The 113,754-nt window shown below is 70.8% G+C and carries 107 protein-coding genes and 1 pseudogene; 58 read left to right on the top strand and 50 right to left on the bottom strand.

What is annotated here, in order from left to right; genetic code table 11:
- Positions 1-450 precede the first annotated feature (450 nt).
- Positions 451-1,806: a flavin monoamine oxidase family protein gene (locus ACFV1J_RS12040; RefSeq protein ID WP_385857205.1), complete on the bottom strand. Its 1,356-nt coding sequence runs from the start codon at positions 1,804-1,806 to the stop codon at positions 451-453.
- 61 nt (positions 1,807-1,867) lie between these two features.
- On the opposite strand from ACFV1J_RS12040, the gene ACFV1J_RS12035 reads away from it, so the two are divergent.
- The gene (locus ACFV1J_RS12035; protein ID WP_385857204.1) at positions 1,868-2,476 is read left to right on the top strand and encodes a TetR/AcrR family transcriptional regulator; all 609 of its coding nucleotides are present in this window, start codon (positions 1,868-1,870) and stop codon (positions 2,474-2,476) included.
- A 30-nt stretch (positions 2,477-2,506) separates the two neighbouring features.
- Here ACFV1J_RS12035 and ACFV1J_RS12030 read toward each other — a convergent pair whose 3' ends face one another.
- The 3 genes from ACFV1J_RS12030 to ACFV1J_RS12020 form a co-directional block, all read right to left on the bottom strand.
- Positions 2,507-2,974 (bottom strand): hypothetical protein, encoded by a 468-nt coding sequence (locus ACFV1J_RS12030; protein WP_385857203.1) that lies wholly within the window; start codon positions 2,972-2,974, stop codon positions 2,507-2,509.
- 366 nt (positions 2,975-3,340) lie between these two features.
- Positions 3,341-4,012 (bottom strand): response regulator transcription factor, encoded by a 672-nt coding sequence (locus ACFV1J_RS12025; protein WP_385857202.1) that lies wholly within the window; start codon positions 4,010-4,012, stop codon positions 3,341-3,343.
- Between the two features lie 4 nt (positions 4,013-4,016).
- On the bottom strand, positions 4,017-5,171 hold the full coding sequence (locus tag ACFV1J_RS12020) for a sensor histidine kinase (RefSeq protein WP_385857201.1): 1,155 nt from the start codon (positions 5,169-5,171) through the stop codon (positions 4,017-4,019).
- A 117-nt stretch (positions 5,172-5,288) separates the two neighbouring features.
- On the opposite strand from ACFV1J_RS12020, the gene ACFV1J_RS12015 reads away from it, so the two are divergent.
- The 8 genes from ACFV1J_RS12015 to ACFV1J_RS11980 all read left to right on the top strand — a co-directional run bounded on the left by ACFV1J_RS12015 (position 5,289) and on the right by ACFV1J_RS11980 (position 13,925).
- Positions 5,289-6,824 (top strand): hypothetical protein, encoded by a 1,536-nt coding sequence (locus tag ACFV1J_RS12015; protein ID WP_385857200.1) that lies wholly within the window; start codon positions 5,289-5,291, stop codon positions 6,822-6,824.
- A gap of 272 nt (positions 6,825-7,096) precedes the next feature.
- Positions 7,097-7,684: a hypothetical protein gene (locus ACFV1J_RS12010; protein ID WP_385857199.1), complete on the top strand. Its 588-nt coding sequence runs from the start codon at positions 7,097-7,099 to the stop codon at positions 7,682-7,684.
- 236 nt (positions 7,685-7,920) lie between these two features.
- Entirely contained in the window at positions 7,921-9,363 is a 1,443-nt protein-coding gene (locus ACFV1J_RS12005) for a family 2B encapsulin nanocompartment shell protein (protein WP_385857198.1), read from the top strand.
- A gap of 18 nt (positions 9,364-9,381) precedes the next feature.
- Entirely contained in the window at positions 9,382-10,440 is a 1,059-nt protein-coding gene (locus ACFV1J_RS12000; protein WP_385857197.1) for a family 2 encapsulin nanocompartment cargo protein terpene cyclase, read from the top strand.
- A 31-nt stretch (positions 10,441-10,471) separates the two neighbouring features.
- Positions 10,472-11,347, top strand: a complete 876-nt coding sequence (locus tag ACFV1J_RS11995) for a geranyl diphosphate 2-C-methyltransferase (RefSeq protein ID WP_385857196.1) — start codon at positions 10,472-10,474, stop codon at positions 11,345-11,347.
- A 278-nt stretch (positions 11,348-11,625) separates the two neighbouring features.
- Positions 11,626-11,955, top strand: coding sequence for a PadR family transcriptional regulator (locus ACFV1J_RS11990; RefSeq protein WP_385857195.1), 330 nt, complete (start codon positions 11,626-11,628; stop codon positions 11,953-11,955).
- Positions 11,956-11,957: 2 nt separating this feature from the next.
- Positions 11,958-12,347, top strand: coding sequence for a DUF1048 domain-containing protein (locus ACFV1J_RS11985; RefSeq protein WP_385857194.1), 390 nt, complete (start codon positions 11,958-11,960; stop codon positions 12,345-12,347).
- A 336-nt stretch (positions 12,348-12,683) separates the two neighbouring features.
- Complete coding sequence (locus ACFV1J_RS11980; protein WP_385857276.1) at positions 12,684-13,925, top strand: serine hydrolase domain-containing protein; 1,242 nt, start codon at positions 12,684-12,686, stop codon at positions 13,923-13,925.
- Between the two features lie 55 nt (positions 13,926-13,980).
- On the opposite strand, the gene ACFV1J_RS11975 is transcribed toward ACFV1J_RS11980, so the two are convergent.
- The 5 genes from ACFV1J_RS11975 to ACFV1J_RS11955 are packed head-to-tail and all read right to left on the bottom strand — an operon-like array spanning position 13,981 to position 18,602.
- A complete protein-coding gene (locus ACFV1J_RS11975) occupies positions 13,981-15,351 on the bottom strand; it encodes a Ni/Fe hydrogenase subunit alpha (RefSeq protein ID WP_385857193.1) in 1,371 nt (456 codons plus the stop codon).
- On the bottom strand, positions 15,348-16,136 hold the full coding sequence (locus ACFV1J_RS11970; RefSeq protein ID WP_385857192.1) for an oxidoreductase: 789 nt from the start codon (positions 16,134-16,136) through the stop codon (positions 15,348-15,350). Before ACFV1J_RS11970 ends, ACFV1J_RS11975 begins: the two co-directional genes overlap by 4 nt.
- A 1-nt stretch (position 16,137) precedes the next feature.
- Positions 16,138-16,962, bottom strand: coding sequence for an FAD/NAD(P)-binding protein (locus ACFV1J_RS11965; RefSeq protein WP_385857191.1), 825 nt, complete (start codon positions 16,960-16,962; stop codon positions 16,138-16,140).
- Between the two features lie 12 nt (positions 16,963-16,974).
- A complete protein-coding gene (locus ACFV1J_RS11960) occupies positions 16,975-17,451 on the bottom strand; it encodes a cyclic nucleotide-binding domain-containing protein (protein ID WP_385857189.1) in 477 nt (158 codons plus the stop codon).
- Positions 17,448-18,602, bottom strand: a complete 1,155-nt coding sequence (locus tag ACFV1J_RS11955; RefSeq protein WP_385857188.1) for a 4Fe-4S dicluster domain-containing protein — start codon at positions 18,600-18,602, stop codon at positions 17,448-17,450. Before ACFV1J_RS11955 ends, ACFV1J_RS11960 begins: the two co-directional genes overlap by 4 nt.
- A 165-nt stretch (positions 18,603-18,767) precedes the next feature.
- Here ACFV1J_RS11955 and ACFV1J_RS11950 point away from each other — a divergent pair, with 165 nt between their 5' ends.
- Both ACFV1J_RS11950 and ACFV1J_RS11945 read left to right on the top strand, forming a co-directional pair.
- On the top strand, positions 18,768-19,271 hold the full coding sequence (locus ACFV1J_RS11950) for a hydrogenase maturation protease (protein WP_385857186.1): 504 nt from the start codon (positions 18,768-18,770) through the stop codon (positions 19,269-19,271).
- A gap of 131 nt (positions 19,272-19,402) precedes the next feature.
- Positions 19,403-19,978: a hypothetical protein gene (locus tag ACFV1J_RS11945; protein WP_385857185.1), complete on the top strand. Its 576-nt coding sequence runs from the start codon at positions 19,403-19,405 to the stop codon at positions 19,976-19,978.
- Between the two features lie 65 nt (positions 19,979-20,043).
- On the opposite strand, the gene ACFV1J_RS11940 is transcribed toward ACFV1J_RS11945, so the two are convergent.
- The 7 genes from ACFV1J_RS11940 to ACFV1J_RS11910 form a co-directional block, all read right to left on the bottom strand.
- Positions 20,044-20,256 (bottom strand): BON domain-containing protein, encoded by a 213-nt coding sequence (locus ACFV1J_RS11940; protein ID WP_385857184.1) that lies wholly within the window; start codon positions 20,254-20,256, stop codon positions 20,044-20,046.
- Between the two features lie 159 nt (positions 20,257-20,415).
- Entirely contained in the window at positions 20,416-20,529 is a 114-nt protein-coding gene (locus ACFV1J_RS11935) for a CBS domain-containing protein (RefSeq protein WP_385857183.1), read from the bottom strand.
- A 59-nt stretch (positions 20,530-20,588) separates the two neighbouring features.
- On the bottom strand, positions 20,589-23,288 hold the full coding sequence (locus ACFV1J_RS11930; RefSeq protein WP_385857182.1) for a GNAT family N-acetyltransferase: 2,700 nt from the start codon (positions 23,286-23,288) through the stop codon (positions 20,589-20,591).
- A gap of 42 nt (positions 23,289-23,330) precedes the next feature.
- Positions 23,331-24,017: a CBS domain-containing protein gene (locus tag ACFV1J_RS11925; RefSeq protein WP_385857181.1), complete on the bottom strand. Its 687-nt coding sequence runs from the start codon at positions 24,015-24,017 to the stop codon at positions 23,331-23,333.
- A gap of 102 nt (positions 24,018-24,119) precedes the next feature.
- Positions 24,120-24,800, bottom strand: a complete 681-nt coding sequence (locus tag ACFV1J_RS11920) for a CBS domain-containing protein (RefSeq protein ID WP_385857180.1) — start codon at positions 24,798-24,800, stop codon at positions 24,120-24,122.
- A 115-nt stretch (positions 24,801-24,915) separates the two neighbouring features.
- A complete protein-coding gene (locus tag ACFV1J_RS11915) occupies positions 24,916-26,367 on the bottom strand; it encodes an ATP-binding protein (protein WP_385857179.1) in 1,452 nt (483 codons plus the stop codon).
- Positions 26,364-27,095, bottom strand: a complete 732-nt coding sequence (locus tag ACFV1J_RS11910; RefSeq protein WP_385857178.1) for a response regulator transcription factor — start codon at positions 27,093-27,095, stop codon at positions 26,364-26,366. The genes ACFV1J_RS11915 and ACFV1J_RS11910 overlap by 4 nt, the downstream gene beginning before the upstream one ends.
- A gap of 145 nt (positions 27,096-27,240) precedes the next feature.
- On the opposite strand from ACFV1J_RS11910, the gene ACFV1J_RS11905 reads away from it, so the two are divergent.
- From ACFV1J_RS11905 to ACFV1J_RS11875, 7 genes are all read left to right on the top strand, one after another.
- Complete coding sequence (locus ACFV1J_RS11905; protein WP_385857177.1) at positions 27,241-28,602, top strand: ferric reductase-like transmembrane domain-containing protein; 1,362 nt, start codon at positions 27,241-27,243, stop codon at positions 28,600-28,602.
- 9 nt (positions 28,603-28,611) lie between these two features.
- Entirely contained in the window at positions 28,612-29,052 is a 441-nt protein-coding gene (locus ACFV1J_RS11900) for an FMN-binding protein (RefSeq protein WP_385857176.1), read from the top strand.
- On the top strand, positions 29,045-29,881 hold the full coding sequence (locus ACFV1J_RS11895) for an FAD:protein FMN transferase (RefSeq protein WP_385857175.1): 837 nt from the start codon (positions 29,045-29,047) through the stop codon (positions 29,879-29,881). The genes ACFV1J_RS11900 and ACFV1J_RS11895 overlap by 8 nt, the downstream gene beginning before the upstream one ends.
- Before the next feature lie 164 nt (positions 29,882-30,045).
- Entirely contained in the window at positions 30,046-30,471 is a 426-nt protein-coding gene (locus ACFV1J_RS11890; protein WP_385857174.1) for an Hsp20/alpha crystallin family protein, read from the top strand.
- An 89-nt stretch (positions 30,472-30,560) separates the two neighbouring features.
- Positions 30,561-31,328, top strand: coding sequence for an STAS/SEC14 domain-containing protein (locus tag ACFV1J_RS11885; protein WP_385857173.1), 768 nt, complete (start codon positions 30,561-30,563; stop codon positions 31,326-31,328).
- A 243-nt stretch (positions 31,329-31,571) separates the two neighbouring features.
- Positions 31,572-33,104: an MFS transporter gene (locus tag ACFV1J_RS11880; protein WP_385857172.1), complete on the top strand. Its 1,533-nt coding sequence runs from the start codon at positions 31,572-31,574 to the stop codon at positions 33,102-33,104.
- Between the two features lie 127 nt (positions 33,105-33,231).
- Positions 33,232-34,104 carry a universal stress protein gene (locus ACFV1J_RS11875; protein WP_385857171.1) on the top strand — a complete coding sequence of 291 codons (873 nt, stop codon included), beginning with the start codon at positions 33,232-33,234 and terminating at the stop codon, positions 34,102-34,104.
- Between the two features lie 80 nt (positions 34,105-34,184).
- Here ACFV1J_RS11875 and ACFV1J_RS11870 read toward each other — a convergent pair whose 3' ends face one another.
- From ACFV1J_RS11870 to ACFV1J_RS11855, 4 genes are all read right to left on the bottom strand, one after another.
- A complete protein-coding gene (locus ACFV1J_RS11870) occupies positions 34,185-35,060 on the bottom strand; it encodes a universal stress protein (protein ID WP_385857170.1) in 876 nt (291 codons plus the stop codon).
- A gap of 81 nt (positions 35,061-35,141) precedes the next feature.
- Positions 35,142-35,654 carry a universal stress protein gene (locus ACFV1J_RS11865; RefSeq protein WP_385857169.1) on the bottom strand — a complete coding sequence of 171 codons (513 nt, stop codon included), beginning with the start codon at positions 35,652-35,654 and terminating at the stop codon, positions 35,142-35,144.
- Between the two features lie 29 nt (positions 35,655-35,683).
- A complete protein-coding gene (locus ACFV1J_RS11860; protein WP_385857168.1) occupies positions 35,684-36,559 on the bottom strand; it encodes a universal stress protein in 876 nt (291 codons plus the stop codon).
- A complete protein-coding gene (locus ACFV1J_RS11855; protein WP_385857167.1) occupies positions 36,556-37,221 on the bottom strand; it encodes a CBS domain-containing protein in 666 nt (221 codons plus the stop codon). The genes ACFV1J_RS11860 and ACFV1J_RS11855 overlap by 4 nt, the downstream gene beginning before the upstream one ends.
- 263 nt (positions 37,222-37,484) lie before the next feature.
- Between ACFV1J_RS11855 and ACFV1J_RS11850 the strand changes: the two genes are divergently transcribed.
- The 12 genes from ACFV1J_RS11850 (at position 37,485) to ACFV1J_RS11795 (ending at position 49,145) form a co-directional block, all read left to right on the top strand.
- On the top strand, positions 37,485-37,763 hold the full coding sequence (locus tag ACFV1J_RS11850) for a DUF1876 domain-containing protein (RefSeq protein ID WP_385857166.1): 279 nt from the start codon (positions 37,485-37,487) through the stop codon (positions 37,761-37,763).
- Positions 37,764-37,874: 111 nt separating this feature from the next.
- Positions 37,875-40,499, top strand: coding sequence for a cation-translocating P-type ATPase (locus ACFV1J_RS11845; RefSeq protein WP_385857165.1), 2,625 nt, complete (start codon positions 37,875-37,877; stop codon positions 40,497-40,499).
- A 123-nt stretch (positions 40,500-40,622) separates the two neighbouring features.
- Positions 40,623-41,111, top strand: coding sequence for a hypothetical protein (locus ACFV1J_RS11840; protein ID WP_385857164.1), 489 nt, complete (start codon positions 40,623-40,625; stop codon positions 41,109-41,111).
- A complete protein-coding gene (locus tag ACFV1J_RS11835) occupies positions 41,111-42,043 on the top strand; it encodes a V-type ATPase subunit (protein ID WP_385857163.1) in 933 nt (310 codons plus the stop codon). The genes ACFV1J_RS11840 and ACFV1J_RS11835 overlap by 1 nt, the downstream gene beginning before the upstream one ends.
- Positions 42,030-43,433 carry a V-type ATPase 116kDa subunit family protein gene (locus tag ACFV1J_RS11830; RefSeq protein WP_385857162.1) on the top strand — a complete coding sequence of 468 codons (1,404 nt, stop codon included), beginning with the start codon at positions 42,030-42,032 and terminating at the stop codon, positions 43,431-43,433. Before ACFV1J_RS11835 ends, ACFV1J_RS11830 begins: the two co-directional genes overlap by 14 nt.
- The gene (locus ACFV1J_RS11825; RefSeq protein WP_385857161.1) at positions 43,430-43,852 is read left to right on the top strand and encodes an ATP synthase subunit C; all 423 of its coding nucleotides are present in this window, start codon (positions 43,430-43,432) and stop codon (positions 43,850-43,852) included. The genes ACFV1J_RS11830 and ACFV1J_RS11825 overlap by 4 nt, the downstream gene beginning before the upstream one ends.
- A gap of 11 nt (positions 43,853-43,863) precedes the next feature.
- The gene (locus tag ACFV1J_RS11820; protein ID WP_385857160.1) at positions 43,864-44,076 is read left to right on the top strand and encodes a hypothetical protein; all 213 of its coding nucleotides are present in this window, start codon (positions 43,864-43,866) and stop codon (positions 44,074-44,076) included.
- Entirely contained in the window at positions 44,073-44,600 is a 528-nt protein-coding gene (locus ACFV1J_RS11815; RefSeq protein WP_385857159.1) for a hypothetical protein, read from the top strand. Before ACFV1J_RS11820 ends, ACFV1J_RS11815 begins: the two co-directional genes overlap by 4 nt.
- A complete protein-coding gene (locus tag ACFV1J_RS11810) occupies positions 44,588-46,366 on the top strand; it encodes a V-type ATP synthase subunit A (RefSeq protein ID WP_385857158.1) in 1,779 nt (592 codons plus the stop codon). The genes ACFV1J_RS11815 and ACFV1J_RS11810 overlap by 13 nt, the downstream gene beginning before the upstream one ends.
- A complete protein-coding gene (locus ACFV1J_RS11805) occupies positions 46,363-47,787 on the top strand; it encodes a V-type ATP synthase subunit B (RefSeq protein ID WP_385857157.1) in 1,425 nt (474 codons plus the stop codon). The genes ACFV1J_RS11810 and ACFV1J_RS11805 overlap by 4 nt, the downstream gene beginning before the upstream one ends.
- Positions 47,784-48,410, top strand: a complete 627-nt coding sequence (locus ACFV1J_RS11800) for a V-type ATP synthase subunit D (RefSeq protein ID WP_385857156.1) — start codon at positions 47,784-47,786, stop codon at positions 48,408-48,410. The genes ACFV1J_RS11805 and ACFV1J_RS11800 overlap by 4 nt, the downstream gene beginning before the upstream one ends.
- A 318-nt stretch (positions 48,411-48,728) precedes the next feature.
- Positions 48,729-49,145, top strand: a complete 417-nt coding sequence (locus tag ACFV1J_RS11795; RefSeq protein ID WP_385857155.1) for a CBS domain-containing protein — start codon at positions 48,729-48,731, stop codon at positions 49,143-49,145.
- Between the two features lie 88 nt (positions 49,146-49,233).
- Here the strand turns inward: ACFV1J_RS11795 and ACFV1J_RS11790 are convergent, their stop codons facing one another.
- The 11 genes from ACFV1J_RS11790 to ACFV1J_RS11740 form a co-directional block, all read right to left on the bottom strand.
- Positions 49,234-49,890 (bottom strand): potassium channel family protein, encoded by a 657-nt coding sequence (locus ACFV1J_RS11790; protein ID WP_385857154.1) that lies wholly within the window; start codon positions 49,888-49,890, stop codon positions 49,234-49,236.
- On the bottom strand, positions 49,887-50,546 hold the full coding sequence (locus ACFV1J_RS11785) for a potassium channel family protein (RefSeq protein WP_385857153.1): 660 nt from the start codon (positions 50,544-50,546) through the stop codon (positions 49,887-49,889). Before ACFV1J_RS11785 ends, ACFV1J_RS11790 begins: the two co-directional genes overlap by 4 nt.
- Positions 50,543-53,380, bottom strand: a complete 2,838-nt coding sequence (locus tag ACFV1J_RS11780; protein ID WP_385857152.1) for a cation-translocating P-type ATPase — start codon at positions 53,378-53,380, stop codon at positions 50,543-50,545. The genes ACFV1J_RS11785 and ACFV1J_RS11780 overlap by 4 nt, the downstream gene beginning before the upstream one ends.
- A 58-nt stretch (positions 53,381-53,438) precedes the next feature.
- A complete protein-coding gene (locus ACFV1J_RS11775) occupies positions 53,439-53,684 on the bottom strand; it encodes an acyl carrier protein (RefSeq protein WP_385857151.1) in 246 nt (81 codons plus the stop codon).
- The gene (locus ACFV1J_RS11770; protein ID WP_385857150.1) at positions 53,681-55,114 is read right to left on the bottom strand and encodes a dihydrolipoamide acetyltransferase family protein; all 1,434 of its coding nucleotides are present in this window, start codon (positions 55,112-55,114) and stop codon (positions 53,681-53,683) included. The genes ACFV1J_RS11775 and ACFV1J_RS11770 overlap by 4 nt, the downstream gene beginning before the upstream one ends.
- Before the next feature lie 2 nt (positions 55,115-55,116).
- A complete protein-coding gene (locus ACFV1J_RS11765) occupies positions 55,117-56,064 on the bottom strand; it encodes an alpha-ketoacid dehydrogenase subunit beta (RefSeq protein ID WP_385857275.1) in 948 nt (315 codons plus the stop codon).
- A 50-nt stretch (positions 56,065-56,114) separates the two neighbouring features.
- Positions 56,115-57,050 carry a pyruvate dehydrogenase (acetyl-transferring) E1 component subunit alpha gene (gene pdhA / locus ACFV1J_RS11760; RefSeq protein WP_385857274.1) on the bottom strand — a complete coding sequence of 312 codons (936 nt, stop codon included), beginning with the start codon at positions 57,048-57,050 and terminating at the stop codon, positions 56,115-56,117.
- Positions 57,051-57,214: 164 nt separating this feature from the next.
- Positions 57,215-59,008: an acetate--CoA ligase gene (acsA, locus tag ACFV1J_RS11755; RefSeq protein ID WP_385857149.1), complete on the bottom strand. Its 1,794-nt coding sequence runs from the start codon at positions 59,006-59,008 to the stop codon at positions 57,215-57,217.
- 107 nt (positions 59,009-59,115) lie between these two features.
- A complete protein-coding gene (locus tag ACFV1J_RS11750) occupies positions 59,116-61,515 on the bottom strand; it encodes a glycoside hydrolase family 65 protein (protein ID WP_385857148.1) in 2,400 nt (799 codons plus the stop codon).
- Between the two features lie 62 nt (positions 61,516-61,577).
- Positions 61,578-62,453, bottom strand: coding sequence for a universal stress protein (locus tag ACFV1J_RS11745; protein WP_385857147.1), 876 nt, complete (start codon positions 62,451-62,453; stop codon positions 61,578-61,580).
- Positions 62,454-62,702: 249 nt separating this feature from the next.
- Positions 62,703-63,593 carry a pyridoxamine 5'-phosphate oxidase family protein gene (locus ACFV1J_RS11740; protein ID WP_385857146.1) on the bottom strand — a complete coding sequence of 297 codons (891 nt, stop codon included), beginning with the start codon at positions 63,591-63,593 and terminating at the stop codon, positions 62,703-62,705.
- Between the two features lie 227 nt (positions 63,594-63,820).
- Here ACFV1J_RS11740 and ACFV1J_RS11735 point away from each other — a divergent pair, with 227 nt between their 5' ends.
- Positions 63,821-64,495, top strand: a complete 675-nt coding sequence (locus ACFV1J_RS11735; RefSeq protein ID WP_385857145.1) for a CBS domain-containing protein — start codon at positions 63,821-63,823, stop codon at positions 64,493-64,495.
- Positions 64,496-64,526: 31 nt separating this feature from the next.
- Here the strand turns inward: ACFV1J_RS11735 and ACFV1J_RS11730 are convergent, their stop codons facing one another.
- Positions 64,527-65,402 (bottom strand): universal stress protein, encoded by an 876-nt coding sequence (locus ACFV1J_RS11730; protein WP_385857144.1) that lies wholly within the window; start codon positions 65,400-65,402, stop codon positions 64,527-64,529.
- A gap of 158 nt (positions 65,403-65,560) precedes the next feature.
- Here ACFV1J_RS11730 and ACFV1J_RS11725 point away from each other — a divergent pair, with 158 nt between their 5' ends.
- From ACFV1J_RS11725 to ACFV1J_RS11700, 6 genes are all read left to right on the top strand, one after another.
- A complete protein-coding gene (locus ACFV1J_RS11725) occupies positions 65,561-66,430 on the top strand; it encodes a universal stress protein (RefSeq protein WP_385857143.1) in 870 nt (289 codons plus the stop codon).
- A gap of 102 nt (positions 66,431-66,532) precedes the next feature.
- The gene (locus ACFV1J_RS11720) at positions 66,533-67,561 is read left to right on the top strand and encodes an alcohol dehydrogenase catalytic domain-containing protein (protein WP_385857142.1); all 1,029 of its coding nucleotides are present in this window, start codon (positions 66,533-66,535) and stop codon (positions 67,559-67,561) included.
- A 42-nt stretch (positions 67,562-67,603) separates the two neighbouring features.
- A complete protein-coding gene (locus ACFV1J_RS11715; RefSeq protein WP_385857141.1) occupies positions 67,604-68,482 on the top strand; it encodes a universal stress protein in 879 nt (292 codons plus the stop codon).
- An 82-nt stretch (positions 68,483-68,564) separates the two neighbouring features.
- Positions 68,565-69,461: a universal stress protein gene (locus ACFV1J_RS11710; RefSeq protein WP_385857140.1), complete on the top strand. Its 897-nt coding sequence runs from the start codon at positions 68,565-68,567 to the stop codon at positions 69,459-69,461.
- Between the two features lie 254 nt (positions 69,462-69,715).
- Positions 69,716-69,991: an SHOCT domain-containing protein gene (locus ACFV1J_RS11705; RefSeq protein ID WP_385857138.1), complete on the top strand. Its 276-nt coding sequence runs from the start codon at positions 69,716-69,718 to the stop codon at positions 69,989-69,991.
- Entirely contained in the window at positions 69,988-70,596 is a 609-nt protein-coding gene (locus ACFV1J_RS11700) for a sulfocyanin-like copper-binding protein (RefSeq protein ID WP_385857137.1), read from the top strand. The genes ACFV1J_RS11705 and ACFV1J_RS11700 overlap by 4 nt, the downstream gene beginning before the upstream one ends.
- A 55-nt stretch (positions 70,597-70,651) precedes the next feature.
- On the opposite strand, the gene ACFV1J_RS11695 is transcribed toward ACFV1J_RS11700, so the two are convergent.
- Positions 70,652-70,960, bottom strand: a complete 309-nt coding sequence (locus tag ACFV1J_RS11695) for a hypothetical protein (protein WP_385857136.1) — start codon at positions 70,958-70,960, stop codon at positions 70,652-70,654.
- Between the two features lie 331 nt (positions 70,961-71,291).
- Between ACFV1J_RS11695 and ACFV1J_RS11690 the strand changes: the two genes are divergently transcribed.
- Entirely contained in the window at positions 71,292-73,841 is a 2,550-nt protein-coding gene (locus ACFV1J_RS11690) for a heavy metal translocating P-type ATPase (protein WP_385857135.1), read from the top strand.
- Here ACFV1J_RS11690 and ACFV1J_RS11685 read toward each other — a convergent pair.
- Complete coding sequence (locus ACFV1J_RS11685) at positions 73,813-74,487, bottom strand: class I SAM-dependent methyltransferase (protein WP_385857134.1); 675 nt, start codon at positions 74,485-74,487, stop codon at positions 73,813-73,815. The genes ACFV1J_RS11690 and ACFV1J_RS11685 overlap by 29 nt on opposite strands.
- Before the next feature lie 603 nt (positions 74,488-75,090).
- Between ACFV1J_RS11685 and ACFV1J_RS11680 the strand changes: the two genes are divergently transcribed.
- Positions 75,091-75,657: a DUF2231 domain-containing protein gene (locus ACFV1J_RS11680; RefSeq protein WP_385857133.1), complete on the top strand. Its 567-nt coding sequence runs from the start codon at positions 75,091-75,093 to the stop codon at positions 75,655-75,657.
- 281 nt (positions 75,658-75,938) lie between these two features.
- On the opposite strand, the gene ACFV1J_RS11675 is transcribed toward ACFV1J_RS11680, so the two are convergent.
- Positions 75,939-76,757: a phosphotransferase family protein gene (locus tag ACFV1J_RS11675; protein ID WP_385857132.1), complete on the bottom strand. Its 819-nt coding sequence runs from the start codon at positions 76,755-76,757 to the stop codon at positions 75,939-75,941.
- A gap of 61 nt (positions 76,758-76,818) precedes the next feature.
- Positions 76,819-77,301 (bottom strand): MarR family winged helix-turn-helix transcriptional regulator, encoded by a 483-nt coding sequence (locus ACFV1J_RS11670; protein ID WP_385857131.1) that lies wholly within the window; start codon positions 77,299-77,301, stop codon positions 76,819-76,821.
- 106 nt (positions 77,302-77,407) lie between these two features.
- On the opposite strand from ACFV1J_RS11670, the gene ACFV1J_RS11665 reads away from it, so the two are divergent.
- On the top strand, positions 77,408-78,154 hold the full coding sequence (locus ACFV1J_RS11665) for a dienelactone hydrolase family protein (RefSeq protein WP_385857130.1): 747 nt from the start codon (positions 77,408-77,410) through the stop codon (positions 78,152-78,154).
- A 190-nt stretch (positions 78,155-78,344) separates the two neighbouring features.
- Here the strand turns inward: ACFV1J_RS11665 and ACFV1J_RS11660 are convergent, their stop codons facing one another.
- Complete coding sequence (locus ACFV1J_RS11660) at positions 78,345-78,725, bottom strand: VOC family protein (protein ID WP_385857129.1); 381 nt, start codon at positions 78,723-78,725, stop codon at positions 78,345-78,347.
- Between the two features lie 682 nt (positions 78,726-79,407).
- Between ACFV1J_RS11660 and ACFV1J_RS11655 the strand changes: the two genes are divergently transcribed.
- The 10 genes from ACFV1J_RS11655 (at position 79,408) to ACFV1J_RS11610 (ending at position 88,946) form a co-directional block, all read left to right on the top strand.
- On the top strand, positions 79,408-80,025 hold the full coding sequence (locus ACFV1J_RS11655; RefSeq protein WP_385857128.1) for a VC0807 family protein: 618 nt from the start codon (positions 79,408-79,410) through the stop codon (positions 80,023-80,025).
- A gap of 95 nt (positions 80,026-80,120) precedes the next feature.
- Positions 80,121-80,795 (top strand): HAD family hydrolase, encoded by a 675-nt coding sequence (locus tag ACFV1J_RS11650; protein ID WP_385857127.1) that lies wholly within the window; start codon positions 80,121-80,123, stop codon positions 80,793-80,795.
- A gap of 480 nt (positions 80,796-81,275) precedes the next feature.
- Entirely contained in the window at positions 81,276-81,833 is a 558-nt protein-coding gene (locus ACFV1J_RS11645) for a hypothetical protein (protein WP_385857126.1), read from the top strand.
- Positions 81,834-81,950: 117 nt separating this feature from the next.
- On the top strand, positions 81,951-83,006 hold the full coding sequence (locus tag ACFV1J_RS11640) for a hypothetical protein (RefSeq protein WP_385857125.1): 1,056 nt from the start codon (positions 81,951-81,953) through the stop codon (positions 83,004-83,006).
- Between the two features lie 182 nt (positions 83,007-83,188).
- The gene (locus tag ACFV1J_RS11635) at positions 83,189-84,055 is read left to right on the top strand and encodes an LLM class flavin-dependent oxidoreductase (protein ID WP_385857124.1); all 867 of its coding nucleotides are present in this window, start codon (positions 83,189-83,191) and stop codon (positions 84,053-84,055) included.
- Between the two features lie 153 nt (positions 84,056-84,208).
- Entirely contained in the window at positions 84,209-84,805 is a 597-nt protein-coding gene (locus tag ACFV1J_RS11630; RefSeq protein WP_385857123.1) for a TetR/AcrR family transcriptional regulator, read from the top strand.
- Between the two features lie 75 nt (positions 84,806-84,880).
- The gene (locus tag ACFV1J_RS11625; protein WP_385857122.1) at positions 84,881-85,444 is read left to right on the top strand and encodes an SRPBCC family protein; all 564 of its coding nucleotides are present in this window, start codon (positions 84,881-84,883) and stop codon (positions 85,442-85,444) included.
- Between the two features lie 73 nt (positions 85,445-85,517).
- Positions 85,518-86,024, top strand: coding sequence for a glycine-rich domain-containing protein (locus ACFV1J_RS11620; RefSeq protein ID WP_385857121.1), 507 nt, complete (start codon positions 85,518-85,520; stop codon positions 86,022-86,024).
- A 281-nt stretch (positions 86,025-86,305) separates the two neighbouring features.
- On the top strand, positions 86,306-86,620 hold the full coding sequence (locus tag ACFV1J_RS11615; protein ID WP_385857120.1) for a hypothetical protein: 315 nt from the start codon (positions 86,306-86,308) through the stop codon (positions 86,618-86,620).
- 367 nt (positions 86,621-86,987) lie between these two features.
- Positions 86,988-88,946 carry a hypothetical protein gene (locus ACFV1J_RS11610; protein WP_385857119.1) on the top strand — a complete coding sequence of 653 codons (1,959 nt, stop codon included), beginning with the start codon at positions 86,988-86,990 and terminating at the stop codon, positions 88,944-88,946.
- Positions 88,947-89,055: 109 nt separating this feature from the next.
- Here ACFV1J_RS11610 and ACFV1J_RS11605 read toward each other — a convergent pair whose 3' ends face one another.
- The 7 genes from ACFV1J_RS11605 to fae all read right to left on the bottom strand — a co-directional run bounded on the left by ACFV1J_RS11605 (position 89,056) and on the right by fae (position 95,933).
- Positions 89,056-89,604 (bottom strand): YciI family protein, encoded by a 549-nt coding sequence (locus ACFV1J_RS11605; protein ID WP_385857118.1) that lies wholly within the window; start codon positions 89,602-89,604, stop codon positions 89,056-89,058.
- Between the two features lie 141 nt (positions 89,605-89,745).
- Complete coding sequence (locus tag ACFV1J_RS11600) at positions 89,746-90,234, bottom strand: carboxymuconolactone decarboxylase family protein (RefSeq protein WP_385857117.1); 489 nt, start codon at positions 90,232-90,234, stop codon at positions 89,746-89,748.
- A 169-nt stretch (positions 90,235-90,403) separates the two neighbouring features.
- Positions 90,404-91,609 (bottom strand): iron-containing alcohol dehydrogenase family protein, encoded by a 1,206-nt coding sequence (locus ACFV1J_RS11595; protein WP_385857116.1) that lies wholly within the window; start codon positions 91,607-91,609, stop codon positions 90,404-90,406.
- Between the two features lie 88 nt (positions 91,610-91,697).
- Positions 91,698-92,633, bottom strand: a complete 936-nt coding sequence (locus ACFV1J_RS11590; protein WP_385857115.1) for an NAD(P)-dependent oxidoreductase — start codon at positions 92,631-92,633, stop codon at positions 91,698-91,700.
- Positions 92,634-92,737: 104 nt separating this feature from the next.
- The gene (locus ACFV1J_RS11585; protein ID WP_385857114.1) at positions 92,738-94,264 is read right to left on the bottom strand and encodes an aldehyde dehydrogenase; all 1,527 of its coding nucleotides are present in this window, start codon (positions 94,262-94,264) and stop codon (positions 92,738-92,740) included.
- A complete protein-coding gene (locus ACFV1J_RS11580; RefSeq protein ID WP_385857113.1) occupies positions 94,261-95,373 on the bottom strand; it encodes a mandelate racemase/muconate lactonizing enzyme family protein in 1,113 nt (370 codons plus the stop codon). Before ACFV1J_RS11580 ends, ACFV1J_RS11585 begins: the two co-directional genes overlap by 4 nt.
- On the bottom strand, positions 95,370-95,933 hold the full coding sequence (gene fae, locus ACFV1J_RS11575; protein WP_385857112.1) for a formaldehyde-activating enzyme: 564 nt from the start codon (positions 95,931-95,933) through the stop codon (positions 95,370-95,372). Before fae ends, ACFV1J_RS11580 begins: the two co-directional genes overlap by 4 nt.
- 190 nt (positions 95,934-96,123) lie before the next feature.
- Between fae and ACFV1J_RS11570 the strand changes: the two genes are divergently transcribed.
- The 3 genes from ACFV1J_RS11570 (at position 96,124) to ACFV1J_RS11560 (ending at position 100,142) form a co-directional block, all read left to right on the top strand.
- Positions 96,124-96,969, top strand: a complete 846-nt coding sequence (locus tag ACFV1J_RS11570; RefSeq protein WP_385857111.1) for an IclR family transcriptional regulator — start codon at positions 96,124-96,126, stop codon at positions 96,967-96,969.
- A 193-nt stretch (positions 96,970-97,162) separates the two neighbouring features.
- Positions 97,163-98,632 carry an NAD-dependent succinate-semialdehyde dehydrogenase gene (locus ACFV1J_RS11565; protein ID WP_385857110.1) on the top strand — a complete coding sequence of 490 codons (1,470 nt, stop codon included), beginning with the start codon at positions 97,163-97,165 and terminating at the stop codon, positions 98,630-98,632.
- A 169-nt stretch (positions 98,633-98,801) separates the two neighbouring features.
- The gene (locus tag ACFV1J_RS11560) at positions 98,802-100,142 is read left to right on the top strand and encodes an MFS transporter (RefSeq protein WP_385857109.1); all 1,341 of its coding nucleotides are present in this window, start codon (positions 98,802-98,804) and stop codon (positions 100,140-100,142) included.
- Positions 100,143-100,272: 130 nt separating this feature from the next.
- Here ACFV1J_RS11560 and ACFV1J_RS11555 read toward each other — a convergent pair whose 3' ends face one another.
- Positions 100,273-100,734: a hypothetical protein gene (locus ACFV1J_RS11555; protein WP_385857273.1), complete on the bottom strand. Its 462-nt coding sequence runs from the start codon at positions 100,732-100,734 to the stop codon at positions 100,273-100,275.
- A 201-nt stretch (positions 100,735-100,935) separates the two neighbouring features.
- Entirely contained in the window at positions 100,936-102,402 is a 1,467-nt protein-coding gene (locus ACFV1J_RS11550; protein WP_385857108.1) for a Dyp-type peroxidase, read from the bottom strand.
- A 640-nt stretch (positions 102,403-103,042) separates the two neighbouring features.
- On the opposite strand from ACFV1J_RS11550, the gene ACFV1J_RS11545 reads away from it, so the two are divergent.
- Positions 103,043-103,825 carry an MHYT domain-containing protein gene (locus tag ACFV1J_RS11545; protein ID WP_385857107.1) on the top strand — a complete coding sequence of 261 codons (783 nt, stop codon included), beginning with the start codon at positions 103,043-103,045 and terminating at the stop codon, positions 103,823-103,825.
- Between the two features lie 162 nt (positions 103,826-103,987).
- Here ACFV1J_RS11545 and ACFV1J_RS11540 read toward each other — a convergent pair whose 3' ends face one another.
- Positions 103,988-104,212, bottom strand: coding sequence for a hypothetical protein (locus ACFV1J_RS11540; RefSeq protein ID WP_385857279.1), 225 nt, complete (start codon positions 104,210-104,212; stop codon positions 103,988-103,990).
- Here ACFV1J_RS11540 and ACFV1J_RS11535 point away from each other — a divergent pair.
- Both ACFV1J_RS11535 and ACFV1J_RS11530 read left to right on the top strand, forming a co-directional pair.
- Positions 104,163-104,354 (top strand): annotated as a pseudogene (locus ACFV1J_RS11535) (nitrate- and nitrite sensing domain-containing protein); the annotation flags it as partial. The gene ACFV1J_RS11540 and the pseudogene ACFV1J_RS11535 overlap by 50 nt on opposite strands.
- A gap of 110 nt (positions 104,355-104,464) precedes the next feature.
- Complete coding sequence (locus tag ACFV1J_RS11530) at positions 104,465-105,238, top strand: nitrate- and nitrite sensing domain-containing protein (protein ID WP_385857272.1); 774 nt, start codon at positions 104,465-104,467, stop codon at positions 105,236-105,238.
- 308 nt (positions 105,239-105,546) lie between these two features.
- Here the strand turns inward: ACFV1J_RS11530 and ACFV1J_RS11525 are convergent, their stop codons facing one another.
- The 3 genes from ACFV1J_RS11525 to ACFV1J_RS11515 form a co-directional block, all read right to left on the bottom strand.
- Positions 105,547-106,551 carry a WD40 repeat domain-containing protein gene (locus ACFV1J_RS11525; protein WP_385857106.1) on the bottom strand — a complete coding sequence of 335 codons (1,005 nt, stop codon included), beginning with the start codon at positions 106,549-106,551 and terminating at the stop codon, positions 105,547-105,549.
- A gap of 99 nt (positions 106,552-106,650) precedes the next feature.
- The gene (locus ACFV1J_RS11520; RefSeq protein WP_385857105.1) at positions 106,651-107,562 is read right to left on the bottom strand and encodes an NAD(P)H-binding protein; all 912 of its coding nucleotides are present in this window, start codon (positions 107,560-107,562) and stop codon (positions 106,651-106,653) included.
- On the bottom strand, positions 107,559-108,047 hold the full coding sequence (locus tag ACFV1J_RS11515; RefSeq protein WP_385857271.1) for a nuclear transport factor 2 family protein: 489 nt from the start codon (positions 108,045-108,047) through the stop codon (positions 107,559-107,561). Before ACFV1J_RS11515 ends, ACFV1J_RS11520 begins: the two co-directional genes overlap by 4 nt.
- Before the next feature lie 103 nt (positions 108,048-108,150).
- On the opposite strand from ACFV1J_RS11515, the gene ACFV1J_RS11510 reads away from it, so the two are divergent.
- Together ACFV1J_RS11510 and ACFV1J_RS11505 are read left to right on the top strand one after the other, a co-directional pair.
- Positions 108,151-108,753, top strand: a complete 603-nt coding sequence (locus ACFV1J_RS11510; protein ID WP_385857104.1) for a TetR/AcrR family transcriptional regulator — start codon at positions 108,151-108,153, stop codon at positions 108,751-108,753.
- Positions 108,754-109,367: 614 nt separating this feature from the next.
- Positions 109,368-113,754: beta strand repeat-containing protein (locus ACFV1J_RS11505; protein ID WP_385857103.1), on the top strand; the 4,387-nt coding region annotated here is incomplete at its 3' end.

Here is a 113,754-nt window from a genome sequence, read left to right as displayed (position 1 = left end):
CAGCGGCGGGCGGCGGGGCGCGCCCACAGCCACATCCCCTGTGCTCCCTCCAACGTGTGCCAACCCGCGGCGAGCCGTCGGGCCGCCCGATAGACCCGCGGCAGGTCGGTGATGCGGTCGAGACGGAAGTCGGTGACGCTGACGAGCGCGGGGCCGCACCGCCCGTGGTCCGGTCCCGGAGTCCAGGACGCTCTAAGGATATGCATGCGCTTACGATCTACGTGAGCGTACGATTGTGTCAATGGGCATCAATGGGCATCCAGGGTGTGTCGAACTGGGCGTGCGCGCCCGGCAATTGCTGCGGCAGGGTGACCGGCAGATCGCCGCGCCGGAGTTGTGCTCAGCCGCGCAGCACCGAGCGCGGTGCGGGCCGGAAGGGGCAGGTGAGGACGGCACGTTCGGTGTTGGGGCTTCACGATCGGGCCCTCACTGACGAGTCCGGAAGGGGTGTCAGGAGAGCTCGGGGAGGATCTCGCCCGCGACGCGGTGGCCGGATTCAGCGGCTCCGTCGATGTAGCCCGCCCACTTCGTGGCGGTCTCGGTACCCGCCCAGTGCAGCGGGCCGACCGGCTTGCGCAGGGCCGGACCGAACCGGGTGAGGGTGCCGGGCACGGCGAACGCGCCGTAGCATCCGCGGCTGTACTCCTCTTCCGCCCAGTCCCGTTCGATGTAGGCGAGGGGATTGCGGGCCCGGGGGCCGAAGTAGCCGACCAGGTCGTTGATCACCTGGATGCGCCGCTCGTCGTGGTCCATGCGCGAGCCGGTATCGGCGTGCCGGCCTTCGAGGAAGCCGACGAGTACGCCGGGAGAGCCGTCGAACGGCGTGTTGTCGAAGACGGTGCCCAGGGGACGGTCGGTGCTGTTGGCCTGGCCGCTCCGGCCCGCGTGGCGCCAGAACGGTTCGTCGTAGGCGACGTTGACCTTGATGACCCTGCCCATGGGCATCCGCTGGACGAGCTGGTCACGGTCGCCCGGAAGGCCCGGGGCGAAGCGGATGCGCGCGGCGAGCGGGGGCGGCACCGCGACAACGGCCCGGCGGGCGCGCACGGTTGGGCCGCCGCGTGTGACGACGCGGACCCCGGAGGGCTGCCAGTCGATGTCGGTCACCGGTGCGTCGAGGACGACCCGGTCACCGAGTTCCTCCGCCAGTCCCAGCGCGATGCGCTGCGTGCCGCCGACCACCCGGTCCTGCTGCGCCCCGCCGGCGGTGTTGATCAGCGCGTCGAGGCCGCCGGCACTGCCGACGTAGAAGGCGGCCCATAGGGCGGACATGTCCTCGGGCTCGGCGGAGAACACGGACTCGGTGACCAGCCGGAAGAAGGCGCGGCCGCCCGCGGTGTGCGCGGTTCGACGGAGCCAGGTGTCGAAGGTCTGGGTGTCCAGTTCCTCGGCGCGGGGTGCCCGCCAGGGGTCGGTCGCCGCGATCTGGCGCGCGAGCCGGTTCAGGCGGTGCTGCGCCTGTCCGATGTCGGCCAGCAGCAGCGGGTTCAGCCGGGGGATCCGGCCCGTGTACTGGTAGCGGGAGGAGCCCATCTCGGCGATGTGCTCGCCGTCGACGTAGGTGGGGTAGGTGCGCAGGCCCAGTTCCTTGATCAGGGCCCACACCTGGTCCTGCCCCGGGCCGACCCACTGCCCGCCGACCTCGATGGGGGCGCCGCCGGGCAATTCCTCGTTCAGAACCCGGCCACCGACCCGGTCGCGGGCCTCCAGAACCAGCGCGTCCGCCCCACCCTGAACCAGGTCGCGGGCGGCCACCAGGCCCGCGACTCCGCCCCCGACGACCACGACATCCGCCGACCTCTCCATCAGGACCACCTCTCATACAGAGTGCATCCGACATACGCACTGTATGTGATATCCATGCCGTATGGAATCGCTGCGAGAGAAGTACGCGGAGAACACCCGCCGGACCCTGCTCGGAACCGGCCGGCAGCTCTTCGCCGAACGCGAGTACACGGGCGTGTCGGCGGAGGAGCTGGTGCGCACCGCCGGTCTGACCCGCGGCGCGCTCTACCACCACTTCGACGGCAAGCTGGGACTCTTCGAGGCCGTCTTCGAAGACCTGGAGCGGCAGGCCACGCAGCGCATCACGGCGGCCATCACCCCGGTCTCGGACCCGCGCGAGCGAGCCGACCGCGCCGTCGACGCGTTCCTCGACGTCTGCCTGGACCACGCCTACCGCCACATCGTGCTCCAGCAAGGCCCCATCGCCCTGGGCTGGCAGCGATGGCGCGAACTGGACCAGCGCCATCTGGGCGGCCTGGTCCTCGACATCGTGCACACCGCGCTCGAAGCCGGCCGCATCCGCCCCCACCCGGCCGAACTGATCGCCAGAGCGTTCTACGGCGCCCTCACCGAACTGTCCCTCGCGATCGCCGAGACCGACGATCCCGACCGGGCCCGAGCCCAGGCAGCAAGCCTCGTACACGACCTCGTGGACGGCCTGGCGATCGACGCGGACTCACCGTCGGCCTGACCGCCCACGGCGCGCCGGTTCCTTCGTCGCTCACCGCCTGGATTGGTCGTACGCGTCCCAGGCCTGCTTTTGCCAAAACAGCACGAGGAAGAGCGCGAGGAGGAGGTCGTCGGACAGCGACTCGCCCTCGCCGTAGAGCCGCACGCGAATGGGACGGCTCCCGCCTCGGTCGTAGAAGATCTCAAGCGGGCCGACGGCACAGACACGGCTCCCCAGTCGGTCGTACCTCAGGTCATAAGGACCGATCCGCAGCAGGCGGCCCAACCTGCTGTGTTCACAGTGCCACTGACCGACGGTGAGCGGCATGCTGGACCACCGGCGGTAGGTGATCTCGACGCCGCCCACGGCGCGCAGCATGGAGCTGAACCGCTGGTATTCGAGCGGCCATGGCCCCAGGGCTCGGGGTGTCGTGTCCAGCCACTCCCGCCGCCCATAGGTGATCTCCACACCGTCAATTCCGCGCCAGAGCCCTTTGCCGTACGTCAGGTCGATGTCCATGCCTCGACTCACCTCCCCGGGACGGTGCCGCGATGACTGGGCCCGTCGGCTCGGCAGAAGCCCCGCGGAGGGCACCCGGGCCGCCGGTCTACGCTCCGGAACCCTCAGCGCGCATGTCGACGGCGGCGAGGATCTGCGCGATCAATGAAGTCCCGCAGCTCGTCCGTGCAAGCCAATTTCAGCTTCACACGTGAGAGGGACTCCCGCAGCACGAGGAAGTGGGGCCTCGCAGGTCGGCCCGCTTACGGACCTTGTGCTCGGCATCGCCTCCCGACCATCCGCCGCACCACGTCCCGCCGGCTGACGCCCGTAGCCACCGGCTATGGGCAGGCGCTCGTCACACTGCGCGCGAACCGCTGGGCCCTGTCAGCGGGTTGGCGCCTCGGCGATGCGGTAACCCACCCCGGGCGTCGTCGTGATGACCGGTGGGCTGCCCAGCTTGCGGCGCAACCGGCCGACGGTGACGGTCACGGTGTTGGTGAACGGGTCGGCGTTCTCGTCCCAGACCTGTTCAAGGAGGTCCTCAGCGCTCAGGAATCCGGGACTGGCGCGCAGCAGCGCCTCCAGGACGGCGAACTCCTTGACCGACAGCTCCAGCGGACGGCCGTCGCGGAGGGTGGTCCGGCGTACCGGGTCGAGTTCGAGGCCGCCGGCCCGCAGCGTACGGGCGCGGGCCACGGGCCTGCGACGGGCCAGGGAACGAATGCGCAGGACCAACTCCGGGAAGTGGAAAGGCTTGGCGAGATAGTCGTCGGCGCCGAGGATGAGGCCGCTGACCCGGTCGCCGGGCGATCCGGCCGCCGTCAGCATCAGCACCATCGCGCGATCGTCGCCCTCTGTGATCATCTGGCAGAGCGCGTCGCCGTGGATGCCCGGCAGGTCGCGGTCGAGGACCACCACGTCGTACGCATTCAGGTCGAGCTTGGCGGCGGCGGCCAGACCGTCGTGCGCGACGTCGACAGCCATCCCCTGATCCCGCAGGCCCTCGGCGACGACCTCAGCGAGCGACCGCGCGTCCTCCACCACCAGAACCCGCACGGTGTCAGCCTTCCGAACCGGTCGCCGAGGGCAGCACCGCCGCAACCCACAGGCCGCCCTCCGGCCGGGCCCGGAGGTCGAGGCGGCCGCCGTGCGCGGCGACGATCGCGGCGACGATCGACAACCCCAGGCCGGAGCCCTCCTCCGACCCGGTCCGGTCGGCGCCGAGCCGCTCGAACGGCTGGGTCAGCCGGTCTACTTGGTCCTGGTCGAGGACGCGCCCGCCGGTCTCGACGACGAGCCGCGCCGCGGTGTCGTAGTGATCGGTGGAGATCCGGATCCAGCCGCCTTCCCGGTTGTGCACGATCGCGTTGTCGATGACGTTCCTCACCATTCGGGACAACAGCACCGGACTGCCCCGCGTCCAGGCATCCGGCCGCACCTCGTCGTCGACGGTCAGGGCCTTTGCGGCGATGTCGGCGGCCCGGGCGGTCAGCGCCTCCCCCGCCAGCTCGCCGAGCGACAAGGGGACCCGGTCGACGAGGGCGCCGTGCTGCGCCCGGGCAAGGACGAGGAAGCCGTCCAACAGGTGGTCCACCCGGTCGAGTTCGGTCCGCAATCGGTCGGCGAGCGCGAGGGTCTGCGCCGCGGGCTCCGGTTTGGCGACGGCTACGTCCAGCGACGCCCGCATCGTCGCCAACGGCGTGCGCAGCTCGTGCGAGGCGTTGGCGACGAACCTGCGCTGCGCGGCGAATGAGCTCTCAAGACGTTCCAGGAGGCCGTCGACCGTATCGGCGAGCTCCTTGACCTCATCGGTGGGTCCGGCCACGGCAAGCCGTTGATGCAGGTTCTCCACGGAGATCCGCCTGGTTGCCGCGGTGATCAGCCGCAGCGGGCGCAGGACGCGGCCAGCGAGGGCCCGGCCGAGCAGGAGCGAGACCAGCGCCATCACCACCAGCGCGATCAGCGAGCCGACCAGCAGCTGGCGGGACTGCTGCACATGCACGTCCGAGAGCTGCCTCTGCAGATCGTGGATGTGCTGCTCGGCGACCGCAAGGCTGGACCGGTCGGGCGGGTTCTGTCCGGGACCGATGCTGGTCACCTTGTCACCGGACAGCAGGAAGGTCAGGGCGAGCAGCCCGATTCCGGACACGAGGAACACCGCGGCATACAAGAGCGTGAACCGCAGTCCGACGGTCCCTCTCCGCAGCCTGCCCATCTCGCCTCCCCCTGCACAGCTCTGGCCAGTTGGACTCCAGGATGCGCCTTCGCGCCTAACAACGACATGACAGCAGGAGTTCGGACCACGTCAGGGTCGAATCCGTAGAACCGGATCATGCTCACCACCAACGAACTGCTCCGGCAGGAATGGACCAGGTTCCGGCGACCGGGGCAGCTGATCGCGATGGCGGTCGCGGCCCTGGTCGTCCTCGCCCTCGGCCTGCTCTACGCGTCCGGCAGCCAGGCGTCCTGCGACGGCCCGTGCCCGACAGACCCGAGCGGACCCGACGGCTCCCTCGTCAGCGACCAGTTCTTCTTCCTGCACCGGAATCTGGGCGAGAACGGCAGCATCACCGTGCGGCTGACGTCGATGAGCGGCACCCTCACCTACCCGCCGCCGAACCATGATCAGATCGTCCCGGGCCTGGTGCCGTGGGCGAAGGCCGGGATCATCATCAAGGACGGGGTCCGCCAGGGGTCCTCCTACGCGGCGCTGATGCTGACTGGCAGCCACGGCGTGCGGATGCAGTACGACTACCGCCATGACATCGCCGGCAGCGCGAGCAGTGCCGGCAAGGTCTCGGCGCGGGCGCCGCGTTGGCTGCGGCTGACGCGGTCGGGCGAGACCATCACCGGCCACGAGTCCGCCGACGGCAAGCAGTGGGCGACGGTCGGCACGGCGAAGTTGTCCGGGCTGCCCAAGACCGTCCAGATCGGCCTCTTCGCCACTTCCCCCGGCGACCTGACACTGCGGTCCGTCGGCCTCGGCGGCGCCACGGAGGAGACCCGCTTCACGCAGGCCGGCGGTGCCTTCGACCACGTCAGTCTGAAGGGCGCGGCGTCAGCCGGGGGCTGGAGCAGCGAGGCCGTCGGCGAGATGAACCACACCGACTGGGAGAAGTACCACAAGGCGTCCGGGGCGGTGATCGAGGCGAACGGCACGATCACGGTCACCGGCACCGGCGACATCGGGCCGGTAGGGACGGAGGGCGGCCGCCCCATGGAGCGCATCCTCGTAGGCATGCCGCTTGGATTGCTCGTGGTCCTCGTGGTCGCGGTGCGGTTCGTCACTTCCCAGTACCGCCGCGAAGCCGCCGGCGGCGCGTTGGTCACCCGGGGGGTGCTCGCGGCGAAGGCCGTCGTCGTCGGAGCCGCCGCCTTCGTGACCGGTGTCCTCGCCGTGGGCACCGTAGTTCCGGTCGGCCTGGCGATCCTGAAGGCGAACGGGATCCCCGTCATCGGGGTTTCCGCGCTCACCGCAGTGCGGGTCGTCGTCGGCAGTGCCACCGCGCTCGCCCTCGCGGCCGTGCTCGCTCTCACGCTCGGCGCCATGATTCGGCGCGGCCGGCTCGCGAGCCTCGTCGCCCTCTCGGCGATCGCGGTCCCGTACGCCGTGACCGCCTTCCCGCTGCTGGCCGACGGCCTGTCACAGTGGCTGCTGCGGGTCACCCCGGCCGCCGGCTTCGCCGTCCAGCAGACACTCATCGAATATCCGCAGGTCGTCTCCCACTACGCGCCCTCCGCCGGCTACTTCCCGCTTCCGTGGTGGGCCGGGCTCGCTGTGCTGTGTGCGTACACGGTGATGGCTCTGGGCCTTGCTCTGAGCCGCCTGCCGCGGAGCGACGAGCGGGCCGAGCAGCCCGTGGACTGAGGGTTCCGCATCCCGTGACAGCCCCGGGCACACCGGGCGCGTACGCCGCAGTGCTCGGCCGCCGCCGCCCCGTTCCCCTTCCCATACCCCGGCTTCGGCTTCGGCTTCGGCTTCGGCTTCGGCGCCCGACCCCGGCAATCACCCTTCGGTCGTACCCCAGCATCACCCCTGCGGCGGAGCCGAGTTCGCCCGCAGAGCGATTCACCAGGCGCCGCTGCCCGGAATCCTCGTCACCGAGCGGTCAGCACCAGCCCACCAGGTCGAGGACACCCATGCAGCAGCTCCACCACACCGAAGAACCCACTGCCATCCGCCCCGGTCGATACCGACGACTCCGCGCCGCGTGGCAGGCCGCACACCTACCCGTCGCCGGAGTATCCCGCCGGATACAACTGGCCGCCTACACCATGCCGTACACCGTGCTGCCCGCCGGCATCTGGCGGCTGCTGGCCGCCTTCGATCGTGGGATCCCACTCGGCGAGCGGGCTTATATCGTCTTCCTGTCGGTCCTGTCCGAGACCCTCGCGTTCACCGGGATCGGTCTGATCGCCCGCTGGGGCGAGGTGTTCCCCCGCTGGATCCCGGTCCTGCGCGGCCGCCGGATCCCGCCGATGGCAGTGGTCGTGCCGGCCGCCCTCGGGGCCACGATCCTCACGCTCGTCTTCACCCTCCTGTTCCCCGTCTCCGAAATCCGGGGCACCACCCTCCAGGGCAACGCGCTGTCCGCCGACTCCCCGAGCCTGGCCACCGGCTGGGAAGCCGCCTGGTACTACGTCTGCTATGCACCGCTGAGCCTGTGGGGCCCGTTGCTGACCGTGCTGACCGTCGCGTACTGGCGGCGCCGTCGCGCCCGCCGGTAACGCGAGCAACGGTCCCGGCATCGGTATTCCTGAAGCATGCGGCGGTCACAGGGCGTGCGGAGGTGCGAACGGGATCTGATTGCCTCGATTTAGGGTTTGTGCCTCGTGAATACAGTGATGCACCCTTTTGCGCCGTATCGACGCCTCCTCCCGCCTGTTTGGCTTGTTCCTGCGCACGGCCACCCCGTTCACCACCGGCCGTTCTGCTCACTTCTGTTCACGTCCCGGGAGGGAAAGTGTCCGTACCGGACAACGTCACCGGCCCCGCCACCGAAGAGCCCGATCTCGAAGCACCCGCAGACAGTGCGCTCACCAGCCTCGGCACCAAGGCCGCCCGCCAACTGGCGACCACCACCAAGTCCGTGCCACAGATGCAGGCCATCACCTCGCGGTGGCTGCTGAAGACGCTGCCGTGGGTGGACGTCAAGGGCGGCACCTACCGGGTCAACCGGCGCCTCCAACTCCGTGTCGGCCGGGGCCGCGTCCAGTTCGACCAGAACGGCGCGGACGACATCAAGGTGATCCCCCAAACCCTCACCGAGTTGCCCGTCCTGCGCGGTTACGCCGATATCGACGTCCTCAAGGAGATCGCCGGCCGCTTCCGCGTCCGGGAGGTCCGGGCCGGCCAGATCCTCTTCGAGGCAGGACAGCCCGCCACCGAGGCGTACCTCGTCGTCCACGGCCGGTTCACCCGGTACACGGCCGGCAAGTACGGCGAGGAGGAAGTCATCGGCGTCATCACGGACGGCGACCAGATGGGGGACGAGGCGATCGGCCGGTCCGACCCGCAGTGGCAGAGCTCGGTGCGGGCCGAGACGGCAGGCGTGCTGATGGTGCTGCCCTGGAACGTGATCCGGGAGTTCACCGACCGGGCTCCGTCCCTCGCCGCACACCTGGCGGCGTACGCCGAGCGGCAGCAGCGGCCCACGAACCGCAAGGGAGAGGCCGATGTGCCGGTACAGGCGGGGCACGTCGGCGAGCCGACGCTGTCCGGCGGCTTCGTCGACTACGACCTCGCCCCGCGCGAGTACGAACTCTCCCTGACCCAGACCGTGCTCCGGGTGCACAGCCGGGTCGCCGATCTCTACAACGACCCGATGGACCAGGCCCAGCAACAGATCCGGCTCACCGTGGAGGAGATTCGCGAACGCCAGGAGTGGGAGCTGGTCAACAACCGGGAGTTCGGACTGCTGCACAACACCGACTACGGCCAGCGCATCAGTACCTACACCGGCCCGCCGACCCCCGACGACATGGACGAGCTGTTGTCCATGCGCCGCAAGACCCGGCTGTTCCTGGCCCACCCGAAGGCGATCGCCGCCTTCTTCCGGCAGTGCAACAAACGCGGCCTGGTGCCGGGTACCGCGCATGTCGACGGGCACGAGGTCCCCGCCTGGCGCGGCGTCCCGATCTTCCCGTGCGGCAAGATCCCGATCAGCGAAACGAACACCAGCAGCATCATCGCGTTGCGCACCGGCGAGGCGGACCAGGGAGTCGTCGGCCTGTACCAGACCGGCATCCCCGAGGAGTTCCAACCGGGCCTGAACGTCCGCTTCATGGGAATCGACCAGTCCGCGGTCATCCGCTACCTCATCACCGCCTACTACTCGGTGGCCATCCTCGTGCCCGACGCGGCCGGCGTCCTGGAGAACGTCCAGATCGGCCGGAGCAGCGACTGACCAGGTGGAGTACCAACCATGAGCACGCCCTCGCACACCGCCACCGGGTTCTCCTTGCCCGGTCCGCCGAGCCTCGCCCGCTCCTCGCGGGCCCGACGCGGCGGAGCCGTACCCGGGCTGACCTACCGGCCCGCCGCCCCCGCCGATCCGGAGAAGGTCAAGGAGATCGACCGCAGGCTGGAGGCCTGGGCCCGCCGACTGGATCTCTTCCCCGCGCAGTGGACGGGGGATTTCGCGCAGTTCCAGTTCGGCCGGGCCGTGGTCCTGCAGCATCCCGGTGCTGCCGATCTCGAACGGCTCACCGCCGCGGGCGAGTTGCTGCTGGCCGAGAACCTCGTCGACAGTTGCTACTGCGAGGAGGACGAGGGCCGGGGCGGCGCACGGCGCGGACTGGCCGGCCGGCTGATCATGGCCCAGTCGGCCCTCGACCCGTTCCACGGCACCGCCGAAACGGAAGCGGAGTGGCGCCACGGCGTGCAGGCCGACGGCCCCTTGCGCTCCTACCACTGGGCCCTCAAGGACTACGCGGCCCTCGCCACTCCCAGCCAGACCGACCGGTTCGTCCATGACATGGCCCGGTTGCACCTCGGCTATCTGGCCGAGGCCTCCTGGGCCGAGACGCGGCACGTACCGCAGGTCTGGGAGTACCTGGTCATGCGGCAGTTCAACAACTTCCGCCCCTGCCTGTCCATCGTCGACGCCGTGGACGGCTATGAGCTGCCCGAAGCCCTCTACGCGCGCCCCGAGGTCCAACGGGTCACCGCCCTGGCCTGCAACGCCACCACCATCGTCAACGACCTGTACTCCTTCACCAAGGAACTGGCCAGTGACCCGACCCACCTGAATCTGCCGCAGGTGGTCGCCGCCAACGACCAACGCGGGCTGAAGGCCGCCTACCTCAAGAGCGTCGAGATCCACAACCAGATCATGGAGGCGTTCGAGACGGAGTCAGCGCCGTTGTCCGCCGCCTCGCCCCTCCTGGAGAGGTATTGCCGGAGCCTGGCCGACTGGCTCGCCGGCAACCACGAGTGGCACGCCACGAACACCGACCGTTACCACCTGCCGAACTACTGGTAGCCCCAGACACGCACCACCGCAAGGAGTCACGTTGACCATCGCTCACGCCGACACCGCCCGCACACCGGTGCCGACCCAGTCCACGTACCAGTCCCGTGTCGCGGACTACTGGAACGCCGAGGAAAACCCGGTGAATCTCGAACTCGGAAAGCTCGACGACCTGTACCACCACCACTACGGCATCGGGGACGCCGACTGGTCGGTACTGGAGGAAACCGACCCGGAGCGCCGCCGCGAGCGGATCGTCGCCGAACTGCACCGGCTGGAGCACGCCCAGGCCGAGCTGCTCGCTTCTCACCTCGGGGACCTCTCCCCCACCGACCGCGTCTTCGACGCCGGCTGCGGTCGCGGCGGCGGCAGCGTGGTCGCGCACCTGCGGCACGGCTGCCACGCCGACGGCGCCACCATCTCCGCCAAACAGGCCGACTTCGCCAACGAACAGGCCCGCAAGCGCGGCATCGACGCCAAGGTGCGCTACCACCACCGCAACATGCTCGACACCGGCTTCGCCACCGGCGCCTACGCGGCGTCCTGGAACAACGAGTCGACCATGTACGTCGAGCTGGACCTGCTGTTCGCCGAGCACGCACGGCTGCTGCGGCGCGGTGGCCGCTACGTGGTGATCACCGGCTGCTACAACGACGCCTACGGGCGCGCCTCCCGCGAGGTGTCCCTCATCAACGCCCACTACATCTGCGACATCCATCCCCGCTCGGCGTACTTCCGTGCCATGGCCCGCAACCGGCTCGTCCCCGTGCACGTCCAGGACCTGACAGAGGCCGCACTCCCGTACTGGGAGCTGCGCCGACAGGCCGACCACCTGGTCACCGGCATCGAGGACACCTTCCTGAACGCCTACCGCAACGGCAGCTTCCAGTACTTGCTGATCGCCGCCGACCGAGTGTGAGTCGTCCGGGGCTGCGCCGTGCACGGCGCAGCCCCCCCTGTGGTGTCTTGCTGCGCGTCTCAGGCCGTTTCCGTGCGCATGCCGTGGTCCCGGGCCGGCGGGGCGAGTGCGGCGGCCGGCGCTCGCTGCTGCGGGTCCCGTCGGTGCTGCCGAACTGAGCGCTTCCGGTGTCGACTTGCACCTCCGCCCCACTATTCCGTCTTGCTAAGTACCGGTAGTCAGCGATACGGTGTACCGGTACCCAGTAACACTGAATAGCTCAGGGAGGAGGTGTTTCCATGACCAAGCTGATGACGGAGATGCTCAAGGGCACTCTGGAGGGCATCATCCTCGCCTCCCTGTCCGGCCGGCCCGCCTACGGCTACGAGATCACGGCACGGCTGCGGGAGCAGGGTTTCTCCGACATCGCCGAAGGGACCGTCTACGCGCTGCTCGTCAGGCTCGAGAAGCGCGGCCTCGTCGACGTGGAGAAGGTCCCCTCCGAGAAGGGGCCGCCGCGCAAGGTGCACTCCCTCAACGCTCAGGGCCGGGAGTACCTCGAAGAGTTCTGGAGGACGTGGAGCTTCCTCACGGAACGACTGGAACAGCTCCGCGAAGGGGGCAAGTAACCATGTCCGATGTCGAAAAGAGCGGCTTCATCTCGAAGATGATCGGGCCCAAGAAGCGCTGGAGGGCGTACAAGGCGCGCTCGCGCCGGCTTCCCGAGGACTACCGCACGACGGTCGAAGCGATCGAGCGGTACCTGATGCACTTCGTGCCGATCGACGACGACAGCAACGCGTCGATGTTCGATGACCTCGCCGATCTCTTTGAACAGGCCGCAGCGAACGGAACGCCGATCCGCGAGATCGTCGGGGAGGACCCCGTGGAGTTCGTCGAGGCGTTCGTCCAGAACTACTCGGAGGGTGGCTACGTCCCCACCCGTGAGCGGAAGCGGCTGACCGACGCCATCGAGCGCGCCGCCAGCGGCAACAACGGAAGAGAAGACAAGGCAGTCTGACAACGCCACCGCACAGCCTGCTCGGGACCCGAGCAGCACTTTCGTCGACCGGCTGCACCACGCGGCCACGGGGTCATGCCCGGCCGTGGCTTCGTACATGGCAAGCAGCGGCGTTTCGACGGGACTTCGGGCAGCACCACGGCCGGATCGGCACTGCGTCCGATCGCGCCGTCGCGGACTCCCCGCCGCCGGCCGGCTTCTCGCCGCGTGTCAGCGGCCGCGTCAAGACGGCAACAGCCGGCATCAGAGCGCCTGGTGGATGCCATGAGCGGCACGCCGGAACGGGTCTCGCAAGAGAGCACACCGTTCCTATCGAGCACTATTCCAAGGAGATTCATGAGGGGAAAAGGCAACAGCGGCTTCTCCGAAACAGGGCTGCGCAGACTGCGCCAGGTACTGGCGCGGCATGTCGAGAGCGGGAGGATACCCGGGCTCGTCGCCCTGGTCAGCCGGGGTGAGGAGACCCACGTCGAAGCGCTCGGGACGATGCGCCATGACGGTGGCGCGCCGATGCGCCGGGACACCATCTTCCGCATGGCCTCCACGACCAAGCCGGTCGCGGTGGCGCCGGTGATGGTTCTGCTCGATGAGTGCCGGGTGCGGTTGGAAGATCCGGTCGATGAGTGGCTGCCGGAACTGGCCGACCGGCAGGTGCTGAAGCGGGCCGACGGCCCGCTTGACGACACCGTCCCGGCGCGGCGACCGATCACCGTCCGGGACCTGTTGACCTCCACCTTCGGGCTCGGCATAGATATGACGTCGCCTGGCTCCCCCATCATGCAAGCGCTCTTCGAGCAGGGGGTCTACGGCCAAGAGGATGGATGGCTGTTGCCGGAAGCGGGGCCGGATGAGTGGATGCGCCGCCTGGGCGAGTTACCGCTGGTGTACCAGCCGGGAGAACGCTGGCAGTACAACGTCAGTAACGACGTGCTCGGCGTGCTCGTCGCCAGGGTCACCGGCCAGCCGTTCGAGACGTTCCTGCGCGAACGCATCCTCGACCCACTGGGCATGAAGGACACCGGTTTCCATGTGCCCGCCGACAAGATCGCACGGCTGCCGCCCCTGTACGCCCCCGACATGCAGACCGGAGAGTTCCTCGTGGAGGACGAGGCCGAAGGGGGACATCACAGCCTGCCTCCGGCGTTCCCGTCAGGCGGCGGAGGACTGGACTCCACCGTCGACGACTATCACGCCTACTTCCGGATGCTGCTCAACGGCGGGATGCACGGCCATCAACGGATCCTGTCCCGGCCCTCCGTTGAGCTGATGACCACCAACCGCCTCCTGCCCGAGCAACTGGCCGCCCGAGAGGCCTGGGGCCGCAACGCCGTCCACTTGGCGTACGGCCTGGGGCAGCACGGCGGCTGGGGCTTCGGGATGGCGGTGCGCACCCACCGTGGTGACTTCGCGCCCGTCGGCCAGTTCGGCTGGGACGGCGGAGCCGGCACCACCACCTACGCCGACCCGCACAACCGGCTCGTCGGCATCCTGCTCACCCAGACCGGGATGTCCACCCCGGATTCGGCACGGGCCATCCACGACTTCTGGACCACCCTCTACCAGGCAATCGACGACTGACCTGCCTGCCTGACCTGCCTGCCTGCCTGCCTGCCTGGTCAGTCCGGGGCACCGCTCAGTCGCGCGTCACGGTCAGATCGAGGAAGTGGGTGGCGCAGGAGATGCACGGATCGTGGTTGCGGATCGTCCGTTCGCACAAGGCGGTCAACTCGGCGTCGGTGGCAGCCGGCCTCGCGTCGAGGCGTTCCTGCACCGCGCGGCGCAGGTCCTGTTCGATGGCGGCCTGGTTCTGGGCGGTCGGCGGGACGAGGGCGGCCTCGGAGACGGTGCCTTCCGTGTCCAGGGTGTAGCGGTGGTAGAGGAGGCCGCGGGGGGCCTCCGTCGCGCCGTGGCCGGTGCCCGCCCGCGCGGGCACGTCGACGTACGGGCGCGGTGGGGGCTCGTAGGCGTCGATGAGGCGCAGTGCCTCGCCGACCGCGTAGCGGACCTCGATGGCGCGCACGATGATGCTGCGGAAGGGGTTGCGGCACACCGCGCCCTCGCGCGGGTCACCGAGTCCGGCTTCCTGGGCAGCCTGCAGTACCTCAACGGGCAGCCAGCGGCCGCTGATCGCGTAGCGGGCGAGCGTCCCGGTGAGATGGCGGTTCCCGTCGAGCCGGGAGTGCAGGCCGGTGGAGTGCGGCACCTGGGTTTCCACGACGTGGTCGGGGAACTCGTGCAGCGGGAAGGTGCGGGTGGGCAGTGCGCGGTCGCTGTCCGCGGGCAGACCGGCGGTGCCGGGAGCCGCCATCGCGGTGGGGACGCCGGAGTGGATGGCATAGGTGCCGGGCTCGGCGAGGGCGAACAGTTCGTTGTCGAGCCCGACGTCCGGGAAGTCGAAGCCGGCCACCCAGCGCACGGTCGCCTCGGCGTCCTCCCGGGCCCGCTTGAGCCGCTCCGCCAAGGGCCGCAGCTCCGCTTTGGTCGGCACGCTGTGGAATCCGCCGAGGCGAACGTTGATGGGGTGGATGGCGCGGCCGCCGAGCAGTTCCATGAGGGCGTTGCCGGTCCGCTTGAGCGCGAGCCCCCGCTCGACATGGGCGCGGTGGGTGCGGGCGAGGTCGATGACGCTGTCGGCGCCGAGGAAGTCGGGGGCGTGCAGCAGGTAGATGTGCAGGGTCTGGCTCTCGATCCATTCGCCGCAGTAGAGCAGTCGGCGCAGGGCGGCCAACTGCCCGTCCACCGCGATGCCGCAGGCGTCCTCGATCGCGCGGCAGGCGCTCATCTGGTAGGCGACCGGGCAGATGCCGCACACCCGGGAGGTGATGTCCGGGGGCTCTGTATAGGAGCGCCCGCGCAGGAATGCCTCGAAGAAGCGCGGAGGTTCGTAGATCTTCAGCCGCGCCTCGGTCACCTCGCCGTCCTGGAGACGCAGATGCAGCGCGCCCTGGCCCTCGACCCGGGCCAGGGACTCCACCCGCAGCACCTTCGATTCCTGGTGGCTCACTCGGTGAGCTCCTTCCGTGCGGCCGCCTCGAACTGCGGCGCTGCGGTGTTGAAGGTGCTCAGCACCCGCACCACGTCGAGGGTGTCCATTCCGTCGCGCCGCAACAGCGGGATGAACGAGGGGAAGTTGGTGGAGTTCGAGGGGCCGAAGCAGCCATAGCAGCCCCGGCCGTACGCGGGGCACAGCGCGCCGCAGCCGGCATGGGTGACGGGGCCCAGGCAGGGCGTGCCGTGCGCGACGGTCACGCAGACGGTGCCGCGCCGCTTGCATTCGAAGCACACGCTGTGCTTCGGCACATCGGGCGTCCGGCCGGCGAGGTAGGCCGTGATGACCTCGACGAGCTGGCCACGGTCGATGGGACAGCCCTGAAGTTCGAGGTCCACGGGGACATGGGCGCTGATGGGGGTGGAGGTGGCGAGCGTGTCGATGTAGTCCGGGCGCGCGTAGACCGCGGCCTGGAACTCGGCGACGTCGGCGTAGTTGCGGAGCGCCTGGACGCCGCCCGCGGTGGCGCAGGCGCCAATGGTGACCAGACGACGGGAGGCGGCGCGGATCTGCTGGATCCGTCGGGCGTCCGCTGCGGTGGTGACCGAGCCCTCGACCAACGACAGGTCGTACGGTCCCGGGCCGGGTGCACTGGACGCCTCCAGGAAATGGGTGATCTCCACCCGCCCGGCGATGCCGAGGAGTTCGTCCTCGCAGTCGAGCAGGGTGAGCTGACAGCCGTCGCAGGAAGCGAACTTCCACACGCCGAGCCGCGGACGCCGGTCGGACGTGGGCGTCATGTCACAACTCCCTTACGGAGAGCAGGGTTTCGGCCTGGTCCCAGGTGACGACCGGCCCGTCCCGGCACAGCAGCAGCGGTCCGAGCTGGCAGTGACCGCAGTGACCGGTGCCGCAGTGCATGGTGCGTTCCAGGGACACCCGGATCCGCTCCGGCGCGAGTCCTCGGTGGGCGAGGTCGCGGGCAGTGGCCCGCATCATCACCTCAGGGCCGCAGAGGAAGGCCATCGCCTGGGTGACGTCGAACTCGGCCCGGTCGAGGAGGGTGGTCACCACACCCACGTCGCCCTGCCAGGTGTCGTCGGGACGGTCGACCGTGACCTGGACCCGGGCGCCGACCGCCCGCCAGCCGTCGATGTCCCGTGCGCACACGAGGTCGGCAGGGGTGCGGGCGCCGATGAGGACGTTCAGCCGGCCGTATCCCTGCGGCCGGGCAAGCGCGGCCCGGACCAACGGTCGCAGCGGTGCCAGGCCGAGACCGCCGGCCACGACCACGAGGTCGCGCCCGGCGGCGGTGGGCAGGTCCCAGCCGGTGCCGAGCGGTCCGCGCACGCCGACCGTCTCGCCGGGCCGCAGGCGGTGCAGGGCGCCGGATACCGCTCCGACCGCGCGGACGGTGTGGGTGAGCCGGCTCCCTCCGATGTCGCTCAGCGACAGCGGGATGTCACCGACCCCGAAGGCGTACACCATCGCGAACTGGCCGGCGTGGAACGGCGGCAGCGCGGTTGCCACGGGTTCCAGGACGATCTCGGCGGTGTCGGAGGTCTCCTCCGTACGTCCGACCACCCGGTAGGGAAAAGGAGTCAGGGTAGGGCGGACGGATGTCATGAGGGCTTCCCTTCAAGCCGTGGGAGCCTTACGGCCGGGCGGGCCGTAGAGGTCCAGAAGGCGGGTACGCGCGGCTCTCAGGCGCCGGCCGATCGCGACCGCGGCGACGCACCGGGTGACCGCCAGACCGAAGGCCGGATCCGCGTCGATCGCGGCCCGGACCTGGAGTGCGTCGAACTCGTACGCCTGCACCTCGGTCCGTGTCTGCGCGCCCAGGTGCCACCGGTAGGGCTCGAACAGCCAGGACCAGCCCAGCAGTTCGCCCTCGCCGAGGGTTTCGACCACCGTCGGTCCGCGGCCCGGCTCGTACACGTCGAGGGCCACCAGACCGGCTCGGATGATCCAGAAACGGTCGGCGGTACCGCCCTCGTCGAAGATCCGGTCCCCCGGCGGGAAGAAGACGTCACGGGCGAAGCCGAGCAGCCGGTCGCGGTGTTCGGGTGGCAGGGCGCCGAGGATGCCGTGCGTGCCGTGCCCTTCCGCCGTCATGAGGGCACCTCGTCCGGTCCCGCGCCCGCCGCGCGCTCCGCGTGGAGGGCGTGCGCCTCTTCGGTGATGTCGATGCCGACCGGGCACCAGACGATGCACCGGCCGCAGCCGACACAGCCCGAGCTGCCGAACTGGTCGTACCAGGTGCCGAGTTTGTGGGTGGCCCACTGCCGGTAGCGGCTGCGGCCGGACTCCCGCACGGGCCCGCCGGGCAGGTGGGAGAACTCCAGGTCGAAGCAGGACTCCCAGCGTCGCCACCGCTCGGCGTGATCCCCCGTCAGGTCAGTGACGTCCTCGGCAGTGGTGCAGAAGCAGGTCGGACAGGCCATCGTGCAGTTGCCGCAGGTCAGGCAGCGCGAGGCGACGTCGTTCCAGCGGTCCGCGTGCAAGGTCTCGCGCATCAGCAGCTGCAGGTCCACGGGCGGCATGGTGCGGCCCATACGGTCCGCCGCCGCTGCCACACTCTGCCGGGCCGTCGACCCGGTCTTCTCGTCCGCAGGCCGGCGCGGCAGCTCAGCCAGCACCGCTGCCCCGTCGTCGGTGCCGGCACGCACCCAGAACCGGTGGTCGCCGTCCTCCGCCACCTCGGTCAGGGCCAGGTCGTATCCACCGTCCGCGGCCGGCCCCGTCCCCATGGACGTGCAGAAGCAGGTGGCTCCCGGTTCGGTGCATTCCGCGGCCACCAGGAACGCCCGTTCCCGTCGCGCGCGGTAGCGGCTGTCGACGTGCGGGCCACCGGCCAGCACACGGTCCTGCACGCCGATGGCCCGCAGGTCACAGGGCCGTACCCCGAGGAAGGCGTACGACGGGGGTGTCGGATCGTCCTCGGTGACGACCAGCGCCCCGTCGGCCTGCCGGTCCGCGGTCCACTGCCGCTCCCGCTGCGGATGCAGAAACGTCTTCCAGGACTGCGGCCCCGCACTGTGTGCGAACACCGCCCCGTCCTCACGCGGGCGCAGCCGGTAGTGCCCGGCCTCCAGCTCTACGCCCCACCCGTACGGCAGGTCGTCGCCGCCGGCAATTTCGGCCAGCACGATCGCCCCGTCGCGCACGGTCGGTCCGATGACCGTCCGGCCCCGGGCGGCGAGGACGCGGATCAGCGCGTCCAGACCGTCCGTGCCGATCACCGCGGTGGTTCCGTCGCCCGTCATCGTCCGCCTTCCGGCACTGGATCATCCCCGCGAGGCCATTGTGTGCGGCGCTCCGCACGAAACCCGGGCCGACGGTCCCGCCCTGCCCCCATACGGCCCTCTCGGTCGCCCGGACGGGTCTGGGCCGGGCCACGGAGAGGGCCCTGGCCGGGAGAGCATCACGTCATGGATGCTTCTGCCGCCGTCCTACGGACCGCCGTCATCGGGGTCGGCAACGAGTACCGGCGCGACGACGGCGTCGGCTGGGCGGTCGTGGACTGCCTCGCGCAACGAGGGCAGCCGCGGCCGCTCACCGGCGTCAGGCTCGCCCGTACCGACGGCGACCCGGCGCGTCTGATCAGCGCGTGGGAGGACGTCCAGCTGGCCATCCTCGTGGACGCCGCTCACGCCCGCCCTGCCCGGCCGGGGCACGTACACCGCCTCCGGTTCGCCGGTGAACTACCGTCCGCGCCCCATGGTGGAGCCGGCTCGCACGGCTTCCCGCTGGGCGACACCCTCCGCCTCGCCCGCGCACTGGACCGGCTTCCGGGAGAGCTGCTCGTCTACGCCGTCGAGGCTGCCGACACCGGTCTCGGCACCCTGATGTCACCGAAGGTCGCGGCTGCCGTGGAGCCGCTCGCCCGGCGCATCGAGGAGGATCTTCTGCGGCACTCCCGGGCCGGTCGGTGACGCCCGATGCCGTGCACAGGGCCGGGCGTCCTCCGCCGGTCGCCGACCGGGCTCCCGGTGGGGGGCCGTTCGGCCCTCACCTGAGCTCCTCGCGCGTGCCACGGTCGAGGTACAGGCGAAAGGGGTGCGTCATGCCCCTGCAGACGATCCGCCGGTTGTGGCTGCGCAGCCCGCTCAAGCGCGGCACCGACGTGGCCGAGGCGTGGATGCTCCTGGTCACCTCGGTGCTGCTGGCCGTTGTGCCGCCGACCGCCGGCATCACATGTGCCGGTGCGGTGAATGCTGCGATACAGCCCGAGAGCCACGGCTGGAAGCGGGTGTCCGCCACGCTCACGGCGGATCCCCCCGCTCGTATCGGTCTGAACTCCGCGGACAACCCGGGCGGCCGCGTCCTCGCCACCGTGCGGTGGACGACCACGGACGGCACGGTACGAACGGGTGAGACGGCCGTGGCACAAGGTCTGCGGGCGGGCGATCGGGCCACCGCCTGGCTCGACCGGCACGGAGCGCTCGTGCGCACCCCTGTCACGTCCGGAGACGCCGTCGTCCAGAGCATCGCGGTCGGTGTCGTCACCGCTTCCGGCACCGCTCTGCTCATCCTCGGCGCGAACAAGGCCGGGAATGTCCTGCTGAACCGTCGCCGATACGCCCAGTGGGAGAAGGACTGGGCGGACGCGGACTCCGCCTGGCGGCCCCGGCGGCCCTGAACGCGGCACATGTGCCGTGAGCCGGACGAGCCGTGGAGGCCCTGGATCCCTGCGGCGGCCGCGGACTACGCCGGATTTCGGTGCGGAGCCTCTTCCCGGTACGTGAGGCGGTCGACCACCGCGGTGACACCGTCGACCTGCCGTGCCGTCCGTACCGCGATGGCTGTCGTACCGCTGTGCTCCAGGTGTCCGCTGAGTATCACCAGACCGTCATGAACCGCGACCTCCACGCTCTGCGGGCTCAGACACAAGGCGCGTACCACGATCTCTTCGACCACTTCGTTGCGCCTCGCTCATGAGGCGGGCCGCCCGGACGACGGAGTCGTCGGCACGGACCGTACGCGCCGGAACGGACATCACCGCACCGGCGGTGAGCACGCCGTCCGCGGATGTCGTCCGCCGGTCGCCCTCCACGTCGGTGGCCGAAACGACGCCGATCACCCGTCGTCGGCGTCCACCACGGGCAGGCCGTCGATACCGTGTTCCGCCAGCCACCGTGCCACGTCCTCGACGGGTCTCCCGCTCCGGGCGCTGACGACCTCGTCGGTCATGATGCTTCCGCCCCGTCGGCGCTTCATCTCGCCCTGCTCTCATGTCAGTTGTCCGGGCCTCATGGCAGCCGGCGCAGATAAGGGTCACGGGCGTGGCGCGGCAGCAGACGGACCCGGGCGTCCACCACGGTGATGCCGTCCGGCCTGGCGATGACGGGATTGCACTCCGCCTCGGCGAGCTCGGGCAGGTCGTCGGCCATCCGGGAGAGGCGTGCCAGCAGGTCCTCCAGGCCACCGACATCGGCCGGCGGGCCGCCCCGGTAGCCGAACAGCAGAGGTGCGCAGCGCGGGGCGACGAGCAGTTCGCGGATGTCGGTGTCGGTGAGCGGGGCGAGCCGCGCGGCATGGTCGGCGAGCAGTTCGCTGGTGGTACCGCCGAGCCCGAAGACGACCAGGGCGCCGAAGACTTCGTCCTGGACGACGCCGGCCAGCAGCTCCGTGCCGCGGGCGGCCATCGGCTGGACGAGGACTCCGGTCAGGCCGGGGCCAAGACGCGCGGTCAAGTCCTGGTAGGCGGAGCGAACTTGCTGCTCACCGCGCAGATCGAGAACGACGGCACGCCGGTCGCTCTTGTGCAGGAGGTCGGGCCCCTGAGCCTTCACCACCACGCCCCCGTCGGGGGCCGCCAGCCTCGCGGCGGCATCCACCGTTTCCTGTTCGGTGCGGGCGGACACCTGCGGCAGACAGGGCATGGCGTAGCAGGCGAAGAGCTGTTCGGTCTCCCGCGCGTCCAGCCATCCGCCGGCCGGGGCCCGCCCGAGGATCGCTTCCACAAGGGCGCGGGCCCGCGGGGAGTCGACGCCGGCCGGCTCCGGGACACTGCCCGCCGGCCTGGCCAGCCAGCGGGCGCGGTCGACGGCGTGGCTGAGCGCCCGGGCCGCGGATTGCGGTTCGCCGTAGGAGGGCACGGTCCGTCCGTCGTCCGTACGGAGAAGCCGGATGCGTTCCCTCTGGTCGAGCCGCACCGCCACGACGGGCGGGTACGCCGGTCCCTCCGGCGCCTGGCACGTCAGAGCGGTGACGAGGTCGGCGCCCACCGCCGAGGCCAGTGCGGTCGGTACCAGGGCGACCAGGACCGCATCCACCGCCGCGGACCGCGCGATCCGGTCCAGGCACCCGCGCAGGGTCTGTACGCTCACCGCCGGTGTGAGATCGACGGGGTTGGCTGCTCCCGCACCGCCGGGAAGCATCGCGAGCAGTTCGCCCATCAGGTCCGGTGGCAGTTCGGGGACGGTCAGCCCCGCGTCCGCACACGCGTCCGCGGCGAGCACTCCCGCGCCGCCGGCGTTGGAGACCACGGCGACCCGTCCCCCCGCGGGCAGCGGCTGGGAGTGCAGCAGCGCCGCGGCGTCCAGCAGCTCGCCGAGGGTGCGGGTGGCGGTGATGCCGGCCTGGGCGAACAGGGCCCGGCGGGTCATGGTCGGCGTCGCCGCGGCCGCGGTGTGCGAGCCAGCGGCCCGACGCCCGGCCTCCGAGCGCCCGGCGTCGACCGTCAGCAACGGCATACGACGTGCGACGCGCCGGGCCGTACGGGAGAAGGCGCGGGGGTTGCCGAACGACTCCAGGTGCAGGAGCCCCAGATCGGTCCGGCCGTCGCACTCCCACCACTGCAGCATGTCGTTGCTGCTCACGTCGCGTTTGTCGCCGAGCGAGACGAAGCTGGAGATGCCGATGCCCAGGTGCGCGAGGCCGTCCAGGAGCGCGATACCGACCCCGCCGGACTGCACGGCGACCCCCGCGGTGCCCGGCACCGGCGCGGTGACCGCGAAGGTCGCATTCATACGGACCGGCTCTTCGGTATTGGCGATCCCCAGACAGTTGGGGCCCACCAGCCGCATCCCCCAGTGGCGGCAGACGGCCGTCAGTTCCGCCGCCTGACCCGCGTCGAGACCGGAGGTCACCACCACCAGTGCTCCGACGCCCGCTCTGCCGCACTGGTCCGCGGCCTCGGGAACGGCGGCAGCGGGGATGGCGAGGACGGCGAGGTCGGGCGGCTGCGGAAGCTCCGCGACGGACGCGTACGCCGGGATCCGCAATACGGCGTGCGCATGCGGGTTGACCGCGTGGAGGCGCCCGGCGAAGTGTGCCTCCCGCAGATTGTGGAGTATCGCCCGTCCGACCGACCCCGGCCTCGTGCCGGCTCCGATGACGGCGATCGACCGGGGGCGCAGCAGCGGCCGCAAGCTCGCGGTGTCGGCGGTACGGCCGCGGACGTCCAGCGCCGAGAGGTAACGCTCATCCGGCGCGAGCCGGATGACGCCGCGCACGGTGGTGCCGTCGTACTGCCGGGTGACACGTAGGCCGAGGTCGGCGAAGACTTTGTGGATGAGGTGGTTGTCGGCGAGTACGTCGGCGGTGAAGGCCTCGATCCCGTTCTCGCGTGCCACGTCGACGAGGTGTTCCAGCATCAGGGTGCCCACGCCACGGTGGTGGAAGTCGTCGGCGACCGCCAGGGCGATTTCGGCTGCTGCGGGATCGTCGACGGTCTCGTACTCGGCGACGCCGACCAGGCGGTCTCCGTGAAAGGCGAGCAGCGTGCGGTGCCCGGGGCGAGCGGGTGCGCAGAGCCGGTCGGCGGCCTGTTCGCCGGCGCGGCGGCTCACCGCGAAGAACCTGCTGCGCAGGTTGTCGGTGGACATCTCGTCGTAGAGCCGGAGTACCCGTCCGCGGTCCTCCGGGCACGCCGGGCGCAGCCGTATCGTGCTGCCATCGGTGAGCAGTGCGCAGACCTCGCGGGTAGGCGGTGCGGTGTGTGCCATGGCAATGGCCTCCGGGAGGTGCCTGCGTCGGACGGCTGCGGCTCAGGAACGGGATCGCGTCGGCTCGGGCCACGTCCGCACCCGGCCCGGTCCGGTGAGCTCGAACGTCACGTCCACGACGCCCTCGACCGCCCGCACCAGGCGGGCCGCCACGGCCATCAGCGCCCGGTCACCGATCGGGCCGCTGAGGGTGACCACCCCGTCGGTGACGTGGACCGCCACCTCGTCCGGCGTTCGGGGGAAGAGCCGGCCGACGATCTCCGTGCGCACTTCCGCCGCCAGGTCCTCGTCGGAGCGCAGGAACACCTTCAGCAGGTCGGAGCGGCTGACGATGCCCTGCAGCATCCCCGTGCCGTCGACCACGGGCAGTCGCTTGACGGACTTGCGGGCCATCGTCCGCGCGGCCTGGGCGACGGTGTCGCCCGCATGCACGGTCAGGGCGGGCGCACTCATCAACTCCCCCGCCGTCCGGGCTCCGGCCTTGCGCACATCGTCCGAGCGCCGCAGCTGCTCGGCACGGTCCGGGGCGTTCTCCCGGAACTCCTCCTTGGGCAGAAGGTCGGCCTCGGAGACCACCCCGACCACCCGGCCTTCCCCGGCAAGCACGGGCAGCGCGCTGACCTTCCACTGCTCCATGGTCTCGACGATCTCCTTGAAGCGTGCTTCCTGCCCGATCGCCACCACGGTCTGGGTCATCACATCGCTGACGGTGTAGGGCGTGTGCTCCATGACGCCTCCTTGGCAGGTCGGCCCGCCGTCGCACGGCCGTGGCCACACCTCCAGCCTGCCGTCCCCCGACCGCCCGGGGCAGGGGCCGTCCGGCCCTGAGGTTCAGCGGCCCGCCACCGGCGGCTCGGGCCGTGCGGACGGCGGGGCGGTCACGTCGAACGTCACGTCCACGACGCCCTCGACCGCCCGCACCAGGCGGGCGAGCACGGGGATGAGGGAGGTGTCCCGGAGCCGGCCGCTGAGCGTGACGACGCCCTCGGTGACGGTGACCTGCACATCCTTGGCCGGTGCCGTGAACAGCGCGCCGATGACGTCCCGGCGGATCTCCTCCGCGAGGTCATCGTCCGTGCGCAGAAAGACCTTCAGCAGATCGGCGCGGCTGACAATGCCACGCAGCACCCCCTGTCCGTCCACCACCGGCAACCGTTTGACGGACTCGCGCGCCATGATCCGTGCGGCTTGGGAGAGCGTGGCATCGGCGCGCACGGTGTGGGCCGGGCTGGTCATCAGCTCCCCGGCCGTGACCGCCTCGGCCCGCCGGACGTCGTCGACCCGTCGCAGTTGTTCCAGACGCTCCGGATCCGACTCCCGGAACTCCTCCTTCGGCAGCAGATCGGCCTCGGAGACCACCCCGACCACCCGGCCCCACCCCGCCAGGACGGGCAGGGCGCTGACCTTCCAGCGCTCCATGGTCTCGACGATCTCCTTGAACCGCGCCTCCCGGTCGACCGCGGCCACGGTCCTGGTCATCACGTCCCTGACGATGTGCGGGGTGTTCGGCATGGTGCCTCCTCAGTTCCCGCGTCGGTCGTGACACCTCCAGAGTGGGACGCAGGACGGGGGCCGGGCATGGGCCGCCCGGCCCCCATCCGCGGCTTCTCCGGGAGCGGAGAGCACGTCATCGGGGCGGCTCGGGACCGGAAGGCGCCGGGGGGAAGGTCACGGTGAACTCCGTGTGCCCGGGGCGGCTCGTCAGGGCGACCCGGCCGTGGTGGGCGGTGACGACGGCCTCCACGATGGCGAGCCCCAGGCCGGTGCCGCCGGCCGTGCGGGAGCGGCTGTGGTCGACGCGGACGAACCGCCCGAAGACCTCCGGCTGGATCTCCCGGGGCACGCCGGGGCCGTCGTCCAGGATCACCAGCCGGACGCCGCGGTCGTCGGTGGCGAGCCGCACCGTCACGGCGGTCCCCGGCGGGGTGTGCGTCCGGGCGTTGGCGAGCAGATTGCCGACGACCTGTTGCAGGCGGTGTTCGTCGCCCGTCATGTGCACGGCCGTCTCGGGGAGATCCAGCCGCCACCGGTGACGCGGGCCGACCGCCCGCGCGTCCTCGACCGCATCGAGCACCAGCCGGGTCAGATCCACCGGCTTGCGTTCCAGCGCACGGCCGGCGTCGAGGCGGGCGAGCAGCAACAGGTCGTCCACCAGCCGGCTCATGCGCTCCGACTCGGCCTGGATCCGTTCCAAAGAGCGCCGGATCTCGCCGGGTACCGGCCCGTTGTGCCGGAGGGCGAGTTCCGCGTGCCCTCGCACATTCGCCACCGGGGTCCGCAGCTCGTGACTGGCATCGGCGGCGAAGTGACGCAGCCGGTTCTCACTGGCGTGGCGGCGTTCCAGTGCGTTGCCGACGTGGCCGAGCATCCGGTTGAGGGCGGTGCCGACCTGTCCCACCTCGGTACGCGGGTCGGCCACCGGCACCGGCTCCGGCATCGCCACCTCTCCGCTGGCCAGCGGCAGCTCGGCGACCCGTGCGGCCGTGGTGGTGACGCGTCGCAGGGGCCGCAGCGAAAGCCGTACCCACAGCGCGCCCAGGACGCCGGTGACCACCAGCGCCCCGCCGAACACCGCGGCCTCCACGGCCTCCAGCCGGTGCACCGTTTCCTCGACCGGGTGCAGTGGCAGACCCGTGACCAGGACGTCACGGTCGTCGCCCGGTACCGCGTTGACGCGGTACCGGCCCAGAGTTGCCAGTCGGATGCTGTGGCCGGAACCGTCGAGGGGCAGGGACGCCAATGCGCGGCGGTCCTCGGTGGACAGCGGCACCCTGGCATCCGTCTGGTCCCGTACGACGGCCGCCTGGGTCGGTGTGCCGTGCAGCAACCGGGCGCCGAAGGTGCCGTCGGCCTGGCCGCGGGTGTCCGGCCGGTTGTCGGAGTCCGGCCGGGCCTCATGCTCCAGGCTCACCGCGAACCGCCCGGCGGAAGCGGAGAGTTGCTGGTCCAGGCGGCGCACCAGGAACCCTTCGAGCGCGACGACCGTGGTGATGCCGACCGCCAGGCAGGCCAGCGCCAGGAGCGTGACCAGACCGGCGGTCAGCTGGCTGCGCAGGGTACGCGGGACGAGCCGTCTCATGAGGGGTCCGGTTTGAGGACGTATCCGACACCGCGGACGGTGTGGATCATCGGGGTCCGGCCGGTGTCGATCTTCTTGCGCAGATAGCTGATGTAGAGCTCGACGACGTGTGACCGGCCGCCGAAGTCGTAGGACCAGACACGGTCGAGGATCTGTGCCTTGGACAGCACCCGCCGGGGATTGCGCATCAGGAAGCGGAGCAGCTCGAACTCGGTGCGGGACAGCTCGACGAGCTCACCGCCACGGAGGACCTCCCGCGCCTCCTCGTCCATCACGAGGTCGCCGACGACGAGCCGGTCGCCGTCCGGCTCGCGGGCCATACCGGCCCGCCGCAGCAGACCGCGCAGCCGCGCCAGCACCTCTTCCAGGCTGAACGGCTTGGTCACGTAGTCGTCGCCGCCCGCGGTGATCCCGGCGATCCGGTCCTCGACGGCGTCACGCGCGGTGAGGAAGAGGACGCAGACCGTCTGCAGTTCCTCCCGCAGCAGGCGCAGCACCTGGAGGCCGTCCAGGTCGGGCAGCATCCAGTCCAGGACGACGGCGTGCGGGCGAAAGGTCCGGGCGACGGCGAGCGCGGAGCCCCCGTCGGCGGCGCTGCGGACCTCCCAGCCCTCGCTGGCCAGGGCACCGGAGAGCACCTCGGTGAGGTCCGGCTCGTCGTCGACCACGAGGACGCGCACGGGCGAACCGTCGGCGGGCAGCGGGGCGGGGGTGCGGTGAGTGTGCATGGTGACTCCAGCATCCCTCGCCGGGTGGCGGGCGAAGGTATGAGCCGGCTCTGAGTTTCCTGTGAATCGTCCGGGGGTGACGTCGCTCAGAGGGTCCTCAGAGGTTGCGCTGCGACGCTGGCGCCGACCACGGAAGGAAAGCCTCATGAGCACCGTCTCCGCCACCCACCGGACCACCACCGGCCGCACCCCGCCGCGGTGGCCGCCGTCTCTCGCACCCCTGCTCGCGCACTTCGTGATCTGGACGGGGGCGGCCGGCGTGCTGGCACTGTGGTGGACCGGTACGGCGTCGGTGGTGGGTCCGGCGGGGTGGCTGACCGGTGCCGGCCGGATCACCGGTCTGCTGGCCGGCTACGCCTGCGCGGTGCTGGTCGCGCTGATGGCCCGCGTTCCGCTGCTCGACCACACCCTGGGCACCGACCGCCTGGCGCGCTGGCACGCCGCGGGCGGCCGCTACACCGTCTCGCTGGTGCTCGCGCACGTCCTGCTGATCGTCTGGGGCTACACCCTCACCTCAGGCAGCGGTGTCCTGCACGAGACGACCACGCTCGTCCTCGACTACCCGGACATGCTCAAGGCCACCGCGGGCTTCCTGCTGCTGGTGGGGACCGGTGCCGTCTCCGCGCGGTTCGCGCGCCGCCGGATGAGCTACGAGACCTGGCACTACCTCCATTTCGCCACCTACCTGGCGGTCTTCCTCGTCTTCGGTCATCAACTCTCCAACGGCGCCGACTTCGTGGGGCGACGGCCCGCCCAGCTCGGCTGGTACGCCCTGTACGCGGCGGTGGCCGCACTGATCGTCTGGTACCGCTTCGCCGTCCCGGTACGGCGTGCCCTGCGCCACCGCCTGCGGGTCACCGAGGTCCGCCCGGAGGCGCCGGGCGTGGTCTCCGTACACCTCACGGGCCGTCGGCTGACGGAACTCGGCGCCCGGCCGGGCCAGTTCTTCCGCTGGCGCTTCCTGGCGCCGGGCCTGCGGTGGACCGCCAACCCCTACTCCCTCTCCGCGCCGCCGCTCCCCCACCACCTGCGCATCACGGTGAAGGAGGCCGGCGGCCACAGCGCGGCCCTGGCCCGGTTGCGGCCCGGCACCCGGGTGTGGGCCGAGGGCCCGTACGGTGCCTTCACCGAGGCACGGCGGCGGCGCTCCAAAGTGCTGCTGCTCGCGGGCGGCGTCGGCATCACCCCGCTGCGCGCGCTCTTCGAAACCCTCCCCGGCGAGGTCACGCTCGTCTACCGGGCGCGGCGCCCCGAGGACCTCGCGCTGCGCACCGAGCTCGATGCGATCGCCGCGGCCCGCGGTGCGGCCGTCCACTACTTCGTCGACGAACCCGCCGCGTACTCCGCGCCGTTGACGGCACGCGCGCTCGGTCGCCTGGTACCGGACCTGGCCGCGCACGAGGTGTACCTGTGCGGCCCACCCGGCATGACCACCGCGGCCCGCCGTGCGCTGCGCGGTGCCGGCATACCCCGACGCCACATCCACCACGAGTCGTTCGAGTTCTGAGGAGCCCCTGTGCGCCGAGCCGTTCTGACCGCAGCGTCGACCAGCGCACTGGTCGTCCTCCTGCTCTCCCTCAAACCGCACCAGCCCGCCGCACTGACCGGCGACCCGGCCCAGGCGGGTGCCGCGCCGGCCCCGACGCCCTCCGGACATCCGTCCCAGGGCAGCCATCCGGCCGACGGCACCTACACCGGTGCCCCGATCAGCACCCGCTACGGCACCGTGCAGGTCGCCGCCACCGTCTCGCGCGGCCGGCTGACCGCCGTCAAGGTGCTGCACGCCCCGTCCGGGAACGGTCGTGACCGCGAGATCGCCGCCTTCGCGCTGCCGCGTCTGACGCAGGAGGCGCTGAGCGTACACAGCGCCCATATCGACGCCGTGTCCGGCGCCAGCTACACCAGTGCGGGATACATCCGGTCCCTGCAGAGCGCACTGGACCGGGCCGGTGTCTGAGGCCCGGCGCGGCCTGCGCCACGTCGAGCGGGTGATGGGCACGGTGTTCTCGTTCGACATCCGCGACGCCCGCACCGCCGCCGTCGAAGCCGCGGTGCGCGACGCCGTCGCCTGGCTCCACCACGTCGACGCGGTCTTCTCGACCTACCGTTCCGACAGCGCCGTCAGCCGGCTCGCCCGCGGCGAGATCGGACTCGACGACTGCCCCGCGGAGGTACGCGAGGTCCTCGACCTGTGCGCGCAGGTGGGACGCGCCACCCGTGGTTGGTTCAGCGCCGCCCCGGGCGGCACTCTCGACCCGACCGGGCTGGTGAAGGGCTGGGCGGTCGAACGCGCCGGACGGCTCCTGCGGGCGGCCGGTGCCCGCCACACGTGCGTGAACGGCGGCGGAGACCTCCAGCTCAGCGGGGAGGCCGCGCCCGGGCTCCCCTGGCGCGTCGGGATCGCCCATCCGCTGCGTCCGGGGGAGCTGTGCGCCGTCGTCACCGGCCGCGACCTGGCCGTCGCCACCTCCGGCAGCGCCGAGCGCGGCCCCCACATCCTGGACCCCCGCACCGGCGCCCCCGCGGCCGGCCCCGCTTCCGTCACCGTCGTCGGCCCCGATCTGACCACGACCGACGCCTATGCCACGGCGGCGTTCGCCATGGGCGAGGCGGCGCAGGACTGGCTGGAGAGGCTCGACGGTTACGAGGGCCTCGCGGTATCAGGTGACGGCGGAATCTGGTGCACGCCGGGCTTCCCAGGTATCTCGTGCGCGGGCGCCGACCGGGAGACGGAGGCGCGGCCGGCTTCGAGGACTCGGTCCGGGCGCGCACCGGCGACGAGCTGATGCGCGGGCTGTCTGCGGCCCCGGGCGGCGCCGAGTAGCCGGGCGAGGACCGGGCGCGCAGCATGAAGACACGACTCACACCACTCGCACACCCGGAGGTGAGCACGGTGAGCATGCCGTCCCGATATGGCCCCGGAAGCATGCTGGAGCGAACCTTCCCAGCCATGAACTGGGGGACCACGATCTCCTCGGAGTTCGACGACCTCTACAACCGCATGGGGCAGCTGCTGGAAACCGCCGGCACTCTGCCCGCCTCGGGCACCGAAGGGAACTGGGCGCCGCTGGCCGACATCCACGAAACCGACAACGCGTACATCGTCGAGGCCGAACTGCCCGGCGTGAAGCGCGAGGACATCGACGTGGAACTCGGCAACCGCGACCTGTCGATCACCGGAGAGTACCGGAAGTGCGAGCGTGAGGGCGTTCTGCGCCGCACCACCCGGCGGGCCGGCCGGTTCGCGTTCCGGACACTGCTGCCGGCCGACATCAAGACCGACGAGGTCACGGCGAGCCTGACCGACGGCGTGCTGACCGTCACCGTTCCCAAGGTGCGGGCCGCCAAGCCACAGCACATCGAGATCACCACCTGAGCCCGTCGGCCTCGGGCGCGGAGGCGGCCACCGCTGCGGGTGCCCGCCGTTCGACCGGGAGGCCGCAGCTGTGCAGGGAGAGGAACGACATGCTGGAGAGAGCCGAGGACGCACCCGCCGGCGTCGACGCGGTGAAGGCGATCGGAACCGTGTCGAAGAACGACTACGTGACCGTGATCGAACCGCTCATCGACAACGCACGCAGGGAAGGCCGCCGGATCCGACTGCTCTTCGAGATCGGACCCGAGTTCAAGTCGTTCACCCCCGCGGCCGGCTGGAAGGATCTCAAGGTCGGCCTGGGTGCCATGCGGCTGTTCGAGGGGTGCGCGCTCGTCACCGATACCCGCTGGATGCGCGAGTCCACCCGCATGACCAGCTTCCTGATGCCCTGCCCGGTGCGCGTTTTCGGCACCCAGGATCGTGCCGAGGCCCTGCACTGGCTGGCGTCGCTGCCCGAAGGACCCGGTATTTCCCATCGACTCCTGACCGAGTCCCAAGTGCTCGTGGTCGAAGTGGAGAGCCCGCTGCGGACAGCGGACTTCGACGCCCTGGCCCTGACCGCGGACGACTGGCTGAACACCCACGACGAGTTGGCCGGCGTGGTGTTCCATGCGCGCGAGTTCCCCGGCTGGGAGAACATCGGCAGCATGATCCGTCACGTGCGGTTCGTCCGCGACCACCACCGCAAGGTCAGGAAGATCGCGCTGGCGGCCGACAGCAAGGTCGCCTCCCTGGTACCCCAGCTCGCGAAGCACTTCGTCCAGGCCGACATCCGACGGTTCGGATACGACGAACTCGACGCCGCCCTCGCATGGGCCGCCGCCCCTCCGGAGCCGCAGGCATCCGGGGCGGGCTGACCCACCGGGCCGGCTGGATACAGCGTGCAGGATCGGCGGTCGGCCGGGCCGCGTACGCCTGGCCGGCGACGCACCCGCACGATGCTCTCCCCCATCGTCCGAGCGGGCGTGTCCCATTCGGCCGGACGGACCTGACCGGAGGCGCAGGTCAGGTCCGTTGGCCGGGTCACGCGGGCGCGAGCCGGTGGCCGGGTTACCGTCGGTCGGCGAGCGGTCGTCAAGGCGCGGCAGGTGGGAGGTGCTGTGGCGGTTCAGTCGCGGTCCCCTTCGACGGTTCTCCCCGTCGTTCTGGGGCTGGCCCTGGCGTTCACCATCACGGTCGTCGACCCGCTCGTGCTCAGCCTGAACCTGCCGCAGGTCAGCCGTGCCCTCCAGGTGCCGCCCCAGGTCGTCGGGGTCCTGGGAGGGGCGGCGACGCTGGTGGTGGCCGCCGCCGTCCTGGCCGTGGGCAGCCTCGGGGACGCCTTCGGCCTCAAGCGGCTGCTGATGCTGGGACTCGCCGGCGACATCGTGGTCAACCTGCTCGCCGCGCTCTCCCCCAACTACGGATTCCTGCTGGCCATGCGCCTGCTCGCCGGTCTGGTCCTGGCGGCGCTGGTGGGGGTGTCGCTGGCCCTGCTGAAGGTCTCGGTGCCGCCGGACAGGCGGCCGCAGGCCATCGGCATCTTCATGGCCACCGAGATGCTCCTGTGCGGGGTGATGCCCGCAGTCGGCGGGTGGGTGGCGGGGGCCGTCGGCTGGCGGTGGCTGTTCCTCGTCGCCCCGCTGATGTCGCTGGTCGCGCTCGGTCTGACGGTCCGGTACGTCCGCGAGCCCGACGCGGAGCAGCGTCGCAGACTCGACCTCTCCGGCGTCTGTCTGGTCGGCGTCGCACTGCTGGCTCTGGTCCACGGCATGGCGGAGGTGCAGAACGGCCTTTCCCGGCCCCAGGCCTGGGTGCCGTTGGTGATCAGCGCGGCCGCCCTCGTGCTGTTCGTGCTTCATGAGCGCCGGACGGCGCAGCCGGCCCTGAACCTGACGCTGTTCCGCAGCGCCCCGTTCACCGTGGCCGTGCTGGCGAACCTGACGATGAACTTCCTGGCCGCCGGGTTCAGTTTCTCCCTGGGGCAATTCGGCAGCGTGATCCTGGCGCTGCCACCGCGCACGATCGGCCTGCTGTTTCTGCCCGGGACGTTGGTGATTGCGGGCGCCGTCATCCTCACCGGGCACCTGGTCGGGAAGTACACCCCCCGGCCCGCCCTCATCACGGGCCTCATGGTGCTGGCGGCGAGCACGCTCCTGATGGCGGCCACCGCCAGTCCCTCGATGGCGCTGTGGGTGCTCGTGCTGGCCACCTGGCTCTGCAACCTCGGAGCGGTGGTCACCGCCACCGCGGTGTCCGAAACCGTCCTGTCGCACGCCCCGCCCGGGGAAACCGGTGCGGTGGCCTCCGTCCAGCAGGCGTTCGGAATGACCGGCTACGCGCTCGGCCCCACCATCTACCTGCTGCTCTTCAACGTCTTCTTCCAGCGGCGGTGGATCGCCGATGCCACGGCACGCAGCATTTCGCTGACCCGGGCCGAAGAAGCCGTGGACGCGACGCGCAGCGCTGTGGCGCACAGTCCGGGCGCCACGGGATACGACCCCAACCTGCTCCGGCAGGCGTCCGGACTGGAACTCGGACTGGACATCACCGACGGCCTCCGCCTCACCATGCTGACCGCGAGCCTCCTGCCGCTCGCCCTGGCGCTGGCGGCCTTCCTCCTCAAGCCACGGCGGCACCGGACCGCGCCGTAGGTGTCACGGCCCTGGAAACCGGGAGACCCTGCCCCACCGACGACCGTGACCTGGCGGCCCCCGGCGGCAGGAGGGAGGCTGGAAGGACGGTGCATGCACGGCGCAACGGAGATCCTTCGGAGGAACCATGGCTCGTGCGGGCGGGCGTCGGCCGATCGTGGTGGGCGTCGACCCCGATGCTTCGAAGCGGCTGGCGCTCGCCTGGGCCGCCGACGAAGCGGACCGACGTGACCTGCCGCTCCGGCTCGTCCACGCCCACGGCGCACCGACCGGCGGATACCGGTCGGGCGAGGTACGGCCGTCCTGGGAGGAGTGGAACCAGGCGCTGCACCGTGTCGCTGACCAGGTGCTCAAGGAGGCGGTGGGGTTCGTGGAGTCCCGCCGGCCCACGGTGGAGGTGTCGACGCTGCTCGCGGAAGGAGAGCCGGCATGGGTACTGCGCGAGGAGGCGCAGAACGCTTCCATGGTCGTCGTGGGCTCCTGGCATCTGAGTGCACGGCGCCAGTTGTTCACCTCCGCCTCCGTGGCGCTCCCGCTCACCGCCCACTCCCCCTGCCCGGTTGCGGTCGTACCGGAACCGGAGCACACCACCCAGCAGCCTGCGTACTTCGTGGTCGGCGTCGACGGCAGTCCGCATGCGGCGGCCGCGGTGGACCTGGCGTTCGAGGAGGCGGCCCTGCGCCGGGCGCTCCTGCGGGCCCTGTACGTGTGGCATCCGGCGCTCCCCGGAGTCCTGGACGAGGACGCCGCGGTGCGGGAGTGCCGCCGCGTGCTGTCCGAAACGGTCGCGGGCCGCACCGCGGCGCACCCGGAGGTGGAGCTGCGCCACGAAGTGGTCCTCGGCCACCCGGTGCAGGTCCTGACGGAAGCGGCGGAGCACGCCCTGGGCCTGATCGTGGGAACCCGGGGGCACGGCGGGTTCCCCGGCATGCTGCTGGGCTCGGTGAGCCAAGGTGTGCTGCATCACGCCCGATGTCCCGTCATCGCGGTCCCCACATGAGCCGACGGCCGGATCGGCCGTGGCGTGCCGCTACGGGCCCGCTGGTACGGGCCGGGAAGGGCCGAGGCGGTCGGTGGCACTCACCCGGGCTGGGGTACGACTGCTACCGGGCACTCCGCATGGTGCAGGGCGGTGTGTGCCACCCGCCCCAGTTGGAAGCCCACCGGGCTCTGCCGAGCCTGCGCTCCGATCACCAGCAGGTCCGCGGCCGCGGAGCGGCGGGTCAGCACCTTGTGGGCCGCTCCCTCGACCGTGAAGCGTCGTACCCGCACCGCCGGATGCTGACGGGTCTCCTCCGCAATCCCCTCGTCCAGCAGGGCCGATGCCCGGTCCTCGTGGTAGCGCTCGGGCGATCCCGCGAGCAGCGGATGGTCGGCGGTTTCGTGCGCGGGGCAGCGCCAGGTACGGATGGCGTCGAGAGTGCCGCCCCGGGCCTGTGCCTCCCGGAAGGCGAACCGGACTGCTTCCGATCCTTTGGGCGCATCGCCGATGCCGAGAAGGACGTGGCCATGGCTCCCTTCCCGGCCCGCTCTGTCTCCCCGCACGACGATGACCGGAGACCGGGCCCGGCCTGCCACCGCCAGCCCCACCGATCCGAGCAACAGGCCGGTGAAGGCGCCGCGCCCACGCGAGCCCACGACCACCGCGAACGCGTCCTGGCTCTCCCGCAGCAACACGGTCTCCGGATCGTCGCCCAGCACCTGGGTGGAGATGCTGAGGTCCGCGTGCCGCAGGCCGGCGCGTTCGGCTGCGGCGCCGACGATGTTGTCGGCGAGTACCTCCTCGGCGGGGCGGGCGAGGCTCAGCGCGAGCGCCGTACCCTCGTAGCGCTCCCACCGCGAGGCGTACACCAGCCGCAGCGGCACTTCATGGAGCGCCGCCTCGTCCGCCGCCCAGTCGAGCGCACGGAAACCGGCGTCCGATCCGTCCACACCGACGACCAGAGAAGCCGTCATCGTCACCACCGCCCCTCTCACCTCAGCGGGGAGATCACCTCAACGGTCGGCGCGCATCAGCGCGGCAACGGCCGCCCGGCCTCAGTGGTCCACGCCCCGTACGACGACGACCGGGCAGGGCGCGTGCTGGGAACAGTGCTGGCTGACCGATCCCAGGAGTGCTCCGCCGAAGCCACCGTGTCCGTGGCTGCCCACGACCAGCAGGGAGGCATGCCGAGCCGCCTCCAGCAGCACTGCCGCGGGCGTTCCGTACGCCACCGTTGCCTTGACCCGCGAGGTGTCGCTCGCTTTGACGACCTCTCGGATGGCTCCGTCGAGTGCCTGGTCCGCCCACATCTTCATGTTCCCCGCGAGTTCCTGCGGCGCGTCGAGCCAACCGATCGAACCGTAAAGCGGCGGATACTCCCAGGCGATCACCGCGTTGACGCCGCAATCGGTCAGCTCTGCCTGACGTACCGCCCACCGCAGCGCCTCTTTGGAGCACTCCGATCCGTCGACCCCGACGACGATGGGCAGGGTTCCCTGGGTTCCCTTTTTTTGCTGGGTCTGCTCGGTTGGCTTGGTTTCCTCGGGCCTCTTCGGTTCGCCGTTCATGGTTACCTCCGCAATGCCACGTTCCGCCGTCAGCCGGCCGCGCGCGGGACGACCACGAGCGGGCCGGGTGCCAGGTGTGACAGCGTGCGGCTGGTCGAGCCGAGCACCATCCCCCGGAATCCGCCCAGTCCGCGTGACCCCACCACCAGGCAGCGGGCGTCCACGGCCGCCTCGGCCAGCTGCACGGCAGCGCTGCCCATCACCACCTCCTGGTGCACCGTGACCTGCGGATACTTCTCCTGCCAGCCGGCGAGCGCCTCCGAGATGTCGGCATACGACTCCTGCAGGTCCGCCGGCCAATCGCCGTGACGGGGGCGCCGTACCTGCACCGCCCGTAGGTCCGCGCCCCAGACAGCGGCCTCCTCGAAGGCGAAGGCGACCGCCGGGACCGACGCCGCGGAACCATCCACTCCCACCACGACCGGCCCGGACCCGGCCCCTTGGTGTTTCGGTTCCAGCGCGAGCACGACCGGGCACGGAGGATGCCCGACAAGGGACGGCCCGACCCCGCCGAAGGTGACCGCCTCTCCCGGCCCGTGCACCCGATGAGCACCGACCACCAGCAGGGAAGCCTCCTCGGCGACCTCACGCAGCACGGACGCCGGGCGGCCGTCGAGCAGTCGGGTGGTGACCTCCAGCCCGGGCAGCCGCTGCATCATGGACTCCCGGAAGTCGTCCAGCAGTGACTGGCCGGTGGCGCGGAAATGTGAGGCCCACGCCTGGTCGGGCGAGTCGCGCCGTTCTTTGGGAGCGGCACCGGCGGGCCACTCCTGGGTGTGTACCAAGCACAGCGACCTGCCCCGTCGTGCCGCGGCATCCGCCGCCCATTCCACCGCTCTTCGTCCCGCCGACGACCGGGAAACCCCCACCACCACCGGGTTGTGCACGTCGTAGCTGCTGCTCATGCTCCCTCTCCTTCCGGAGCGCGGTACGGGGCACGTCGGGCCGGCTCCGGCAGGTGCCGCTGCGTGGCGGTGTCATCGTGTACGGCGGTGAGGTGGTCGACCACCTCGACCACACCGTCGACGCTTTCGCACATCCGCACCGCGATCGGAACGAGGCTCTTGCGGTCCAAGGCGCCGCTGAGCGTCACCGTGCCGTCGGCCACATCGACCGTGACGGCGGACGGCGGGACACCCATCGTGCAGGTGAGCACTTCCTCCAGGATCTCCTCCTGGATGGCACGGTCGCGCCGCAGGAAGAGCTGCACCAGGTCGCTGCGACTGATCACGCCGATGAGCCGGCCGGACTCGTCAACCACGGGCAGTCGCTTGACCTTCTTCTTCTCCATAGTCCTGGCCGCCCGGACGGCGGACCACTCGGGGCGGGCCACCACCGCAGGGCTCGTCATGAGGGCTTCGGCCGTATTCGGGCCCAGTTTCGTGGCCCGCCTGCGCAACAGGTCCGCCTCGGAGACCACCCCCATGGGCCGCTCGTCCTCATCGACGACGGGCACAGCCGTGATGTCGTACTCATCGAGCAGGCGCGCGATCTCCCTGAACGGGGTGCCGGGCCGGACGACGACGGCGTTGGGCGTCATCAGGTCGGCAACACTGCGATGCCTCATCTCTGGCCGGTCCCTTCGGAATGCATCGTGCGGGGTGGCGCCGGGGTTCGCCCGCCAGGGCGCCCGTACACACGAGCCTGCCGCGCCCTGATGCTCCTCAGGTAGGGCCGGGTGGCACCGAGCGGGGCCGGGTGGGCCCCTCCCCACCACCGGTGGCGACGCGCCACAGTGGCCGCACACGCGGGACAACGGCGCTCCCCTGGCTACGGCGTCATCAGGGAGGCGGCGGGATCCGTGGGCCTCACCGGCACAGGAGGCAGATCATGGCCAGGACCGGAGAATGGGGCGTCCGGCTCTACCTCTTCGAGGAAGACGGGACGACGAAGGCACGCATGGTGCTCGATACCGGCACCACCTCGCTGACCGGGCACGGCACGGCCCGGTGCGGCCCGGAGGACCCCGACGTCCCGGAGATCGGCGACGAGCTGGCGGCGAGCCGGGCGATGAGCGATCTGGCCGCACAGCTGAAGAGGATCGCGTACGGCGACCTGGAGGGGGTGCGGGCGCCGACAGCACCACAACGGACCGAGCCGGCCGACTGAGCGGTTGTCAGCGGAGCGGCGCGCATCGTCATCTGCCCGGCAGCACCTCCACGCGTAGCGTCGAAGAAGGAGGGGCGAACCACCGAAGCGGCCAGCCAGAGGGAGGCCGACGTGGGCGTGGACGAGTCCAGGAGCACCGCTGCCGTCTCGGGCGGCCTGTCGGAGGACGAGGCCGCTCGGCGGCTGCTGGACGTGGGTCCCAACGCCCTGCCGGCTGAGCCGCGCACTCCGGTATGGCGGCGCGTGCTGCAGCAGGTGCGGGACCCGCTGATCGTGGTTCTCCTGGTTGCCGCCGCTCTGACGATCGCGACCGGGGACTTCCACGATGCGGCCGTCATCCTGTTCGTGATCACCGTGAACACGGTGGTCGGTGTCGTCCAGGAGGTACGTGCCGAGCACGCGGTGGCCGCGTTGTCGGCGATGAGCGCGCCCGCCGCCCGGGTGGTGCGGGACGGAACGGAGCGGTCCGTGGCAGCGGCCGACGTGGTGCCGGGGGATCTGGTCCTGCTGGCCGAGGGCGACATCGTGCCGGCGGACGGCGACGTACGGGACGCCACCTTGCTGCTGCTGGACGAGTCGTCACTGACCGGCGAGTCCGTCCCGGTGGAGAAGGCTCCGGGCGGGGAGGTCTCCCGTGGCACGGTCTCCGCGGGCACCGTTGTCGTCCGTGGCCACGGCCGCGAGGTGGTCACCGCGACCGGTGCCCGGAGCGCGCTCGGCCGTATCGCGTCGCTCATGGGGACCGCGCCCGGTCTCACGCCCCTGCAGCGCCGGCTGGTGGGGTTCGGTCGGGTGCTGGCCGCCGTCACCGTCGCGTTGTGCGCCGTGGTTCTCGCCCTCGGGCTGGTGCGTGGTCAGCCGGTGGAGCTGATGATCGTGGCGGCGATCAGCCTCGCCGTTGCGGCCGTACCGGAGTCGCTGCCCGCTGTCGTCACCCTCGCCCTCGCCCTCGGGGCACGGCGGATGGCGGAGCGGCATGCCATCGTCCGTCGGCTGCCCGCCGTGGAGACCCTGGGGTCCATCACCGTGCTCGCCACCGACAAGACCGGCACTCTGACGGAGGGGCGGATGGCCGCCGGGGAGTTGTGGACACCGCGGGGCGGAGCCTCGGTCACGGGCAAGGGGTATGCACCGGACGGTCGCGTCATCCGCGCCGGTCAGGCGGTCACCTCGCGCGGCGCACCCGATCTCGCCGCACTGCTGAGTGCCGCGATGCTCTGCAACGACGCTGCGCTGGAGCCCCCTTCGGACGGCAGCACCGAGTGGCGGGCACTGGGTGATCCCACAGAGGCCGCCCTGATCGCCGCGGGTGCCCGGCTCGGGCTCGACCGGGCGGCTCTGGACCGCGAGCTGCCGCGGGTGGACGAGGTCCCCTTCGAGACGCGCCGTAAGCGCATGACGACGGTGCACCACCGGCGGGACGGTGGACTGCGCATCGTCTGCAAAGGAGCGCCCGAGTCCGTGCTCCGGCCGGATGTACTTGCCGACGGACCGGATCTGACGGGGCGGGCGGCCGCACGGGCAGAGGAGCTGGCACAAGGGGGCCACCGGGTCCTCGCCCTCGCCACGCGCGATCTCGAAGCGTGCTCAGCACGTCCGGTGAGCTGGGAGGCGGGGCTTTCGCTGCTCGGGCTGGTCGGCATCCTGGACCCGCCCCGGGCCGCCTCGGCCGACACCGTCGCCGCCTGCACACGGGCCGGGATCGCCCCCGTACTCATCACCGGCGACCATCCGCTCACCGCCCGTGCCCTGGCCGAGCGCCTCGGTATCGCTTCGGGAGGTGCCGCAGTCACCACAGGAGAGCAGCTACGGCACGGGACGGCGGGCGAGTTGACGAGCGTGCGGGTCTTCGCCCGGACCACGCCCGAGCAGAAACTCGACATCGTCCAGGCGTGGCGCGGGGCCGGGCACGTGGTGGCGATGACCGGAGACGGGGTCAACGACGGACCGGCCCTGAAGAGAGCGGACATCGGCGTGGCCATGGGGCAGCGTGGCACCGAAGTGGCACGTCAGGCGGCCGATCTCGTGCTCGCCGACGACAATCTCGCCACGGTCGTCGCCGCGGTGGAGGAGGGGCGCCGTGTCTACGCCAATGTGCGCCGGTTCCTGCTCTATGCCCTTGCCGGAGGCACCGCGGAGATCCTCGTCATGCTCCTCGGCCCCTTCCTGGGGATGCCGCTTCCCCTGCTGCCCGCCCAGATCCTCTGGATCAACCTGCTCACCCACGGCCTGCCCGGTGTGGCCCTCGGCGCGGAGCCCGTCGATCCGGACGTGATGCGCCATCCGCCGCGACCGCCCGCCGAAAGCGTGCTGGGCGCCGGCCTGTGGCCGCGGATCCTGGCCATGGGAATGTTCGTCGCCACCGTCACCCTGGTGACCGGGCTCTGGGCGAGGGAAACCGGGCGTCCGTGGCAGTCCATGGTCTTTCTGGTGCTCGGCGCGACCCAGCTGGGAGTGGCCCTCGGCTCCCGTGCCCGCCCGGGCAGCCTGGCCAATCCCTTCCTGCTCGTGGCCGTGGCCACCGCCCTCTGCCTGCAGGTGGCGGGCGTCTGGCTGCCGCCCCTGCAAGCCTTGCTGGGCACGGAGCCACTGACCCTCGGTGACCTCGCGATCGCCGCTGGGCTCTCCGGCCTCGGCCATGTCGTCATGCGCCTGCAGCGGTGGCTGTGGCCGGAACAACCACCGCGCGCGCCACTGGGCGACCAAGGTGACGCCGCCCCGTTGCGGGGCCCGTGACGTCGCGGAACAGGTCCACCACCGGGCAGCCCAGCACCCTGCTCCGGAGGCGGTCCGACCCAGCGCGACACCACCGTGCCCAGCGTGGAGACTCGAATCAGGGGCTGACCTTGAGGAGAGCTCATGGCCGGATTCCGGGATTTCCTGCTGCGGTTCCGGCCGGTCGGCCCGCCCGGCCGGGCGGCGCCCGGAGGCGTGCCCGCGGACCGCTCCGCCGAGCTTTCGGCCGAACTGGAGCCGCCGCTGACGTTGCTGGAGCGGGCCGAAGCGGAGGCACGGACCGTACGGGAGGAGGCCGCGCGCACCGCTGACGAGACCCGGCGCGCAGCCGAGCGGCAGGCCGAGGAGATCGTGGCCCGCGCCCGCGCCCGCGCGCACGACGTACGGGCGGGGAGCGCCGACCGGGTGCGCCGAGCCGCCGAGTCGGAGGCCGCGGAGTTGCTCGCCTCGTCGGAGCGCACGACGGCGATCCTGCGCCGGCGGGCCGATGCGCGCCTCCCCGAGCTGCTCGACCGCGTGGCGGCACTGGTGGCCGAGGATCTCGGTGACCCGGGGGCGGCCGCCCTGCTAACGCGCGAAGGGCACGGGGCGGCGGGAGAGGGAGGAGCGTGATGGGCGCCGGGTGGGTGGCCGGCGTCACCCGGGCCAGGGCCATGGTGTCCCGACGTCTCGGCGCCCAAGGTGTCCGGCGGCTGGCCACGGGCCGCACACTCGACGATGCCGTGCGCTATCTGGGGGCCACCTCCTACCGGCACGACCTCGGTGCCGACATGTCACTGGCCGATACGCAACGGGCGGTCGGCGCGGCCCTGCTGTGGCACCTACGGGTGCTGGCGGGTTGGCAGCCCCGGAGCGGTGCCGACGCCGTCCGCCTGCTCGCCGCCGGATTCGAGATCGCCAACGCCGAGGAACACCTCCGTACGGTGCGGGGAACCGGACTCCCCCACCCCGCACGTCCCTACCGGCTCGGCACGCTGGCGACCGCCTGGCCACGGCTCGCCCGCACAGCCTCACCGGCGGAGTTGCGGGCCGTGCTCACGGCTTCCGTATGGGGAGACCCGGGAGGCGAGTCACCGGCGGCGGTGGCCACCGGAATGCGGGCCTCCGCTGCGGTGCGGACGGCCGCCGCCCTGCCCGAAGCCGCGCGCTGGGCAGCGGGCCGACTGGCCCTGCTGGTCGGCCGCGAGGTGTTCGTCGTCGGCCGCCGTCTGGCGGAACCGATTGCCGGACGCGCCGGCCGGCTGCTCGGCCCCGTGGCCGTAAGGGCCACGTCGTTCGACGACTTCCGGCACCACCTGCCGGCCACGGCACGCTGGGCGCTGGACGGGGTCGACGAGGCGACGGACCTGTGGCGGGCGGAAGCCCGGTGGTGGGACCGGCTGGAACGGGACGGGCACCAGCTGCTCCGCGGGTCCCGTTGGGGCTCCGGGCCGGTGATCGGTGCCGTGGCACTGCTGTCCGCGGATGCCTGGCGGGTGCGAGGTGCACTGGAACTGGCCGCACGGGGCGGCGGGCCGACGGAGGTGCTCGATGCTCCGGGTTGAGTCCGTGGTACCCGTCCGCATGCAGCGGGTGGCGATCGTGGCCCCGCGCGAGGTCCTGCGGGACACCCTCGTCAGAATCGCCGAGGCGGGCTGTGTCGAGATCGACCGCATCGACGACGGGTCGGGGCCGCCGGGCTCGGCCACCCGCCGACTGCAACGCGCCCGTTCCGGGGCGGTCGGCGCGGTCCTCAGCTCCCGCCCGCCCGACCTCGATGCCCTGGAACGCGAGGGCCGTACGGATCTGCTGGCGGGCGAGGCACAACTGGAGGAGCGCCTGGCCGGCACGGTCCGGCGCGGGGCCGTCGCAGCCGTCGCCGGATGGTGCCCCAGCACCCGAGTCCCCACGACCGCCGCGTGGATCGCCGGTGCCGGCGGCGCCCTGGTGCCACTGCGGGCACCGCGCGGGATCGACCCGCCGACCATGCTGCGCAGCACGGGTGCCGTGCACCGTTCCTTCACGCCGTTGGTCCGGGCGTACGGAACCGTTCCCTATGCCGACCTCGACCCCACCCTGCCCGCCGGCCTGGTCTACGTGGTGATGTTCGGCGTGATGTTCGGCGACGCCGGGCACGGCGCACTGCTGTTGCTCGCCGCGCTGCTGCTGCGGCTCGGCCGCCCCCGCCGGCTGGCACCGCTCCACGCCCTGTGGCCGTTCGTGGCCGGAGCCGGTCTGGCCGGCACGCTGGCGGGGGTCGCCTACGGCGAATTCTTCGGCCCGACCGGGGTGTTGCCCGCGCTGTGGCGCAACCCCCTGGACGCGCCGGTCCAGCTGCTCACCGCCGCGGTCGGGCTCGGTGCCGTGCTGCTCGCGCTGGCCTACGGGGCCGGAACCGTCAACCGCTGGCGCGAGAACGGCGCGGCGGGTGCCCTGTACGCGGCGAACGGCCTCGCGGGGGCGGCGCTCTTCGTCGGACTCGCCGTGCTCGCCGGCGCGGTGTACCTGAGCCGCGGCGACCTCGCGCTCACCGGCGCGGCGCTCGCGCTCGCGGGCCTCTTCCTGGCCGGGTACGGCCTGTACGCCGCCACCGGCGGGGGTGCCGGTGGTGCCGCCCAGACCGGTGTGCGGCTCTTCGACGTGGTGGTGCGGATGGCCTCGAACGTGGTCTCGTTCGCGCGGCTGGCCGCGTTCGGAATCACCCATGCGGCACTCGGCTCGATCGTGTGGGAAGGCACCACGGCGCTGGCGGGCAGAGGGGCGGCGGCGCTGGTCGCCGCGGTCGTCGTTTTCGTCGTCGGCAACGCCCTCGCCTTCGCGTTGGAGGCGCTGATCACCGGGATCCAGGCGCTGCGCCTCGAATTCTACGAACTGTTCTCCCGCGTCTTCGAAGGGCAGGGCCGCCCGTTCCATCCCTGGCACCTGCCCGTACAGCACACGGAGGTGGCGCAGTGATCACCTGGCTCATCGCTCTCCCGGCCCTCGCCGTGGTCTTCACCGGCATCCGCCTGCTCATGCGCCGATGGGGCCGGACCGCCCTGCGCTGGGTGGTCGCAGCCGATGCGCTCCTGCTCGTGACAGCCGCCGTGCTGCTGGTGTTGGCCTTCGGTGACGGACCGGCGCAGGCCGCCTCCACGGCCGCGGCCGCGCAGCACTCCGGTTCCGGCTCGGCCGCGCTGATCGGCGCCGCCATCGCCGTTGCCGGGTCGTCGATCGGAGCGGCGATCGCCGTCGCCTACACCGGGGCCGCGGCGCTGGCCGCACTCAGCGAACGCCCCGAGCTCTTCGGCCGGGCGATGGTCATCGTCGGCCTCGCCGAAGGCATCGCCGTCTACGGCCTGGTCGTCGCCATCATCCTCCTCGGAAAGGCCTGACCGTGGCACGGGTGGCCGCCCTCGGTGAGCAAGTACGGGTGGCGGGGCTGGCACTGGCCGGGGTGACCGTCCTCGTCGCCGAGGAGCCTGACGCGGTGCGCGAGGCGTGGCAGGACATCGGGGAGGACATGGGGCTGGTGATTCTCACGCCGGGGGCGGCCGATGTCCTCGGTCCGGAGGTGTGCGAGCGCGTCTCCCCGCTCACCGCGGTGCTGCCGCCATGAGGACGCCGGTCCCAGGTGAGGCGGGTGCCGCCCTCGAACCGGTGCGCACCGAACTGCTCCGGGCTGCCCACGCAGATGCCCGGGCGCTGCTCGCCCGAGCGGATCGCGAGGCCGCGGACGTGCTGGATGCCGCCCGTGCCGAGGAGCGGGCGATCCTCGACGCCGCCCGCCGGCAGGGCGAAGCTGAGGGCGCGGCTGCCGGGCGGGCCGTTCTCCTGCAGGCCCGTCGTACCGCCAGGGCACGCGACCTGGGCGTGCGCAGGGAGGCCTACGAGCAGCTCCGCCTGCGCGCCGCCGAACGCGTCCGGGGGCTGCGGGACACCGACGGCTACGGCTCCGTCCTCGACCGGCTCACCCTTCGTGCCCGCGGGCTCCTGGGACCGGACGCGGACGTCACCGAGCATCCCGACGGTGGTGTGGTCGTCCGTGCCGGGGGGCGGTACGTCGACTGCACGCTGGACGCCCTCGCCGCACGCGCACTGGACCGGATCGGGCCGGAAGTGGAGAAACTGTGGGCGCGGTAGGAGCTTCGGGAGCCGGGACCACCGAGGCGGCCCGGCGACGTGAGCCGCCCGGCGGCGCCTGCCGCATCGTGCGCGTCGCCGGTCCCCTGGTCGAGATGGAGTACGCCGGAGGCACCGCGATGTACGACCTGGTCTCGCTCGGCGGGGCGGGACTGCCGGGTGAGGTGGTGGCGATCAGCGGCGGCGTGGTCACCGTGCAGGCCTACGAGTACACGGGCGGACTCGCGCCGGGGGACGTTGCGGCCGCCCAGGGCGGTCCGCTCTCGGCGAAGCTCGGTCCTCAGCTGCTCGGGGGCGTCTTCGACGGCTTGCTGCGCCCGCTGTCCGGCAGCGGGGACTGGCTGCGTCCCGGCGCCGCCCGGCCCGGGAACGGCCGGCGCACGTGGTCGTTCGTCCCCGGCGCGGGCATCGGGACCTGGGCTTCGGAGGGCGCCGCCGTGGGCGAACTCATCGGCGCGGGGCCGGTACGGGTACAGGTCCTCGTACCACCGGGCTGCGGCGGCGTGGTGGAGCGGATCTCCGCCGAGGGGCCCGTTCCACAGGACGCGGTGGTGGCCGTGGTGGGCGGCGCTGAAGTGCGGACCGGCACCTCGTGGCCGGTCCGGCGGCCGCGGCCGGTCCGCGAGCGGGGCGGTCCTCAGGAGCCGCTGAACACCGGCCAGCGGGTGATCGACCTGCTCTTCCCGGTCGCCAGGGGCGGCACGGTCGCCGTACCGGGCGGCTTCGGCACCGGGAAGACCGTGTTGCTCCAACAGATCGCCAAGTGGTGCGACGCCGATGTCATCGTCTACATCGGCTGCGGCGAACGGGGCAATGAGATGGCCGACGTCATCACCGAGCTCTCCGTACTGGAGGACCCCCGCACCGGGGGACGGCTGGCGGACCGGACCGTCACCATCGCCAATACCTCGAACATGCCGATGATGGCGCGGGAGGCGAGCATCTACACGGGCGCCACGGTCGCCGAGTACTTCCGGGACATGGGTCTCGATGTCGTCGTCATCGCCGACTCGACCTCGCGGTGGGCCGAGGCGCTGCGGGAATTCGCCTCCCGCACCGGTGAGTTGCCCGCGGAGGAGGGCTATCCGGCGGGGCTGGCCTCGGCGATCGCCGCGTTCTACGAGCGGGCGGGGACCGTCACCACGCTGGGCGGCGGCCGGGGGTCGGTCACCGTGATCGGCGCGGTGTCGCCGCCGGGTGGCGATCTGACCGAGCCGGTCGCCGCGCACACCGAGCGGTTCGTGCGCTGCCTGTGGTCGCTGGACCGCGACCTCGCCTACGGCCGTCACTACCCGGCCGTCTCCTGGTCGGGGTCCTTCTCCCGTGACGCGGAGGCGCTCGGCGCCCGGCGGGCGGCCACGGACCCGGCCTGGCCCGCGCGGCGCAACGGTATCGCCGCGCTGCTGGGTGAGGCGGACCGGCTGGCCGATCTCGTCGACCTGATCGGCATCGCCGCGTTGCCGGCCCGGGAGCGCATCAGCGTCCTCGCCGGGCGGCTGGTGCGCGAGGCGGTGCTCCAGCAGAGTGCCCTTTCCGCCCAGGACGCGTACTGCTCAGCGGACAAGACGGCGGCACTGGTCGACGCCGTGCTCGCGGTCGCCGGGCGCTGCCGGGAACTGGTCGATGCGGGCGTGCCGCCCGCCGTCGTCGAGGAAGCGGACTTCGGACCGCTGCTCCGCGCACGCGAGGACGTCGGCCCGCATGACGCAGCAGGTGTGGCGGCACGGAGGGACACCGTGCTCGCCCGGCTACGGGACATGCGGTGACCGGCTGGGGTGAGGTCGAATACACGACGGTGCGCGAGTTGCGTGGTCCGCTCGCCGTCGTCGAAGGGGTGTCGGGCGTCGGCTGGGACGAGTTCGTCCGGATCACCCTGGAATCGGGCGAGCAGCGGTACGGCCTGGTCCTGGAGGTGGACCGGGAACTCGCCGTCGTACAGGTGCTGGAGGACACCACGGGCATGGATCCGGCCGGCCTCCGGGTCGCCTTCGCGGGCGGGCCGCTGCGCATCCCCGTCGGGCCGGGCTGGCTGGGGCGGGCGTGCAACGGTCGTGGCGAGCCCGTCGACGGCGGGCCGCCGGTCTTCGCGGAGACCCGGGCAGCGGTGAGCGGCGACCCGATCAATCCGGTGCGACGCGAACCGCCGTCCGAGCCGGTGCTCACCGGTGTCGGTGCCGTCGACGGGCTGACCACCCTGGTACGGGGACAGAAGCTGCCGGTGTTCTCCGTGGCGGGGCTGCCGCACCTCGAACTCGCCACGCAGATCGCCGCCCAGGCCACTGCCGGCGGCGAACCGTTCAGTGTCGTCTTCGCCGCGATGGGTCTCACGCACCAGGATGCCGCTTTCGTGCGCGACGCTCTGGAGGAGCGCTCCGCCGCCGGTGAACTGGTTCTGCTGCTCAACACCGCCGACGACCCGGTGATCGAACGGATCCTCACCCCACGTGTCGCGCTGACCGTCGCCGAGCACCTCGCGTTCGCCGGCGGACGCCACGTGCTCGTGGTGATGAACGACATGACCAGCTACGCGGAGGCGCTGCGCGAGGTCTCGGCCGCTCGCGGCGAGATCCCGGCCCGTCGTGCGTACCCCGGCTACCTCTACAGCGACCTCGCCTCGCTCTACGAGCGCTGTGGGAAGATCCGCGGTCGTCCCGGTTCCGTCACCGTCCTGCCGGTCCTGACGATGCCCGCGGGCGATATCACCCACCCGGTCCCGGACCTGACCGGCTACATCACCGAGGGGCAGATCGTGCTGACGCGCGAGGCGCATGCGCGGGGCGTGTACCCACCGGTGGACGCCCTCTCCTCGCTGTCCCGCCTGATGCGCAAGGGCGCGGGCCCCGGCCGCACCCGCCCCGACCACCTGGACGTCGCGGCACAGCTGCTCGCCGCCCTCGCCCGGGCCCGGCAGGTCCGCGAACTGGCCGACCTGGTGGGGCAGTCGGGGCTCAGCCGGACCGACCTCCGGTACCTCGCGTTCGACGAGGCGTTTCTCCGGGACTTCGTGGCCCAGCGCAGCGACGAACTGCGTTCCCTGGACAACACGTTGGAGCGTGCCTGGCGCGTACTGCGTACGCTGCCCCGTAGCGAGTTGTCCATGCTCCCGGCCGAACTGCTCGACGGACAGGGCGTGAAGGAGACATCACCCGGGGCGGCGGGGAACGACGGGACGGGAGCGGACGAATGACCTCCGCGGCCCGCGCCTCCCCTTCCCGAGCCGGCCGTCTTCGCCTCCGGCGCAGTCTGGACGTGGCCCTGCGGGGAGCCGATCTCCTGGAACAGAAACTGCACATCCTGCAGGTGCGGCACGAGGCCCTCCGCGATGCCGAGCGGACGTGCGCGGGACGGTGGCACGAGAACGTGGCCGTGGCGGAGACCTGGCTGCTGAGGGCGCTCCTCCTGGGCGGTGAGCAGGCCCTGGCAGCAGCAGCGGAGGGGATGGGCCCCGCAGAGGTCACCGTCGACGAGACGTCCACCATGGGAGTGCGCCATCCGTCCGGCGCCTCCTGCTCGTTCCCGGACCGGGACCCCGTCGCGGCCGCCCCGAGGAACACCGCTCTGGCGCAGGCCGAGGCCGCGTACCGTGAGGCGGTGCGGGCGGCGGCCGACTACGCCGCGGCACGAGCGGCGGCCCGGCTCGTCGGCGCGGAACTGCTCCGCGTCCGTCATCGGGTCCGCGCCCTGCGGCGCCACTGGATCCCCCGCCTGGAGGAGGCGCTCGCCCGGGTGGGCCTCGCGCTCGAACAGACCGACCACGAGGACGCGGTCCGCCGCCGCTGGGCCGCACAGCAGGCCGGATCCCACGAGTGAGGTATCGGGTCCCCTCGGCACCGGTCAGGCGTCGTCCCGCGCCTCCGCCGTACCGTCGGGGCCGGTCGGCCCGTCGGGCAGGCCGTTGGGCCGGTCGGCTCATCAGGAAGGCCGTTCGGCCCTGTACCGGCGCCGGGCCGGTGGGCTTTACTGAAAGTGACGAGGAGGACATCGGAGACGCGGAGCAGCGGAGCGAAGCCGCGCACCGCGCAATCGGGACCCGCGAGAAGTGGGTGGTCCTCCTCGCCTTTTGTGTACGCGGATTTCCTGGGCGCGCGGCCGGGACGGGCCGGAGCGTCCGGACCCGGAGGAATCACCATGACCACTGCTCGAGAGATCATGCACGCCGGCGCCACCTGCGTGCAGGAGAACGAAACCCTGGAGAGCGCCGCGCGCCGGATGAGTGAGCTGGGTGTCGGTTCCCTCCCGATCTGCGGTCCGGATGACCGGCTGCACGGGATCATCACCGACCGTGACATCGTGGTGAAGTGCCTTGCCAAGGGCAAGGATCCCAAGACCATGACCGCGGGGGCCCTGGAACAGGGAAAGCCCGTCACCATCGATGCCGAAGCCGACGCGGACCAGGTGCTCCGGGCCATGGAGGAACACCGGATCCGGCGGCTTCCGGTCATCGCCGACCACCGCCTCGTCGGCATGATCAGCGAAGCGGACCTCGCACGCCACCTGACGGAGGAACAGGTGGGCCACTTCGTCGAGGTCATCGCGGGCTCCTGACTCTGCGGCGGACGGCCCCCTCCCGGGCCGGCGGCCGAGGTCGCCGGTCCGGAGCGGTGCGCCATGGGTCGTGGGAGGGCGCCACGGGTCATTGGAAGGCGGCGTGGATTTCCTGCTCGGTCGCGGTGTGGGAGACGACGAGGAGTTCGTCACCGGCCTGCAGCCGAATCTCGGGGGTGGGAACGGTGGGCTGGCCGTCCCGGATGACGGTGGTGATGACCGTGCCGGCGGGGAGCACGATGTCGGCCAGTGCCCGGCCGGCTGCGCGGGACTGCGCGGTGATCGCGGTTTCGATGACGTTGACGCCCGCCTTGCTCAGGCGGAGCAGCGCGACCGTATCGGTGGCGCCGGTCGCCTCTTCGATGAGCGAGATCAGCGGGGTGGCGGCGGGAACGGGGATGTCGACGCCCCAGCGGTGGTCGAACAGCCAGGTGTTCTCCGCGTCGTTGACACGGGCCGCGACCCGCGGGACGTCGAACCGCCGCTTGGCGAGCAGACTGATGACGAGGTTGTCCTCGTCGTTGCCGGTGGCGGCGATGAGCAGGTCGGTGGTGAGGGCGCCGACGTGCTCCAGGAAGCCGGGCTCGCAGGCCTCGCCGGCAGCGAGGCGCACGGCGAGGCGGCCTTCGAGTTCGGCGATCCGGGCCTCGTCGTGGTCGACGAGGGTGACGTCGTTCTGAGCCGCGGCGAGCACCTGGGCGATCTGGGTGCCGAGCCGGCCGGCGCCGACGATGAGGGCCTTCACGTCCCCAGCTCCTTGTCGAGGAAGCCGCGCAGGCGGCCGAGGGCGGTGGCTGCCACGGCGAAGGTGACCAGGTCGCCGGGTTCGGCGGGGGTGCCGTGCGCGGGCACGAGGGAACGGCCCGCGCGGGTGACCTCCACGACGCGGATCTCACCGTCGACGTCGAACTCGGTCAGCCGGCGTCCCGTGACGTAGGCGGGCAGCTCGGAACGGACCAGCAGGGTCTCCCCGTTGCCGAAGGAGAGTTCCGGCGTGAGGTGGCGGTGCAGCAGCATCCGGTGGATCTGATGCACCGTCCAGCGGACGCCGGCGACAGTGGGGATGCCCAGTTCGCGGTAGATGTCGGCACGGTCGGGGTCGTCGACCCGGGCGAGGACGAAGGGGACCCGGTACGTCTCCTTGGCGGTCCGGGCGCTGACGAGGTTGCTGCTGTCGGTGGCGGTGACGGCGACGAACGCGTCGGCGTGCTCGATGCCGGCGGCCTGAAGTACCGTACGGCTGAAGCCGTTTCCTTCGTGGAAGCGGCCGGTGAAGCCGACGGGCAGCAGCCTGCGTGCCGTGGTCAGAAGATCGACCACCCGTACGTCATGGCCCTCGATGGCGAGCCGGGCGGCGAGCCGGGATCCGACCCGTCCGCACCCGACGATGATCACTCTCATCGTCCTGCTCCCTTCCTGGCCCCGGACCGGTGGCTCCGCAGCCACCACTTGCGGGTTTCCTCAGCGGCCAGCAGCAGCACTCCGAAGCCCGCCAGGACCGCCCAGTCGGCCACAGCCAGCGGGGCGGTGTGGAAGACGGCCTGCAGCGCGGGCAGATAGCTGATCGCCGCCATCAGGCCGATGCCGAAACACCCCGCGGCCAGCAGCCAGGGATTGGACAGCAACCCGATCCGGAACACGCTCTGGCGCTCGGTACGCACGGCCAGCGCATTGAAGAACTGACTGACCACGATCCCCGCCTGAACCATGGTGATCGCCTCCCGGTAGACAGTGTCGTCCTCGGTGAAGCGGGAGTACGGGATCCCGGCGGCGTGGATGTGCCAGAAGAAGACGACGCACACGCCCAGCGCCTGGATGCCGCCCAGGAACAGGATCCGTCCCATCACGCCGGCCGAGAACAGCCGCTCCCGGCGGGAGCGCGGCGGGCGGTCCATGACGTCGGGTTCGGGCGGCTCGGCGCCCAGCGCCAGGGCGGGCAGGACGTCCGAGCCGAGGTCGATCGCGAGGATCTGCACGGCGGTGATCGGAACGAGCGGGAAGCCCACGAATGTCGCGGCCAGGATCGGGACGAGCTCGGCAATGTTGTGGCTGAAGAGGTAGATCAGGAACTTGCGGATGTTCTGGTAGACCGAACGGCCCAGTCGCACCGCCGTGGCGATGGAGGCGAACGAGTCGTCCAGCAGCACCATGACCGCCGCCTCCCGGGCGACGTCCGTCCCCGAGGCACCCATCGCCACGCCGATGTCCGCGTGCTTGAGGGCGGGGGCGTCGTTGGCCCCGTCACCGGTCACCGCGACCACCTCGCCACGGCGTTGGAAGGCGGTGACCACCCGCATCTTGTGCTCGGGACTGACCCGGCACAGCAGCAGCTCGGCCGGCCCGGCGAGCAGGCCGTCCAGGGCGTCGTCGTCCATCGTGTCGAGGGATGCACCGGTCACCACGGTGGGAACGGCCCGCCGCACGATGTCCACCCGGCGGGCCACGGCCTCGGCGGTCAGCGGATGGTCGCCGGTGACCATGACGATACGGATTCCGGCCCGCCGGCAGGCGTCGACCGCCGCACTGACCTCCGGCCGCGGCGGGTCGAGCATGCCGACCAGACCGAGCAGCGTGAGCCCGGATTCCGCCTCGTCCTGGACGGCCCCGGGGCCGCTCACCGGCCGCCAGGCCGCCGCCAGCACACGCAGTCCCTGGGAGGCGAGTTCGTCGTTCACCGCGATGACGTCGGCGCGCAGCTCGTCCGTCAGGGCCCGCCGCTCGCCCTTCCAGTCGATGTCGGTGCACCGGGCGAGCAGCTCTTGCGGGGCCCCTTTGACGTACGCGCGGTAGGTGTCGCCGTCCGGGGACCGGTGCACGGTGCTCATCAGCTTGCGGACCGAGTCGAACGGGTTCTCCGTCACGCGCGGTGCACGGCCCTCCTCGGCGACCGGATCGATCCCGGCCTTCTCAGCGGCGACGAGCAGCGCCCCCTCGGTGGTGTCGCCGAGCACCCGCCAGCCCTCGTGCGCGGGCCGGGGGCTCCTCCCGTCGTCGGTAGCGGGAGGCACCAGCCGGGCGTTGCAGCACAGGGCCGCGGCCCGCAGCAGCTCGCGTACGGCCAAGGGGTCGGTGACCTCGCCGACCGGCGCGTAGCCCACGCCCGAGACGGGATGCGATGCGCCGCCCGCCCATATCTGCGTGACGGTCATCTCGGCCTGCGTCAGCGTTCCGGTCTTGTCCGTGCACACGACCGTGGTGGACCCCAGTGCCTCCACCGCCAGCAGCTTCTTCACCAGCGCGTGTCTGCGGGCCATCCGTCGTACGCCGATCGCCAGCGACACGGACAACGTCGCGGGCAGGCCCTCCGGCACCAGGGCGACCATCACCCCCAGTGCGAACACGAACGTTTCCACGAACGGCTGACCGGTCGGCACCCGCACCACGAACAGGGCCGCCCCGATGGCCAGGGCCACCCCCGCCACCCGGCGGGCCATCGACGCCACCTGGAGCTGCAGCGGGGTCTTCTGCCCCGGCGCCGCCGCCGCGAGCCGGAAGATCCGGCCGAACTCGGTGGCCGCGCCGGTGGCGAACACCACGGCCTTCGCGGTCCCGGCGACGACGTCCGTGCCCATGAACACGCAGTTGCGCGCCTCCAGCAGTGGTCCGGCCGCCTCCGCGTCGCCGGTGCGGCCGACCGCCTCGCTCTCCCCGGTCAGCGCCGCGTTGTTCACCGATACCTCGTGCGCCTCGATCAGGCGGCAGTCCGCCGACACGGCGTCCCCGGCCTCCAGGACCACGACATCGCCCGGCACCAGGTCGCGCGCGGGCACCTCCTGCCGCTCCCCCTCGCGCAGCACCCGGCAGGTGTGCGGCACCATCGCCTGCAGGGACTGCGCGGTCCGCTCGGCGGAGTACTCCTGGGCGAAGCCGATGGACGCGTTCAGCACCACCACGGCGAGGATGGCCACGGCCAGCCGGAACGTGCCGGCGTCCGGGGGCTGCTGCAGCTCGTAGGCGAGAAAGGTGATCGCGGACGCGACGAGCAGGACGATCGCGAACAGGTCGGTGAACTGCGCCGCCAGTTGCCGCCACACGCCCCGGCGTCGGGCGCGTGGCAGCTCGTTGGGGCCGTACCGGTCCCGCCGCGCCACCGCGTCCGCCGCGCTGAGCCCCCGCGGCGAGGTGTCGAGCGCAGCGAAGACGTCGCCGGGTGCCGCCGTCCGCACCCGGGAGCCCGCCGCTTCGACACCGGCCGTCGGCCCCGGTACGTCACCGGGGGTCAGGAGCTGAGTCATGCCGGGCGCGATCCGGGGGCCCGCCTACGGTGGGCCGGAAGCCGACGTACCATGCTCCTCACCCCGTGCGCGCGACGAGGAAGTCGGCGCTGCTCGCCAGCGTGGTGAGGTGCGGCGTGTCCTCGTCCTCGATCCGGGTCCCGGCCCGTTTGCCGAGGATCTCGATGTACGTCAGGAAGTCGAGCGAGTCGAGTTCCAGCGCGTCCCGGAACGTGTCGTCGGGCCCCAGGGCGGTGAAGTCGGCGTCCGGAACGATCTCGGCCAGCGATGCCTTCACCATGTCGAGTGCTTCTTCGCGCTTCATAGTTCCTCCGGGCTCTGCAAGAGGCGGTCGACGGTGGTGAGGAATCGGGCCCCGACCGCTCCGTCGGTGGCCCGGTGGTCCGCGGACAGGGTGGCCGTGACCACAGGCCGTACGCCGAGGAGGCCGTCGACCGCCCACGGCCGTTCCACGACGCGGCCGAAGCCCACCAAGGCCACCTGGGGCGGATGGATCACGCCGAGCACGGATTCGACTCCCTGGTCGCCCAGATTGGTGACGGTGATCGTGGGACCGGACACCTCGGTACCCCGCAACCTGCCCGTACGGGCCCGGGCGACCAGGTCCTTCATGTCCGCCATCAGCCGCGGAAGTTCGAGGGCATCGGCGTCGCGCAGCACGGGGGCGACCAGTCCGCCACCGCGCAGTGATACGGCCACGCCCAGGTGCACCCCGTCGCCGGCGGTGAAGTGGTCATCGGTCCAGAAGCCGTTGAGCTGGGGCACCTTTCGGGCCGCTCGGGCCGCGGCCTTGAGCAACAGGGCCGCGGGAAGGAGCCGTTCGCCGACCGGGCAGCGGCGGTTGTGCTCGTGCATCCATTCCAGCGCGGCCGTCATGTCGACGGTCGTGGACAGGTAGTAGTGCGGGATGTCCCGGTTCGCTCGGCTCATCAGGCCCGCGATGGCCTCGCGCATCCTCGCCGGCCGACGGTCCTGGACGGGTGGGGCAGGCGGGGCCGGTGCCTCGCCTTCGGTCTTCGGCTCGGCGGGCACGGTCGGGCCGGGTGCCGCCGCGCGCACGTCCGCGGCGCGCACGGCGCCGTCGTGGCCGGTACCCGTCACTGCGGACAGGTCGACGCCCAGCTCGCGTGCCAGTCGCCGGGCGAAGGGGGTGGCACGGCCGGGCAGCCGGGGCGTCGCGGCGGCACGTTCGACATCGGCACGGGTGACGCGTCCGCCCTGCCCGGACCCGTGGAGGGCGTCCAGGTCGACTCCGGCCCGCTCCGCGAGGCGCCGGATCAGGGGGCCGGCCTCGCCGTGGACACTCTCGGGGCGGCCCGGGGCCCGGGAATCGGCCCGGCCGGTGGCCGTAACGGCCGCGGGGAGCTCCGCGTGACCCGGCGTCGGCCCGGCGGTGGGTGCCTGCTCCGGCCCGGTTCGCGATGGGGCCCGCGCCGCCTCCGCCTTCCGGCGCTTGCGGGCCTCCGCGCCCGCCTCCGGCTCGGGCGCCCCGGTCTCCCCCACCGGCTCGATCCACGCGAGCGGTGTCCCGACCGGGACGGTCGTACCGGGCTCCACGAGCAACCGCCCGACCCTGCCCGCCTCGAAGCACTCCACCTCGATCGCGGACTTCGCGGTCTCGACGACCGCGACCGGATCCCCTCTGCGGACCTCGTCACCGGCCCGCACCAGCCACTCCTGCAGCGTCCCCTCGTCCATGTCGGCGCCCAAGGACGGCATCGTGAACTCTGCCATCGTCAGTCCACCGCCCGATGCGCGGCCGCGACGACATCGGCGGTCTGCGGCAGAGCGGCCCGTTCGAGCAGGCGAGCGTACGGGATGGGGACTTCCGCACTGCAGACCCGTTCCACCGGTGCGTCCAGTTCGTAGAGCGACCCTTCGGCGATCCGCGCCGACACCTCCGCGGCGAGACTGCCACTGCGCCATGCCTCGTCGATGACCACCGCGCGGTGTGTCCGCGCCACCGAGGCGGCGATGGCCTCGCCGTCGAGCGGTCGCAGCGTGCGCAGGTCGACGACCTCGGCACTGATTCCCTCCGCCGCAAGTTCGTCCGCCGCCGCGAGGACCTTCGGAAGCGAACCACCGTACGTGATCAGGGAGATGTCCGTGCCCCGCCTCCGGACCGCGGCATGGTCGAGGTCCACCGCGGGGACGGACGGTGGCAGTTCGCCGTCGGTGTTGTAGAGGCTGCCGTGCTCGAAGATCAGTACCGGATCGGGATCGGCCAGTGCCGGGGCCAGCATGTGGCGGGCGTCCACCACGGTCGCCGGGGCGAGCACGCGGATGCCGGGAATGTGTGCGTACCACCCTTCCAGACTGTGGGAATGCTGTGCGGCGAGCTGTCGGCCCGCCCCCGTGGTCATGCGGATGACGAGGGGTACGGGCAATTGGCCGCCCGACATGTGCAGCAGCGTGGCGGCGTTGTTGAGGATCTGGTCGAGGGCGAGCAGGCTGAAGTTGACCGTCATGATCTCGACGATCGGCCGCATTCCGGACAGCGCGGCACCGATGCCCGCGCCCACGAACGCCGACTCCGACAGCGGTGTGTCACGGACGCGTTCCGACCCGAACTCCTCCAGCAGGCCGAGGCTCACGCCGAAGCAGCCGCCGTACCTACCCACGTCCTCGCCCATCAGGAAGACCCGGTCGTCGGCGCGCAGCGCCTCACGAAGGGCCTCGCGCATCGCCTCCCGGTACGTCGTCGTGCGCTCTTCGGGCCGAGGAGCTCCCGTGGTCACGTCATCCCTCCGGCAGCGCTGGTGACGTGCCGCAGCAGATCTGCGACCGGCTCCTCGGGGGCCTGTTCGGCCGCCTCGACAGCGGCTTCGACCTCCTGGGTGACCCGGCCTTCGATGTCGGCCAGTTGCTGGTCACCCAGTTCGTGCTCGTCACGCATGCGGTCCCTGAGCCGGTCGACCGGGTCCTGGGCCTTCCACTCCTCGATCTCCGCCTTGTCGCGGTAGCGGTCCGGGTCGTACATGGAGTGGGCGCGGAACCGGTAGGTGCGCATTTCGAGGAAGTGCGGTCCGCCGCCGCCCCGGATGCTCTCGGCGGCCCGGCGGGCCGCGCGTTCGACGGCCTCGACGTCCATACCGTCCACCGCCCATGCCGCCATTCCGTACGAGGCGGCGCGCAGCGCCAGATCGGTCTGCGCCTCGTGCCGTTCGATGGCCGTCCCCATGGCGTAAAGGTTGTTCTCACAGACGAACAGCACCGGCAACTGCCACAGGGCGGCCAGATTCGCGGTCTCGTGGAACTCCCCTTCGGCGTACGCGCCGTCTCCGAAGAAGCAGCAGATGACACAGGGTTGTTGGCGCATCCGCGCGGCGAGTGCGAGCCCCGCGGCCAGCGGGAGCCCGCCGGCGACGATCGCGTTGCCGCCGTAGAAGCGGCGTCCGGCGTCGAAGAGGTGCATGGATCCGCCGCGGCCCCCGCTGCAGCCGGTCGATTTGCCGTACATCTCGGCCATCACGTCATCGGCCGGGATTCCCCGGGCGAGCGCGTGGCCGTGCTCGCGGTACGTGGCGACCACCGCGTCCTCGGGTGTCAGGGCTTCGTTGACGCCGACGGCGACGGCCTCCTCCCCGATGTAGAGGTGGACGAAACCGCGTATCTTGCCCGCGCTGTACAACTCGACACAGCGCTCCTCGAAACGCCGGATGCGCAGCATGGCGTGCAGCAGTCGCTGACGGTGCTCGGCCCTCGACCGGTCGGCGGCGGGCGCCGCTACGGTCTCCGCGGCCGCCGGACCCGCCCTGGTCCGACGCGCGTTCGCCATGTCGGCCCGCTTGGCGGTGGTGGCAGGCGTCCGTCTGCGGGTGCCGCGCGCTGTGCTCATGCCGATCCCTCCAGAGTGGACAGGTCGCCGGTGGGCAATCCGAGTTCGCGGGCGCGCAGCAGCCGGCGCATCACCTTCCCGCTGCGGGTCCTGGGCAGGTTCTGGTCGAAGGCGATCTCCCGCGGCGCGACGGCGGGCCCCAACCGGCGGCGGGCGAAGGCCAGCAGTTCCCGCTCCATCGCCGGCGTGGGCTCGGCGCCGGGGTGCAGCGACACGAACGCCTTGACGACGTTCCCGGCCACGGGGTCGGGCCGTCCGATCACCCCGGCCTCGGCGACCGCCGGGTGCTCCATCAACGCGCTCTCCACCTCGAAGGGGCCGACCAGGTGCCCCGCAGACTTGATGACGTCATCGGCACGCCCCACGAACCAGTACCACCCGTCCTCGTCCCGCCTGGCGAGATCGCCGGTCAGGTACCAGCCGTCGGCGAACGCGGCCTCGTAACGCTTCCGGTCGTTCAGATAGCCACGGAACATGGACGGCCAGCCGGGCCGCAACGCCAACTCGCCTTCGACACCGGGCTCTTGAAGCTCCTTCACCCTGCCGTCGGTGATCGACGCCCGCCCGTCCTCGCCGCGCTCCAGGACCGTCGCCTCGACGCCCGGCAGCGGCCGCCCCATCGAACCGGGCCGGATCTCGCACGCGGCATAGTTCGCGATCATGATGCAACCGGTCTCGGTCTGCCACCAGTTGTCGTGGACGGGCAGGCCCAGCACCTCCTGACCCCACACCACGGCCTCGGGGTTGAGGGGCTCGCCGACGGACGCGACGAAGCGGAGTCGCGACAGGTCGTGGGCGGCGGGCAGCTCGTGGCTCCCGTGCCGGGGGGTGGTGCGCATGAGCATGCGCAGAGCCGTGGGCGCGGTGTACCAGACGCTGACGCGCTGCTCGTCGAGGATCCGGTACCAGCGCCGGGCGTCGTAGTCGCCCTCGTCGACCACCAGCGTCACACCATGGACGAGCGGAGCGATGATGCCGTACGACATGCCGGTGACCCAGCCGGGGTCGGCGGTGCACCAGTACACGTCCTCGGGATGCAGATCGAGTGCGTACGCCGCCGTGGCGTGCTGCGCGACGACCGCCTCGTGCACGTGGATCGCGCCCTTGGGAGCACCGGTGGTCCCACTGGTGAAGTGCAGCAGTGCTCGGTCCTCGGGAGAGGTCGGCGGGATGGTGAACTGCTCGGACGCGGCCGCGGTCAGCGCGTCGAACGACAGCGTGCCGGGCAGTTCGTCCGCGCCGGGGCCGACGATGAGGACGTGTGCGAGCCCCGTGAGTGACGGCCTGCGCTCCGCGACCTTGCGTCGGTAGAGGGCCGCCGTGGTGACCAGCACCTTCGCGTCGCCGAGCCTGAGGCGCTGCTCGACAGGGTCGGGACCGAACGCGGAGAACAGCGGGCAGAGCACGCTCGTGTTCTTGAGGGTGCCCAGCACGGTCATGTAGAGCTCCGGACACCGGCCGAGCAGGGTGACCACCACGTCTCCGGAGCCGACACCCAGCGACCGGAGCACGTTCGCGAAGCGGGCCGTACGACGGGCCAGCTCGGCGTAGGTGACGGTCGACACGGCGTCGTCGCGCCCGATGCACCGCAGTGCGACCTTGCCGCCGTGATCGGGACCCGCATGCCGGTCGACGGCCTCGTGCGCCATGTTCAGTCCCCGCGCGCCGGGCAGGCCGTCCAGCTCGGTGCGCGCCTGTGACCAGGTGAAATCGGCACGAACCTGTTCGTAGTCGGCGAGATTCGGGGGAACGGCCGGTGCCTCGGCCTTGCGGATCGTCTCCCAGCTCATCGCTTGTCCTTCCGGAGCCTGCCGCTGCTTCCAGAATCGCGGATCCCGGCCCGGCGTGCATGGGGCCGAAGGGCTCGATGACGGATCCGGGCGGGCCGGTCCACGGATCAACCGGGTGGCAGTTCGAGCACCGAGCTGTCCCCAGGGGCGACCGTGACCGCTCGGTCGGGGAGCACCAGGCGGATGGGAGCCTCCTCGGAGTCGGGCACGGTGATCCGCAGCCGGCCGGCGTGCAGCCGCATGCCCACACCCCAGTGGCCGCGGTAGCGCAGCGAAAAGCCGTACTCGGACAGCTCCGGCAGCGGCACCGGGTCCAGTCTCAGGGCCTCCTCCCGGCTTTCGAGTCCGGTCAGGCCGCGCTGTACCAGGTCCAGGGTGCCGGCCATCGCGCCGAGGTGGATGCCCTCACCTGTGGTGCCACCCTGCAGGTCGGCCACGTCTCCTTCGAGCGCGTCCCGGCAGTACTCCCAGGCGTCGCCACGGTGCACGCGGGCGAGCACCCAGCCGTGGACGAGGCCGCTGAGGGTGGACCCGTGGCTGGTGCGGCGCAGGTAGTACTCGACGGTGTTGCGCCAGCTCTCGTCCGTCAGGGGGTAACCGAGCCGCTGGAAGAGGTCCGCCAGCTCGGCGTGCGAGAAGAGGTAGCCGAGCATCAGCACATCGGCCTGCTTGGAGGCCTGATAGCGGTTGACCGTGTCCCCTTCCGCCTCCAGGATGCGGTCCAGCCGCCGGATGTTCCCGTACCGCTTGCGGTACGCGGCCCAGTCGAGCTCGACGAGGTCGCCGTAGCCGGCGAACTGGCTGATCACGCCCTGGTGGAAGGGGACCCGCAGCCGCCGTGAGATCTCCTCCCACTCGTGGAGTTCGCCGCCGTCCAGCCGGAGCCGCTCGAACAGGTCCTGCCTGCGCCACGCAGGGAGACGGCGGACGAGTTCGAGAGCTCGCATGAGGACCCACGCCGCGGTGACGTTGGTGTACGCGTTGTCGTCCAGACCCGGCTGTACGGCGCCCGGGTAGCCGTCGTGGTACTCGTCCGGGCCGACCACACCGCGGATGCGGTAGCGGCCGAGGGCTGGGTCGTGTACGGCGCTGTCCGCCCAGAAGCGCGCGATCTGGAGCAGCATCTCAGCGCCCTTGGTGTGGAGGAATTCGGTGTCACCGACCGCCTCGCAGTACTGCCACACGTTGTAGGCGATGGCGGAGCCGACGTGGCGCTGAAGCCGGGAGTGGTCCGGCAGCCAGCGCCCGGACCGTGGGTTGAGGTGCAGTTCCTGGGTCTCCTCGCGCCCGTCGCTGCCGCTCTGCCACGGGTACATCGCTCCGCTCCTGCCCGCCTCGGCGGCTGCGCGGCATGCCTGGGGCAGCCGCCGGTGACGGTAGTTGAGCAAGGCGCGCGCCACCTCGGGGAAGTGCAGGTTCAGGTACGGCAGGACGAACAGCTCGTCCCAGAAGACGTGACCCCGGTACGCCTCTCCGTGCAGCCCCCGGGCGGGGACGCCGGCGTCCAGCTCCGCTGTGTGCGGCGACAGCGTCTGCAGCACATGGAAGAGATGCAGCCGCAGGACCCGGCCGGCCTCCCCCGGCACGTACACCTCCGCCCGCCGCCACAGTCCCTCCCAGGCGGCAGCGTGGGAGTTCCGCAGCGCGGAGAAGTCAGGGGCGGTCCCGGCCCGGTCGAGTGCCGCCGCGAGCGGGTTGCTGATCGCCGGGTCCCGCGAGGTGTGGAGCGCGACCGTCTTCTCCACGACCACGGGCTCTCCCGGGGCAAGGGGGACGACCATGCGGTGCGCGGCCCGACGTCGGCCGGGGTGCAGAGACGACGACGTGCCCGGCCGACCGACGACTGTGGTGCGGGCCGCCAGGCTGATGCCGATGTCCGAGCCGCTGGTACGGCAGCGCAGCCACACCGTGTCGGGTTCCGCGGCACCGGTTTGGACATGGGCCAGGTGAGCACGGTTGAGGGACCGGTACCGGTGCACATTGCCGTTGATCACGTCGCCGTCGATGGCGGACTCCACCTCGATCGATCCGGCCCGGCCCTCGGCGGTGAACTCGGTGCGCAGCGCGGCCAGGTGCGGGTCCCCCATGTGCACCAGACTGCACTGCTCGACTCCCACGACGCCGCCCGCACCGCCCGGAAATCGGAAGCGGCGCGTCAGCGTGCCCCGGCGCAGGTCCAGCACCTGTCGGTAGCCGACCGGGGCGCAGATGTCCGGGGAGAACCACGGCTCGGCCGAGCCGTCCGCACCGCTGAGGCGGAACCGCAGCCGCAGCCAGTTCGGAAGGTTGACCACATCCTCGTTCTCGACTCGCCGGCCGGCCACGGTCGATTCCAGGCGGTTGTAACACCCGGCAACGTACGTGCCCGGATAATGCACCAGACCGGCCTTGCTCTCGGGCGCTGCGCCGCGGGTCGCGAAGTAGCCGTTGCCGAGCGTGCACAGCGACTCCCGCAACCGTTCGGCAGCGGGGTCGTAGCCCTCGTACTCCCAGGTCCACTCCGGCATGTCCGGGCCTCGCATCCGTTGCGCTCAGACCGCAGCCGTAGGCGGCCCCACGTACCGGAACGTCACGCTCGTTGGGGGACCACGGCCACCGGGCAGGCGGAGTGGTGCAGCACGGTGTGGTTGACCCGGCCGAGCTGCAGCCCGAAGTGGCCGTGGCGCCGCAGGGCCCCCACAACCAGCAGGTCCGCTTGGGCCGTGGCATCCAGCAGGACCCGCTGGGCAGGCCCCTCGGTCGCCTGCTGGTGCACCTCGACCGCAGGGTGGTCCGATGCCGCAGTGCGCAGCGCCTCGGCGAGCAGCGCCGAGGCGCGCTCCTCGTGGGAACGGACGGCGGAGTCGGTCGGAAGCGCGGAGTCCGCCGTCTCGTGGGCCGGGAGGCGCCATGCGTGTATCGCGCGAAGGGTGCCCTGGCGCACCTCGGACTCCCGGAAGGCGAACCTGATGGCGGCCGACTGCCCCGGGGTGTCCCCCACTCCGAGAACGACCTGGTGAAAGGCCCCCTGCCGATTCTGCTCAGCACCACGGACGACGATGACCGGGCACACGGCGCGGGCCGCCAACGCGAGGCTCACCGAGCCCAGCAGCAGCCCGGCGAGCCCGCCGCGCCCGCGGGACCCGGTGACCAGCGCGAAGGCTTCCCGTCCCGCGCTCTGCAGTGCGGAGACGGCGTCATCGGGCACCACCACGCCCGACACCTTCACGCCCTGGTCACGCAGCCGGGCCCGCTCCTCGCAGGACGCGACGATGTGTTCGGCCAGCACCTGATCGGCGGGGCGGTCGGTGGCGAACGACGGCTGGACGCCTTCGTAGCGCTCCCACCGCGAGGCGTGAACCAGGCGCAGCGGTACGCCGTGGCGGGCCGCCTCCTCCACCGCCCAGTCCACGGCCTCCAGACTGGAGTCGGAACCGTCCACACCCACGACCAGCGGGAGCTCCATCGTCCCCACCACCTTCCTGAGACCTGCCCGCTTCCTGAGACCTGCCCGCGGCGCTGCAAGGCCCTTCCGATCCACCGTCGCACCGCCCGGGTTCCGTCGCGAGACGCGGTGCCGACCTGCTGTATCGTGCCGAGGCGCGCCACGGCTGCGCGGGGTGGCAGGGACGGGGCGCCGGCGGCGTCATCGGCCGGCGTCGCTGCGGACAGCGGTTGGGGGTCACCGAAGCCGCACCCGGCCGTTCGCGATGCCTCAGTCGGTCTCGATGCGTCGTCCAGTGAGGCGCTCGGGTTCGATGAGCACCCAGAGCGGTCGTTCGCCGCCCGCCCAGGGCTTGGTATGGGCCCGTTCGGTCAGCCGGCGTACGGCCGCGGGTTCGGTGACGGCCCGGGCCGGACCGAGGACGAGCACACTCCAGCCCCGGCTCATGGCGTCGTCCACCTGGTCGACCTCGAACGCCACCCTCGTCCCGGCAGCCGCTGCAACGACCGTTCCGGGCGCGGTCCGGAAAGCGATCGCGCCATCGACGACCTCGTAATTCACCGGGACCACCGCCAGCCCGTCGGGCGTCGTCACGGCGATGCGTCCCACCCCGTGCGTCGACAGCCGGGCCCGGCATTCCTCCGGATCGAGCTCCCGTAGTTGCGGGTGGTACCCGGCCTCGCCGCCACCGGGCGGCAGATCGACCCCGCCACCGCGCAGCCGCCGCACGGTGGTGCCCAGCGCACCGGCCAGCCCGTTGAGTGTGCCGCTGGTCGGATTCGCCGGCCGTTCCTCAAGGTAGGCCAGGTAGGACGCCGAGATGCCACTGCGCGCGGCCACCTCCGCCCGGGTGAGCCGTTGCCGCCTGCGCTCATGGGCCACCCGGCGGCCTATGTCGCCGGGGTCGAGCGGCCAATGGGTGGGCTGCTCCGACACCGACAGCTCCGGCGGGGTCCGCCCGGCCTCCGGCTGATGTGAGAGGTGCTGGATGTGCGCGTCCGGGCCCGGGAACACGAGGGTCACCTCGTTCGTGTCCGCCCAGCGCACCTCGTAGGGCGGAGTCCCGTCCTCGTGGGGAACCCGGACGATTTCGCCGTCCCGTCTGACCGCGCCCGTGGACGGACTCTCCACCACGAGCTGGTCCCCGATGTGAGCCCGCATGTCATCGCCCCGCTCTCCGACTCTGCTGTGACATGCCTTCTTCCAACGTGGCACAGCGGCAGGCCGACGGCATGCGCCCACCGGGCCACCCACCAGGGCCGAACGGATCCGATGCGACTTCCCACCACGAAAGGGCCGGTCGGCTCATCCGGCGCGGACCGCACCGGACCAGGATGGAGAGGTGGCGGGGCGACCGGCCCTCATGATCCGCCCGGAGGGAGAAGCACATGCAGCACCGAACGGTCGGGGAACTCATGACCAGGGGCGTCATCCAGGTACAGCCGCAGACGCCGTTCAAGGAGATCGTCCGGACGCTGGCGGAGAACGATGTCACCGCCGTCCCGGTGGTCGATGCGGCAGGCCGTCCGATGGGGGTGGTGTCCGAGGCGGATCTGCTCCGCAAGTCGGCGGACCAGACCGATCCGTCCGGCCGGACCCCGATCCCTCATCTGGAGGCGTGGGAACGGGCCAAGGCCGAAGGCTCACGGGCGGAGGAGCTGATGTCGGCTCCCGCGGTGTGCGCGCGGGAGGAGTGGACCGTGGTCGAGGCAGCCCGCCTGATGGCGGTCCAGAACGTCAAGCGGCTTCCCGTGGTGGACGAGACCGACAAGTTGGTGGGCATCGTCAGCCGCGGTGACCTCCTGCGGATCTTCCTGCGGCACGACCACGCGATCCGCGCCGAGATCACCCAGGATCTGCTGCACCGGACACTGGGCCTCGCCCCTTCCGGCGTGACCGTCGAGGTGCGCGAAGGGCAGGTCACTCTCACCGGAACCGTCCCGGCCAAGAGCCTGATCCCCGTGATCGAGCGATTGTGCCTCAGCGTCGACGGCGTGGTCTCGGTCTCCGAGCACCTTGCCTACGAGACGGACGACACCCGGAGCACCGTCGTCGGGACCTGAGCCGTCTCCGTCTCTCCGCACGCAGCGGTCCTCATATCTGCGGCACGACAGCGACCGGACACGGTGCGTGATGCAGCAGCGCGTGACTGACCAGGCCCAGTTGCAGGCCGAAATGACCGCGCCGTCGGTGCGCTCCCACGACGAGCAGGTCGGCCGCGGAAGACGCCTCCAGGAGCGCCTGCCGCGCCGGTCCCTCGACCGCCCTGCGGCTCACCATGACCCGGGGGTACTGCTGACGGGGACCGCTCAGCGCCTCGTCGAGCACCTGCGTCGGTGGACGCCGGTGGGCTTCCGCCCCCCAGCCCGAAGGGGCCGGTGGCTCGGCCCGCACACCGGTGACGCCGTGCCAGGCATGCACGGCCGTCAGACCGCAGTCCCGTGCGTGAGCCTCGCGGAGCGCGAACCGTACGGCGGTGCCGCTGCTCTCCCCGTCCTCGATCCCCACGACGACGTTCCCGAAGCGGCTGTCCCACCGCTCAGCCCCACCGCGTACGACGACCACGGGGCAGTCGGCGCGCGCCGCCACGGCCAGGCTGACCGATCCGAGAAGCATCTCCGTCAGGCCCCCCGTACCGCGGGAGCCGAGGATGACGGCGAAGGCGTTGCGGCCCTTCGCCGTCAGTTCGGCCGCGGCATCCCCGTGGAGCACCTCGCTCGACGGCCGGAGCGCCGGAGCACGGTCTCGCGCACGTGCCACCGCCCTGGCGATCACGCTGTCGGCCCTCTCCCGGGCCCCCCACTCCGCAGCGTCTGCACGGCCGATCCGCCGCCCGGGGACGTCGCCGGCTGCGGCCACGTGCACCACATGGAGCGGTACTCCGTGGCGTACCGCCTCGTCGACGGCCCAATCCACCGCCCGGAGGCCGGCCTCGGATCCATCGACGCCGACCACCAGAGGAATTCCCACTGCCCGCACCTCCTCCCGGTCCGCGCCCCCTCGAGCCACGTCCAGGACCTCCCGGAACCGGAACTCACGCGCCTGGCGCCGGTCACGGTACGGCCGCACGCTGGAAGGGGAGCAGTCCCCCTGTGACCCCAGCTTCTGCCCATAGGGAGGCGACCGCCATGGAACAAGCCGTCACGGTAGGCCTCGACGGCTCGGTCGAGAGCTTTGCTGCCGCCCGCTGGGCCGCCGGAGAAGCCCTTCGGCACCACCGCACGCTGTGCCTGCTGCACGCCTGGCCGATGCTCTCGGCAACAGCCGTGGGCGCGCCTTCGGAAGCGGACCAGAATTACTGGTCGGAGCGGCTTGTGCACGACGCGCGGAGCGAGCTCCACGAGCACTACCCGGAGCTGGACCTCACCGAAGCCCTGGTCGCCGAAGACGCGACGACGGCCCTCCTGGAGGCGGCCGCACGGTCCTGGATGCTGGTGCTCGGCTCGCGTGGGCTGGGGCCTGCCGAAAGCTTCTTCCTGGGGGACATCGCGATGGATGTCGTGGGCCGGGCGGAACGGCCGGTGACTCTCGTTCGTGCCGGGACGAGCGCCGAGCCGTCTTCCGCCCCGAACGGCGGCCGGGTGGTCGTGGGACTGAGCCTGCACGGGCCCTGTGACGGCCTGCTGGACTTCGCCTTCGACGCCGCCGCCGTGCGCGGGGTGCCGCTGCACGCCGTGCACGGGCGGAGCCTGCCGGTTGCCGCCTACGCGCCGTGGGGCGTGGATCCCGCGGTCTGCGACGAGATCCGGGCGGCTGCCCTCAAGGAGCTGGGCGACGTCCTACGCCCTTGGCACGAGAAGTTCCCCGGCGTACGGATGGTCCACAGCGTCCGCCTCGAAAGCCCGGCCCGGGCGCTCGTCGAGGCGGCCCCGGGGACCGATCTGCTGGTGATCGGCCGACGCGGGCACCGCCCCGCCCTGGCGCCCCGCCTGGGCAATGTGGGCCATGCCGCCGCGCACCACGCGGCCTGTCCGCTCGCCATCGTTCCCCATGACTGACCCGGGCACCGGCTCGCACCAGGGACATCGGGGCCCACCGGCGACGGAGCGGCCGCGGGCCCCAGGGGCGACCGCAAAGGCATGACAGCGAGGAAGTGAGCCATGCGAGCGCTCGTCTACCGGGGCCCCGGGGAGTCCTGCTGGGACGAGATCCCGGACCCCGTGATCGAGGAGGCGACCGATGCGATCGTGCGCGTCGACACCACCACCGTCTGCGGCAGCGACCTGCACATCCTCGCCGGGGAATTGCCCGAGGTGGAGCCGGGGACGGTGCTCGGCCACGAGGCCGTCGGTGCGGTCACGGAGGTCGGCTCCGAAGTGCACTCCGTCCGCCCCGGTGAGCAGGTCATCGTGTCCTGCGTCTCGGCCTGCGGACACTGTTCGTACTGCCGGGAGAACGCGTACGGGCAGTGCCGCGGAGGAGGCGGGTGGCTGCTCGGCAACAGCATCAACGGCACGCAGGCCGAGCTCGTCCGGGTCCCGTTCGCCGACCTCTCCACGCACCGGTGCCCCGGCGCGCTCACCCGCCAGGACGCGGTGCTGCTGGCCGAAGTGCTCCCCACCGCCTACGAGGTGGGGGTCCGCAACGGCCAAGTGAGCCCCGGGGACACCGTCGTCGTCGTGGGGGCCGGGCCCATCGGACTTGCCGCAATCATCACCGCCCGGCTGTTCTCACCCCGCCGGACCATCGCCGTGGACCTCTCGCCCTCCCGGCTCGAAGCTGCCACGCGTCTCGGCGCCGACTTCGCCGAGCTGCCTGGGCGGATGATCAGCGATCTGGCGGAGGGTCCGGGAGCCGACGTGGTCATCGAGGCCGTCGGCGCCCCCGAGAGCTTCGTCCTGTGCACCCGGGCAGTGCGCCCGGGAGGGCACATCGCCAATATCGGCATGCATGGCCAACCCGCGACGCTGCACCTTGAGGCGCTGTGGCGCAAGAACATCACGATCAGCACCGGCCAGGTGGACACGTTTTCCATCCCGTGGCTTCTCGACCTGGTCGTGTCCGGCCGCCTGCACATCTCCGAGTTGGTCACCCATTCCTTCGTCCTCGACCAGATGGAGGAGGCCTACGACGTCTTCTCCCGGGGTGCCGACACCGGAGCCCTCAAGGTCGCCTTGCACCGGGAGTGAGAGTGCACTCCGAACGGATCACCGCGAAGAAGGGGGTCGGTGATGAGTGACCCGGTGGTGGTGGGGTTCGACGGCTCGGAATCGAGCTTCGCCGCAGTGGAGGTCGCCGCGCACGAGGCGCACCTGCGTAGGACGGGACTGCGCGTGGTGCACGCGTTCGGCTGGCCGGCCCGGGACACTCCACTCGGCCGTACCAGGCTCGGGCCGGCCGAGGCCGGGCTGCGTGACGTGGCCGAGCACATCGTCGCCGAGGCTGTGGCCCACGCGCAGAACGTGGAACCAGAGGTGGACGTCACCCACACCGTCGTCATCGACGATGCGCTCTCAGCACTCGAAGTCCAGTCACACACCGCCGAGTTGATCGTGGTCGGCAGCCGTGGCATCGGCAGTTTCGCCGGTCTGCTGGTGGGATCGACGGCCGTCCACCTCGCGGCGCACGGCCGGTGCCCGGTCATGGTCGTCCGCGGCAGACCAGCGCCTGAGGGACCTGTGGTCCTGGCGGTCGACGGCTCACCCGAGGGCGCGGCAGCGGTCGCCTTCGGATTCGCCGAGGCCTCGCTGCGGGAGGCGGAACTGCTCGCCCTGCACGTGTGGAACACCTGGACCGAACGCGCTTATGAGACTCCCGGCGATCTGCGGCGGATGGTGGTGAACCTCGACCGGCTCCGCGACGAGGAAGAGCGGTTGCTCGCCGAGTCGTTGTCCGGCCATCAGGTCAGGTACCCGGAGGTCACCGTACGCCGGAGCCTGCTGGAGTCCCGCACCCGTCCGGCCCTGATCGAAGCGAGCCGCAGCGCTCAGCTGCTGGTGGTGGGAGCACGTGGCCGCGGCGGCTTCGCCGGCCTCCTCCTGGGCTCCGTCAGCCAGGCCGTCCTGCACCACTCGCACTGCCCCGTCGTTGTGGTCCGCGGCCCGGGGTGACCATGACCGTCCAGGACGGCCGGCCGCACACGCCGAGCACCGTGCAGTGCGACCGAAGCCCTCGCTCCCCCGGAGGTACGCCATGACCAGCCCTGTGCCCCGCCCCGTGGCCGTCGGCGTGGACGGATCACCGGCCGGGCTCGCCGCCGCGGACTGGGGTGCCCGGGAAGCACAGCTCCGGGACGCACCTCTGCGGCTGGTCCACGCATGGGAATGGCAGCCCTATTCCCATGCGCCCCCAGAGGGCCCGGAGGCTGCCCGCCGCTGGTCCGAGGGTGTCCCGCGGGAGGTGACCACCTGGCTGCGCCACCGCTATCCGGGCCTCGACATCACGGCGGAGCAGCTCGCCGGCCCTCCACCGGAGGTTCTGTGCGAAGTCGCCACAACAGCAGAACTCCTGGTGATCGGCACCGTGGGCATCGGCCGGCTCGCCGGTTTCCTGCTCGGCTCGATCGCGCTGGCCACGGTGGCGCACAGCGTGCGCCCGGTCGTCGTCGTACGGGCCCGTACGGCCGAAGAGGTGGAGGACCGGGGGCGCCCCTCAGAGACGGTGTCGGCACGGCCGGTGGTCCTCGGCCTCGACCTCGGCCGGCCCTGCGACGACGTCATCCACGTCGCCTTCGAGTCCGCGGCGCTGCGAGTCGCTCCCTTGGTCGTGGTGCACGGCTGGAACCCTCCGGTGTTCTACGCGGTCGGCGCTGATCCGGCCAAGGACACCGACATCGCGACCGAGGAGCAGGCCGACCTGCGCCGTGCGCTGAGGCCGTGGCGCGAGAAGTACCCGACCGTGGACGTGGCCGAGCAGGCCGTCATCGGGCAGCCGGCCCGCCACCTCCTGGAAACCGGGAGTCGAGCCGCCCTCGTCGTCATCGGTCGGCACACGCCCTCGCCGAAGGCTCTCCCGCCCCGCATCGGGCACATCGCTCACGCCCTCCTGCACCACTGCCCCGCGCCGGTCGCCCTCGTCCCCCACGGCTGATCGCGCACGCCCGTCCCGCTCCCGTCGGCCCCGCCCCGGCCCGTCGGCACAGCATCCGATTGTCCCGGCCGGGTGATGACTCGCCTGGCCGGCGGCGCCCTCCGCCTCGCTGGCCCACGCCGGGCTGCGGTCTTCGGCGATCCGGGGCCCTTCGGCCCCCCGGAGAAGGCCGGGTTTCCCCTTCTTGGCCCCGGCCGCGGCTGACGCATCCTGGAAGCAGATGCCCGTCCTCCGGCCGAGGGAAGGTGATCGGCATGATGTGGTACGGCGGCGGCTGGGGCTGGGGCGGCTGGTTCCTCATGGCCGTGGTCATGGTGCTGTTCTGGGCGCTGATCATCGCCGGTGTCGTGATGCTGGTCCGCTATTTCTCCGGCGGCCATCGTGGCCAGCCGGGTGGGCCGTCCCCCTCCCATGACGCCTGGGGCGGAAGCCGACGGGCCGAGGACCTGCTCGCCGAGCGGTTCGCCCGCGGGGAGATCGACGAGGACGAGTACAGACGCCGGATCACGCTGCTGCGGGAGCACCGGTGACGACGAACCGGCCGCGCGGGCTGTGGCTGGCCGTGGGAGCGGTCGCCGCCTTGGTGTTGGGTATCGGGACGACCTTGCTGATCGCCGCCACCGGCGGCTTGCACGGTGGCGGGCCGGCACCCTGGCGAGGGGCGGCAGTGCGGTGCGGCGCACCCCCGCTGAAGGGTCATGCGGTGGACGTGACCGTCGGGGACATGGGGCCTGGCATGAGGCACCGCCCCGACGGACGCGTGCCGAACAGCGGCCCTGGCAGGCATGGCCTGGGCATGATGTGGCTCCGCGTCACTCCGCGCGCGGTTCCGGCGGGTGTGGTGTCCCTGCGGGTGGTCAATGTCGGCGCTCTTCCCCACGAGGTGGTGGTGCTACCGCTGCCGACGGGGCAACCGGTGGGGGAACGCCCGACCGGTGCTGACGGGCGCGTCGATGAGGCAGGCAGCGTGGGTGAGGCCTCGCGCAGTTGCGGTGCCGGGAGCGGGGGCGGGATTGCTCCCGGCGCGACGGCCTGGACCACGGTGACGCTGCACCCCGGACGCTACGAGCTGGTGTGCAACCTCCCCGGCCATTACGGCGCCGGCATGTACGCCGAGCTGGACGTCACCCGGTAACCCGCCAGGCAGGGAGCTGCTCCTGGGGTCCCGCGGCCCGGCCGGTCCTCGTGCGTCATGTCCCGGTCCGAGGGCGGGAGCGCGATCGGCGTACAGGCACGTCGCAGAGGGCGTCGCCGACGGCGTACACGACGGTGGCGGCGATGGTGGTCGCACCCCACAGGCCCCAGGCGGCCGAGGTCGCGTCGACAGTCAGGAGCGGGGCGAGGGGGAGCAGGCCGGCGGCGAGGAGTGCGGGGACGGCGCGGTGGAGGGAGCGGGCCAGGTGCGGGGCGCCGCGACGGTGGCGCCGGGTGAGATGGACGGCGCAGGCGGCGATGGTCACGTCCCCGAGGACGATCAGTACCCAGGCGAGCGGTTCCATGTCCGGTCACCTCCAGGCAGACAGTGGTGGAGCAGACGGTGGTGGAGCAGACAGTGGTGGAGGTCCTGCGCGCAGGGGAGCCCCGGCGACCCGCACCCGGCGTGCGGTCCCGTAGTGGCCAGTCTTGGGGTCCCGTGGTGGCCACGCTTGGGGCCCGGTAGTCGCCAGTGTGCCGCGGTGAGCGGAGCCGTGCAGCACTTGCCGCGCGGCGGCGACCGGCCGGAACCGCTGATCGGTCCGACACCCGGCAGTGGCTGCACGGAGGGAGACATGGAGGGAGGCTTGGAGGAAGGCATGCGCTGAGAGGCATGCGCTGGGAGGACGGTCTGCCATGGGTGCCGCCGATATCAGCGTGGTGATCGCCGCCGCTGTGGTGATCGCCGGACTGGGATGGTTCTTCTTCGGTCCGCGCCGGGCCGGGACCGCTCAGGTGGCGGGCGGGGTGCAGCGGGTCGAGGTGACCGTGCGTGGCGGCTACCGGCCGGATGTGATCCGGGTGCGTCAGGGGGTTCCCCTGGAGTTGGTCTTCGACCGGCAGGAGAGCGGGGAGTGCACCTCGCGGGTCGTCTTCCCGGACCTTCGGGTCAGCGCCGGGTTGCCCGCGTACGCGCGTACCACCGTCCGCGTGAGCCCGGACCGGGCCGGGTCCTTCGGCTTCGCGTGCGGGATGAACATGGTTCACGGCACGCTGCTGGTCGAACCGGCCGGTGCCGGTGACTCGACGCAAGCCGGCTCTGAAGGACAAGCCGGCTCTGAAGGAGGCTCCGACGGAGGTCGTCCGGGCACCACCGTCGCGGGACCGGCCGCCGCCGCACCTGATCGGGCGCCGGGTGGCGAGCGCGGGGCCGCCGAGGCGGAGGCGGCCGAGGCCGCCGAGCGGCGCGCGGAGATCACGGACCTGACCCGCAGGGTGGCGGTCGGTGCGGTCCTCACCTTTCCGGTGCTCTTCGCGGTCATGGCGCACGAACTGTTCCGCGCCGACTGGGTGCCGGGGTGGCTGCTGAACCACTGGCTGCAACTGGCCCTGATCACTCCGGTGATGCTCTACACCGGCTGGCCCATCCACTCCACCGGCTGGCTGACCCTGCGTCACCGCGGCGCCGAGATGAACAGCCTCATCACCCTGGGCACCACGGCCGCCTACGGCTACAGCGTGCTGGTCACCGTGGCCCCCGGGCTGCTGCCGAGCGAGGTGCGGGAGGTCTACTTCGAGGCGGTCGGAGTGATCCTCACCCTGATCCTGCTCGGCAGGCTGCTGGAGGCCAGGGCCAGGGCCGGCACCGGTGAGGCGATCCGCGCCCTGCTGGGCCTGCAGGCCCGCACCGCCCGCGTGGTCCACGACGGCACCGAGCGCGAAATACCGGTGGACGAGGTCGTCGTGGGCGACGAGGTGGTCATCCGGCCCGGGGAGAAGGTTCCGGTCGACGCCGAAGTACTGTCAGGGGTCTCGGCGGTGGACGAGTCGATGGTCACGGGTGAGCCCATGCCCGTCACCAAACGGGCCGGGGACACCGTCATCGGCGCCACCGTCAACGGCACCGGCAGCCTCCGGGTACGGGCCGGCAAGGTCGGGGCCGACACCGTGCTCGCCCAGATCATCCGCCTGGTCCAGCAGGCCCAGGCGTCCAAGGCACCCATCCAGCGGCTGGCCGACGCGGTCGCGGCGTACTTCGTGCCGGTGGTCATCGCCATCGCGGTGGCCACGTTCGCGGTGTGGTTCACCGTAGGGCCGGCACCGGCGCTCACCCTCGCCCTCGTCTCCGCCGTCGCCGTCCTGATCATCGCCTGCCCGTGCGCGCTCGGCCTGGCCACCCCGCTCTCGGTCATGGTCGGCACCGGCAAGGGCGCCCAGGCGGGCATCCTCATCCGCTCCGCGGAGGCCCTGGAGACCGCCCACCAACTCGACACCGTCGTACTGGACAAGACCGGTACCGTCACCGCCGGAAAGCCGGTCCTGACCGACGTGGAGGTGGCCGAGGGCGTCGACGAGGGACAGCTGCTGGCGCTGGTCGCGGCCGCCGAGGAGACCAGCGAACACCCGCTCGCCCAGGCCATCACCGCCGGCGCCCGCCGACGCGGCCTGACCTGGCCCACCGCGGCCGGCTTCGACTCCGTCACCGGCAAGGGCGTGCAGGCCACCGTGGACGGTCACGCGGTTCTCGTGGGCACCGCCCGACTGCTCGGCGACGTGGACATCGACACCTCCGCCCTCGCCGCGCTCGCGACCCGGTTCTCGGCCGAGGGCAAGACCCCGGTCCTGGCCGCGGTCGATGGCCGTCCGGCCGGGGTGCTGGCGGTGGCCGACACCGTCAAGGACGACTCCGCCGCCGCCATCGCCGCCTTGCGGGGCCTCGGTCTGGAGGTGGTCATCCTCACCGGCGACAACGCCCGTACCGCGGCCGCGATCGCCGCCCAGGTCGGCGTGGAGCGCGTCCTGGCCGAGGTACTGCCCGAGCACAAGGCGGACGAGATCCGCCGTCTGCAGCGCGAGGGCCGCACCGTGGGCATGGTCGGCGACGGCATCAACGACGCTCCTGCCCTGGCCGCCGCCGACGTCGGCCTGGCCATCGGCACCGGCACGGACGTGGCCATCGAGGCCGCCGACATCACCCTCATCTCCGGCTCCCTCACCGGCGTCGTCACCGCCATCCGGCTCTCGCGCGCCACCATGCGCAACATCCGCCAGAACCTGTTCTTCGCCCTGATCTACAACGCCGTGGGCGTCCCCCTCGCCGCCGGCGTCCTCTACCCGCTGTGGGAGATCCGCCTCAGCCCGATGATCGCCGCAGTGGCCATGGCGGCGAGCTCGTTGTCGGTGGTCACCAACGCGTCCCGCCTCCGCCGTTGGCGCATCAGCGGTCCGGGAGCGCCGTCTGGGTGACACGCCAGAGACGGCGCGGGAGGTTGCCCTCGTCGAAGGGGTGGATCTCGCGCAGGTCCCAGCCGGCGGCGAGGTCTTCCACCAACGCCCGGTCGAAGAAGTGGACCGCGAAGCCGCCGTGTTCATGGATGTCGTCACCGTGGGAGATACCGGTGCCGTAGTGGGCGTCGCCGGTGTGGCGGACGGTGTAGACGAAGGTGCCGCCCGGGCGTAGCACGCGGCGGACCTCGGCGACGGCGGAGTGGATCTCCTCGGTGGAGAGTGCCATGCACAGCAGCATGTGGGCGAAGGCGGCGTCGACGCTGTCGTCGGGGAGGGGCAGCGGGTCCCGTACGTCATGGCGCAGGGTGGTGACGCGTTCGGTCAGGCCGGATTCGGCAGCGTGCGCGGCCAGTTGGGCCAGTCCGGTGGAGCTGAAGTCGGCGGCGATGACGTCCAAGCCGGATCGGGCGAAGAACAGGGCGTCGCGGCCATGGCCGGCTCCCAGTTCGAGCACCGTGCGGGCACCGGCGGAACGGAAGATGCCGGCGGCGTGGGTCGCGGGGTCGGACGGAGCCGTCCCGTACATGTCCGGGTGGGCCGTGTAGGTCTGCTGCCAGTGGCGTCGCTGTGTCTCACCCAGGTTGTCGTCGCCCGGTTCCCGCATCCGTACCTCCGTCTCGCCGACCCACGACGTCCACTCAGGCCGGGAACATGCGCAGGCATCGTCCCTGTCCGGGTCATTGTCCGTCGATGTCCCTGCGCGTCGGTGGTGGACCACGGTCAAGCGAACCGGGTCCTCTTCGGGCGGCGAGTCCGGGCGGTGAGTCCGGGCGGCGAGTCCGGGCGGCGAGTCCGGGCGGCGAGCCCAGCAAGGCACACGACGAGCCGAGTCACCTGGGCCCGAGTGCGGGCCCGCCGCTCCTGTCTGCGATCTGCGATCTGCGATCACTTCCAGCAGGGCGCGACAGGTAATGGGAAGCGCGCCGCTGGTGGCGGGTCGTGGTCTGCCCGGTCCGTCCAGCGCGGTAACCTCCGGGGGCTGTCATGTCTCTGAGCCACCTCCGGACCGTGAGATCGGCTACGTCCCTCATCATCCGGTCTGCGTCCCCGGACAGCCACAGCCCGTTCCGCTGCGCTCCGTGGCCGAGGGGGCGGGTTCAGAAGAAACTGAGAGCTTCCTGTGTCAGGCTGACGCGCCCTGCCGGCCGGTACGGAAAGGCCGTGCGCGAGCCGACTCCTCAATGTCGCTTTCTGGAGGTACGCCCCGATGAGCCTCACCGTTGTCGACGGTCTGCCCGCCCACGTGCTGATCGTGCACTTCGTCATCGTGCTCGTTCCCCTGAGCGCGCTGGCAGCCGTGGTCGGCGCGCTATGGCCGAGTGCCGCCCGGCGCATGGGGATTGCGCTGCCGCTGCTGGCCCTGGTCACACTGGCGAGCGTGCCCCTGGCCACGGAGGCCGGGGAGTGGCTGGAGAAGCACGTCGACAGCAACGCCCTGGTACGCAGGCACACCGAACTCGGCGACGGGTTGCTCCCCTGGGCCGCGGGCCTGTTCGTGCTGGCGACGGTGGTCTGGTGGACGACCCGCAGGGCGTCCGCCGCAGAGGCAGGCCCCGGGGAGCGGAGCCGGTCCACCTCGTCCCGGCCCGCCTCATCCCGGTCCACCTCGTCCCGGGCCGCACTGGTCGTGCGGATCGTGGTAGCGGTGCTGGCCGTAGGGGTGGCCACAGGCGCCGTCGCGGACGTCTACCGGATCGGCGAATCCGGGGCGAAGGCCGCTTGGCATGACGGCTTCACCAAGACCGCCACGGGCGACCGCGGTGACAACGGCTGACGCAGGTGGCTATCAGTGAATTCACCGCCTGTGACTGTGGCTGTGGCTGTGGCTGTGGCTGTGTACGTTCAGAGGCCGCGACGGCCAAGCTCAGCAGCCTCAAGCGGGCCTCTACCGATGGTCGGCCGCAGCTGATCGACCTCGGCGGGCCGGTCTTCACCGACCACGCACCACCGCCGCAGCCTGGGGCCGGAGACCCGGTTCCCGGTCCTGACTCGTGGGAGCCGAAGGCGATGGCCCCGTGATCAGTCTCAGGCCGGAGAGCCGTCCGACCCATGGCCTCAGCAAAGGAGTTTGAACAGCCGGGCAGCTTGCCGCTCGGCCGTTCCTGGCGGGCTGCGGGGATGCTCAGGGTCGTCGAAGAACAAGAGAAACAACCAGACGAGCGCCAGCAGTCTGCGGCACTCCGTCAGCCGCGCGCGTTCGGCGCCGGTCAGCGCGAACAGACCGAGGAATGCCTCGACATCGAGGGGCGGGCCGACCCAGCTGGCCAGGTGTTCCGTGATCTCCGCCAGCTCGAAGGGCCGGTCGCTGACGCCGGAGTCCTCGAAATCGACGACTCGAACCCGAGTGCCGTCCCACAGATAGTTGGCGAGGTTGCCATCTCCTGGCCCGAACACCATGGGGACGTCCGGTCGGCTGACTTGTTCCATGCCTGAACGGGCCAGCCAATCAAGGCCGCACTCCATGGCCTCGCCCACCTCCCCGCTGACTCGCTCGCGAGCCTGCGGCACCCAGGTGCGGATCTGCGCGATGAGTTGATGCTGCTGGCCAGGCCGGACCGGGACGGTAGCCAGGACGTCCGCCGGGACAGCCGCATACAGCTCGCTCGCTGCCGTGGCGAGAGCCTTGAGTTGCTGATGGCCGAGGGGCTCTCCTCGCAGCGGCTCACCCGGCAGGCGCGACATCACCACCACCGGCTCCTCCGCCGCAAGGTCCGCGCTTTGAGGGGTGGGAGCCAAGCCTGGCGCGTACCTGGCGAGCAGCGTCAGCGCACGCCACTCACGCTCGGGTTCGCCACGACTCTCACGCCGGAACCTCTTGATCACGCTATCGGGCCGGAGCTCGACACCATGCGTACTCCATGGAACGGAAGTCATGAGACGCGTTCTTCCCAGCGGGCGCTCGATCACAACCGGATGCCGGATGCCACTGCGCGGCTCAGGAGGTCCGGGTGTGGTGGTCCAGCAGGCGGGTGAGCAACTCCAGGAACTGATCGCGTTCGGCCGGGTTCAGCGGCGCGAGCAGTTCGTCGTGGAGGACGTCCAGGACCTTGTCAAGGCGGCGTAGGTGGCGGCGGCCTTGGGCGGAGATGGTGATGACGTTGCGGCGCCGGTCGTCGGGATCCGGCGTCCGTTCGACGAGGTCACGCTCGGCCAGTTCGTTGAGCACGCTGACCATGTCGCTGCGGTAGATGCCGGTGCGGCCACTCAGCGCCGCTTGGCTCCCCGGGCCGAAATCCTGCAATGAGGCGAGCACGGCGTAGTGCCACTTACGGGCGTCGACCTGGGCCAGTCCCTCGTTGATCAGCCGGTCCGACCGCGCGGTCAGCTGCGACAACTGTCGGCTCGCCCGTCGTCGCAGCCTGTCGGGCGTCTTGGGTGCGCCGCCGTCGGGCCTGTCCGCGGCTTCGGCTCTGGTCATGGCGCCCATCCTACTCATTGCGTTAGTGCGACTAACGAGGTACGTTCACTCGCACCGAAAACGTTAGTGCAATAAACGTTTCTCGGGTGAACAAGGAAGGAAGCACTTGCCCACCAAGACACTGCAGATTCCCACCGCCGACGGCCTGGCCGATGCCTTCGTCGCCTTCCCCGACCACGGCGAGCGGCACCCAGGGGTGCTGATGTACGCGGACGGCTTCGGCATCCGGCCCGCGCTGCGGCAGATGGCCCGCGAACTGGCCGGGCACGGGTACTACGTGCTCGTCCCCAACCTCTTCTACCGGCACGGCCCGGCACCGGTGATCGAACTTCCCGAGCACATCGGAGAAGAGGTCCGGCCCGCGATCTTCGCCCAGCTGATGCCGTTGATCGAGGCGCACACCACCGAACGTGTCCTGAGCGACGCCGACGCCTACCTCAGGTTCCTCACCGCCCAGCCCGAGGTCAGCGCCGGACCGGTCGCAGTGACCGGCTACTGCATCGGCGGCCTCCTGGCGATGCGCACCGCCGCGGCCCACCCCGATCAGGTGGCCGCCGTCGCCGGATTCCACGGCCCCGTGGGCGCCGACGGGCCCGACGGCCTGCAGCGCCTCCTCTCCACGCTCACCGCCCAGGTCCACCTCGGCCACGCCGAAACCGACCTGACGCCGGAGGCCCTCGGCGAGCTCAACCAGGCCCTGGACGCGGCAGGTATCGACTACACCTCCGAGATCTATCCCGGCACCGTCCACGGCTTCACCATGGCCGACACCGACGCCTTCAACGCCGCCGCACTGCAGCGTCATTGGGACCGCCTGCTCCCCCTCCTCGGCCGCACCCTGGCCAACGGCTGAGGCTCCGACCCGTAAGCCACACCCGAGGCCCGGGGTGCACGGCACCGCAGCCCGTAGCTCGCTTGCCAGCCGGAACCGCAATGCGGACGCGGCGGCCGGGACCTGGTGATGGTGGTCATGCGCCGCCATCGCGGGTACCTGGTGACAGCTTCCTGAACGACGAGCCAGTGGTCCCGGCCGGCAGGGCCGTTCACGGGCGGCTGACGTCCGGCCCGGTCCAGCCGGCCACGCCGACACACGCCTCGTTCCCCTCGGGGTCGGCCAGCACCCAGTTCGACGGCCCATCGGCGTCGTTCACCAGGTGGCCACCGGCAGCGAGCGCCGCGGATATCCGCGCCTCGGCCTGGTCGTAGGGCACCCAGACGTCGACATGGACGCGGTTGCGCTGCGGGCGCGGTGCGTCCATCTGCTGGAAGTAGAACGGCACCCCACGTCGCTGTGGGTCGATCAGGTCCTCGCCGCTGTTCGCGCGGTCCTGGTAGCCGAGCAGGGCACGCCAGAACGCCACCCCGGCGGCCTCGTGGAACTGCTGCGGCTTGATGCGCTCGATCTTGCTCCCTACATCGGTCATGAACTCAACGTAGCGGGCAGGTCTGACAACTCCCTTCGCTCCTCTGGTGATTCGGAACTGCTCGTCGTCGGGTTCACATCGGTATCGGCACCGGAATCCGCACCGACATCGGCATCCGCGTCCGCACCGGCACCGGCACCGGCACCGGCACCGGCATCGGCCCACGTATCGCGCTCAAGGAGAAAGAGACCAGCCATCGAGGGGACGGCGCACCCGGCTCATCGGACGCGCCGTCCCGTGGCTGTCCAGGTCCCGCAGACTCCGCCCCGCTACGAACGAGATCCCCGCAATTACCTGGCCTTCTCCCGCTCGTGGCACCCCTCTGCCGCCACGTACGCCTGATCCGACTCGCCGCGTAAGGCACAGCCCCAACGACCAGTTGCGTAGATGGTTTTCGGTCATGCATGATCACGCCCTATCGGGGCGGTTCGACGCGTGGCCCGGGGGAGCTTGCCTCCTGCCGCGCGCGTGTTTTGCGTGCCCAGACCACACACCCACACCGCACACCCAGACCACACACCACGAAATTTCGGGGGGAACCATGCTCGCTCACGACAACACGACCAGCCCAGACGGACCCAGCACCCCAGACGGATCCAGCACAGCGCAGACGCGAGCGGCACAAACCGATGAACGCCCGGGGCCACCCGCTCGGTCCCAAGGTGCCGCCGTCGGTGGCTGGGTGCTCACCCTCGCACTCAACGTGGCCGCCCCGATCATCACGTACAACGCCTTGCGCGATCAGGGCTGGAGCGAGTTCGCGGCGCTACTGGCAAGTGGTGCCTGGCCGGTTCTCGACAGCGCCGTCCACGTCGTGTGGCGACGCCGTCTCGACGAATTCGCCGTGGTGACCCTGGTGTTCTTGGTGATCACCGCTGTGGTGTCGCTCGTCGGCCCCCACTCGGCCCAGGCACTGCTGGTCAAGGACTCGGCCGTCACCGGGTTGTTCGGGCTGCTGTGCCTGGTGACGCTGCTGGCGCCGCGCCCCCTGATGTTCTACTTCGGCCGCAAGTTCGCCACCGACGGCACCCCGTCGAGCACCGCCTGGTGGAACGGCCTGTGGGAGTTCGAAGGTTTTCGCAGGACCATCCGGACGATGACGACGGTCTGGGGCGTGGCCTACTGCCTGGAGGCAGCGGTCCGGATCGCGCTGGCCTACGTCCTGAGCACCGACACTGTGGTGACCTTGAGCCCGGTTCTCATCTACGGGGTGCTCGGCGCCCTCGCTCTGTGGACGGCGATGTACGGCAAGCGGGCTCGACGCAAGGGTGAGGAGCGCGCCGCTGCGGCGACTGGCTGACTGGCTGACTGGCTGCCCCCTGCATCCTCCTGCCTGCCTGGCTGAAGGGCTGTCCCGCTCATGCCTGATCAATCACCGCCTGGAATGATCAGTGGGTGACCAGTGAATCCCCATCCGCGCAGCCCGGCCCCACGAAGTACGTCCTGTTCGATGTCGACGGCACGTTGATCGACGCGGTGAGCAACCAGCGCCGCGTCTGGGAAACATGGGCGGAGCGATACGGGCTGGATGCGGACGAGGTCTACCAGGTGGCTCTGCGAACGCGGCCCATGGAGACGTTCGCCCGGGTCGCTGCGGACCACGATCCGCACGAATGCCTGGCCACGCTGCACGAGTTGGAGGACGAGGACGTCAGGTCCGGCGCATACGCGGCTTTCGACGGTGCGTCGGACTTGCTGCACGGCCTGCCGCGAGGGTCCTGGGCGCTGGTGACCTCGAACTACGAGCACCGGGTGCGCGGCCGCTTTCTGCGGACCGGATTGCCGGTGCCGGGCGTGATCGTGGACGCGGCCGCTGCCGAGGAGGGCAAGCCGTCTCCCGTCCCGTATCTGCAGGCCGCTGCGCAGCTGGGTGCTGCGCCGGAATCCTGCCTGGTCATCGAGGACGCCCCGTCCGGAGTGCGGTCCGGGCTGCGCGCCGGGATGACGGTGTGGGGCGTGAACGACGCTGTCGCGGTGGAGGGCGTGCATCGCCACTTCCGCAGTCTGCGCGAGGCAGTCCCGCACATCCTGGCCTTCGTGTCCGGCCCTCATGGGAATGCCACAACCTGAAGCAGCCTGAACCCATCCGCAGGCACCGGACAGGACCGGGCAGAACCGAGCAGGACCGGGAGCGGTCGTCGTGCATGCCTTCGCCTGACTGGGCGTCAGTACGGCGTCCGAGTCATCGCAGGCGCCCACAGGGGTGCCCCACTCACGGGCCCCATTCGAGTGTGCGCGCCCTGCCGCCTTCATGCACCCTGGCAGATAGGAGGCCCCCCACCAGGGCCTTAATGGAGGCCCCCACCAGGGCCTTCCCGCCGGTTGCACACGGTGAGCGCCGCTCCACGGAGCGGTCATCAGCTCGGCGCACCAACCCGCCGAAAAGCAGTAATGGCACGCCGACAATGGCCCGCACCACCCCCAATGGCACAAGAGAACCCCCTGACATAAGAGAAACCGCCGAGTGGCGGCTCGCCGGGTCCGCCGTCATCCTTTTCGTGAGAGAACTCCGGAGTCGTCACCTCCGGCCTCGGCATCCCTGGAGCCGTCATGGCAGTTCACTTCGACATCAACCTGATCGTCGTCTCTGCGGACATCTTCACGCCGGCCGAGTTGAAGCAGGTCAACGACTCCGTGGACATCATGAAGAACATCTTCGCCACCCATGGCCCGGTGATCGGTACGGTCAACCGCTTCAAGATTGAACACCGGGTCGCCGGGGTGGACGCGATCATCTTCAACTCGGCCGACGCCATGGCGCTCGCCGACCGCTTCGCCGTAAGCAGCAATGACGCTCTCGACGTGTTCGTCGTGAAGCGCATTTTCGACCCCACGGCCGACGGATACTCTCCCGTCCCCGGCGCGTGCGGGAAGAAAAGAGCCAGGGGTCGGCTGAGAGCACCGGTGGTGTCCTTGAACGGCGGCATGGCGAACAGCGGCAACACCTTCGCCCACGAGGTCGGTCATTTCCTGGGCCTGCCCCACTGCGAGAAGGACGAATCGCTGTGCGGCCCCGCGAACTTCATGCGCGCGCAATCGGGGGCCAACACGGGGGTCACGCCCGCCCAGGCGGTCAAGATGATCACCCATTGCCAGGTCACCCTGTAGGTCAGACCCACTGAACCGTCAGATCCACTGAAGCGTCAGGCCCACTGAACCGTCGGACCCACTGCATCGTCAGACCCACCGTCAGACCCCAGAGGTTGCGAGAGAGGCGCGGAGACCATGACCGACCGCATCGACCAACTGCTCGCCTCCAAGGACGGGGTGGACCCCTCACTCCTGGCCGCGCTCGACGCCGACGATCTCGCCGACGCCCTCGGCCGTGCGCTCGCCGTGGACGACGAAGACCGGGTCCGCGCCCTCGGCATCCTCGCCCTGATCGACCCGAGCCCGCTGGGGGCGCTGGCCCAGGCGGTCGGTCAGGTGCTGGCGGAGCCTGCACCCGACCCCTTCACGGTCGCCGCAGCGCTCGACCAGGCCGCATTCCTGGGCCAGGACGCCGTACCGTTGGCCCAGGCCGCGGCGCTCTCCGGCGAACCGGTCATCGCGCTGGCCGCCTGGCGCACCCTGCAGCGGGTGGCCCGCTCCGATTCCCTGAGCGCTCTCGCCCAGATGGCGCCCCCGGCCGGGGATCCGGTCGGCGACCAGGCCGCCTTCGCGCTGTCGGTGATCGCCTATCGGGCGGGGCTGTCGGGATTTGAACTCACCCCCGCCGACGATTCGCGCATCGTTGCCATCCCGGCCAACGAGGACAAGGTGTTCTTCATCAACACCTCTCCGCCGACGGAGGAGGACTTCGCTCTGCTCAGCCGGATACCGGCCAGTGAGCTGTACCTGGTGCGGCCCGAACGGGAGGGGATGCTCGCGATCGAGTGCGGCGATGAACGGATGCTGCTCTGCATCGACTCCGACATCCAGATGGCCATGCCGGACACGTTCCTGCAGGCACCCTCGTTGGCCGGAGTGGTCACCACGCTCGCGCCGCTCGGCACGGACTACTCCGTGCGCTACCTGGTCCTCACCTGGCCCGACGGCACCGGCGGATTCCATGTGATGCTCTGCCAGCCCAATGGCGTTCAGGCCTATTTCGGCCACGCCAACAGCGACGAGATCACCGAGGGAACGGCCACCTTCGGCCTCTTCACCATCGACCGGCCCGGTGCCTGTCCCATCTCCCTCACCCCGAGCGTGACCGCGAGCGGAGTCACCCTCGGCGGCGACTGCCTGTCGATGACCGAGATCGTCACCGACCGGCTGGAGCCCGAGACCACGGACTGAGCCCCCGGCCGACGGCACGACCCGCACGGGAAAGCCTCGAACGCGCGAAAGCCTCGAACGCGCGCCTGCCGTGGGGTGTCGGCGACCTGTCTCGCGAAGCCATCTAGCCACTTGGCCACTTGGCCTCGAATCCTGCGCCCCATCCGATTGCCCCTTCGCCGCCGGCTACGCATCCTGAGGGGATGCGCTTCTCCATCAACATCCCCAACTTCGGTGACTTCGCGGATCCCCGTAACGTCGCGACCGTGGCGGTCGCCGCCGAACAAGCCGGCTGGGACGGGCTGTTCGTCTGGGACCACGTGCTGCACCGGCAGCACCAGGGGCGTCCCTTCGGAGACCCCTGGATGCTGCTGACCGCGGCCGCGCTGGCGACCTCCCGGATTCGACTGGGCACCCTGCTGACGCCGGTGCCCCGTTACCGTCCGCAGCAACTCGCCCGCCAAGTCGCCACCCTGGACCACCTCAGCGGTGGCCGGGTGATCTTCGCCGCGGGTCTGGGCGGCCCGTTCGAGGACGAATACCGCAGCTTCGGCGACGCCGCGGAGCCACGCCTCCTCGCCGAGCGACTGGACGAAGGACTGGAGGTGGTGACGCGCTTCTGGTCCGGCGAGCCGGTGAACCACCACGGCCGGCACTACGAGGTTCGGGACGTGACGCTGCTGCCCGCCACCGTCCAGCGGCCACGCCCGCCGGTGTGGATCGGCGGGTTCTGGCCGCGTCGTCCGCCCATGCGGCGGGCAGCGCGGTGGGACGGCGCGGTGCCGCTCTTCGAGACGGCCCGGCACGGGCATGTGCCGGATGTGGCCGAGGTACGGGACCTGGTCGCCTACGTGCGCAAGCACCGTACGGCCGGGTCCGAGCGCCCCTTCGAGTTCGTGGTCGGCGGCGTCACGCCCCCGGACGCGGCCAAGGCCAGGGACCTGATCGGTCCGCTGCACGACGCCGGCGCCACCTGGTGGGACGAGCGGCAGCTCCAAACCGGCCCCGACCTGGACCGCCTGCCCCCCACACTGCGCCGCGTCGAGGCCGGACCGCCGGCGATCCGATGAACCCTTCCGTTCGAGGACCTGCCGGGCTTGCTCGGCGGGACGGGACCCTCGGATCCTCTCCTGCTCCAGCGATCGCGATCAAGCGACCGCTCCGGCAGGTGCGGTTCCAGGGCGCCCGACGGTTGCGGTCTCGCGTGTGGTAGCACTGCATACATGAAGGTCAAGCCCACTGAACGCGCTGGTTACCACCATGGCGACCTCCCCGCCGCTCTCACCACCGCGGCCCTCGAGCTCCTGGACGAGCGGGGGATGGAGCAGGTGACCGTACGTGAAGTCGCCCGCCGGGCAGGGGTGTCGGCGGGAGCGCCGTTCCGGCATTTCGCCGACCGTCAGGCGCTGCTGACAGCGGTCGCCGACCGGATCCTGGCCGACTACGCGGAGTGGCAGCTCGGCATGGTTGCAGACGTCAAGGGTTCGGTGATGCGCGCTTTCGGCCTGGGCTTCGTCCGCTACGCGATCCGCTACCCGCGCCGCTTCGAGCTGGTCAAGACCAGGGTGTTCGGCGACAAACAACCCGCCGAACTGCACGAGCGTCTCTCTGCCATCGAACAGACTTTGACCGACATCATCATCGCCGACCAGAAGGCCGGTCTGCTGCGCCCCGGCGATCCCGAGATCGTGGGTCTCGCGGGCCAGGCAATCGTCTACGGCCTGTCACAGATGATCGTCGACGGGTATCTGCCGCCGGATCGGGCGGAGCAGCTGGCCGAGCAGGTTCTGGACACCCTCGGCCTTGGCATCGCCAACTGACCATCCCCCGCAGGGCCTTGACCGCCTCCTCGCGCACTGATGTAATCGCTGATTACATCAGTCGAGGAGGCTCTGATGCCTGTGCCGCGCCTGTCGCACATCCCGCGATTCCCGGCCCCCGCGGCCACCGGCACGGTGGCCATCAGGACGACCCCGGCTGACGCGTATCGCGTGGTCAGCGATCCGCCCGTCATGATCCGTCTCTCGGAAGAAGCCCACCGTGCCCGCTGGCTGGGCGGCGCCACTGCCCCGACGGTGGGCGCCCGCTTCCGCGGCCACAACCGCAACGGCCCGCGTCGCTGGGTCACCACCTGCCGCATTACGGATGCCGATCCGGGCCGGCGCTTCGCCTACGAGGTGACGGCGCCGCTCGGAGTCCCCATCTCCCGCTGGCAGTACGACATCGCGCCCACAGCTGAGGGCTGCACCGTCACCGAGACCAGCTGGATGCGGGTGCCCCTGTGGTTCATCCCCCTCGCCATCTTGATCACCGGCGTCTTTGACCGCATCGGCGTCAACAACAGCAACATCGGCACCACACTGCAGCGTCTCAAGCGCCATCTGGAGACACCGCTGCCCAGCACCGCGGACCGCTCCCGGCCCAGTAGTGAGCCGATCAATCAGCAGCACGGTAGGTAGCAGAAGTGGGCCTCAGAGTCGGGCGTCAGAGGTAGGCATCGGACGCACCACACACCAGGAAGGAAGACACGCCATGCACGAGGTACGTGATCTACTCGCTCCTGACGCGTTCAGGGGTGTCGTCGCAACGGTCATGGACAACAACCCCGGCATGCACGAGCCGATGGCCAGGCGCGTCGTGGAGGAAGCCCTCAAGTTCGTCGTGGCCGCCGCAAAGTTCCCGACGACATCCATCCGTCCTTCGCGCCTCGTCGATGAGGGGTGGCACGCCCTCATCCTGCACACGGCGCTGTACGCCAAACTGTGCGCCCGCCTCGGACAGTTCGTACACCACCACCCCGACGGACCGGACACCCCCGATCACGACCCGGGCGCACACCTGCGGACCGTGGCCCTGATCGAAGAGGCGGGGTTCAGCGCGGACAAGGAACTGTGGACGGTGGCGACCGGCGCACTGGTCCCAACGGGAGCGAAGTGCCGGCGGCGGCCCCATCCAGGCGGCGGCTGTTCCACCCCGTCCTGTGGCTCTTCGTGCGGCTCGTCGTGTGGCTCTTCGTGCGGCGGCGGAGGAGGTGACTAGCTTGTTCTTCCACCTCGGCCCTCGATCGCGTCACCGGCGGGCCGCACCGCACAACCACCCACGAATGGCCGCGGCTTCCCACGGCTGCCCACGACTGGCCGCGGGACCCTGACGCGCGGGTTGACCGACAAGCTGCGGCCTTGCCGTGAGCGGTATTTGCCGTGAGCGGCCTTGCCATGAGCGGTCTTTCCGTGAGCTGAGCATCGAACCAGAAGTTGGCTGTTGGCTTACACAACGAGCAGAGAACGGGGGCACAAGTGCATCGCAAACGGAACATGGTGGTGTCGGTGGTAGCAGCCGGGTTGGCGACGGTCGTACTGGCAGGGTGCGGCGTCGACGGCAAGATCGGGAACTACGACAAGGTCTCGGTCTGGCCGGACGCTGATTCCCGGGGCCAGAGTCCGGTCGCCGATCTGACCACGCTCACACCGGTAACCGTGGAGTGCTACACGCCGGGCTCGACGGATGCGAACGGCTTCGGCTACGGCGCCACGTACAAGATCTCCTATGACGGCGGATCCGGCTATATCGACGCGAGCACGTCCATCATGAGCGACGACGGCGCGGTGTCCCCGGAGCGGGTACCCAAGTGCTGAGGGCGTTCCGGACGTGGCTGTCCGCGACGACCAAGACACTCATGTGACTGACCATCCGTTTTCGCAGGTGCGGGGGAGAAACTTCATGGCGGACGGCGAACCCGAGGACCGCAATCACGACGGTGAGCGGCCCACCACGCCCACCGCGCCCGGTGCATCCGGCGCCTCTTCAACCGACCCTTCCGGCTCGCGGGGCCGGCACCCGGAGCACGGGCAATCCGACCCCGGTCAGGAGCGGTCATCGGAGGTGATCCCGGATCGCCCGGCCTTCCCGCCACGTCCCTCCTACGCCCCTACGGCCGGAGTCGGTCGCGGCCCATCCAAGCCATGGGCGAGGGACGCGGGGACGAAGCCGCGTCGGCAACACATGGCTCTGGCGCTCGTACTACTCCTCGTACTGGGAGCCCTGGGATACGGGCTGTGGCCGCGCGGCGAGGCCAACGGGCAGTCCGACGGGGCTGGTTCGGGCACTGCACAGGCCGCAGCCGCACACGCGGAGTCGGCGGCTCGGGCGCTCAAGGCGTTGCCCGCGGTGAAGGTGTCGGTGGACTTTGTCCCCTCGCGGCTCGGCGACGAGGCCCGCCCACGAACACATGCGGCGCTCACCGTCACTGCGGAGGGGCAGGCCGGCGGAACCCTGCGCGAGGCGGTCTCCGGCAAGGCCGACGTGGCGTGGAAGGACGGCCGGCTCTACCTGAAGGGCGATCCGGAGTTCTGGGCTCAGCAGCCTCCGCAATATGCCCATGACGTCAAGGGAAGCGGGAAATGGGTCGCACCGCAGAAGCGGAGCGGCTATTACATGCTGAACCACTTCTCGGTCGATGTCGGCTCGCTCAAGCCCGCGTCGCTGGCCGCACTGGTGCGGCAGGTCACCAGCGACCCGGGCGCGGTGAAGGAGAATGCCGGCAACCTCCATGGCCGCGCGGCGCTGTCCTATACGGCGTCGGGATGGACGGTGCTCATCTCCTCCGAGGCCCCGTACACCGTGCTCGGCATCGCGGGCAGTCCACTGAGTACCGGGGCGGTCCGCTCGGCTGGATGGACGCCGCTCGCGCACCGCGGCGGTGGCGTGGTCGCCGCCGCTTTTCGTCCGCATGCGGTTCCGGTCGATGATCCAAGTGGCTTCTTCAATCCGTACCTGATCGTGACACCTCAGACCGCAACCGAGAAGGAGGCCCAGGCGGTTCGGGGAATTGTCACGGGCGCGACGTCCGATGCCTCCGCCGAGGGAATGCCTGGCGCTCCGGGCCAGACAGATACGGCCGCTCCGGACGGGCCGCAGTTCGATATTGATGAAACCAGCTCCCGGCTCTGCACCACACGGGAATGCCCAGTCAGCCTCACCATCACGAACACCGGCGACCAGCCTGCCGACGCGACGCTGTATATCAACGCCCCCGGGACGTCCGGGAAGCCGTTCCCTTTGGGAACGCTGGCACCGAAGCAGTCCAAGTCGGTGAATACCGGCCGGCCGAACCAGGCGCCGCCCGGCCAAACCGTCACGGTGTGGATCCATGCGTTCGTGTATTCCTCCGTGCTGTACGGACCGGATCCCTCGGTGGTGGATCGTCTTCGGGCCCGGGGGCTGGACCCCACCAGCCAGCTCTCCGTCGCCGCTCCACTGCTCCCCGCGGCCGTGAAGCTTCTGGACCAGATGACTCATGGCTCCACCAAGCCGCAGGAAACCGTCAACACACAGGCACTCAAGGCTCTGAACACCGCCAACGGGCAGGGACAGCTTCCGCTGCTGTCGCAGATCGTCAACTCGGGTCGGCTGATGACGCCTCTCGACCTGCCGGATGTCATCAACAACGCCGACAAGATAGGCAGCGTCAATTCGATGCTGCAGGTCGCGCACCTGCTGGAGACCGACCCTGCGGCGAAGGTGTGGCTCGACGGGCCTTACATGGCCAACGGTCGCGGCTACAAGACCGATTACCTCTACACCACCACCAAGGACGGAAAAGAAGTGAAACGCTCCGTCCAGGTCAAGACCATCACCTCCCACGGCAAAGTGAACAGCAATGCGACCAAGGGCGCCAAACAGCTCAACGGCGAGGTTCCCGGCCGAGGAGGTAACCTCCCCGAGGAAGCGCCCCCGGGATTCGACCGGGTCCTGCAGCTCTACTTCGAGCCCGAAATCGGCGATTACTACACCGCCACCCGGGACAAACTCACGGACTACCTGTCAGGCAAGCGATTCCAAGGCGCACGACAGGGGTTCTGCAATGACGACGGCAAGCCCCGCATCGACGAACTCGTCATCATCAACGGCACCGGGACCCACACCTGGACCGATCTGAAGGAGATCAAAGTTCCGTGCTGAGGTCCGGCTCCGAAGCAGCGCCCTGACTCCCCCGCCGCTGGATGCTCACCAGCGGCGGGGTACCGCGCTTCCCTCAGCCGGTATCAGCGACGCGTGGAGCGTCGTGGGATCACCGCCGCCCGCCGAACTCCCAGTCATGGACCTCGATGTCGGCATACCGGTCCCCAGTCAGGACGGCGCGTGCCGCGTCCGGGTCCAGGGCCCGGACCAGCGCCGCCGTACCCAACCAGGTGGCGCCGTCGTCGGACAACAGCGGCCCGTACGCGATCACATCGTCCCCATGGGGTGGCACGTCGTGATCGGCGGACTGCCCCGAGCCGAGACCGAGCACCAGGTACCGATTGCCACCGGTCCGGCCACCGGGGAAGTCCCACATGGTGCGCCCCAGCACATTGCGCCACCGACGCAGCAGCACGTCCCGGTACACGCCGGCCTGGTAGTTGGGCTCGTCGAGGGCGAACGCACGGGCGGCGGTGGGATCCGGCAGGTCGACGATGTGCACACTGCCGGTGGGCGTTTCGCCGTCACTGGCGAAGGTCGGGCCGCGAGCGATGATCTCCTTCTCGTACCGGTCCATGTAGGACCAGTGCTCCTCCAGCAACTCCTCGCGCAGGGTGAGAGATCCGGGCCGGTCGCGGTGGTAGCAGAAGTACTCCATGGCCCAGACCCTCCCCCACATGCGGCGGCATCTCAACAGGCCGAGTGGCGGTGCGGCCCTCTGCGACCGCGGCTGACCACGGCCGACCGCGACTGGCCAGGCAGCCGGCCGCGGCCCCCGTACGGTTACGGATGGATCAGGTCAGTCCCACTGCTCGTCCGCCAGGGAACTGACCGGCTGGGGCTTGCCGATGACGGCCAGGGCGATGAAGAAGTTGATCTGGCCGATCGCGACGGTCAGGGTGGCCAGCGCCTTTTCGTCGTAGTGCTTGGCCACCTCGGCGTACAGCTCGTCGCTGACCCGCTCCTTGCCGTGCGGCGCGGGCTGGAGGGTGGCCTCCACCAAGGCGAGGGCGGCCCGCTCGGCATCGGTGAAGTACGGGGCGTCCTGCCAGGAGGAGACGGCGGTGATGCGCTCCTCGGACACCCCGGCCTTCCGCAGGAAGCCGGTGTTCAAGACCGTCAGGTAGGTGTTGCCGACGATCTGCCCGGCACGCAGGTGAACCAGGCTCATCGTGGTGCGCGGCACCGAGCGGTTGCCGGTGGCCCGGAACAGAGCGGCGCTGATGTCGTTCACCTCGGGCACGAACTCGGCCGGGTTCGGCATCCGGGAAATCGAGGTCTCCGTCATGACTGCACTCCTTCGCATCCAGCTGGTCAGTTACTTCACAGCACTGACGTACCGGCCCACCAAGATGTGACGGGACTCCGAGAAATTTTTTCCCACCGGGCCACGGGGCCGGTGGCCGGTGGGGACGCCTGCGATCCGGCATGACGCCCGCCGGCAAGTGGACGGGGTCTCAGTAGACGGCCTCCAGGATCTCCCGGACCTCGGCCTCGGTGGGCAGGCGTGGGGTGTTGCCGGTGACAGGGTCGGCGACGGCACCCGCGGCGATCGACGGCAGCAGCTGCTGGGTGGCTCCCAGGTCACGCAGCGGCCGCTTCACGTCGAGGGCGCCGGCGATCTCCCGGACGGTGTCGATGGCGGCCTGTGCCCAGCCTTCGGCGGTGGTGCCGGCCGGGGGTTCGACCCGTAGGGAGCGGGCTGCCTGCTCGTAAGCGGGCAGGGCCGCGGGCGCACTGAACTCCATGACTTCCTCGAAGACCGCGGCCAGGGCGACACCGTGCGGCGTACCGGTGTGGGCGGTCAGTGCGTGGCCGATGCCGTGGACCAGACCGAGGCCGGAAATGGTCAGCGCCTGGCCCGCCAGGTGGGCGCCGAGCATCAACTGGGAGCGGGCTTCGAGGTCGGAGCCGTCGCGGTAGGCGGCGGGGAGCCAGCGACCGACGAGGGCGACCGCGTGACTGGCGTAGGCGACGGAGACGGCGTCGGCGCCACGGGAAGCCAGGGATTCGATGCCGTGCACGAGCGCGTCGATACCGGTGGCGGCGGTGACGTGGGGCGGCAGCCCGAGCGTCAACTCCGGGTCGAGGAGAGCCGCATGGGGTTTGACGGAGGGGTGGCCGAGGTAGATCTTGCGGCGGGTCGAGGTGTCCTCGATGACGCCGAAGCCGTTGGTCTCCGCTCCGGTGCCGGAGGTGGTGGGGACGGCTATCAGGGGCAGGCCGTCGGCCGCGTCCCAGAGGCTGTCGGCGTCGGCCGCCCGGGACGCGGGATTGCCCACGAGCAGCGAGATGCCCTTGGCCGCGTCCAGGCTGGATCCTCCGCCGAGGGCGACCACGGCGGCGGGGCCGAACGCGCGGGCGGCGGCGGCCCCGGCGTCGACGTTTCCGGTGGAGGGGTTCGGGGCGACCTCTCCGTAGACGCCGTACTCCACGTCGGCGCGGGCGAGGATCTTCAGTACGCGCTCGACGACACCGGCGGCGCGCAGGCCGGGGTCGGTGACGACGAAGGCGCGGGAGTGGCCGGTGGCGGCGATGAGTTCGGGCAGCCGCTCGATGCTGCCGGGACCGTAGGCGATGCCACAGGTCGGGTCGATGCTGAACTGCGCCTGTGCGGCGGGCCCGCCGGGGTGTGCGGCGCGGGTGCTGGGGAGGTCGGACATGGTTGCGGCTCCTGCGGGGCGGCGGCGGTGCGGTAAGTGGTGGGCCGGTGGTCGGGACCGGCGCCGGTGAAGCGCCGGTCCCGGGAACTCATGCCGTCATGGGGCTTACGGTCGTCGACCCGGTCGGAGCCGGTAGGCGGAAGTCCTTGCCGGCCAGGGACTCGTACAGCCGCACCGGGGTCATCTCACCGGCGTGGTCGCCGTACTGGGCCTTGGCGCGGCGGTAGATCTGCTCGACGAGCGCGGAGAGCTCGGTCGACACCCCGACATCGCGCCCGAGGTCGACCGCGAGGCCGAGGTCCTTGCACGCCAGCACCATCGCGAACGAGTCGTCGTAGTCGCCGTCGGCGAGCACGGACAGCAGGTCGTTCTCGAGGAAGTGGGAGGCCGCAGGGCTGGCGAGCAGCGAGTTGCGCAGGACGCCGAGATCGACGCCGGCCTTGACGCCCATGCCGAGCACTTCGGAGGTGGCGATCAGGTGGCAGAACCACAGCAGGTTGAGGGCGAGTTTGACGGTGTAGCCGGTGCCGGCTCCGCCGACATGCATGATCTTTTCGTGGTCGCCCATGACCTGGAACAGCGGCAGGGCACGGGCGAAGTCGTCCGCCTCTCCCCCGGCGAAGATCTGCAGGGCGCCTGCCCGGGCCCCGCGTGCCATGCCGCTGACGGGTGCGTCGAGCATGCGTATCCCGCGGGCGTCGAGCACCTCGGTCAGGACGCGGCGCGCGGCGGCGGGTGTCGACGTCGACATGTCGATCCACAGCGCGGTGGAGTCAAGGGCTGCCGCAGCCCCACCGCGCAGCATGACGTCCTCGACGATGCGCGGGGTGGGGAGCATGGTGATCAGGACGTCGGACTGCGCCGCGCAGTCGGCGGCGGTCGGTGCCCACACGGCGCCGAGGCCGAGGTGCTCCGCGGCGGCCTGTTCGCGGGTGTCGTGGACCACGACCGGGTACCCGGACGTGATCAGGTTGCGGGCCATGTGCCCGCCCATGTTGCCCAGTCCGATGAATCCGATCCTCATCGTGTGCCTCGCTCAGGCTCGTAAAGCTGACGGGTGGTGTGGTGACCGCGGCGCGTGGGGACGGTGCGCCTCGGGTGGTACGGGTTCTGCGAGTCGGGCCTTGCTCAGCCGAGATCGATCCAGGTCGTTTTCAGGGCCGTGTACGCGTCGAGTGCGTGCAGGGACTTGTCGCGGCCGGCTCCGGTGGCCTTGAAGCCGCCGAACGGGGTGATGACGTCGCTGGCGTCGAAGGTGTTGATCCAGACGGTGCCGGCGCGCAGGGCACGGGCGGCCTTGTGGGCGACCGTGATGTCCCGGGTCCAGACGGAGGCGACCAGGCCGAAGTCGGTGGCGTTGGCGATGCGCAGGCCCTCGTCCACGTCGCCGTCGAAGGTGATGACGGACAGGACCGGTCCGAAGATCTCCTCCTGGGCGACGCGGGAGTCGTTGGCGACGCCGTCGAGGATCGTGGGCTGGAGGAAGTTGCCGCTGCCGGCCGTCGTCGCGCGTCCGCCGCCGAGGGCCACCGTGGCGCCCTCCTGTTGTCCGAGGGTGAGGTAGCCGAGGATCTTGTCCAGCTGTGCGGTGTCGACGACGGGACCCATCACGGTTTGGGGGTCGAGGGGGTCTCCGATCTTGAAGGTGGCCTCGGTGACCTTCACGATCTCCGCCAGCAGACGGTCCTTGACGGAGGCGTGCACGACGAGCCGCGAACCCGCGTTGCAGGTCTGTCCCGCGTTGTAGAAGATTCCCCAGGCCACGGCGGACGCGGCGGCCGCCAGGTCGGCGTCGGCGAGGACGAGTTGCGGCGATTTGCCGCCGGCCTCGACGGCGACCTGTTTGCCGTTGGACTCGCCGGCGTAGACCTGGAAGAGCCGGGCGACCTCGGCCGAGCCGGTGAACGCGATCTTGTCGACGTCGGGGTGGCGGCCGAGTGCCTGTCCTGCGACCTCACCGCGGCCGGGCACGACATTGAACACACCGTCGGGAAGCCCCGCCTCGGTGGCGAGCCTCGCCAGCAGCAGGGCGCCCAGCGAGGTCTGCTCGGCGGGTTTGAGCACCACGGAGTTGCCGGTGGCGAGGGCCGGGCCGAGCTTCCATGAGGCGATCAGCAGCGCGTAGTTCCAGGGCACCACGGCGCCGATGACACCGAGGGGCTCCCGGGTGATGAGCGCGAGGGCGTGCTGCGGGGTGGGGGCGATCTCGTCGTACGTCTTGTCGATGGCCTCGGCGTACCAGGCGAGGGTCTCGGCCGCCTTGACCACGTCGATGCGCACGGACTCGGTGATGGGCTTGCCCATTTCGAGGGTGTCCAGCAGGGCCAGCTCCTCGGCGTGGGCGAGGATCAGGTCGGCCCAGCGGAGCAGGACGCGCTTGCGTTCCCTGGGGTCCAGGTCGCGCCAGCGGCCGTCGTCGAAGGCGGCGCGGGCGGACCGTACGGCGCGGTCGACGTCGTCGGGGCCGGCGGCGGAGACCTGGGCGAGGACGGCCTGGTCGCGCGGGGAGACGGAGGCGAAGGTCTCCCCCGACTCCGCGTCGGTGAAGACTCCGTCGATGAACAGGCGTGTTTCGTAAGTGAGTTGGGCGGCTGCCTTGCGCCAGTCGTCGTGGGAGCGGGTCAGCAGCTCCTCGATGGTGTGGTGCGTGTTCATGCGATCCTCCAGCGGTCCACCGCGTCCTCGTCCAGCTCGATGCCGAGGCCCGGCTTCTGCGGGACCTCCAGGTCGCCGTCCGCGTTGACCATGACGGGCTCCGTGAGCATGAAATCGCGGCGCTCGGGGGTCCAGCCGGGCGGGTCGTAGGGGAACTCGAAGTACGGTCCGCCGCCGACGCCGGCCGAGACATGCAGGTTGGCCAGGACGCCGATGCCGTTGGTCCAGCTGTGCGGGGTGAACTGGCGGTGCTTGAGGTGGGCGACTTCGGCGAGGGTACGGGCACGGTGCATGCCGACGGCGAGCACCACGTCCATCTGGTAGACGTCGAGCGCGTCCTGTTCGAGATAGCGCAACAGCTCGGTCGTGGAGTGGTGCATCTCGCCGGCGGCGATCCGCAGGCCCGGGTTCTCGGCGCGCAGCCGCTTGAAGCCGTCGAGGTCGGCGTAGGGCAGCGGCTCCTCGACCCAGAAGACGTCGAGCTCGGCGAGCCTGGCGAGGGTCTTGCGGGTCTTGGCGAGGTCGGAGGCGGGCGCGGTGTCTCCGGCCATGCGCCAGGACTGGTTGAGGTCGACCATGATCTCGAAGTCCGGGCCCAGCTCCTCGCGGACCGCCCGGACCGCCGCGATGCCCTCGTCGACGCGGTCGCGATCGATACGGATCTTGAGCGCCCGGAAACCGGCCTCGCGGACCTTGAGCGCGGTGGCCACCCGCTCCTCAGGGGACTTGAGCTCGCCGGAGGAGGCGTAGGCCGGCAGTTTCTTCGTCGCGTTGCCGAACAATTCGGCGACCGGCCGGCCGGAGACCTTGCCGATGATGTCCCAGAGGGCGGCCTCGAGCGGCCAGTACACGCCACCGTGGAAGTTCGCGGTCTCGATGGTGCGCACGTGCCGGACGATATCGAGCGGATCCTCCCCGACGAAGAGGTGCTGGAAGGCGTCGAAGCCGTCCATGGTGTCGCCGGATCCGATGCCGGTGATGCCCTCGTCCGTGTGGACCCGGACGAGGGTGGCGTCGAAGTGGCGACGCGGTTCCGGGTCCCACGCCGCGCGGAACGGCGGGTCCAGTTCGAGGCGCAGCCGGTCCAGGGTGATGTCGGTGATCTTCATCGGGCGACGGACTCCAGACGGGGGGCGGACGCATCGAGCTGCTCGGCGCTCGGCGTGTAGAAGGGATTGGCCGGGCCCGCCTGCGCGGCGGCCAGCACGTCCGGCACGCTCGGTGTCCTGTGGATGGCCGCGGCGACGGCGCGGAAGGCAGCGGTGCGCTGGTTGCGGAACGACTCGTCGAGGTCGTCGACGGCCGGATTGACCCAGACCGCGGCGATGATCAGCAGGTCGTCCGCCTCGTCGGCCGGGATCAGCCCCTGCTCGACGGCGTCGGCGACGCCGCTGGCGACCCCGGCCTGGGCAGAGCCCCAGGTGGCGCGCTGGTGCAGCTCGCCGACGGCCGCCGCCTTGTTGACGAAGAGGGTCAGCGGCTTGACCGGGACATCGGGGCGCACCACGGTCACGTACGGCGCGTAGCCGGCACTCGGCGAGGCGAGGGCGGTCGACCAGGCCGTTTCCACCGGTCCGCCCTTGCGCCCGATCACGATGTTGGTGTGCGCCGCGTTGGGGCCTTCACCAATGAAGGACTCGCCGACGAGCGCGATGGGGGGAAAGGGCATGAGCATTCCTCGCGGTGTGCAGCAGGGGTGGTCTCCTGGCAGCGAACCGGGATCAATCGCTCACTTCCGCGGTTCGCAGCGGCGAATCTAGGAGCCGCTCACCACGCCCCGCAAGGCACTGACGGCAATCGCAATGCGGGTTGCGCTCCCGCCAACCACCGCCCTGAACAGGGCGTTCTAAGCTGGCCGTGTGACTTCCCCCGACGCCGCCGGCCCCGCGCCCTTCCCCAGCCCGCCACGCCGGCAGGGGCACGGCCTGCGTCGTGACATCGATCTGCTCGAAGCCCTCGCCTCCCCCGAGGGGCAGGCGCGCGGCGGGCTCGGTGTCATACGGCTGTCGCAGCTCGTCGGCAGGGAGAAGAGCCAGGTGTCCCGGGCACTGAAGGCCCTCGCCGAGGAGGGCATCGTCGAGCGCGACCCGGACACCATGGAGTACCGGCTCGGCTGGCGACTCTTTTCACTGGTGGCCCGTACGTCGGAGAACCGGCTGGTCAGGGTGGCCGAGCCGGTGATGCACGCACTGTCGGCCGAGCTGGAGGAGACCGTCCACCTGTGCGTACTGCGCGACCGGGAGGTGCTGACCCTGCTCTCGGTGTCGGGGCACTCCTTCCGGCTGCACGGTTGGGAGGGGCGCGGGGTGCCCGCTGCCCGCACCTCCGCGGGGCGGGTGCTGCTGATGGACGCGACGCCCGACGAGCTGTACGTACGCCTGGGCCTGGACGACCTCGCCGAGGGCTTCGCCGGATCCACGGTGCATTCGATGCAGGATCTCTGGGCGAAGATCGAGGACTGCCGCCGGACCGGCTTCGCCGAGGTCAGCGAGGAGTTCGAGCCGAGGCTCGTCGGGGTCTCGGCACCGATCCGCGACTTCCGCGGCCGCGTCGTGGCGGCGATCAACGTATCGGCGCCGTACGACCGCATGGGTGAGTCCCTGACCGCGGCGGGCAGGGCCACCGCTCGGGCGGCACAGCGGGTATCACAGCAGCTCGGCTGGGAGCCGAGGCCGACCGTTCCTGCCGTGCCCCGTTTCACCTGAGCCCGATTGCCCCGAGAAACCGGGCGGTTCGCCCTCGGGGGGACGGGGAGCGGTTGCCCTGAGCGCAACCCTGGTTGCGAAATCCCTCCGGGCCTTGTTCCGTCCGAACGCGCCTCCCTACATTCCGTCCACGCCGCCGAGGCATGGCCCGCGGCACCCCCAAGCACCCCAAGCACAGGCAGGACGGCCAGGGATGGACACCGACAAGATCGCCGCGGAACCGCTCGGTGCGGGCGACGTTTACGTGGGCGGGCGCTGGACCGCCGCCGCGGACGCCCGCACCTTCACCGTGTTCGACCCCGCGACCGGACGACCCGTGCGGGAGGTGTCCGCGGCCGGTGCCGAGGACGCCCGGGCCGCCGTCGAGGCGGCGGACGCGGCCGCCGCGGAATGGCGGCGCACCCCGGCCCGCCGTCGGTCCGAAGTCCTGTACTCCGCCTTCACGTTGCTGCACCGGAACGCCGACGGCCTGGCCCGGCTGATCACCCTGGAGAACGGCAAGGCACTGCGGGACGCCCGCGCCGAAGTCGCCTATGCGGCGGAGTTCTTCCGCTGGTTCTCCGAAGAGGCGGTACGCATCGGGTCCAGCTTCGGTGACGCACCGGCCGGCGGCTACCGCCATGTCGTCGTCAAGCAGCCGGTCGGCATCACCGCCCATGTCACCCCGTGGAACTTCCCCGCCGCCATGGCCACCCGCAAGATCGCCCCGGCGCTCGCCGCGGGCTGCCCGGTGCTGCTCAAACCGGCCCCCGACACGCCCCTGACCGCGCTGGCGGTCGCCGAGCTGCTCGCCCGAGCCGGTCTGCCCGACGGCGTGCTCCAGGTGCTGCCCACGGACCGGGCGGCCGAGGTCGTGGGCGTGTGGATGGCGGACGACCGGGTACGGAAGTTCTCCTTCACCGGCTCCACCGCCACCGGCAAACTCCTGCTCCACCAGGCGGCCGAACAGGTCATGAACGCCACGTTGGAACTCGGCGGCAACGCCCCCTTCATCGTGTGCGCCGATGCGGACATCGACGCGGCCGTACGCGGCGCCATGGACGCCAAGATGCGCGGCGGCGGCGAGGTCTGCATCGCCGCCAATCGCTTCTACGTGCACGAAGCCGTCGCGGAGGAGTTCACGACGAAGTTCGGCGCGGCCATGACCGCCGTACGGATCGGCCCGGGGCTCGCCGACGGCACCGAACTCGGCCCGATGGTCAATCCGGTCGCCGTCGCCAAGATCCGCGAGCTCGTGCGGGACGCCCTCGACCGGGGCGCCAGGGTGACCGCCGAGGGCCCGGTACCGCGGGGCGCCGGGTGGTACCACCCGGCCACGGTGCTCACGGATGTCCCCGACGACGCCCGGATCATGCACGAGGAGGTCTTCGGCCCGGTCGCCCCGATCGCCGTCTTCCGCACCGAGGACGAGATGATCAGCCGCGCCAACGCCACCCCGTACGGCCTCGCCTCGTACGTCTACTCCCGCGATGTCGCCCGTGCGATCCGCATCGCCGAGCGCCTGGAGACCGGGATGGTCGGCCTCAACCGAGGGCTGCTGTCCGACCCCGCCGCCCCCTTCGGCGGCGTCAAGCAGTCCGGTCTCGGGCGGGAGGGTGCCCGGGACGGCATCGACGCCTTCCTGGAGAGCAAGTACCTCGCCCTGGACTGGCCCACCGCCTGACCCTGGCGAATCGCAGCAGGCCCCTCACTGGTCTCCTCCCGGATTTTTCCCCCCGCGCCGACGTGACCGCCTGTCAGGCCCGGTCCACGGGCCCGCCCCCTCCTTCCCCACGCCCTGTGCGCCCGCTCCCCCGGCGCCGTCCCCGAGCCGCAGTACGAAAGGACCCCTGATGGCCGTTCTCAGAGATGGCCGGAGATCCCCCTCCGCCGGCCCCGCCACCGGTCGCACGCATCTGCAGACCAAACTGATGCTCGCCACCCAGATCGGCGAGGGCATCGACGGCTACGTCATCGGCGGCATCGGCATGGCCATGGCCGCCATCACCGCTGACCTGCATCTGTCCGTCCTCATGCAGGGACTGATCGGCGCCTCCCCGCTCATCGGCATCTTCCTCGGTGGCCCCCTCTTCGGTTGGCTGGCGGACCGGATCGGGCGGCGTCCGGTCTTCCTGGCCGACATGCTGATCTTCCTCGTCGGCTCCGTCCTGCAGTTCTTCGTCGCCGACGGGCTCCAGCTGTTCCTGATCCGGCTGGTGATGGGCATCGCCATCGGCGGCGAGTACGCCATCGGAGCGCCGCTGCTCTCCGAATACGCGCCCCGCCGCAACCGCGGCCGCCTGCTGGCCAGCCTGGAGGTCAGTTGGTACGTCGGCTACGCACTCGCCACCGTCGTCGGCGCCCTGCTCGCCGACATGGACGGCGGCTGGCGCTGGTCACTGGCGAGCAGCGCGGTCATCGCCCTGGTCTGCGTGGCGCTGCGCGGCGGGGTGCCCGAATCGGCGCGCTGGCTGCTCAGCAAGGGACGCCGCGCCGAGGCGGAAGAGTTGATCGCCAAGTACGACATCGAGGTCGACGTCGAGACGGAGGTCGCCGACGGCGGTCAACGCGGCAGCTTCCGGGCCCTGTTCAGCCGCCGGCATCTGCGCAGCACCCTCTTCGCCAGCACCTTCTGGGCCTGCCTGGTCCTGCCCTACTTCGCCATAGGCACGTTCTGGACGCCCGTTTTCCAGGCCCTGGGCATGGCCGACAACGCCGCCCTGTCGCTCATCGTCTACTCCGCCACCGCCGTGCTCGGCGTGGCCGCCGGCTGTCTCGTGGTGGACCGCATCGGCCGCCGCAAACTGCTGATCCCGCCGTTCTGGATCACGGCCGGGTGCCTGGCCCTGGTGGCGGTGTGGCCGAAGTCCACCGCGGTCATCGTCGTCGGTTTCCTCTTCTTCATCTTCCTCAACGCCGCGTCCAGCGCCCTGACGGCCGTCTACCCCCTGGAGGTCTTCCCCACCTCCATCCGCACCACCGGCGTCGGCTTCGCCACCGCGATGAGCCGTATCGGCGCCGCCATCGGCACCTTCTTGCTGCCGATGGGTCTCGAACGGTTCGGCATCGAGTTCGTCCTGCTGGTCGGCGCGGGCGTGCTCGCCCTCGGCGGAATCGTCTCGCAGTTCCTCGCTCCCGAAACCACTGACCTCGATCTGGCCCAGGCCTCCCGCCTGGCCCGCACCGACGACTGAGCCCGCACCTCGTACACGTCTGCCTCTGGTGCCGGTGCCGCGACCGCCGGGTCACGGCACCGGCACCGGCATGGGCATGGGCATCGGCACAGGCATGGGCACAGGCATGGGCATGGGCATCGGAGGCCTATTACTGACCGTCAGCCTGCCTCCCCGGAGGGTCGGAGGGAGTGGGCAAACCGGCCTCGTCGTCACCACCGGGTGTCAGCGCCCGGCGGAGCGGAAGCGCCGTGAGCCAGACGAAGATCCCGAAGAGCGTCATCGGCAAGAGCCCTACTGGACGGAGAAACGCGGTGGGATGCGTCATGACCGTGTTCCAAGCGACGCTCCAGTTACCGAGCAGGTCCGCGACCATGACCACGGCAGCAAGCAACGGCCCACCAGGGCGGGCACGGATGATCAGGAGCGCGACCAGCGGATCCAGCAACAACAGCAGATGGAAGAGCAGTTGGACGCTGATCGGTGCGTAGCTGTAGGCATGCAACCCGCCCGTCGCAAGGAAGTACCCGTGCGCTCCCGTCCCTTCCAGAAAGCCGATCACGTACACCACCGCCGCGCACCGGACCCATACCGGACGATCCCCCCAACGCATGGTGGTCACCCTAACTCGCCCTGGAACGCCACCCTCGAACGAGCCGCTGGACAAGCACAGTTGAGGGGTATGCGACGAACGACGAGGCGGCCATGTCCGCGATGTCTTCTTGCGCCTCCTCGTGCCCCCCTTCGTGCGCCTTGCCGGTGCGGGGCCGGTGGGCCCGCACCGGCAAGGCTTCGGTGTTCAGGGTTCCCGCTGTCAGCCTCTGGGCAATGAGGTGCCCGCAGCGAGGTGGCGCAGGGTGGTGATCGAGGGGGTGAAGGCGTACAGGGAGCCCTTGGTGGTGACGCACTCCGCCATGGTGATCGTGGCCTTCGGTCCGCGCGGGGGGTCGAGCGCGATCTCGCCGCCGCCGGCGGGCCCGGTGACCTTGTCGATGCAGTTGGCCGCACCCGATTTGCCAGGGGTGAAGTTCTGGTTGTTGGACCAGATCGCCTGGACGAATTCGAACTGCTCCTCGAATGAGGTGCCGTAGCAGACGAACATCAGCCCGCGGTCCGCCTTGGGGTCCTCCTCCAGGAGGGGGCCGTAGGGGATGCCCCGGCGCATGATGCGGTTGCTGTCCACGGGGATGGCGGGGCTGGCCTTGCGGGGATTGGTTCGGCGGATGTGTGCGGCGCAGGGGGTTACGCCGCCGTCCGGGTCGTCCGCGTAGTCGAAGTCGTTGGCGTCACTGCCGAGGCCCCTCAGGCGATCGGTGGGGTTAGCCAAGGGCGTGCCGTCCAGGTGCCTGCCGACCAGGCATGCTCCCAGTTGGGTGGCGTCGATCTCCGGTACGAAGTTCTCGGCCTGCTCCGCCACCGCGTCGCGCCAGCCCTGGACGTCCTGGCTCATGCGGCGCACGACCTGGAGTGAACCGTTCTTCATCCAGGCGGGTCCGGTGCGGTTCTTGCTGTTGGGCTCGGTCTTGTAGCCGAAGACGAATTCCCCCGGTTCGATGAGCTTGGCTCCGGGGCGGTTCTCGCGGAAGCCCGGCTTGGTGGGCTCCTCGCGGTGGAAGTCCTTGACGCCGGGTTGTGAGATGCCGTCCTTGTAGCCGAAGTGCTCATGCCCCTTCAGCTTGCCGGGGAGGGTCTGACCATCGTCCTGATGGACCAACGTCATGTCGTGCGCCTCGTCCGCGGCCTTGATGTTCTGCAGCTTCGCCTCAAGCTCCTCCTTGCTGTCCGAGGCCACCAGGAGGACCGCGTGCACCATGGTGCTGGGCGAGCCGAACAGCCAATTCTTGGGGTCGCTCGCCCCGGTGTCGTTGAGTTTCGCGGCGCTCGCGGCCGCACCATTGAGCAGCTGCGGGAAGTTCTTGAGGTCTTCCCTGAGCGTTTTCTCGTCGTCCGCGGCCACACTGAGCAGGCCCGGGAAGGTGAGGGAGACCCCGACCCAGGTCGCCTGCTGCTCCGGGTCGTGGCCGTAGGCCCGGCGCGCCAGCGAGAACTCCTCGTTGAAGTCCTCCACGTCGGCGGTCACCGCCACGCTGTTGAGGATCACGGAGAGCCATCCGCGCCCCTTCGCCTTGTCCTCCGGGAACCGCATATAGCGGAACGCCATGTAGTCCTTGTTGAACGCGGCCAGGACGTTGCCCTGGATTTCCCGCGAGGTACGCAGCGTGGGTGTGGGCAGCTGCTCCATTGCGGGGGCACCCTTGGGGCGCACGCGGGTGGTGGTCATCCGACACTCCCGATTACATAGAGTGGTTGCATGGTTACGAATATGTCACTGTGCACATTTCCGCGATAACAGGTGCTGCGCCAGTCGAGTCCCGAGGCCGTCAACGATGAGTACGGAGACGATGCCGCCGGGGCCGCCCCAGCAGCCGGTGGACGACGCGCAGAGGTGACCCGCCCCCCTGGCCCGCTGCCCCCGCGGCGCCCCTGCGCCGCGCGTGGTCGGTCAGCCTCGCCGGCGACAGCCTCCCCTGTAATGCCGTGACAATCGCGGCGGGCACGCGACTGTGGGGCGTTCAGCGCCCGGAATGCCCCTGCCTCTCGATATTCCTGACCGCTTAATGGGGCACATCCCGGAATGGCGGCCGGCATTTCCGTGACCTTTCTCATTGGTCGACCCTGTTGCCGCCATTGGCGGACGGCCGTCATTTGCTCGAAATTGACGTGTCATCAGGAGAGTCGGCGCCGGGGAATGCCGGACATTCGCCCAGTACGGCCGGCACGGAACTCGGCGGTAGCGCCACGCTGCGTAAGAACTTCGGTATTCCCACCCGATTCGACCTCCAGGCGTGCACGAGTTTCACAGGACGATCACGTGTTAGCGTCCGTCGCCGCGAACCGAATACCGCGAAAGGAAATACGCCGTGGGCCACCTGCACCACTTCAGCGCGGGCTGGATAACTCCCGTCCTCGCCTATGTAATGGCGTGCGTGGGGTCCGCCCTCGGCCTGCGCTGCACCGTGCGGGCGCTGTCCGCCGACGGCCGCTCCCGCCGCAATTGGCTGCTGACCGCCTCCGTCGCCATCGGCTCCGGCATCTGGACCATGCACTTCATCGCGATGCTCGGATTCGCGGTCACCGGCACCCCGATCCGCTACGACGTCCCGCTGACCGTGCTCGGCCTGCTGGTTGCCGTCGCGGTCGTCGGCGTGTTCACCGTCGGACACGGTGCCGCCCGAGGGCGTTCGCTGTTGCTCGGTGGCCTGGGCACCGGCGTCGGCGTCGGCGTCGCGGCCATGCACTACCTCGGCATGGCCGCGCTGCGCCTGCACGGCCAGGTCGGCTACGACCCGGTGCTGGTCGCGCTCTCCGTCGCGATCGCCGTCGGCGCGGCGACCGCCGCCCTGTGGGCCGCGCTCAGCGTGCGCGGCGCGACCGGTGCGGCCGTCGCCTCCCTGGTGATGGGCCTCGCCGTCTGCAGCATGCACTACACCGGAATGGCCGCGGTGCGCATCGAGCTGGCGCCCAGTCGCGCACCGCTTCCCGGTGTCACCCCCATGGAATTCATCTTCCCGCTGACCGTTGGGCTCGGCTCATTCCTCTTCCTCACCGTCGCCTTCGTCGCGTTGTCACCGACTGCCCGGGAGAGGGCCGCAACAGCCTCCGCGGAATCGTTCACGGAGGCCGAACTCCCGCTCCCTTCGTGACCTCTTGGCTGCTCTCCGAAATCCTGGGGAATTCATGCACGCACGCCCGAAACCGGAGCGTTCCGGTGACCGAAAGGGCGCCGCGCCACCCGGGCGCAGACGCCGACTCCTGCTTCCTACGGCATCCTCTTCGGCCCCCAAGTCCGGGGCAGGGAAGGGAAATTATCGCCGCAACCTCCGGTTCGGCCCGATGCCCCGCTCGGTGCGGTCGAAGATCGTCGCGCTGCTGATGGTGCCCGTGGTGTCCCTGATCGCGCTCTGGGCCTTCGCCACGGTCACCACCGCCCGGAGCGTCTCGGACCTCGACCGGGTCAAGGAGATCGACAGCACGCTGCTGATGCCGGTGGGCGACTTCCTCGCCGCCGTCCAGGACGAGCGCGGCGCCACGGCCCGTGCCCTCGCCGCCCCCAACCCCGGCCGGCAGCAGGCACTCCGCGACCGGCAGCGGGCCACCGACGCCGCCGCGACCGCCCTCCGGGACGGCGTCAATGCCGGCAGCGCGGACGCCGCGAGCGTCAAACCCGACCTGCCCGACCGGATCGACCGCCTCATGCGCGACGCCGAGCACCTGGCCGCCCTCCGCGAAACCCCGGCACCGAGGCTGCCGCGGACCGTACCCTCGCCGCCTACAGCGGCGTCATCGAGCACGGCTTCGCCACCGTCGGCGCCCTGGCCGATGTGCCCCGACCGGCGGCCGCCTCCGAACTCCGGGTCGTCCTCGAACTCGCCCGGGCCCGTGAGGCCATCTCCCGCGAGGACGCGGACCTCGGCGCCGCCCAGGCCGCCGGGCGGATGTCCGCCGACCGGTTCGAGTCCTTCTCCGAGGCCGTGCACATCCAGCGCGCGCAGTTCGCCTCCGCGGTCGACGACCTGCAGCCCGCGGACGCGGCGGCCTACCACCGGATCCTCAACGGCCCGGCCTACCGCGCACGCCGATCCGCCGAGGACGCCGTACGGGCCGCCGGTGCGGGGGTCCGCGCCGCCACCGCGGTGCCCGCCGGCCGCTGGGACACGACCACCGGCACGGTGCTCCGGGACCTGCGGGCGGCACAGCGCTCGGCGGCCACCACGGCCACCCGCAGTGCCACCCCGCTCTCCCTCGACACCCTCGGCGGATCCGGCCTCGCCGTGGTACTCGGCCTCGCCGGCGTACTGCTCTCCCTGTTGATCTCCGTCAAGATCGGCCGCCCGCCAACTGGTCGTCGAGCTGGAGGAACTGCGCAACTCCGCGCTGCGAATCGCCCGCCGCGACCTGCCTGCCTCGCTCCGCCAGCTCTACGCCGGCCGGCCCGTCGACATCGACGCCGTCGCGCCCCCGGCCGACGACCGCGGCACCGGCCCTTCGGTCTCGCCACATCTCGCTGCCATCGCCGAGGTAGGTCAGTTCGTACGGGAACTCGGCCCGGTGGCTGAGCGAATCGACGATGGTAGCCACCTGTGCGGCCGAGTAGAGGCGAGAGAACTCGCCGCGCGGCGTCACCGCATGCTGTTGTATCCCCATCCGGCGGAGAGTACATCGTCAGCCATACACGTCCGTAGCCACACACGTCCGTCCCGCATCGCGTGCTTTGGCCTCGGGTCGGGCCGACCACTGTCGGCTTTCCAACACCGTCGGCCGGTGCCCTGGAGGTGAAGTGCGAGGCCAGTGGCCAACGGCGTTCGTGGGACCGCAGACACCACCACCTAGATCCGGGGTGTGCACGACTGCTTGACGTAGCGGCTTACCCCAACAAGAGGGCAAGGTCCCAGACACGTATCTCGCCGTCTCGACCTGCGCTGAGGGCGACGTGCCGACCGCGGAACCTGGTCGCCTGCACGGCCGTGACACTGCCCTGATGGCCCCTCAGCGGCACACCGATCCCCGCTCCTTCTTCCAGGTCCCAGATCCGCACGGTTTCGTCCTCTGCCCCTGTCACTGCGAGGAGTCGATCGCCCACTGCGGCGGTGTCCATGGCGAGGATGTGGCCCTCGTGACCGGTGATCGGGTCGTGGATCGGTTCGTCGACTCCCTCCCCCGCCAACTCCCATACGTACAGCTCCCCAGGTGCGGCGGCCGCCGCGACAACCGTGCGGCAGTCGTGCAACCGGCCCACAGCGACCGCCGAGATTCCGCCGTCATACGGAGAGAATTCGGCGAGCTGCTCGTCCCACATCAGATCCCACACATCTATTCCGTCACCGCCGACCGCGACCAGTGAACGGCCGTCGAACCGTGCCGAGGCCAGGCTCGTGACGTCGGATTGGTCAGTGGCCAACTCCTGAGGCGGAATTCCACCCGAGGCGTCCCACACCTGGAGTTGGCCAACGTACTGCGAGCTGGTCACGAACCGCGGTGGGCCCTCACCTCGTACGGTGACGATCGCCCCGGTGTAGGGCTCTTCGTAGGTCGTCCCCCGCAGCAGCCGGCCGCTCTCCAGGTCCCAAAGGGCCGGTGCCTGCTCATCACCACCGGCCGCCAGCACCACGCGTCCGTCGAAGACGGCCGCAGCCACCGTGTCGATCTCGTTCTCGGCGTCGGGATACTGGGCGGCAAGCGGATCCTCGGCGAAGGCGTAAGCCAACGGCCGTTTCTGCCAGACATCCTGGAGCGGATCCCAGGTCCACACAGTCCCGTGGGAGTCTGCGCAGATCACCAATGGACCCTCGCCCGCCTCCACCACCGAGAGATCGGTGATCGCGGTCGAGGAAGGGATTGCGCTGCTCAGCAATGGCGATGCGTCAGACATGTGACACAGCGTAGATGCCGGCACTGACACCACGATCCGGCCGCGAGACGACCGGGCCGCTGGCCTGTATGAGGCATACGCCTATGAGCTCATCTCGCGTCAGAACTGCTGCTGGTGGGAGGGGAACAGCCTGCTTCGTCTCAACTCCCTCTCGGCGAGGGCGCGGAAGGGGCGTGCAGGTCGTCCGGTGACGCGCTGGACGGAGTCGGTGACCCGGTCCTCCGCCCCCTGGGCGATCGCCCGGTCCATACCGGCCAGCATCGCGGCGAACTCCTCGGGCATCAGCGCGGCGAGCCGGTCACGCATCTCCTCGTAGGACAGCGGACGGTGGACCACGGGGTGGCCGGTGACCTCGGTGACGATCGTGGCGATGTCGTCGTAGCTGAGCGCCTCGGGACCGGTGAGGACGAACTCGTTGTTGGGGGCGTGCTCGTCGGTCAGGGTGTGGACGGCGACGGCGGCTATGTCGTCGGCGTCGACGAAGCCGACCCGGCCGGTCCCGGTGGCGGTCCAGAGGGTGCCATCGGTCCGGATGCTGAGGGCGTGCATGTGGCGGCCGGTGAAGTTCTGCATGAACCAGGACGGCCGCAGTACCGCCCACTCGTCGAAGACGCCCGGCAGCGCTTGGTGCACCAGACCCACGGCCGGCCCGCCTTCCGGGATGGAGGACGCGCTCAGGAGCACCGCGCGCCGCACTCCGGCGGCGTGGGCCCGGCGCAGGAAGGGCAGGACGACGGCCGCGGGGTCGGGATCGCCGACGGGCGGCAGCACGTAGACGCGGTCGACGCCGACGAGGGCGGCGTCATGGGTGTCGGGGTCGTACCAGTCGAAGGCGACCGCCTGGGCGCCGGGCACGGGTGTGGCCTTACGGCTGGCCGCCTTGACCGTGTGACCGGCGGCCGTCAGCTGTGCGGCGATGCGACTGCCGGTGGTGCCGGTGGCACCGATGACCAGGGTGGCGTCGGTGACTTGAGTGGTGCTGGTGACCGGAGTGGTGCCGGTGGCGGTCATCGCATGCTCCCGGCGGAGCCGAGGCGTTCCCCGGTGCCGAGTTCCTCGACTCCGGGTTCCTCGGTGTCGGGTTCCTCGATGCCGGATTCGAGGACGACGAGGGGGTTCCAGTAGTCGCGGTAGGAGGTGATACGCCCGTCCTTGACGGTGACGACCGCGATGTACGTCATGTCGAAGGGGCGGTCGGTTTCCACCAGGCGACCGACGCCGCGCATCTCGACCACGAGGGTCCGCGGATCGGCGGTCTCGTGGATCCGCAGGTCGGCCTCGGGAAAGTCGTGCAGTTCGATGTGGTGGGGGTACGGGCGCATGTAGGCGGCGATGGCCTCCCTTCCCTCCAGCCGGCTGGGCCAGCCCGGGGGCGCGAACGGGAACTCGATCACGCCGTCCTCGGCCCACAGGCCGAGCCAGCCGGGGATGTCCTTGTCGAGCAGGAGTCGCAGGCTGCGGCGGTACAGATCCGCCGGGGAGATCGATACGGGCATCGATACGGGTACGGACATGGATATCCTCCGCCTCATAGAATGTGGACCTGGGGTCCGCTTTGACAATACGGACCCCGGGTCCGTTTTTCAATGGAGGAACCACGTGGCCGAGCGCAAACCCCGCAAGGACGCCGTCCGTAACCGGAAAGCCGTCCTGGAGGCCGCGGACGCCCTCTTCGCCCGCTCCGAGAGGCCCGAGGACCTCACGATGGCCGACATCGCGGCGGCGGCCGGGGTCGGCAAGGGCACGCTCTTCCGCGCCTTCGGCGACCGCGCCGGCCTGCTCCGCGCGCTGTACGAGGCCCGGCTCGAACCGATCAGGGAGGCCGTGGAAGCGGGCCCGCCACCCCTCGGGCCCGCCACCCCACCGCAGGAACGCGTGCCCGCCCTGCTCGACGCCGTCCTGTGCTTCAAGCTCGACAACCGCCGCCTCGCGCTGGCCTTGGAGGAGAGCTGGAGCAGCGGCCTGTACCAGGCGAGCCACTACGAGCGGTGGCACGGCCTCCTCCGGTCCGTACTGGAGCAGATCCCGGGCCTGACCGACGCCGAGTTCACCGCCCATGCCCTGCTCGCCGCCACCCGGGCCGACCTCGTGGAGCGCCTGGCCGGCCAGGAGGGCACGCCGCGCGAGCAGCTGCGGGCCCAACTGGCGAGCTACGCCGGCAGAGTCGTGACCTCCCGCCCGGAAACCTCCCGGCCCGACTGATCGGCCGAGAATCACGGGCTCCTAGCACTCGACCAACGGGGGCCTCGATCTCGACCAACGGGGGCCGCCATCTCGACCAGGTGCTCGGGAACGCCGGCGGGGACGTCGGCACGTACGCCGGGAAGCCTGGTCGTAGGCTCACCCGAGACTCCGGCTCATCCCGGACTGTTCGGCCGCGCGCTGCTGTTCGTCCGGAGTTTCGCCACCGGGGTGCGCGCTCGTGGCAACTGCGCTGTTGTGCGAAGGCATTCACGGTAGTGCGCCAGCAGCTCACCACTATCCCGCGTGCCGACCATGTGTCACCCGTACCGACACCCGTCACCGCCGCGCCCCCGCAGCGCGCGCCGTGTAGCGCCGTGGAGCCGCTACGCGCTGCGCCGTTCAGGGTAAATGCGTGGGGCGGCATGGCGCGGCGCCATGATCCGCGCGCCTACTGATGCTATTGACCGGCGGGTTGCCAACCTGGCGGAGAACATCGGTACGCACCTTGCGCATCTCCATTCGCAGTTATTACCGAACCCGCTCCCCAGGTTGATGCCCACTTCCCGCAACGCGTCGTGCGCGAAGGGGAGTTGGACGGCCCGCCACCATCACACCATCCGGAGGGCCATTCCATGGCACCCACCATCACCTTGGCGTCCGCGTCACCAAATCCAGCAGTCTTCGGGCAGCCCGTCACCTTAACCGCCACGGTCATTCCCCTAGGGCTGGGGACACCCACCGGCACGGTCACCTTCGTCGTCGCCGGCGGCCCCACCGTGACGGGCACACTCGTGGGTGGCACCGCGACCGTCACCGTCAGCGGTATCAGCGTCGGCTTTCACACCATCACCGCGACCTACAACGGCAGCCCGCAGTTCTCGCCGTCCAGCGGCTTGGCCTCCGTAACGGTGACCAAGGCGTCGACGACCACGACCGTCACCTCGTCGCCGGACCCGTCGACGTTCGGGCAGACGGTGTCCATCACCGCCACCGTCGCACCGGTCGCACCGGGAGCGGGCACACCGACCGGAACGGTCACGTTCGTCATCGGCGGTGGCGGAGGCGGCACCCTGACGGGCACGCTCTCCGGCGGCACCGCGACTGTCACCACCAACAGTCTCAGCGTGGGCACCCATGCCATCACCGCGACCTACAACGGCAATGCCCAATTCAATCCGTCCTCCGGTACCGACACACAAACGGTGCAGGCGACCGTGCTGCCGACGACCACCACGGTCACCTCGTCCCCCGACCCGTCGGTCTTCGGGCAGCCCGTGACCTTCACGGCGACCGTCGCCCCCGTCCCGCCCGGTTCGGGTACCCCGACCGGCACCGTGACCTTCGTGATCTCCGGCGGCCCCACGCTGACGGCACCGCTCTCGGGCGGCACGGCGAGCGTCACCACCAGCAGTCTCAGCGTGGGTTCCCATACCGTCACCGCGACGTACAGCGGCAGTGGCACTTTCGCGCCGTCGAGCGGCACCGACACCCAGACCGTCAACAAGGCGTCCACCACCACTACGGTGACCTCGTCACCCGACCCGTCGGTCGTCGGGCAGACGGTGACGTTCACGGCGACGGTGGCACCGGTCTCGCCCGGCGCGGGTACGCCGACCGGCACCGTCACCTTCGTCATCAGCGGCGGTCCGACACTGACCGGCACCCTCTCCGGAGGCACGGCCACCGTCACCACCAGCGCACTTTCCCCCGGTACGCACACGGTCACCGCGACCTACGGCGGCGATGGCAACTTCAACGCCTCCAGCGGCACGGACACGCAGACGGTGGGGCAGGCGTCGACGACCACGGTGGTCACCTCGTCGCCGGACCCGTCCGTCGTCGGGCAGACGGTGACGTTCACGGCGACGGTGACACCGGTCCCGCCCGGCGCTGGTACGCCGACAGGCACGGTCACCTTCGTCATCAGCGGCGGCCCGACACTGACCGGCACCCTCTCCGGAGGCACAGCGAGCGTAAGCACCAGTGCCCTCTCCGCCGGAACCCACACGGTCACCGCCACCTACAGCGGCGACGCCAACTTCACCGGCTCCAGCGGCACAGACACCCAGACCGTCAACCAGGCATCCACCACCACCACGGTCACATCATCGCCCGACCCGTCGGTCGTCGGACAGTCGGTGACCTTCACGGCCACCGTCGCCCCGGTCCCGCCCGGTGCCGGTACGCCGACAGGCACGGTCACCTTCGTCATCAGCGGCGGCCCGACACTGACCGGAACCCTCTCCGGAGGCACAGCCAGCGTCAGCACCAGCGCCCTCTCCGCCGGAACCCACACGGTCACCGCCACCTACAGCGGCGACGCCAACTTCACCACCTCCAGCGGCACAGACACCCAAACCGTCAACCAGGCATCCACCACCACCACGGTCACGTCCTTCCCCGACCCCTCCGTGACGGGGCAGACGGTCAACTTCACCGCCTTCGTGGGGCCGGTGTTCCCCGGCAGCGGGGTCCCGACCGGAACGGTGACCTTCGTCATCACCAATGGGGTCACGACCGTGAACCTCAGCGGCACCCTCGATGGCGCCGGCGTCGCCACCGTCAGCACCAACGGACTGGTCACGGCGGGCGTTTACACGGTCACCGCTACCTACGCCGGCGACGCGAACTTCACCGGCTCCAGTGACACGGACACCCAGACAGTCAACCAGGCGGCGACCACCACCAGTGTGACCTCGTCGCCGGATCCGTCGGTCGTCGGCCAGCCGGTGACCTTCACGGCGACGGTGGCACCGGTTCCGCCGGGAGCAGGTACCCCGACCGGGACGGTCACCTTCGTGATCAGCGGTGGCCCGACGCTGACCGGCACCCTCTCCGGAGGCACAGCGAGCGTCACCACCAGCGCACTGTCCACTGGTACGCACACGGTCACCGCGACCTACAGCGGCGACGGCAACTTCACCGGTTCGGTCGGTACGGACACCCAGACGGTGAATCAGGCCTCGACGACCACCACGGTGACCTCCTCCCCCGACCCGTCGGTCTTCGGCCAGCCGGTGACCTTCACGGCGACCGTGGCTCCGGTGGCACCAGGTGCGGGGACACCAACAGGCACGGTCACGTTCGTCATCAGCGGCGGCCCGACACTGACCGGCACCTTGTCCGGAGGCACCGCAACCGTCACCACCAGCGCACTGAGCGTGGGCTCCCATACGGTCACCGCGACCTACAGCGGCGACGCCAACTTCACCACGTCCAGCGGGACCGACACCCAAACGGTGAATCAGGCATCGACGACCACCACGGTCTCATCGTCTCCCGACCCGTCCGTGGTCGGCCAGCCCGTGACCTTCACCGCCACCGTCGCACCGGTCTCGCCCGGCGCAGGCACCCCAACCGGAACGGTGACGTTCGTCGCCACCGACGGGCTCACCACGGTGACACTCACCGGAACGCTGAGCGGCGGCACCACCAGTGTCACCACCAACGGACTCGTCACCGCGGGGACTTACACCGTCACCGCGACGTACAGCGGCGACGCCAACTTCACCACCTCCGTCGGCACAGACACCCAGACGGTGAATCAAGCCTCGACCACCACCACGGTGACCTCCTCCCCCGACCCATCGGTCTCCGGCCAGCCGGTGACCTTCACAGCGACCGTGGCACCGGTGGCACCAGGCGCGGGGACACCAACAGGCACGGTCACGTTCGTCATCAGCGGCGGTCCCACATTGACCGGCACCTTGTCCGGAGGCACCGCAACCGTCACCACCAGCGCACTGAGCGTGGGCTCACATACGGTCACCGCGACCTACAGCGGCGACGCCAACTTCACCACCTCCAGCGGTACCGACACCCAAACGGTGAATCAGGCCTCGACGACCACCACGGTCTCATCGACCCCGGATCCCTCCGTCGTCGGCCAGTCGGTGACCTTCACAGCGACCGTGGCGCCGGTCGCGCCGGGTGCGGGCACGCCCACCGGCACGGTGACGTTCGTGGCGACCGACGGGCTCACCACGGTGACGCTCACCGGGACGCTGAGCGGCGGCACCACCAGCGTCAGCACCAACGGACTCGTCACCGCAGGCACCTACGCAGTCACCGCGACCTACAGCGGTGACGCCAACTTCACCAGCTCGGTCGGTACGGACACCCAGACCGTCGCCCAGGCTTCGACGACCACCACGGTCTCGTCGACTCCGGACCCGTCCGTGGTCGGCCAGCCCGTGACCTTCACGGCCACCGTGGCGCCGGTCGCGCCGGGTGCGGGCACGCCCACCGGCACAGTGACGTTCGTCGCCACCGACGGGCTCACCACGGTGACACTCACCGGGACACTGAGCGGCGGCACCACCAGCGTCACCACCAACGGACTCGTCACCGCGGGGACTTACACCGTCACCGCGACGTACAGCGGCGACGCCAACTTCACCACCTCCGTCGGCACAGACACCCAGACGGTGAATCAAGCCTCGACCACCACCACGGTGACCTCCTCCCCCGACCCATCGGTCTCCGGCCAGCCGGTGACCTTCACGGCGACCGTGGCACCGGTGGCACCAGGTGCGGGGACCCCAACAGGCACGGTCACGTTCGTCATCAGCGGCGGTCCCACACTGACCGGCACCTTGTCCGGAGGCACCGCAACCGTCACCACCAGCGCACTGAGCGTGGGCTCCCATACGGTCACCGCGACCTACAGCGGCGACGCCAACTTCACCACCTCCAGCGGGACCGACACCCAAACGGTGAATCAGGCCTCGACGACCACCACGGTCTCATCGACCCCGGATCCCTCCGTCGTCGGCCAGCCGGTGACCTTCACCGCCACCGTCGCACCGGTCGCGCCAGGCGCAGGCACCCCAACCGGCACGGTCACGTTCGTCGCCACCGACGGAGTCACCACGGTGACGCTCACCGGGACACTGAGCGGCGGCACCACCAGCGTCACCACCAACGGACTGGTAACCGCCGGCACGTACACGGTCACGGCGACCTACAGCGGCGACGCCAACTTCACCACCTCCGTCGGCACCGACACCCAGACAGTCG

Origin of the sequence: Streptomyces sp. NPDC059649 (assembly GCF_042734445.1) — a bacterium.
GTDB lineage: Bacteria > Actinomycetota > Actinomycetes > Streptomycetales > Streptomycetaceae > Streptomyces.
Note: the sequence above shows the minus strand (reverse complement) of the source record. Positions and strands in the feature narration are given on the sequence as shown.

Bases quoted from the DNA above. Each gene is read 5' to 3' on its own strand.
- ACFV1J_RS12040 (WP_385857205.1), bottom strand. From the start codon at position 1,806: ATGGAGAGGTCGGCGGATGTCGTGGTCGTCGGGGGCGGAGTCGCGGGC.
- ACFV1J_RS12035 (WP_385857204.1), top strand. From the start codon at position 1,868: ATGGAATCGCTGCGAGAGAAGTACGCGGAGAACACCCGCCGGACCCTG.
- ACFV1J_RS12030 (WP_385857203.1), bottom strand. From the start codon at position 2,974: ATGGACATCGACCTGACGTACGGCAAAGGGCTCTGGCGCGGAATTGAC.
- ACFV1J_RS12020 (WP_385857201.1), bottom strand. From the start codon at position 5,171: ATGGGCAGGCTGCGGAGAGGGACCGTCGGACTGCGGTTCACGCTCTTG.
- ACFV1J_RS12015 (WP_385857200.1), top strand. From the start codon at position 5,289: ATGCTCACCACCAACGAACTGCTCCGGCAGGAATGGACCAGGTTCCGG.
- ACFV1J_RS12010 (WP_385857199.1), top strand. From the start codon at position 7,097: ATGCAGCAGCTCCACCACACCGAAGAACCCACTGCCATCCGCCCCGGT.
- ACFV1J_RS12000 (WP_385857197.1), top strand. From the start codon at position 9,382: ATGAGCACGCCCTCGCACACCGCCACCGGGTTCTCCTTGCCCGGTCCG.
- ACFV1J_RS11990 (WP_385857195.1), top strand. From the start codon at position 11,626: ATGACCAAGCTGATGACGGAGATGCTCAAGGGCACTCTGGAGGGCATC.
- ACFV1J_RS11985 (WP_385857194.1), top strand. From the start codon at position 11,958: ATGTCCGATGTCGAAAAGAGCGGCTTCATCTCGAAGATGATCGGGCCC.
- ACFV1J_RS11980 (WP_385857276.1), top strand. From the start codon at position 12,684: ATGAGGGGAAAAGGCAACAGCGGCTTCTCCGAAACAGGGCTGCGCAGA.
- ACFV1J_RS11970 (WP_385857192.1), bottom strand. From the start codon at position 16,136: ATGACGCCCACGTCCGACCGGCGTCCGCGGCTCGGCGTGTGGAAGTTC.
- ACFV1J_RS11965 (WP_385857191.1), bottom strand. From the start codon at position 16,962: ATGACATCCGTCCGCCCTACCCTGACTCCTTTTCCCTACCGGGTGGTC.
- ACFV1J_RS11960 (WP_385857189.1), bottom strand. From the start codon at position 17,451: ATGACGGCGGAAGGGCACGGCACGCACGGCATCCTCGGCGCCCTGCCA.
- ACFV1J_RS11955 (WP_385857188.1), bottom strand. From the start codon at position 18,602: ATGACGGGCGACGGAACCACCGCGGTGATCGGCACGGACGGTCTGGAC.
- ACFV1J_RS11950 (WP_385857186.1), top strand. From the start codon at position 18,768: ATGGATGCTTCTGCCGCCGTCCTACGGACCGCCGTCATCGGGGTCGGC.
- ACFV1J_RS11945 (WP_385857185.1), top strand. From the start codon at position 19,403: ATGCCCCTGCAGACGATCCGCCGGTTGTGGCTGCGCAGCCCGCTCAAG.
- ACFV1J_RS11935 (WP_385857183.1), bottom strand. From the start codon at position 20,529: ATGACCGACGAGGTCGTCAGCGCCCGGAGCGGGAGACCCGTCGAGGAC.
- ACFV1J_RS11930 (WP_385857182.1), bottom strand. From the start codon at position 23,288: ATGGCACACACCGCACCGCCTACCCGCGAGGTCTGCGCACTGCTCACC.
- ACFV1J_RS11925 (WP_385857181.1), bottom strand. From the start codon at position 24,017: ATGGAGCACACGCCCTACACCGTCAGCGATGTGATGACCCAGACCGTG.
- ACFV1J_RS11920 (WP_385857180.1), bottom strand. From the start codon at position 24,800: ATGCCGAACACCCCGCACATCGTCAGGGACGTGATGACCAGGACCGTG.
- ACFV1J_RS11915 (WP_385857179.1), bottom strand. From the start codon at position 26,367: ATGAGACGGCTCGTCCCGCGTACCCTGCGCAGCCAGCTGACCGCCGGT.
- ACFV1J_RS11910 (WP_385857178.1), bottom strand. From the start codon at position 27,095: ATGCACACTCACCGCACCCCCGCCCCGCTGCCCGCCGACGGTTCGCCC.
- ACFV1J_RS11905 (WP_385857177.1), top strand. From the start codon at position 27,241: ATGAGCACCGTCTCCGCCACCCACCGGACCACCACCGGCCGCACCCCG.
- ACFV1J_RS11890 (WP_385857174.1), top strand. From the start codon at position 30,046: ATGAACTGGGGGACCACGATCTCCTCGGAGTTCGACGACCTCTACAAC.
- ACFV1J_RS11885 (WP_385857173.1), top strand. From the start codon at position 30,561: ATGCTGGAGAGAGCCGAGGACGCACCCGCCGGCGTCGACGCGGTGAAG.
- ACFV1J_RS11875 (WP_385857171.1), top strand. From the start codon at position 33,232: ATGGCTCGTGCGGGCGGGCGTCGGCCGATCGTGGTGGGCGTCGACCCC.
- ACFV1J_RS11870 (WP_385857170.1), bottom strand. From the start codon at position 35,060: ATGACGGCTTCTCTGGTCGTCGGTGTGGACGGATCGGACGCCGGTTTC.
- ACFV1J_RS11865 (WP_385857169.1), bottom strand. From the start codon at position 35,654: ATGAACGGCGAACCGAAGAGGCCCGAGGAAACCAAGCCAACCGAGCAG.
- ACFV1J_RS11860 (WP_385857168.1), bottom strand. From the start codon at position 36,559: ATGAGCAGCAGCTACGACGTGCACAACCCGGTGGTGGTGGGGGTTTCC.
- ACFV1J_RS11855 (WP_385857167.1), bottom strand. From the start codon at position 37,221: ATGAGGCATCGCAGTGTTGCCGACCTGATGACGCCCAACGCCGTCGTC.
- ACFV1J_RS11850 (WP_385857166.1), top strand. From the start codon at position 37,485: ATGGCCAGGACCGGAGAATGGGGCGTCCGGCTCTACCTCTTCGAGGAA.
- ACFV1J_RS11840 (WP_385857164.1), top strand. From the start codon at position 40,623: ATGGCCGGATTCCGGGATTTCCTGCTGCGGTTCCGGCCGGTCGGCCCG.
- ACFV1J_RS11835 (WP_385857163.1), top strand. From the start codon at position 41,111: ATGGGCGCCGGGTGGGTGGCCGGCGTCACCCGGGCCAGGGCCATGGTG.
- ACFV1J_RS11830 (WP_385857162.1), top strand. From the start codon at position 42,030: ATGCTCCGGGTTGAGTCCGTGGTACCCGTCCGCATGCAGCGGGTGGCG.
- ACFV1J_RS11815 (WP_385857159.1), top strand. From the start codon at position 44,073: ATGAGGACGCCGGTCCCAGGTGAGGCGGGTGCCGCCCTCGAACCGGTG.
- ACFV1J_RS11800 (WP_385857156.1), top strand. From the start codon at position 47,784: ATGACCTCCGCGGCCCGCGCCTCCCCTTCCCGAGCCGGCCGTCTTCGC.
- ACFV1J_RS11795 (WP_385857155.1), top strand. From the start codon at position 48,729: ATGACCACTGCTCGAGAGATCATGCACGCCGGCGCCACCTGCGTGCAG.
- ACFV1J_RS11785 (WP_385857153.1), bottom strand. From the start codon at position 50,546: ATGAGAGTGATCATCGTCGGGTGCGGACGGGTCGGATCCCGGCTCGCC.
- ACFV1J_RS11780 (WP_385857152.1), bottom strand. From the start codon at position 53,380: ATGACTCAGCTCCTGACCCCCGGTGACGTACCGGGGCCGACGGCCGGT.
- ACFV1J_RS11775 (WP_385857151.1), bottom strand. From the start codon at position 53,684: ATGAAGCGCGAAGAAGCACTCGACATGGTGAAGGCATCGCTGGCCGAG.
- ACFV1J_RS11770 (WP_385857150.1), bottom strand. From the start codon at position 55,114: ATGGCAGAGTTCACGATGCCGTCCTTGGGCGCCGACATGGACGAGGGG.
- ACFV1J_RS11765 (WP_385857275.1), bottom strand. From the start codon at position 56,064: ATGCGCGAGGCCCTTCGTGAGGCGCTGCGCGCCGACGACCGGGTCTTC.
- pdhA (WP_385857274.1), bottom strand. From the start codon at position 57,050: ATGCTGCGCATCCGGCGTTTCGAGGAGCGCTGTGTCGAGTTGTACAGC.
- acsA (WP_385857149.1), bottom strand. From the start codon at position 59,008: ATGAGCTGGGAGACGATCCGCAAGGCCGAGGCACCGGCCGTTCCCCCG.
- ACFV1J_RS11750 (WP_385857148.1), bottom strand. From the start codon at position 61,515: ATGCCGGAGTGGACCTGGGAGTACGAGGGCTACGACCCCGCTGCCGAA.
- ACFV1J_RS11745 (WP_385857147.1), bottom strand. From the start codon at position 62,453: ATGGAGCTCCCGCTGGTCGTGGGTGTGGACGGTTCCGACTCCAGTCTG.
- ACFV1J_RS11740 (WP_385857146.1), bottom strand. From the start codon at position 63,593: ATGCGGGCTCACATCGGGGACCAGCTCGTGGTGGAGAGTCCGTCCACG.
- ACFV1J_RS11735 (WP_385857145.1), top strand. From the start codon at position 63,821: ATGCAGCACCGAACGGTCGGGGAACTCATGACCAGGGGCGTCATCCAG.
- ACFV1J_RS11725 (WP_385857143.1), top strand. From the start codon at position 65,561: ATGGAACAAGCCGTCACGGTAGGCCTCGACGGCTCGGTCGAGAGCTTT.
- ACFV1J_RS11720 (WP_385857142.1), top strand. From the start codon at position 66,533: ATGCGAGCGCTCGTCTACCGGGGCCCCGGGGAGTCCTGCTGGGACGAG.
- ACFV1J_RS11715 (WP_385857141.1), top strand. From the start codon at position 67,604: ATGAGTGACCCGGTGGTGGTGGGGTTCGACGGCTCGGAATCGAGCTTC.
- ACFV1J_RS11710 (WP_385857140.1), top strand. From the start codon at position 68,565: ATGACCAGCCCTGTGCCCCGCCCCGTGGCCGTCGGCGTGGACGGATCA.
- ACFV1J_RS11705 (WP_385857138.1), top strand. From the start codon at position 69,716: ATGATGTGGTACGGCGGCGGCTGGGGCTGGGGCGGCTGGTTCCTCATG.
- ACFV1J_RS11695 (WP_385857136.1), bottom strand. From the start codon at position 70,960: ATGGAACCGCTCGCCTGGGTACTGATCGTCCTCGGGGACGTGACCATC.
- ACFV1J_RS11690 (WP_385857135.1), top strand. From the start codon at position 71,292: ATGGGTGCCGCCGATATCAGCGTGGTGATCGCCGCCGCTGTGGTGATC.
- ACFV1J_RS11685 (WP_385857134.1), bottom strand. From the start codon at position 74,487: ATGCGGGAACCGGGCGACGACAACCTGGGTGAGACACAGCGACGCCAC.
- ACFV1J_RS11680 (WP_385857133.1), top strand. From the start codon at position 75,091: ATGAGCCTCACCGTTGTCGACGGTCTGCCCGCCCACGTGCTGATCGTG.
- ACFV1J_RS11675 (WP_385857132.1), bottom strand. From the start codon at position 76,757: ATGACTTCCGTTCCATGGAGTACGCATGGTGTCGAGCTCCGGCCCGAT.
- ACFV1J_RS11670 (WP_385857131.1), bottom strand. From the start codon at position 77,301: ATGACCAGAGCCGAAGCCGCGGACAGGCCCGACGGCGGCGCACCCAAG.
- ACFV1J_RS11660 (WP_385857129.1), bottom strand. From the start codon at position 78,725: ATGACCGATGTAGGGAGCAAGATCGAGCGCATCAAGCCGCAGCAGTTC.
- ACFV1J_RS11645 (WP_385857126.1), top strand. From the start codon at position 81,276: ATGGCAGTTCACTTCGACATCAACCTGATCGTCGTCTCTGCGGACATC.
- ACFV1J_RS11640 (WP_385857125.1), top strand. From the start codon at position 81,951: ATGACCGACCGCATCGACCAACTGCTCGCCTCCAAGGACGGGGTGGAC.
- ACFV1J_RS11635 (WP_385857124.1), top strand. From the start codon at position 83,189: ATGCGCTTCTCCATCAACATCCCCAACTTCGGTGACTTCGCGGATCCC.
- ACFV1J_RS11630 (WP_385857123.1), top strand. From the start codon at position 84,209: ATGAAGGTCAAGCCCACTGAACGCGCTGGTTACCACCATGGCGACCTC.
- ACFV1J_RS11625 (WP_385857122.1), top strand. From the start codon at position 84,881: ATGCCTGTGCCGCGCCTGTCGCACATCCCGCGATTCCCGGCCCCCGCG.
- ACFV1J_RS11620 (WP_385857121.1), top strand. From the start codon at position 85,518: ATGCACGAGGTACGTGATCTACTCGCTCCTGACGCGTTCAGGGGTGTC.
- ACFV1J_RS11610 (WP_385857119.1), top strand. From the start codon at position 86,988: ATGGCTCTGGCGCTCGTACTACTCCTCGTACTGGGAGCCCTGGGATAC.
- ACFV1J_RS11605 (WP_385857118.1), bottom strand. From the start codon at position 89,604: ATGGAGTACTTCTGCTACCACCGCGACCGGCCCGGATCTCTCACCCTG.
- ACFV1J_RS11600 (WP_385857117.1), bottom strand. From the start codon at position 90,234: ATGACGGAGACCTCGATTTCCCGGATGCCGAACCCGGCCGAGTTCGTG.
- ACFV1J_RS11595 (WP_385857116.1), bottom strand. From the start codon at position 91,609: ATGTCCGACCTCCCCAGCACCCGCGCCGCACACCCCGGCGGGCCCGCC.
- ACFV1J_RS11590 (WP_385857115.1), bottom strand. From the start codon at position 92,633: ATGAGGATCGGATTCATCGGACTGGGCAACATGGGCGGGCACATGGCC.
- ACFV1J_RS11585 (WP_385857114.1), bottom strand. From the start codon at position 94,264: ATGAACACGCACCACACCATCGAGGAGCTGCTGACCCGCTCCCACGAC.
- ACFV1J_RS11580 (WP_385857113.1), bottom strand. From the start codon at position 95,373: ATGAAGATCACCGACATCACCCTGGACCGGCTGCGCCTCGAACTGGAC.
- fae (WP_385857112.1), bottom strand. From the start codon at position 95,933: ATGCCCTTTCCCCCCATCGCGCTCGTCGGCGAGTCCTTCATTGGTGAA.
- ACFV1J_RS11565 (WP_385857110.1), top strand. From the start codon at position 97,163: ATGGACACCGACAAGATCGCCGCGGAACCGCTCGGTGCGGGCGACGTT.
- ACFV1J_RS11560 (WP_385857109.1), top strand. From the start codon at position 98,802: ATGGCCGTTCTCAGAGATGGCCGGAGATCCCCCTCCGCCGGCCCCGCC.
- ACFV1J_RS11555 (WP_385857273.1), bottom strand. From the start codon at position 100,734: ATGCGTTGGGGGGATCGTCCGGTATGGGTCCGGTGCGCGGCGGTGGTG.
- ACFV1J_RS11550 (WP_385857108.1), bottom strand. From the start codon at position 102,402: ATGACCACCACCCGCGTGCGCCCCAAGGGTGCCCCCGCAATGGAGCAG.
- ACFV1J_RS11525 (WP_385857106.1), bottom strand. From the start codon at position 106,551: ATGTCTGACGCATCGCCATTGCTGAGCAGCGCAATCCCTTCCTCGACC.
- ACFV1J_RS11520 (WP_385857105.1), bottom strand. From the start codon at position 107,562: ATGACCGCCACCGGCACCACTCCGGTCACCAGCACCACTCAAGTCACC.
- ACFV1J_RS11515 (WP_385857271.1), bottom strand. From the start codon at position 108,047: ATGCCCGTATCGATCTCCCCGGCGGATCTGTACCGCCGCAGCCTGCGA.